Source organism: Bacillus sp. FSL R12-0074, from assembly GCF_038005725.1.
Taxonomy (GTDB): Bacteria; Bacillota; Bacilli; order Bacillales; family Bacillaceae_G; genus Bacillus_A; species Bacillus_A mycoides.
On the sequence record NZ_JBBOTR010000001.1, the window covers coordinates 4,096,408 to 4,211,750 of the forward strand.

Sequence of the window (115,343 nt, forward strand, 5' to 3'; positions counted from 1 at the left end):
TGAGTCTTTTTTCTTCGCTTCTTCTACCTCTTCTTTATCACGATAAACACGATCATCGTCGTCACTAGAATGTGCTGTTAAACGATATGATACTGCTTCAATTAAAGTCGGACCTTCACCACGACGACCGCGGTCTGCTGCTTCTTTTACAGCTTTATATACTGCAAGCGGATCGTTTCCGTCTATTGTATATCCAGGCATGCCGTAACCAATTGCACGATCTGATACGTTTTTACATGCTAATTGTTTTTCAACTGGAATAGAGATTGCATATTTGTTATTTTCACACATGAAAATAACAGGTAGTTTGTGTACACCAGCAAAGTTTGCTCCTTCATGGAAGTCACCTTGGTTTGATGAGCCTTCTCCGAATGTAACGAACGTTACTAAATCTTTCTTCTCCATTTTTCCAGCTAGTGCAATACCAACTGCATGTGGTACTTGCGTTGTTACTGGTGATGATCCTGTAACAATACGATTTTTCTTTTGACCGAAGTGACCAGGCATTTGACGACCACCAGAGTTTGGATCTCCAGCTTTTGCGAAAGCAGACAACATAAGCTCTTTAGCTGTCATACCAAACGCTAGTACAACACCCATATCACGGTAGTATGGTAATGCATAATCTTTCTCTCTATCAAGAGCGAACGCCGCTCCAACTTGTGCAGCCTCTTGTCCTTGACAAGAAATTACGAATGGAATTTTACCTGCACGGTTTAATAACCACATACGTTCGTCAATTTTACGTGCAAGTAACATCGTACGGAACATTTCTAATACTTGCTCATCACTTAAGCCAAGCTCTTCATGGCGCTTTTCTTTTACTTCTGCCATTTTTCATAACCTCCTAAATCCACATTTTTATGCGTGTAACGCTCTTCCATCTACAGCAAGTGCAGCTTCACCAATCGCCTCAGATAATGATGGATGCGGATGAATTGTATGTGCTACTTCCCAAGGTGTTGCATCAAGTACTCTTGCAAGACCAGCTTCAGAAATCATATCTGTTACATGTGGTCCGATCATATGAACACCGAGAATGTCATTTGTTTCTTCATCAACTACAAGTTTTACAAAACCGTCTGATTCTCCGTATACAAGTGCCTTTCCGATTGCACGGAATGAGAACTTACCTACTTTTAACTTATAGCCTTTTTCTTTTGCTTCTTGTTCTGTTAAGCCGACAGAAGCAACTTCTGGACTACTATATACGCATTTTGATACCATAGAATAATCAATTGGTGTAACTTCTTGACCAGCGATATGTTCTACTGCAACAATTCCTTCATGAGAAGCAACGTGAGCAAGTTGCAAGCCACCGATTACATCTCCAATTGCGTAAATATGAGATTCCTTCGTTTGATAAAACTCATTTGTTTGAATGTACCCTTTTTCCACAACAATATCTGTGTTCTCTAAGCCCATATTTTGCGTATTCGCTTGTCTTCCTACAGATACAAGCATTTTTTCTGCTTTAAATGCTTTGTTCTCACCGTTATGTTCAGCTTGAATTGTTACTCCATTATCTTTTACCAATGTTTCTGGTAATACTTTTGCACCAGTTACCACTTTAATACCTTTTTTCTTGAATAGACGTTGCATTTCTTTTGAAACGTCATTATCTTCTAGTGGTAATATGTTTTTCGCATATTCTAATACAGTAACTTCTACACCGAAGTCAGCAAGCATAGATGCCCACTCAATACCAATTACACCGCCACCAACGATAATGATTGAGCTAGGAAGCGTTTCCATTTTTAGGGCATGATCCGAAGACATTACATACTCTCCGTCTAACTCTAATCCTGGTAATGAATTTGGACGAGAACCTGTTGCAACAAGTACATTTTTTGGAATTAACATTTCATTCTCTTCTCCACTTGCAAGTTCAACTGAAATTGTACCTGGCATTGGAGAGAAAATAGATGGGCCAAGAATACGGCCAATACCTTCAAACACATCAATTTTACCTTGTTTCATTAAATGCTGAACGCCTTTATGAAGCTGCGTTACAATCTTCTCTTTACGCTCTTGTACTTTAGCAAAGTTTAGTTCTACATTACTTGCAATAACTCCGAACTCTTCTCCTTTTTTAGCAGTTGCGTATACTTCCGCACTACGTAAAAGAGCTTTACTAGGAATACATCCTTTGTGTAAACAAGTACCACCAAGATTTTCTTTTTCAACAAGTGCAGTTTTTAACCCTAGTTGTGATGCACGAATAGCAGCAACATATCCACCAGTACCGCCGCCAACGATGACTAAATCATATTCTCTTGCCATTATCTCAACCCCTAGCTACTGTTTGTTTTTCTCGTACAATATATTCTTTTGGAGCTTCTTCTTCACGTAATACACGAAGTGCTCCTTCTGCTAACGCTTGTAATTCATCTTCTCCTGGATGTACGATAACATCTGCAATCCAGTGAACACGTTCTTTTATTTCATCGACAAGAATTTTACTGTATGCAAGTCCACCAGTTAATACGATTGCATCGATTTTCCCGTGAAGTACAGCACTAGCTCCGCCAATCTCTTTTGCAACTTGATACGCCATTGCTTTATAAATAAGAGTTGCTTCAGGGTCACCTTTTTCAACCATTTGTTCTACTTTAATTGCATCGTTTGTACCGATAAGACTTACAAGTCCACCTTGTCCGACAAGTTTTTTAACCATTTCGTCTCGGTAATACTCACCAGAAAAACACATTTCAACTAATTGTCCTACTGGTACTGTACCAGCACGCTCTGGACTAAATGGTCCTTCTCCGTTTAAGCCATTATTCACATCGATAACTTTTCCTTTTTTATGAGCACCAACTGTAATACCGCCGCCCATATGTGTAACTAATAAATTTAAATCCTCGTATTTGTGGTTTAATTCATCTGCTACTTTACGAGCAACCGCTTTTTGGTTTAATGCATGGAAAATACTTTTACGTTCCATACCGGCAATACCGCTAATACGAGCAATCGGTTCCATTTCATCTACAACGACAGGATCCACAATGAATGCAGGAATATTTAATCCAGAAGCGATTTCATAAGCTAGAATGCCTCCGAGATTTGAAGCGTGATGACCGCTAAATCCATTTTTTAAATCTTCTAACATCGCATCGTTTACTGTATACGTACCACCTTCGATTGGACGAAGTAATCCACCACGCCCACAAACAGCGTTTAATTTTGAAATGTTAATACCATGAGAATGTAGAACTTCTAAAATCGTTTCTTTACGAAACTCATATTGGTCGATAATTCGCTTATATTTTCCAATCTGTTCTACGTCATGACGAATAGTTTCTTCTAGAACGGGTCTTTCATTATCAAAAACACCAATCTTTGTGGATGTACTACCTGGGTTAATAACAAGAATTCGATTTACAGACAATGTTGCTACCTCCACTAATAAATTTAAAAGGAAGTGGAAACCTCATAAGAGGTAACCACACCTTTTGTAAAAGTTATATATGAATGATTAGCGACGGCTAATAATGTCGTGACCGTTGCGTAAGTATGTGCTACGAGAGTTTTTCAAGCTTGCAATGCGCTCTTCAGCTAGACGATCTGCTGCTACATAAGTTGCTATGCCATCGCGTTTTGAAATTTCGATTACTTTTGCAATTGTGTCATAAATAGACTCAACACGTTTTAATGCACGTTCTCTATTGTATCCATATAATTCGTCTGCTACGTTAATTACGCCACCTGCATTAATAACATAGTCTGGTGCGTATACAATACCCATTTCATGAATAAGGTCGCCGTGACGATCTTCTTTTAATTGATTATTTGCAGAACCTGCGATTACTTTTGCTTTAAGTTGTGGAATAGTTTCATCATTAACTGTTGCGCCTAATGCACATGGTGCGTAAATATCACATTCAACACCGTAAATTTCATTTGGCTCAACTGCTGTTGCACCGAATTCTTCTACTGCACGTTGTACAGCTTCTTTATTAATATCTGTAACGATTAATTTTGCTCCTTCAGCGTGTAAATGTTTGCATAGGTGATATGCTACATTACCAACACCTTGAATAGAAATTACTCTTCCTTCTAGGTTATCTGTACCAAATGCTTCTTTTGCAGCTGCTTTCATACCACGGTAAACACCGTATGCAGTTACTGGAGATGGGTTACCAGAAGAACCGAATGATGGTGAAATCCCTGTTACAAAATCAGTTTCCTCATGGATAATATCCATATCATCTACTGTTGTACCAACATCTTCTGCTGTAATGTAACGTCCGTTTAGTCCTTGAATGTAGCGTCCTAATGCACGGAACATCGCTTCGCTTTTATCTTTACGTGGATCACCGATAATTACTGTTTTTGCACCACCTAAGTTTAAACCAGCTGCTGCATTTTTGTATGTCATCCCTTTTGCAAGACGCAATGCATCTTCAATCGCCGCTTCTTCAGAATCATATGTCCACATTCTTGTTCCACCAAGAGCTGGTCCAAGTGTTGTATCATGGATTGCAATGATTGCTTTTAAACCAGATTCTTTATCTTGACAAAATACCACTTGTTCATAATCATATTTTTCTAAGTATTCGAAGATTTCTAATGTCATTGTCGTTTCCCCCTAATTGTTTTACCCTATTTGGTTTATTTTGAAGCAGTCGCAACTGCCAATGCTAATGAATATACTTTTGTTTCTGCTGAATCAGCACGTGATGTTAAAACAATCGGTGCTTTAGCGCCAGCAATCATCGCTCCTACCTTTGCATTTGCAAAATAGACGAGTGATTTATATAGCACATTTCCAGCTTCAATCGTTGGGACGAGTAAAATGTCTGCCTTACCTGCTACATCACTTACTATGCCTTTATGTTCTGCTGCAATTTGTGATACTGCATTATCTAAAGCAAGTGGTCCATCAACGACACAATTTTTAATTTGTCCGCGGCGATTCATTTGAGTTAACATCGCTGCATCAATTGTCGCTTGCATCGCAGGATTAACAACCTCTACCGCTGCAATTGGCGCTACCTTTGGCAAATCAATTCCTATTGCCTGGGCAACTTCTACAGTATTTTGTATAATAGCAGCTTTTTGTGTTACATCAGGTGCAATGTTCATCGCTGCGTCTGTAACAAAAATAAGACGATCGTAATTTGGAACTTCAAACGCTGCAACATGTGAAAGCACGCTGCCCTTACGAAGTCCCCACTCTTTATTTAATACAGCTTTCAAAATATTTGCTGTTGGGATGTTCCCCTTCATTAGCACATCTGCTTCGCCATTGCTTACAGATTTAACAGAAAGTTCTGCAGCCTCAGCACTTGACGCTGCTGCAATCACTTCAATATGTTCTGAAGTTTGTAACCCATGCTCTTGTAGCATCCCTATTATTTTCTCTTGATTTCCATATAGACGAAATTGAGCTAGCTGTAACTTGATTGCTTTCGCTACAGCTTCAATTACTTCATGATCTTCAGCTACTGCTACAGCCACAGTTTTTTTAGGCTGTCCTGCTGCTTGATCAATTAAGTGTTCTAACTTCATATTTTGTAATCAACCCTTTCCGTCGTCCCTCGTCTATTCATTAAGCAAATACCGTGCCAACTTTCAAAAGTGGTCTTACCAATAATGAAAACGCATTCAAAATGCAGCAAAATCAATACTTTGGAAAACAACGAAATATTCTGTCTCGTTTTGTCGCTTTTTGTATACCACGCAATAAATTGCACGGTACGCAATTTATTGCATGCTATTTTTTGCACAGTCATACTTTTCTAGCTTGTAATATAAGTTTCGAACTGAAATTCCTAACGCTTTTGCAGTCTTCGTTTTGTTCCCATCAAATTTCTCTAAATATTCACGGATAATATTCCCCTCAAATTCTGTCACTAGGTGTTCAAGGGCCTTCTCTTCTAATTCAGGTAATAAATTATTTTGTTTCGTCTCTACTTGTTCTTCTTTATGTAAAGGCGGTAAATGATGTACATCAATATATATTTCGTTATAATTCATAAAGATAATAGCTCGTCCTAAAATATTTTCAAGTTCCCTAACATTCCCTGGCCATTCATATGATTGTAAATACGAAACGGCTGAATCGGTGAGTCCTTCTACATTACGACCATAATCTTGATTAATTTTTTGAATTAACCTTTCTGCAATCGCTGGTATATCTCCTTTACGCTGACGAAGGGAAGGAATTTGAATCGGGATTTTATTTAAACGATAATATAAGTCCTCTCGGAAATTCCCTTCTAAAATAGCTTTTTCTAAATTCACATGCGTCGCAGCGATCACTCGAACATTAATAGGTATTGCTTTCGTTCCCCCTACTTTCACAATTTCTTTTTCTTGTAGCACACGAAGGAGCTTCGCTTGCGTATTTGCAGATAACTCTCCGATTTCATCTAAAAAAACACTTCCATTATTCGCTTCTTCAAAGAATCCTCGTTTCCCGCCTCTTTTCGCTCCAGAAAACGCGCCTTCCTCATAACCGAATAATTCACTTTCTAATAAGGTCTCAGAAATAGCAGCACAGTTTACTCGTACAAACTTATTGTATTTTCGATTACTACTGTTATGAATAGCGTGTGCAAATAACTCTTTCCCCGTACCAGATTCCCCTCTAAGCAATACTGTTGCCGGTGTATTCGCTCCAAGTTTTGCTTGTTCAATAGCTGCCGTCGTTTCATCTGAATCACCAACAATATCATCAAATGAATATTTTGCTTCTAACGTTCGAATAATTTGTCTTGCCCTATTCAATTCATTTGTTAACTTTTGAATTTCTGATACATCGCGAATTACCCCGACGCTCCCTTTCAATATTCCATCGACAATAACCGGTGCTACGTTTACAATTACATCTCGCTTTTTTTGCCCAATCTTCATATGTATTCCTCGTACCGCTCGGCGCGTCCGAAGTACTTTCATATGCATACTTTCACCTTCCACAATATCAGTTGTAGCCGGCTTCCCAATAATTTCTTCTTCAGTCAAACCCGTTAACTTCGTATAAGCAGGGTTTATAACTAGTCCTCTTCCTTTCTCATCAACAACCGAAATTGCTTCCTCAGATGAGTTAATAATCGCCTCAAGTAGCGTTTGAATTTCTTTTAAGTCTGTAACTTCTTCCGCTAAATCTACAACTTCTGTAATGTCTTTAAAAATCGCAAATGCCCCTTGAACCTCTCCACCTTCTTTTAATATCGGAATACGCGTTGTAATAATCTTTTTTTCATTCTCTAACGTCAGTTCATGATTCACTTCTATTTTTTTCGTGCGTATAATACGAAGCAACTTACTCGTTGGAATAACTTCTAAAATATATTTCCCTATTGCTTCCTCTTTTTTATATCCAGTAATACGCTCTGCGCTTTTATTAAACAGACGAACTTGTCCCTCTTGGTCTATAACAATCATACCGTCATGCGTTGAATTTAAAATTAAATTCCCTTGTTGCGTCTGTTCTTCTAGCTTTCCAATTAAGCTTTCCTTCTCATGCGCTAGTCTCGTAACAATTTTTGCAATATCCCCTGGTATAAGAAGGGTGTCTTTATGCTTGCTTCCCAATAAAACTTTATGTAAATCATAATCACCTGTCATATCAAACATTACATCAATATGCATAGAAAGAAACGGAGTTACACTATCACCAATCGGAGTCCCATATTCCTTTGCGATTTGTAATCCTTTCGCAATTGGATTACTATCAATAACTCCTATAATTTGAAATATATTCGAATTTTGCAACAGACTCAGCAGTGTACTCCCACCTTCACCTGCTCCAACAATTAACACATTTTGTTTCATACATTACACTTCCTCTCGAAGTATCTCTGCAAAATTTTTCACATTCTTATCTTACTCGTTCAGCAACCTCTTGACAAACCCCCATTCCATATAACATCATTAAAATACACAAAATAATCTGAAAAGGAGCGTTATGTATGCAGCGTTACCTCGCTCTATTATTAGCACTCATCCCCATTTCATTAGCCGTGCTTGGTATTAAACTAATGAGAGATACTGTATTTGGGATTTTGTTCTCCCCAATCCCTATATTATGGTTACAATTTTTAATCGGCGCTCTTTGCTTCGCACTCGGGTTTTATATCTTCGGCGGCTTCGTCTTACACAGAGATCGTAAGAGAAATAAAGTACAAGCACGCTTCAGAAGATAAAACAAAGTTTTCACATATCATAAATAAAAAATGAGACCATTATATTAGGTCTCATTTTTTTATCGGTAATAAAGTTCTTGCTGTTTCAGGATAATCAGTAATAATCGCCGATATGTTCATATCAAAATATTTACGCATAAGCGTTTCTTCATTTATCGTGTAAGGACGAACCTCTACACCACTTCCCATCGTTAATTCAGCGATGGCATCTTGAAGATAACGATAATTCGGATGCACTGCAGTAGCACCCATCTTTTTTGCATATGCCCACGGGCTATGCAAACCTTCACGATACAAAATAGCTGTTTGAATATCAGGAGCCATCAAATGACATTTTTTCATACTGTAGTGATTAAACGAAGAAAATATAACACGATCCTCTAGACTAAACTTACGTACAAGTGTTATAACCTCTTCTTCTAAACCTCTGTATGGGATTTTATTATTTTTCAGTTCAATATTGAGTAGCAATTTCGTTTTTGTGAGCCATTCTAACACCTCTTCTAGAAGAGGTATTTTGCAAAAACCTACTTTGTCACCGAATTTATAACTCGCATCCAACTTACATAAATCCTCATATAAATAATTTCGAACCGCACCTTTTCCATTTGTTGTCCGATCCACCGTTTCATCATGAATAACGACAACTTTTCCATCTTTCGTGAATTGAACATCGAGTTCAATTCCGTCTGCCCCGAAAGCCTCTGCTGCTTCAAATGAAATCATTGTATTTTCCGGATACGTTCCCGCCGCACCACGATGCGCAAATATAAGAGTCATCCTCACTCCCCCAATCTTATGCTATACTATACGAAAAAGGAGGTACTTCTATGAGACCATTACAAATTTCTCCAGACACTGCAGTCCGCCTATCAAAAGCGTTAGGTGTTCCACTTGAGCAACTTATGCATATGCCACAGCATATTTTAATCCAAAAGTTAGTTGAATTAGAAAAACAAAATAAAGACGAAGAATAATATAGTCCTGTTTTGCAGGGCTTTTTATTATCATCTATTATATCATGGATAACTTCCCCGCTAAAATTATGAATGCGAGAAACAAAATAAAAGATCAACGAGTGTTTTAAACTCATTGATCTTTTATAAAAATATTTATTTTGAATATACTAATCTCAACTAGCCTTATGTTCAAGTCTTAGCTTATCCGCAACCATTGCGATGAACTCGGAGTTCGTAGGTTTTGCTTTTGACATGGATACTGTATAACCAAATAAGGACGAAATAGAATCAATATTCCCACGGCTCCAAGCTACTTCAATTGCGTGACGGATTGCGCGCTCGACACGGCTTGCTGTTGTATTATATTTCTTTGCAATATCTGGATATAATACTTTCGTAATAGATCCTAGTAATTCGATATCATTGTACACCATAGAGATTGCTTCTCGTAAGTACATGTACCCTTTAATATGAGCGGGTACACCAATTTCATGAATGATACTTGTAATACTCGCATCTAAGTTTTTCGGTTTTCCATCGATCGTTGTTGCTGATCGGAAAGATGGTAATGGACGTTTAATAGTAGCACTTTCCTTACCACTAACTTGACGAATATGACTTGTTAAATTCTCCATATCAAATGGTTTTAATATGAAATATGATGCCCCTAAATCAACCGCTTTTTTCGTCACATCTTCTTGTCCGAATGCTGTCAACATAATAACGCTAGGTTGTCTTAACCTTTCAATATGTCGCATTTTCTCTAGCACAGCCAGACCATCTAAATGTGGCATAATAATGTCTAAAACGAGTATATCAGGCTGCTTTTCTTTCAATAAGTTTAAACATTCTTGACCATTGTAAGCAATTCCGATAACTTCCATATCATCTTGGGCAGCAACATAACTCTCTAGCATCGATACCAATTCTTTATTATCATCCACAAGACATACTTTAATTTTCTCCACAGTTTTTCCTCCCTTACCGAATCGATTCTTCCGACATGTGTAAGCTTCTAGGCTACATGAATTGTTCGACAATTGTGTGAAAATTCCCTTTAAAGTTTCTTACTTTCCGATAAAATCACAAAAAAATATGTTTATCGTTCATTTTTTTACTTTCGCAACACATTCCATCATAGAATTACAGCGAAACGTTCAACCCTTTGCTTATATCTTACAACAAAAAACAGCCCTTGCGGAGCTTTTACAAAATTTCAACGAATTTTTCAAAAGAAAAGCGAGCTAATATGTATTAGCTCGCTTTTTTCTCTTGATCATAAATATTAATTCCAGCCTCATGTAACATCCATTCAATATGAACACCGTATCCTGACGTTGGATCATTTACAAATACATGTGTAACCGCACCAATTACTTTCCCATTTTGTACAATCGGACTTCCACTCATTCCTTGTACAATACCACCCGTTTTTGCTAGTAAACGTTTATCTGTCACTTTTATAACCATACCTTTTGTAGCCGGGAACTTTTGTGGTACCGTACTAACAACTTCAATATCAAACGCTTCCACCTTATCTTGATCAATAACTGTTAATATTTTCGCTGGCCCTTCTTTTACTTGATGGGATAATGCGATAGGCATTGCTTTATCCATTATGCCGTTTGTCATATCTGTGTTTAATTTCCCAAAAATACCATACGGGCTATTTATTGTAATATTACCAATCACTTCACGATCCGGTGAAAATCTTGCTAATTTTTCTCCCGGGTTCCCGTGACTTCCTCTTTCAATAGACGTTACTGTCGAACGCATAATTTGTCCATCTTCTACTTGAATTGGCTTTTTTGTATCATTATCGGAAATCACATGACCAAGCGCTCCATATTTCATGGAATCTGGATGTACAAATGTCATCGTTCCGATACCAGCTGCTGAATCACGAATATACAGTCCAATTCGGTAAGAGGATTCACCATTGTCTTTTTGTGGTGTTAGCTTAGCACGAATATATTTTCCATCTCTTAATAAAACAAGATTAAGCGGTTCACCTGTTTCTCCACTATTATGAATAAATGGTGCTACATCACTCATTCTTTCAATTGTTTTACCATTGATTTCAGTAATCATATCTCCAATCTGTACACCAGCTGTTTCACCAGGAGATACTTTACCCTTTTCAGTTTGAATTAAATGATGGCCTACAACAAGTACACCTTTTGTGTTCAATTTCACACCAATCGATTGTCCACCTGGAATAACTTTAAAATCTTTTAATACTTTCACATTTACTTTTTTCACTGGAAAACCAGCAAGTTGAAACACCATATCAGCTTCACCATTTTGGTGAGAATTTACCATAAGTTCTTGTTCATTTGAACTTACAGTAAACACATTACGATTTGTAGATGCAGCCTTAAAAACTGGTAATGATGCTATTTCTGATTGTTGTCCTTCAAAAACAACAAGTTGCTTCGGAGATGAAATAAACGTTCGAAGCGGTTTAAAACATCCAATAAAAACTAGAGAAACAAGGAGACAAAGACCTATTATTTTTCGAAATCTTTCTAATTTCAATTTGTTCACTCTCCTCGCTCCTACCCCACATTCAGCCTCTTGGCTTCACTTTTTAATCTCTCCTTGCAGCGCTTTATTTATAACCGGAAGAATTAAGAAATCGTCATTTGAGAAAAAAAAGCTATCCATTACTGGATAGCCTCTGCTGTCTGTTTGAAATGATGCGCTTGCGTAAGTAACTCTTTCGCATGCTCTGTCGTTAAATCTGTAATTTCAACACCAGAAATCATTCGAGCAATTTCTGTTACTTTTTCATCCGTACTTAACACAGTAACCGATGTAATCGTACGATCATTCGCCACTTGTTTTCTAATAAATAAATGAGAGTCCGCCATTGAAGCTACTTGAGGTAAGTGCGTAATACAAAGTACTTGCGAGTTTACTGATACACGATAAATTTTTTCCGCAATAGCCTGTGCAACCCGACCACTCACACCCGTATCCACTTCATCAAAAATAACAGATGCAACACCTTGATGCTTAGAAAAAATGCTTTTTAAAGCTAAAATAATACGAGATAACTCTCCGCCAGAAGCGACCTTTGAAAGTGGCTTTAACGGTTCACCCGGATTCGTTGAAATATAAAATTCCACATGATCGTAGCCATCCGCCGTAAGTTTTACCGGTGTTCCTTCCACGAGAGGTTCTTCTACATTTCCTACCCTCTTCATAATTCTCACTTCAAATTTCGTTTTTTCCATATATAGTTCTTTTAATTCTTGATGAATAGCGCTTGTAAGATGATCTGCAAGCTCATGACGCATAGTACTTAACAACGTTGCTTCTTTTACAATAACACCTTCTAATTTCGTTAACTGCTTTCTCGTCGTTTCAATATGCACGTCTTTATTTTCAATCGTAAAAATTTCTTGTTCAATTTTATCAGCATACGCTAAAATCTCTTCTACAGTATTTCCATACTTTCTCTTTAACATACGGATTTCATTCAAACGTGTTTCAATTTCATCTAGACGTTTCGGATCATATTCCATCATATCTAATTTTTCTCTAAGCTGGTATGCAACTTCTTCTAATAAGTAATAACTATTCGCAATAGAATCATGATTTTCTTGATACGCTTCATCTAAGTGCGTAATACTCTCCATTTGTCCCATTGCATTTCTTACGTGATCCAATCCCTGTCCGTCTCCACTTAACGAACGATACGCATCTCCTAATGCTTTATAAATCTTTTCAAAATTGGAGATTTTTAATCGTTCCTCAGTCAATTCATATTCTTCATCCATTTTTAAATCCGCCTTACGAATTTCTTCATGTTGGAATTGAATTAAATCTAGACGATGGGCCATTTGTTGTTCATTTTCACTTAAAGATTTCAGCTGTTTTTTTAACTTCTCATAGTCTGTATATACATTTTGATATATGCCCAATTGTTTAACAATGCGATTTCCATCAAAATGATCAAGCATAAACATATGACGCTCTTCATTCATTAAATCTTGTGTTTCATGCTGTCCATGAATATCAACTAGCGTTTTTCCAATCTCTTTTAATATGCTGAGTGTAACAAGTTTCCCATTTACACGACAGACACTTTTTCCGTTCGCAGCGATGTCACGCTTCAAAATAATCATGCCATCTTCTATTTCTATATCTAACTCTTCTGCCTTTGCGATACATGGATGTTTGTCATCTTCTACATAGAATAAGCCTTCTATCTCAGCCTTTTCTGTTCCATATCGAACAAATTCTGCTGAACCACGGCCACCAACAAGCAAACTAATTGCATCAATAATAATGGATTTTCCAGCTCCTGTTTCACCACTTAAAACGGTTAAACCTTTTTGAAAAGAAATATTTAATGCCTCAATAATAGCAAAGTTTCTGATCGATAATTCCGATAACAATGCCCCATTCACCTCGTTATAAACTAATCCCCTATTAAGGGCTTTTCTCAGTATTCTTCATTCAAATAGTTATACTATATGTTTGTATGTATAAATTACTCTTCTAACCCGCTCCATTGTACCAAACATTCGTTTTACGGGTCAATCCACCTATTTTCTAACTTCATTCAAAAAAAATAATGTATTGTATTTAAAAATCCGTATTTTTCGCCAATAAAAATATCTTGTTTACTTTCCACTTTACAGAGGAAAGTAAACAAGATTTTTCTGTTAAAGCATATTTAAGAAACGATCAGAGACAACACCTGTATCTTCAGGTGTACGGCAAATAATTAAGCAAGTATCATCACCACAAATGGTTCCGACGATCTCATCCCACTCTAAATGATCAATGAGTGCCCCAAGTGAATGAGCGTTACCAGGCAATGTTTTTAGCACAAGCATATGTCCTGCCGTGTCTAATTTTACAAATGAATCCACTAGATTTCGTTTTAATTTTTGCAACGGATTAAATCGTTGATCTGCTGGCAAGCTATATTTATAGCGGCCATCATGTAATGGCACCTTCACTAAGTGCAGTTCTTTAATATCGCGCGATACTGTTGCTTGCGTTACATTAAACCCCACATTACGTAAAATATCAACTAGCTCATCTTGTGTTTCAATTTCTTTGTTAGCAATAATTTCCCTGATTTTAATATGGCGCTGACCTTTATTCATACATTTGCACCTCACACTATCTCTTACCATAGTTTAAACATTGGTATACTTCATTTATTTATGTTACCGTATAATCCATTACTTGTACACAATTGTTTTTACAATCATTATACGATTACAACAAAAAGAGGAACAACATATGTTATTCCCCTTTCCCTTTTTGTTTTAGAACATCATGTGCTTCTGTAACAACTTGCTCAATAGAAACCGGAGAATGATTTTCGCCATTCTCACGCTCACCGTGCCACTTTAGATGAATTAAAAATTCAATATTTCCATCCCCGCCTGTAATTGGTGAGAATGTTAAACCTTCGATATTATAGCCTTCCTTAAGAGCAAAATCGACAATCATTTCCACGACAGCTTCATGTACTTTTCTATCACGGACAATGCCTTTTTTCCCGACTTGTTCTCGTCCAGCTTCAAACTGAGGTTTAATCAATGCAGCTACATCACCATTTGGCATAAGCATTGTTTTTAAAACCGGCAATATAAGCCTTAATGATATAAATGAAACATCAATACTTGCAAACTGCGGTAAACCACGCTCTAAATCTGCCGGTGTCACGTAACGGAAGTTCGTTCGTTCCATCACAACAACACGCTCATCTTGACGCAATTTCCACGCAAGTTGATTATATCCTACATCTAATGCGTAGGATAACTTCGCCCCATTTTGAAGCGCACAGTCTGTAAAACCACCAGTTGATGAACCAATATCTATCATAACCTTATCTTGTAAATCAAGTTGAAATGTTTCTAATGCCTTTTCAAGCTTATAACCACCACGGCTTACATACGGCATGACTTGCCCTTTCACCGTAATCTCCGTATCTTGTGAGATTTTCTCCCCTGGCTTATCGAGTCTCATTTCATTCGCATATACAAGACCTGCCATAACAGCACGTTTAGCCTTCTCACGCGTTTCTATAAGTCCTCGCTCTACTAATAGTACATCTACTCTTTCTTTTTTTACGCTCATTTGTTACGCCCTTTTTTGTTTTGATGGAATCATTGTATGAATACGGTCTACAACAGCATCTGTTGTTAAACCAATTTCTTCTAACAGTTTTGTTACACTACCATGCTCTATGAAGCGATCAGGAATACCCATTCGTTCAATTAAAGCACTATGGTATCCGTTCTCAGAAGCAAATTCAACTACTCCCGTTCCAAAGCCACCGATTAAACAAGCCTCTTCAATCGTTAAAATCGGTATATTTTTCCCTAAAAGCTCATGTAAATATGCTTCGTCCATCGGCTTAATAAAGCGAGCATTCACTACTTTCACTGATACTCCAGCTTGTTCAAGACGCTCAGCTGCTTCCATTGCCATCGGGATTGTCGTACCAAACGTTAAAATTGCTGCTTGTGTGCCTTCTTTTAACGTTTCCCATGTACCGATTGGAATCGCCTTTAATTCTTCATCCATTTGAACGCCAAGTCCATTTCCGCGTGCATAACGTAAAGCAATCGGTCCATCTTCGTATTGCATCGCTGTATATACTAAATGTTGACCTTCATTTTCATCTTTCGGCATCATAAGCACCATATTCGGCAAGTGACGTAAAAACGCGATGTCAAATACACCTTGATGCGTTTCACCGTCTGCTCCTACTAATCCAGAGCGATCTATTCCAATGAAAACATTTAAATTCTGGCGACAAATATCATGAACAACTTGGTCATATGCTCTTTGTAAAAATGTTGAATAAATTGCTAGAAACGGCTTCATCCCTTGTGTTGCCATACCAGCTGCCATTGTTGTAGCATGCTGCTCTGCAATACCTACATCAATCATGCGATCCGGAAATTCTTTTTGGAATTTCTCAAGTTTCGATCCAACAGGCATTGCAGGCGTAATTGCAACGATACGTTCATCCGTTCTCGCTAGCTTAAGCACTGTTTCACTAACAACAGCACTCCATGCTGGTGCAACTTCTTTCGGTTTAACGAAGTCACCTGACTCAATTTTATACGATCCTGTTCCATGCCAAGTTCCAATAACGTCACTTTCAGCTGGTTTATAACCTTTTCCTTTTTTCGTAATAACATGAACAAGTACTGGGCCTTTTGTTTTCTTTGCATATTGCAACGTTTCGAATAACTTTTCATAATCATGCCCATCGACCGGACCTAAATATGTAAAGCCTAATTCTTCAAAAAAGACGCCTGATACTAGTAAATATTTTAGACTATCTTTTATTTTCTCTGCTGTCGCAGCAACTTTCCCGCCGACTGCTGGGATTTTCTTCAATATATACTCTAGTTCATCTTTTACCCAATGGTACTTCCCTGCGGTACGTAAACGACCAAGTACATTATGAAGTGCACCGACGTTTGGTGCAATTGACATTTCATTGTCATTCAAAATAACAATCATGTCCGTTTTTTCATGCCCAATGTGGTTCAATGCCTCTAAAGCCATTCCGCCTGTTAATGCACCATCGCCAATGATTGGTATAACGTATTCTTCCGTTTTCTTTAAATCACGTGCTAGAGCCATTCCCATTGCAGCAGATAACGACGTTGAACTATGACCAGTTTCCCAAACATCATGCTCACTCTCGCAGCGTTTTGGAAAACCACATAGACCTTGGTATTGCCTTAATGTGCCGAATTCTTTCGCACGCCCTGTTAAAATTTTATGTACATAGGATTGATGTCCTACGTCCCATAAAAACTTATCTTTCGGACTATCAAATAATTTATGCAGAGCAATTGTGAGTTCTACTACACCTAAATTAGGTGCAATATGTCCACCTGTTTGAGAGAGCTCTTCAATTAAAAACTTACGAATATCCTCACTCAACCCCTCTAGTTCACTGATAGACATATCTTTCAAAAAACTAGGGTTTTGAATTTGCGTTAGATCCACATGGATCACTCACTTTCATTTCATAATCTGTCAACATGTCAAATATTATAAGAAACATTTACACAACACAAGAAATTATCTTTTCTATTCTTTTTATCTTGTCCTGCTTTCAGAAAACACTTCCATTTTTTCACTTATCATATTATACATCATATTTCTTTACGTGATGAAAAAAATAGCCGCTAACACGAAGTGATAACGGCAATGTAATCTACATATATTTTTGCCAATAACAAGAAAAGAAAAACCTTTCCTACATTTATATCATAAAATGATGAATGACTCAACAAATGGAAACGCTGTTATATTAGTTATTACGTTTTGCGATTAAATCACAAATAGATAGTAAATATTCATCTTGTAATTGTAAGGAGCTAATAGAATCTTTTGCTTTTGCAATTTTCTCCTCTAAAATAGATTTTGCTCTATCTACAGTAAATAACGTCGTATATGTGCTCTTCTCGTTGGAAGCATCACTACCAATCGGTTTTCCAATCTCTTCTTCTGTTCCTTCTACATCCAAAATATCATCTCTAATTTGGAAAGCTAGACCGATATATTTCGCAAATGCAAGTAACTTCTCTTCTTGCTCTTCTGTAGCATCAGAAAGTATCGCTCCTGCAAGTACAGCAAACTCAAGCAGTTTACCTGTCTTATGATTATGAATGTACTCTAATTCATTAATTGTAAGTCGTTTTCCTTCAGCTTCCATATCTGCCACTTGTCCAGCAACCATTCCTTCAGGTCCTGCTGCTTTCGCAAGCTCAAGTACAAGTCTTACTTTTTTTTCAGCAGAGATTTCTTTTTGCTCATATGCCATAATAACTTGAAAAGCATATGTCAACAAACCATCTCCCGCTAAAACTGCCATTGCTTCACCAAATACTTTATGATTTGTAGGCTTTCCTCGTCTTAGATCATCATCATCCATACAAGGTAAATCATCATGAATTAACGAATATGTATGAATCATTTCAAGGGCACAAGCTGCACCCACTCCAAGATTTCTTTCTTTCCCAAACGCTTGTAACGTTGCAAATAAAAGTAACGGGCGGAGACGTTTCCCACCCGCTTCCAAAGAATATGCCATCGCTTCACGAAGCACATTTGGACATTGTAATTCATTTGCATAGCTTACAAGCTTTTCTTCTACGAAAGTTTTACTCTCTTTCAAAAAAGCATCAAAAGCTATATGTGTCACTATGCTTCATCTCCTAAAGCAGTAAACGGTTTAAGCTCTCCATCTTCCCCAAGGATAACTGCCATTTGTTCTTGTACATCTTTCAATTTCTCATCACAAAGCTTAGATAATTCCATGCCTTCCTTAAAATAAGAAATTGCTTCCTCTAAAGGTACATCACCTTGTTCAAGCTTAGAAACGAGATGCTCAAGCTGCGAAATTGCTTCTTCAAAGCTTAACTTATTTTCCATTATTCAATTCACGCTCCTCTATGCTTGATACGCTACAATCTAGTATTCCATCTTGTAATTGAACCGAAACAGCATCTCCAAGGCTAACATCTTTCACGCTTTTTAATACTTGTTTCTCTTCATCGTATACAAGCCCATACCCTCTCATCATTACTTTAAGCGGGCTTAATACCTCAAGCTTTTGAGCCGCTCTCACAAATACGAACTCCTTCGTTTGAAGTAATGTTTGCATTTCACGTTGCAACTGCTTTTGCAACGTTTCAATTGCCGTTTTCGTTTGTATAATTTTTTGAGATGGGTGGTGCTTTTCTAAATAAAATGAAAGTTGCTTTAATTGATTTACTTTTTTATCTATATAACGCTCTTTCGCTAAAACAAGTTGTTCAAGAGCCCTGTCTAACTGCTCTTCTTTTTGCTCGTACACTTGCCTTGGATAACGGAACGCATAAGATTTTTGTAACACTTGCAGTTTTTCTTCTTTTTTATGTACTCTCTCTCTCATTGCTCTTTGCAATCTCAGAGTTCTTTGTAATACCTTTTCTTGTAACTCTATAGTATTAGGTACCGCCAACTCAGCTGCTGCAGTCGGTGTTGGTGCACGTAAATCCGCGACAAAATCTGCGATTGTAAAATCTGTTTCATGGCCTACAGCCGAAATAATCGGAATCTCACTTGTGAAAATTTCTCTTGCAACTACTTCCTCATTAAAGGCCCATAATTCTTCAATAGAGCCTCCACCACGTCCAACAATTAAAACATCAATATCTCCCATTTCATTCGCTGTACGAATTGCTTGTACAATCGAGGGAGCTGCTGACTCCCCTTGTACAAGTACAGGAAACACAATAACATTTCCAATTGGATATCGACGTTTAATTGTTGTTATAATATCGCGAATTGCTGCTCCTGTTGGCGACGTGATTACACCTATTGTTTTAGCATACGGAGGAATTATTTTTTTATAAACTTGAGAAAACAAGCCCTCTTCCTCTAAACGAACTTTTAATTGCTCATAAGCTAAATGCAAGTTTCCAATTCCGTCAGGCTGCATGTCTTGAATATAAATTTGATAAGAACCACTCGCCTCATAAACAGAAATCTTTCCTTTTACAAGTACTTTCATTCCATTTTCCGGTCTGAATTTAATGTTACGATTATGACCCGCAAACATAACCGCTGCAATTCTTGCATTTTCATCTTTCAATGTAAAATACATATGACCACGACTATGATATTTAAAGTTGGAAATTTCTCCTTTTAACCAAACAGACTGTAAATGCGGATCATACTCTATTTTTGTTTTAATATAGCGTGTTAATGCTGTAACGGTTAAATATTGTTTCTCCATTTCTCTCTCCTCATAGCCGATTCAAATTATTGACAAACAACACCTGCACGCTTTGCAGACTCCACAGTGTTGTGAAGAAGCATTGTAATAGTCATTGGGCCGACTCCTTTTGGCACAGGCGTAATGTAACCTGCAACGTCTAATACATTGTCAAAATCAACATCACCACAAAGTTTGCCTGTTTCTAAACGGTTAACACCAACATCAATTACAACCGCACCCTCTTTAATATAGTCAGCTGTTACCATTTTCGGTCGTCCAACGGCTACGATTAAAATATCAGCTAACTTCGATAATTCTTTTATATTTTGCGTCTTAGAATGACAATATGTGACAGTAGCATTTTCATTTAAAAACAGTTGCCCCACTGGTTTACCAACAATATTACTTCTTCCAATTACAACAACATGCTTTCCAGAAATATCAAGATTCGTTTCTTTTACTAATTCTAAAATGCCATGCGGTGTACATGGAAGGAATGTGTCTTGTCCCGTCATCATACGTCCTACGCTGATTGGGTGAAATCCATCTACATCCTTTTCCGGTGAAATTCTTTCAATGATAGCTTTTTCTTCAATATGTTTTGGTAAAGGTAATTGTACCAATATGCCATTAATGCGGTCGTCTCCATTTAAGCGATCGATTTCAGCAAGCAAACGCTCCTCAGTAATCGTTTCAGGAAGTTCAATTAGCTCTGAATAGATTCCTACTTGCTCACAGCCTTTTTCTTTTCCTTTTACATAAGAGCGAGATGCTGGATCTTCTCCAACTAAAATAACTGCTAATCCTGGTACAATCCCTTGCTCTTTTAACTTCACAACTTTTTCTTTTAATTGTGCTCGTTTTTTCTCCGCAACTTCATTTCCTTTGATGATTACTGCTACCATTTTAAGTTTCCCCCTTAAAGAAATTACAGTGTATCTTTTATATTAGATAAAACGCCGTTAATAAAACGACGAGATTCCTCATCCCCAAATGTTTTTGCGATTTCAATTGCTTCGTTAATTGTTACATTGTGCGGAATTTCTTCCATGTATTTCATCTCACACACAGCTACACGTAAAATACTGCGATCAACAATACTAATACGCTCAAGCTTCCACTTTTTTAAATTTTGACGAATTGCTGCGTCAATCTCTTCTTTGTTGTCTACAAATCCTACAACAAGTGATTCTAGAAACTCATTTGTTTCTTCGCCTTCATCTAGCGTATTTTCCACCGCTACTTTCGGTTCTAATTCACCTGTAATATCCATTTGGTATAATGCTTGCATTGCTCTTTCTCTAGCCGTCCTACGTTTCATTGTAACTCTCCTTTATACTTCAAGTCTTTCCTTATGTTTTGTTATATTATTATAATTTATAAGCCGTCAATTCACTTACTCTTGCAGTTTTCATTGATTTTCCAACCTTATAATACAATGATAATAACACAATTTATCGTTTCACACACGGGGTACAAGGCTGAAAAATAATAAAAAGATTAACTTCAAGTTCCATATCTTATCACAATGTACGTTTTTTGGAAAAATGAAACATACCGTTTTATTTTTCTTTTTTTTTGAAATAGTATAATAATTAGAGGGTTTTAATTTGTGAAGAAATGAAACGATAAAAAAGATGCCTATTTTACTAGGCACCTTTTTCCACTCTTACACTGGTTCGATTTCTGTTTTTTGTGTTTCGAATGTTACGCCAACGATGTGAACGTTCACTTCTTTTGGCTCAAGTCCTGTCATTGTAAAGAGTGCTTGGCGAATATTGTCTTGAATTTTTTGTGCAACAACCGGAATCGCTACACCAAAATACATCACAACATAAAGGTCAACAATAATATCTTCGTTTGCTAATTCAACCTTTACACCTTTACCATGATTTTTCTTACCTAACTTCTCAACAACATCTGTAGCAAAATTACCACGCATTGCCGCTACACCTTCTACTTCAGCAGCTGCAATACCTGCAATTACTTCGATTACTTCTGGTGCAATTTCTACTTTTCCAAGAGTTGTATCTTGACCCATATCTAACATATGTTCAGCCATGAAAAAAACCTCCTTTAATGTATCACTGCGTCACAAGTTCATGCTCTTCCAAAAATTTCGTGTTAAACTCACCTTTTACAAAATCAGGATGCTCTAGCAATTGCAAATGGAACGGGATTGTTGTATGTACGCCTTCAATGACAAACTCACTGAGCGCTCGCTTCATTTTTGCAATTGCCTCTTCACGTGTTTTTCCGTGAACAATTAATTTAGCAACCATCGAATCATAGAAAGGTGGTATTGAATATCCCGGATATACAGCTGAATCGACGCGAATACCAAATCCGCCTGGTGGTAAGTACATTTCTACTTTACCTGGAGATGGCATAAATTTTTTGGCAGGGTTTTCCGCATTAATTCGACATTCCATTGCCCAACCATTAAATTGTACTTCTTCTTGCTGTAACGATAACTTTTCTCCAGAAGCAACAAGAATTTGTTCTTTAATTAAATCCATCCCTGTTACCATTTCAGTAACTGGATGTTCAACTTGGATTCTCGTATTCATCTCCATGAAATAAAAGCTTTTCGTTTTATATTCATAAATAAACTCAACCGTACCAGCACCTGTATAATCAACCGCTACCGCCGCTTTAACTGCTGCCTCACCCATTTGCTTGCGAATATTCTCATCAAGTGCAGGTGATGGACTTTCTTCTAATAATTTTTGCAGACGGCGCTGAATTGTACAATCACGCTCTCCTAAATGAATGGCATTTCCATGTGTATCTGCCATTATTTGAATCTCAACATGGCGGAAATCTTCAACGTACTTCTCCAAGTATACACCAGGGTTCCCAAAAGCGGTACTGGCTTCTTGCTGTGTAATTTGAATTCCTTTTACAAGCTCTTCTTCATGGCGCGCAACACGAATACCTTTTCCGCCGCCACCTGCAGTCGCTTTAATGATAACTGGATATCCAAGTTGATTAGCAAGCTCGATCGCTTCTTCGGTATTTTTAATAATCCCTTGTGAACCTGGTACAATCGGAACCCCTGCTTCTTTCATTGTATCACGTGCAACGTCTTTTGTGCCCATCTTTGAAATGGCTTCTGGGCTTGGACCGATAAAAATCAAGTTACACTCACGGCATAATTCTGCAAAATCTGCATTCTCTGCTAAAAATCCATATCCCGGATGAATTGCATCACAACCTGTTAATTTCGCAACACTAATAATGTTCGTCAAATTTAAATAGCTTTCTTTTGAAATCGTTGGTCCAACACAATACGCTTCATCTGCAATTTGCACATGAAGTGACTCTTTGTCTGCTTCTGAATAAATTGCAACTGTTTCAATATCCATTTCTTTACAAGCACGAATAATTCGTACAGCAATTTCCCCACGATTGGCTATTAATACTTTTTTTATCATCACAAAGACTCCCTTATTACGCTTTTACAAGAAATAGCGGTTGTCCATACTCAACAAGCTGTCCGTTATTAACAAGAATTTCAACAATTTCGCCCTCTACATCTGCGTCAATTTCGTTAAATAATTTCATAGCCTCAACAATACATACGATAGAATCTTTCGATACTCTGTCCCCAACACTTACATATTGAGGTGTATCAGGCGAAGAAGAGGAATAAAATGTCCCTACCATCGGTGATGTGATTTTATGTAGGTTTTCATTTTGAACAGCTGTCTTCTCTTCTTGTTTTGGCGCTTCTACTTGCGCTGCCGCTACTGCTGTTTCTACTTCAACAGATGCTGCTGGTTGTACTACCTGTTTCGTTACCGGTGCTTGCACAGCAACAACTTCATTACCACGTTTTTTCATTTTGATTGCTGTACCGTCTTTTTTGTATTCAAATTCATCAATATTAGAGCTATCAATTAATTTAATTAATTCACGAACTTCTTGAATTTTAAACATGTAAAATCCACTCCCATACTCTTGTTTGTCCCGTTTTTACAGATTGGCATCAAACTGATTTACTGTAAAAATACGATGTATTCTATTAGAAAATTTATTCCTATGACATTTACTAATAGAAATATTTACTATTCCCATCTTACGCTAAATTTTTTAAACATTCCAATTTATATTTCTTTATTATAAATCGAAACTCCTGTAAAAATATTATTCCACCAAAAAATTATTACCTAGTAATAATACCAAGTTTCACACAAAATTGGCAAGACCACTTCCTAAAAAACATTCTTTACTTTTTCAAAACTGCAAAGTGTAAAAACGTAATTCCCTCAGCATTCTTCATTTTATCTACGGTAAAAAAACATATTTTTACCAAATATTATTTTTTTGTTTACGCGCCGTTCATTCTTCCTTCATAAAAGAATAGTATGTTCAAAGTGTAGCAAATTTATTGTAGTGAGGTGCGGACATATGATATGGCTTATCCTGTTCTTGCCTGCCGTAGTGATTTGGACATTGGTCCTCTTCATTCACGTCAAATCTGGAAAAACTAATCACCATCATCACGAACCATTAATCTTTTACTCACAGCGTATTTCCCCGTTTCCAATTGAAAATACTAAATACAACTGCAAAGATGAAATAGAAAAAAGCTATCGAAAACGATAGCTTTTTTCTATTATTCCTTTATCTAATTTGAAGCAGCAACACCTATTATAATTTATTTTACTGATGGATCAAATTTCACACCTACATCTTTTGGACCACCTTCACTTCTTACGAGCTGAATAATTTTATTCGCTTCTTTTTGTGAGTGCTTTGCCGATTTAACTGTTACTTTAATGTCCGTTCCATCAGCTCTTACAAGAGCATCTTTATATCCACCTTGAGATTTAATCACTGTCTCAAGTAATTGTTGCTTCGTTTCCATCGTAGTGATGGCATCAAGATTATCTTTCGCTTTACTCTTTTCTTCTGCTGAAGATTTTGATGACTTCATTACATTTTGTAACTTTTCTTTCTCTACACTACGCTGATCTTCCATTTGCATACGTAGCGCTGTAAAATTCTCATCGCTTGATTGAACTGTTACGCTAGCCTCTTTTTTACTTGTTTCTTTTTTGTCATTCTCTTTTTTGTCTGTTTCTTTATTTGTAGTTTCCTTGCTTGTATTTTCTTTTGTTGTCTCTTTATTTGTAGTTTCTTTCGTTGTTTCTTTTGTAACTGCTTTATCAACACCTTGCTTTTCTTGTCCCATCTTTTCACCCGTTGCCGGTGCTGCTGTATTCATTTTATCAGGAGTTGTTACGTAATAAACAGATAGTACAACCACTAAACTTAACATCGTTAATAGCCAAACCGTTTGTTTTTTTAACACTTTATTTCCTCCCTATCAATTTTTCGGTGATACTGAAACGCGATGAGCTGGTACATCTAATAATCGCGTCACAGCTTCTTTTACCATTGCTTTTATTTGTATATTATCCACTCCCTTTGCTACGACCAGAACACCTCGTACTTTCGGTTTCTCTGTTCGCAAAACAATTGGAGTTTCTTTATCACCTTCACGTATAATGACTGTCTTTTCATCAAGAGACTCGTCTTCTACTTCCCTTTTCCCGCCTGCTTTATCAGTTTCACCTGTCGTTTGTGAACGTTTCACTGTATTTTTCTCGAGTATTTTTTCTTCAGATGAATCTAAGTTCACTTTAATAGTTACATCTTTTACTCCGGCTATCTCTTCTAAAGAAGCTTTCAATTCTTGTTCATACGCTTTTTCGTATTTTTCTACATTTGACATATTATCATTGTTTTTTTGACCGAAAGTTGGTACATCTTTATCTTGGCTTTGACTTGTCTTTTCTTTAAACACAGGCACTTCTTCTTTTTTAGGTGATAAGAAATTACTAGAAAACATAAGCGCAATCCCAAGTATGAGTAGGACAAGCAAAAACTTAGGTGTTACCTTTTTCCCCTTCTCATTACTTTCTTTTCCATCCCCATTTAATAGGTTTCGAAAAAATGAGAACCTCGAATTTTTATCTTTATTGTCCATTTACGCTACCTGTCCTCCCTTCCATCTGAACTTGGATTTGTTTATCCTCTAGTTGCCACCTGCTTGAAAAGAAATCTTTCATTTCTACATTCGTTTCTTCTATTTTTTTTGGAGGTTCTTTCATATTAATTTCAATGGGCTTTACTGTTTCGATTGCATCATTTTTACTACGTTCTTTTTCTTTCAACGTCACAACAACAGATTGAATATCTTTCGCTGACTTTACTTCTTCTGCATGTTCCACTGCGACTATTTGTATTTCAGAGACTGTCATACCATACTTTTTCTCAAACTCTTTTCCTACATCTTTTTTCATTTTGGTAGCCATCTCTTCTAAACTATATGCACGTGTTAGAGCTTGTATTTCTTTTTTCTTCGAATCTATCGAATTTTTTACAGATCCATCTGCTACGTACTTTTCCTCATTGAAATTTGCGATAACTTCATTTATATCTGTTTGTAACAACTTAAATAGAGGCGTTAAAATTAATACGACTAACAATAGACTTACAACGAATTTAACGTACTTTTGCAAATTTGAATTTGGAAGAATAAGATGAAGCATTGTCGCTAAGAGTAAAAAAACGATAATATTTCTAATCCACTCTGTAACAAATTGCATACTCTTCACCTCCTAACGCATCATGAGAGTAATGTTCCCGGCAGCAATAATAATTGTGATACTTAAAAAGAACATAAATGATACGATAGCTAAGCAAGCAAATACGTAAATGATACTTCGTCCAATGATATCTAAACATTGAATAATTGCTCCTCCGCCTACTGGTTGTAATACTGCTGCTGCGAATTTATAAATAAACGCGATACAAAAAATTTGAATCGCTGGGAAAGCGACAATTAAGCATAAAATAACGAGCCCGATAATTCCGACTGTGTTTTTTAATAATCCAGATGCACTAATAACAGTATCCGCCGCCTCAGTAAACATCCTTCCTACTACAGGAATGAAGTTTCCTGTTACAAATTTAGCCGTTTTCACAGCTATACCATCAGCAACGGCTGACGCTGTTCCCTGTACAGATAATACGCCTAAAAAAACCGTCAAAAAGATACCAATAATCCCAACACTAACGTTTTGCAAAAGCTTGGACAATTTCGTAACTTTATATTGATCACTCATCGTGCTTACAATACTTAATATAGTTGCAAGTAATAAAAGTGGTAGAACGATATAGTTCATAAGAAGCCCACTCGTATTCATTAAGAAAATGATGATTGGATGAAAAAATGATACAGAAACAACACCGCCGCCTGTTGCTACGAGTGCAAGTAAAATTGGTAATAACGCTAGTATAAAATCTACCATTGTTTGTATCGTCTCTCTTGCATATGTCATAACGACATAAAAACTATTTAAAGCGAAAATAATAAGTACCATGTATACGACTGCATCAGCGATTTTACTCACGCTACTCTTTGAAAAAGCAGATTGCAACGATTGCAACAATGCACTGAAAATCGTGAGCATAATGAGCGTTCCGAGTAACTTTCCATTTGCAACAAGCTCATGAAATAAATATTTTAGTAGACCTATCATCCACTCTTTTATGGAGAACTCTTTTTCTCCCTTTACAAACTCCATAAAGCTTCCTTTTTGACTCTCTGGTAAATAGCCTCCATACTTTGTAACAAGCCCGTCCCAAAATTGCTTCACATCTTCAATTCCGAGCTTATCCAATTGTTGATCAACGACGTTTGTTTCTATAGGAGAAGCTTGTACAACAATCGGTAAAGAAAAGAAAAGGAAGCAAGCAAATAATAGCTTAGCTCCAAACTTCCTCAACATTCACTCCCCCTTATCCCGTAGGTAAAAAACCGAGAATTGTTTCAATTACAACCGTCAAAATAGGAATTGCCATGACGAGAATTAAGATTTTCCCAGCTAATTCAATTTTCGAAGCGATTGCACCTTGACCAGCATCCTTTGTAATTTGCGCACCAAACTCAGCGATATAAGCAATCCCTATAATTTTCAATAACGTTTCTACATATACGTTGCTAACCTTCGCTTCACTCGCCACTCTCTCAATCATTTGTAAAATAGAATGAATTTGATCGATTAAGAGAAGAAACATCATGCTACCAATGAACACAATAAATAACGATGTAATACTAGACTTATGCTGATTTAAAACAGCAGCTAAAAATGTAGCAACGAGGCCTAATCCGACAATTTGTATAATTTCGATTCGAACCGCCTCCTTTACTGGAAGAGAAAGACACTTTTAATCTTGTCGAATAGAGTATTAATTAAAAATGCAACATGAAACAAAATAACGACAAAACCGACAAGGATAACCCAATTTGCAATATCCTCTCGCTTTAATTCTTTTAGTACAGTATGAATGAAAGCTAAAACAATGCCGATTCCGGCGATTTGAAATATTAATCCAACATCAATGGACATCGCCTTTCTCCCCCCTATAGCAGTAAAATTACGATAAGTAGCCCTGCTAGTACCCCTAAACTCTTTATCATTTTTTCATATTGTAGTTGTAATGCTTTCGCTTCTCCTTCTTCTCTCTCCAAATGTGTAATACATAAGCGAATATGTTTTTGCTGTGATTCACGATCATGTTGTCCAAGTGTTTCACCAAATTGTTGTAAGATTTCATACTCGGTTTGTTTAAACGCCGTTAACGTCCAGTTCTCCTTCAAACTATCAATCCAAGCGTCTCTAACTGTTTGCTCCCCGTCCTCTAGCCGTTTCGAAAAGCTTTGAAATATCCAATTTAACGGCTTCGGCATTTGTTTGACTAAACGCTCTGCAGCCTCAGATAACGGCGTGTGTCCATACATAATTTCAGCTTCTAATGATTGCAATGCTGCCTTCAATAACCTAAGTTGCCGCGGTCTCTCACTGTACCTTTTAGCGTATGAAAATCCGAAAAAAGTGCTAACAGCAACTATTAATACCGCACCAAATATTTTCACCATACGCCTTGAACCTTTCTATGGGATAATACTGGTTTTCCATCTCTATCTTTCACTTGCATAACTGTTCCTGGCCCTCTCGCTTTTGATAATTCCACAAACCTATCAAATACACCAAGTTCCAGCACCGCCTGTAACGATGGACGTTTCACAACATCATCATAAGAAAATCCATGTGCACTTATAAAAAGCTGAACACCTGCATGTACCGCCTCCATAATCGCTTCACTATCTTCTTTACGTCCAATTTCATCTACGATTAATATGTCTGGGCTCATAGAACGAATCATCATCATCATTCCTTCAGCTTTTGGACAAGCGTCTAATACATCTACTCGCACGCCAAAGTCATATTGCGGGAGTCCTTTCACACAGCCCGCAATTTCTGATCGTTCATCAACAATCCCCACTTTACATGAAGGAATTTTCGAAGCACTTACACCTTGACTCATACAACGTGCTACATCTCTTAAAAGTGTTGTTTTCCCCGTTTGCGGTGGGCCAATTACCATCGTGTTTAACCATCGCGATTCATAAAGATATGGCAGAAGCGGCTCAGCAATCCCTATTTTTTGACGGGCAATACGAATATTAAAAGAAGAGACATCTCGAATCATTTTCACTGCGCTTTTTTCTGTAATGACTTTTCCAGCTAGGCCAATTCTATGTCCTCCTCGTAGTGTCACATATCCACGTTTCAATTCCTCTTCCATCGTATAAATTGAGAATTGACTTAATTTATTCAATAAATGGATTGCATCTTCCGCTGTAGCGATATAGTCATAGAAAAACACTTCTCCATGTGCAATACACTCTAGTGGCCTTCCAATTCGAACGCGAATTTCCTCTAGAGTATCGTATTGCTTACAACCTTCAACTAACTGTTTCATCGTTTTCGGTAAAACTTCTAATACTTCTTTCATAAGCTTCTCCCCACTATACTCGACTTACTATTTCAACAACGCGATAAAAATGCAGCCAATTCCAAGTGCTAGAAAAAAGAGTTTCAAGAAAGAAATCTCACTTGCTACACTCGCTATGCCAATTGTCATTGTTAAAATTAATACGGTCGGTCCAACAAACGCCAACATACCATTTATAAACAATGCTTTCTTCGCATCATTCACGTAAAGCATAAGCAGAGCGGCGAATATTTCCGCGCTTCCTGAAAACAACCGAAGTAACCCCATAACAAGCACGGATGTTTCCATTGCCGCTAGCCACTGTTTCATTCTCCCACCTTCTCCCATAACAGTTACTACTTCCTTATTCTGAAAAAGAATATATTTGTACAACCATATGCAGAGGTTGTCTATTTCAGAAGTAAAAACATAATTTTTCTCTATCGATTCGATTGAAAACTGAATATTCTAATTATTTATGGTATATTTAATAGAAAAGGAGCATAGATGATGAAGCAAGTTACTTTATTACCGCTCGATTTACGATATGCAAATGTGATTTTTGAGCTATCAAGCAATCCACATGTAAAAAATGCATTAGGGCTAAAAGTAGAATCAGTGGAAGATACAAAAACATTCATTCTTTTTGCAATTGAAGAGGAACGAAAAAAGCACTCCTTATCAAGAGTGATTGTAAATGAAGAAAATGAAATAATTGGCCTCACCACACTTAAACATATTAATTATGAGAAAAAGCAATCTCACATTGGCAGTTGGATCGGCTATCCATACTGGGGAAAAGGATATAACTAGGCCGCTAAAAAAGAAATCTTTAAAGTTGCTTTCTTAGACTTACAACTCACATACGTATTCGCTGGTGCCAAAACGACTAACATTCGCTCTTTAAAGGCGCAAGAGAAACTACCTTATATTTCATTGCATGTGGAAAACAAGTTTCCAGGCGAATATGCTGCACTTGAGAAAGAAGTAAAGTCACCTTGCTCACTACATGTCGTATCACGCAAGAATTTTTCAAATTGGCTGGACGTACAAAATGAGGGGGGAAAATATGAAAGCATTAAAAATTAGTTTAACAATTGTAGTAGAATTAGCTATTATTTATCTTTTTTCAAAAATGGTCGGCTGGTCATTTTTGGAGAGCTTTTTCCTTGGCAGTCTAGCAATATTTGCAATTACGTGGTTAATTATTATGAGTAACTTTAGAAATAACAATATGGATCATGTAACGAATAAAACTTTTACCGGTATTGAAACTGGTGAAATACGCCCGTTTCAAATTGTTTTGACTCCATATATTATGGGTACCCTTTCACTCGTCACAGTTAGTTTTGTTATAACTGCAATTTACTATCTTCCCTACTTCCTATAAAAAAAGCACTCGTGATAATCACGAGTGCTTTTCTACTATGCACGAGAAACGTATTTACCTTCACCAGTGTTGATGATAAGCATTTCGCCTTCGTTAATGAAGATCGGTACTTGTACAACAAGACCAGTTTCTAATTTAGCTGGTTTTGTTACGTTAGAAGCTGTGTCACCTTTAATACCAGGCTCTGTTTCTGACACTGTTAATTCAACTGTGTTCGGAAGTTCAACACCAAGTACTTCATCTTGGTATGTCATAATAGATACTCCCATGTTTTCTTTTAAGAATTTTAATTCGCGCTCGATTTGGTTTTCGCCAAGTTCGATTTGCTCATAAGTTTCGTTATCCATAAATACGTGAGACTCACCGCTCGCGTATAAGTATTGCATACGACGGTTTTCGATGTGTGCTTTTTCTACTTTTTCACCTGCACGGAATGTTTTCTCTTGAACAGATCCTGTGCGAAGGTTACGTAGTTTAGAGCGAACGAATGCAGCACCTTTACCTGGCTTTACGTGTTGGAAATCCATTACTTGCCAAAGGGCATTGTCCACTGAAATTGTTAAACCTGTACGAAAATCGTTTACTGAAATCATGTAAAAAAATCCTCCTGTGTATTACAAAATAATAAGTTCTTTTGGTGATTTCGTTATTACTTCATTACCTTCACTTGTTACAATGATATCATCTTCAATACGTACCCCGCCAACACCTGGAATATAAATACCTGGTTCTACTGTTACAGCCATACCTGGTTCAAGTACTGTATCAGAACGGAACGCTAAACCTGGTGCTTCATGGATTTCAAGACCGATTCCATGACCAGTAGAGTGTCCGAAGTATTCACCATATCCTTTTTCCGTTATGTAATCACGCGTTAATGCATCAGCCTCACGACCCGTTAAACCAGCTTTAATACCGTTCACACCACGTAGTTGTGCTTCTAAAACGATATTATAAATTTCTTTTAATTTATCAGATGGTTCACCGACTGCAATCGTACGAGTAATATCAGAGCAATATCCTTTGTAATAAGCGCCGAAGTCTAATGTAACGAAATCTCCTTTTTCTATCACTTTTTCAGATGCCACGCCGTGCGGTAATGCCGAACGAAGACCTGAAGCAACGATAATATCAAACGAAGAAGATGTTGCTCCTTGTTTTCTCATGAAAAATTCAAGTTCATTTGACACTTCAATTTCAGATACTCCCGGGCGAATGAATGATAGAATATGCTCAAAGGCAGCATCTGCAATCTGTGCAGCTTCCTTTAATATCTTAATCTCTGAATCAGTCTTTATCAAGCGTAACTTTTCTACAAGCCCAGAAGTTGGGATGAATTCAGCTTCGATCGCTTCATTATGCGTTACGTAAGAGCTATATGTAAGAGTATCTTGCTCAAAGCCTAGCTTTTGAATTCCAAGTTCTTTAACTTGTTTCGCAACTTCATCAAGAATTAATCCTGGATGCTGCACTATTTCGTATCCAACTGCTTGCTTACTAGCTTGCTCTACATAACGGAAATCTGTAATAAATAGAGCACGCTCTTTTGAAATTAGTACAACACCAGCTGTTCCTGTGAAATTCGCCATATATCTACGGCTATGTTCATTCGTTAATACGATACCGTCAATACCAGCCTCATCAAACGCACTTCTTAATCTCTCGATCTTTTCCATTACTTTATGCCTCCCTCAATTTCTCCATTAATGCAAATAACGCTAGCTTATAACCATAAAAACCAAATCCAACAATTTGTCCCGCACAAACAGCCGCTGTCACAGATTCATGACGAAACGACTCACGCTGATGAATGTTAGAAATATGTACTTCAATAACTGGAATCGAAATGCTCGCAATTGCATCTCGAATCGCATAGCTATAATGCGTAAATGCTCCAGGATTTAAAATGATCCCTTCATATATATCTTCAGCCTCATGAAGACGATCGATAATAGCACCTTCATGATTCGATTGGAAACATTCTAACTCCACTCCCATTTTCTCTGCTTCGTGTTTCATATCTGTTTCAAGCGTCGCTAACGTTCCTTTTCCGTATACATTTACTTCCCTAACGCCAAGGCGATTTAGGTTAGGACCATTTACGAGGAGTAACTTTTTCATTTTCTTAAAACTCCTTAATATTAAAAAATGTCTATACGACATTTTAACATAGGAATCACTTATTTGAATAGTTTGTCTTCTCGACCCCTTCTCCTCTATTTGTATTATTCGATTCGAATGCTACAGAATAGGAAATAAAAACACCATATAATATAAAGATACATATTGTCGTTACAATTGTTTCTTTCGGTAAATGGAGTGCACTTTTAATAACAGGTGCCATTAGCCCCATCCCCAAAAATAATAATGCCCACCAAAACAAACCGTATAGTACGCCAGGGAATACTCCTTCAAACTTTTTAAAAAGGGCTTTATAGAGAAATGCCACTAAAATTGAAAGAAGTCCCATACAAACGATACCTAGTACATTTCCCCAAACCCCTTCTTTCCAATCTCCAAATGCAAACGGTAAAAGTAAATAGTTAGGTCCAGCTTCTGTAAATGAGAATATATGAAGGAAATACCATATACCTCCCCAAAATAAGCCACCAAATAAACCAATTTGTACAAAGTTTCTTATTGTTGATTGTTCTTGATTCACATTGACACCTCCGCACACTAGTATGCCCGAAACTATTTTGAGGCATGTTTAAATCCTGCAAAATTTGTCTATAAAAAGAATAAGAAATGTCCGACTCTCGTAACATTTTCCCTTGTCATCTGCCTGTATTTGTCGATAAAATAAAGGAAACTCGGTGATTGTCTTATTTCAAGATGACAAAACCAAGTATGACAATTGCCTCTTTTTCTACATAAGAGAGAAACAAATACAGGTTGGTGTTAACATGGCAGAAGAGTCAAAACAAATATATGGCGGGCAGGCAGTCATAGAAGGAGTTATGTTTGGCGGTAGAGAATATACTGTTACAGCGGTTCGTCGTAAAGATAAATCGATTGAATTTTATCGTTTACCACGCGTTCGTAATAAAGCATTGTCTCTATTAAAGAAAATTCCATTTTTACGAGGTATTGCCGCTATTGTGGATGCAAGTGCGAACGGAGCGAAACATTTAAACTTTGCTTCAGAACGATTTGATGTCCACCCAGAAGAAGATGAACGACTTGCAAATAAAAAAGAAGAACAATCAAAATTAACGATGGTATTAGGAGTTGCAGCAGTTGGCGTTTTATCGTTCATATTCGGTAAAGTAATTTTCACAGCAGTTCCTGCACTTTTAGCTGAATTAACGAGACCGATTTTCCCATCTCATACAGGGCAAATCATTGTCGAAAGTGTCATTAAGCTCATGCTATTATTGAGCTATATATACTTCATTTCTTTAACCCCACTTATTAAGCGGGTATTTCAGTACCACGGTGCGGAACATAAAGTAATCAATGCTTATGAGAATAATCTTCCACTGACTGTAGAAAATGTTCAAAAGCAAACTCGCCTCCATTATCGCTGTGGCAGTAGCTTTATTATATTTACAGTCATTATTGGAATGTTTGTCTATTTCCTCGTCCCTACAGATCCACTTTGGGCAAGGGTAGTAAACCGAATTTTATTAATTCCAGTTGTTCTCGGTATTTCTTTTGAAGTATTACAATTTACCAATCGATTACGAGATGTCCCTGTTTTACGAGTACTTGGATATCCAGGATTATGGCTGCAACTATTAACAACGAAAGAACCAACAGATGATCAAGCGGAAGTTGCAATCGCATCGTTTGAAGAATTATTACGTTTAGAAAACAAACAATAATTATTTAAAAATGGTGTTCAACTCCTTTCCTCATCGTTAATATACTAATTTTAATATATGTTTTTAGGAGGTGTCCCTTATGAACGGTCGTTCGTTTACATTCGCTATATTTGTGCTTATTATCGGATTGGCAATATTCGGCCTTGTTTCATCTGTTATTACAAATCCAATGGAAGTATTGAAAAACATTGGTATCATGTTAGCTGTCGTCGGTATCTTTTACTTACTCTACAAAATGTTTACAAACTCTAGTGGTTCTGCAAATTCGCAAAGCTCATATAAGCGTGCAGCGAAACAATCGAACCGCAAACACGGGAAACAAAATGTAGCACCCCTAAGCAATTCTTTCTTGAAACGAAATGCTTCTGATGACAAGGGGAAAAAGGGTAATTCTCCATCGTTGAAAAGAAAAAGAAAACAATCTCATTTAACTGTCATTGAAGGTAAAAAAAACAAAAAGAAAGACCGTGCTTCCTTTTAGGAAATACGGTCTTTTTTTATCCCGGTTGGTGCGGGGCTAATAATCAGTGGAAGATGCGAAAAACCCTACTGATTAAAGTTTCACTTTATATGTTGAAGCACTTCTTTCAAACTTTTCTCTTTCATACTTTCGATACGAAGGTGATGGTTTTCAAATTGCAAATTTCTTGTCACATCATTAGGTACGACGACACACTTTAATCCTGCTGCCACCGCTGCTTTCAATCCATTTAATGAATCTTCAAATACAACAGCTTCTGATGGTTCAATTCCTAATTCTTCTATCGTAACTTTATAAAGAGCTGGATCTGGTTTTACCTTCTCTACATCTTCTCGCGTTTTAATCACTTCAAAATAATCTCTAATTTGTAGCTCTTCTAAAAAACGAACGACCCACTCCCTAGATGAACTAGAGGCCAATGCGATTTTCAATCCAAGTTCTTTCGCTTCTTCTAAATATTCTTTTACCCCGTCACGCGCTTTTGGTATTTTCATTTTCTCTTTATGTAAAGTTGTTACTTTTCCCTTTAATGCATGCTCGTTAAATTTTTCTTTTAATTGCTCTTTTAAATATGCATAAAGCACTTCATCTGTCGTTCCAATACATTTTGCAAATTCCTCTAAAGGTAACTCACCGCCGTATTCACGAACAGCATCTCTGAAAGAGTGAAACCATATTGTTTCTGTGTCCACAATTAATCCATCAAAATCAAAAATAATTGCTTTCATTATTCTCCCGTCCTTTTCGATTGAAATAAAAAAGGAAACGCCACACGTTCCCCTTAATTACTTTTCTCTTCATTTGCTTTTTGAACACCACGAAGTGTTTTTACTCGAACTTCATCTTGTTCAAAGTATTGTACTAAATCACCGATACGGTCAATTGATTCCCAACTTAAATGATGTTCAATTCCTTCTACATCATTATAAATTTTGCTTTCATCCACACCGATAATGCGCATAAACTGTTCTAACAATTCATGACGATATACGAGACGTTCTCCGATTTTTTTACCTTTTGATGTTAATACAAGCCCTCTATATTTTTCATAAATTAGATATTCGTCTTTGTCTAATTTTTGTACCATTTTTGTTACAGAGGATGGATGTACACTAAGCGCTTCAGCAATATCAGATACACGGGCATAACCCTTTTCATCAATCAACAAATAAATTTGTTCAATATAATCTTCCATACTAGGGGTAGGCATCGGTTTCCTCCATCCAATTTCATTTTGCTTATTCCGTACGAAGCAATCAATAAAATGATACACCAGAAAGAATAACGTGACAAGGTGGAAACGAGCCTAAATATATAAAACAAAAAAAGAATCCAGATTCCCCTTATGTAAAATATTGAATTTCTGCATCGGGAAAATACTCATATATATAACCTCGTATTGTTTCTTCTAATACTTCCACATCATCCTTTTGATATACGTATTTCCCAATACCGTATCGTCCCCATTTATATTTCCGCTTCTCTTCATCCATTTCAAGTTTCGTATTCGGATAACGTTCTTGAATGACTTTTTTGGCTGGTTTCGTAAAACGATGTTGAATTAATTCGAACGTTAAATTTGGTATCGTCATGTCTTTTAACGCATTGTACAATCGGTCAAACAATTCACGGTACCCTTCTTCCCACCCTTCATGCATATAGATTGGCGCAACAATAAAGCCAAGAGGATAATTAGCCCCCGCTACTTTACGAGCAGCCTCAATTCGCTCTTCAAATGGCGATGTCCCTGGTTCAAAATTTTTAATAACATAACGTGAATTAATACTAAATCGAAAACGCGTTTTCCCATTATGCTTTGCATCTAATAAATGATCAACATGCGAATATTTGGTAACGAAGCGTAAACGTCCATGTTCACTTTCTCCGATAAACTCTATCGCCCGCTTTAATGCATGTGTCAAATGATCAATTCCAACGATGTCTGATGTACACGCCGCTTCAAATCTTGTTATTTCAGGGGCCCTTTCATCCATATATTGCTTTGCCTTCTCAAAGATTTCATCTAGATTCACATACACCCTTACGTAAGGTTTACTCCCAAGTGTCGTTTGCAAATAGCAATAATGACAATGTCCCATACACCCTGTTGCAAGCGGAATTGCATATTCAGCTGAAGGTTTTGATGTATCGAACTTTAACGTCTTCCTCACCCCAACGACAAGTGTTGCTTTTGCATTACGATACTTTTGCAATTCATTTTCCCCTGGAAAATTTCTAATTTGATTGTGTGATGTCGTTTCACGGATTTCTAATCCCATCTTCGTAAACTTCTCATAAAGCTCTTTTCCAAGCGGATATTCGAGTGCCCTCGGTTCAAAGTAAACGAGTTTTGGCATAAATGGTTTCATGTGCTTCCCTCCTCTCATTAGTATGGGAAGCACATGAAAATTAACACAGATTAAAGTTTTCCACTTCAGTAACTTGCGTTGCAAGTTACTGACTGTTATAATTCGGATAACAGCTACCTTGCAAGGCAAGTTACCTGGATAAAAGGTGGTGAAATCATGCACAGCCAAATGTTAAAAGGTGTACTAGAAGGTTGCATTCTATATATCATTTCACAAGAAGAAGTGTACGGATATGAACTAAGTACAAAATTAAATAAACACGGCTTTACATTCGTAAGTGAAGGAAGCATCTATCCTTTATTGTTACGCATGCAAAAAGAGAAACTTATTGAAGGTACATTAAAGGCTTCCTCTCTTGGACCGAAGCGAAAATATTATCACGTAACTGATAAGGGATTAGAACAACTTGAAGAATTTAAAAAAAGTTGGGGAATGGTTTCAACGACGGTAAACAACTTATTACAAGGGGAGTGATAGGGATGAAGGCGAAAGATTTAATCGAATTAAATAATCAAAAGCGTAAATTATTAAATGCAGAAAATGAAACCCCCTATAGTGACATGTTAATATACATCCGCCTAGCTAAAGTGCCAGAGTACCAAGCAGAAGAACTGCTAATTGAAATTCTAGATCACCTTATTGAAGCCCAGCAAGAAGAAAAAAGTGCTTATGACATTTTTGGCGACGACTTACAGGCGTACTGTGACGAGCTAATTGCTGCTCTACCGAAGCAAAGTTTATGGGAACAATTATCGATTCCTTTATTTATAACTAGTTACCTGTTAGCAATATACTTTGCTATTTCTTCCGTAATTGCATTGGTATTTCCCTTATTTTCAAATGAAGCACGTTTTAAATTTGTACACATTGATTTCATTTATCTGCTCGCATTTATCTTGTCGGTACATCTTATGATACGTTTTATTTTCGATTTTATTAACACTGATTTATTTAAAAACACAACAACTATTTGGAGGCATATAGGAAGTTTTTTAATACGCCATAGCCTATGGATACTATTAATCGGTATTTCCTTTTTATTTATAAAAAAGCCCTATACTACTTTGCAAATTTCACCTTGGATTGGCGCTTTACTTGCCATCTCTTGCTATGCACTATATAAACTTTTCTTCAAAAAAGAATACTTAGAATTTAAAAAGGAGTAACGAGGTTATGACCGAAAAAGAAATGGTTAAGTTAAACAATGAAAAAAGAAAATTATTAACACCTGAAAACGAAGCTGCTTATGGTGATATGCTTATTTATTTACGCTTTACTAGCGTTCCGCAAAAGCAAATGGAAGAACTGCTATTAGAAATATTAGACCATCTTTTAGAAGCACAAGAAGATGATAAAAATGCTCATGATATTTTCGGAGAAGATTTAAAAGCTTACTGTGATGAATTAATTAATTCTTCAGAACATCAAAATCTTTTCCAACAAGCCGCCGTTATTGGGTTTGCAGTTAGTTTATTGTTAGCTATTCAAATTGGATACGATACATTTACTACTCTTATGCAAAAACTATTTACAGATACAAATCACTTAGGAATTCCATTTAGTATTCCCGGAACAATATTATCTGCTATCGTTTTAACAATTGGTTCTTTCATAACTTTTTCGTTATTCAGACGTTTTTCTTTTACAATACTGGTTTCCTGGAAACAAAAAGCACTCCTCTTATTATCAGTGTTTATACCTTTTATCTTATCAGTTTTTTCAAACGTATTTTTTAAAACACAACCATACTTATTTTATAATTTGTCTATTTGGCAAGGTGCTCTTGTTACACTTTCTTTTTATATTCTGTACAAATTTTTATATAAAACATCTAAATTTTAACAGCCTTTCAAACGGCTGTTTTTCTTCTGTCTAATTTTACAAATTGAAAAATTTCATAAAGAAAATAAGAAAAATGCAAAATAATTAAAGTTAATTGTTGACGTGATGCTTTTATTATCGGTATCATAAATCTTCGTGAGCAATTATTTTTCGTTATACGATTTTTTTATTATTACTGAATTTTTGAGAGGAGAAATTAGATGTCAGTTAAGAAGAAAACGCAAGTACGCACCGGCAAAATGGTACGTGAACTAATGTTAGCAGACGAAGATGTAAATGCTTCGCTAATTATGGTATACAGTGAAAACGGTGTAAACGCAGAAATTAAAATCGAGGGCTTAACGCCGAAATGTAACGAAGAATTATTTTTGAGCGGAAACGTGGATTGGAACAAGAGTGTTATTTATAAAATTGTTGATTTCACTGGGAACGCTGAGGTTGGTAAAGTTACATTAACAGCGATGAACAAAAATAATGTTTCTCTAGAAGTTGAACGCGTTATGTGGAGCAAAGAAAATAAAGAAGCTGCTGAGCAAGAAGAAACAGTTGTAGAAGCTACTCCGAAAAAAGAAGTAGTTGTAGAAGCTCCAAAAGCAGTTACACCTACTCCAAAGCCTATTACGCGAGTAGAAACACCTGCTGCACCTAAACCTACTCCGGTACCAACGCCGAAGTCAGTAAGTGTTGAAGCAGCTATAGAACTATCTACTCCAGCACCTGTGAAAAAAGCAGTACCTACTCCAGTTACAAAGCAAGAGACAGCACCGGTTACTCCTGTAAAACCGAAGCAACCTGCTTTGACTGAAACAAATACAAAACTACAAGAAAATTATGTTAAACTTGTGAAAAAGACAATTGAAGTTTGTCAAGATTACGAGCTTGGCATCGACATAGATGATTCTATTGAAGGATTAAAAAAAGAGCTACAAAGCCAAGGTATTAGCGTTACATTCGACAAAGAAATTATGGACGTTGTAAATCGCCTTCGTTCTTTACAAGATAAAGGAATCAAAGTAGAAAAAGTACTTAATTTACTATAAAAATAAGGAGATGGCGGTCGCCATCTCCTTATTTTTTATAATTCCATTCATTACTTTCATACTTCTCTTTTGCTAAAGTTTGAACTTCATGAAGCTGTTCTTCTGTTAGTTCATACGGCACAAGCTCTATATCTAAACCTTTTTCAAATCCAGTTTCAAACGCTTTAATTAACTGTTCAATCGTAAATGTGCGGTCTGTTAATTCATTAATCGCTACCGCTTTAGAAGAAAACATGTTTTTCATACGCTCTTTTACTCGCTCATTTGGGAATAAAAATAGGTCGTATAACTCATCTAAATCTATTTCTAACGGAATAGAACCGTGTTGCAAGATAACACCTTTTTGACGTGTTTGGGCACTACCCGCGATTTTTCTTCCTTCAACTACAATCTCATACCAAGATGGTGCATCAAAACATACTCCTGAACGCGGATTTTTTAAATTCTCACGATCCGCTTCTGTTTTCGGAACTGCATAATACGCTTCTAATCCTAATGCCTTAAAACCGTCCAATAAGCCTTGCGAAATAATTCGGTATGCTTCTGTAACTGTTTTTGGCATATTCGGATGATCTTCAGACACAATAACACTGTACGTTAATTCTTTGTCATGTAGTACACCCCTGCCGCCTGTTTGACGACGAACGAATCCATATTTCTTTTCGTTAACTACATCCATATTTATATCTTTTTCAACACGCTGGAAATACCCGACTGTTAATGTTGGTACTTCCCATTCATAAAAACGAATTGTTGGTGACATTTTCTTTGCACTTTGCCAATTTAATAAACATTCATCTAACGCCATATTAAATGCTGGTGAACATTGACCAGAGTTAATATAACACCATTTTTCTTTTCCCATCCTGCACCTCATATAACCAATTATTTTTCACATTCTCTAGTCTACCAAATTCGACAAAATTTGTGAAAGAATACGAAATTTCTTCTTATATACAAATGAATCTGTTGCATAAATACATATGGGCATTATAATATTGAAAGTAGGATAAGAAAAAAGGGAGCGATAGAATCGTGTCAACAAACTTGATTATTATACTAGCCGCAATTGCAGCATTCATCGGCTACACTGTATGGATGTATTTCTATCAGAAAAAATTAATTAAAACACTTTCAGAAGATGAATTTCGCGCTGGCTACCGTAAAGCACAGCTTATCGATATTCGCGAAGCGGATGAATTTAACGCGGGACATATTTTAGGTGCACGTAACATTCCATTATCACAAATTCGCCTTCGCCACAAAGAACTTCGCCAAGATCAACCGGTTTATTTATATTGCCAAAGCGGATTCCGTACAGGTCGTGCAGCTCAATACTTAAAAAAACAAGGCTACACAGATTTCTACCAATTAAAAGGTGGATTTAAATCTTGGTCAGGAAAAATTAAAAAGAAATAATATACAAAAAACTAGCTGCACGATACAGCTAGTTTTTTCATTCCATATCGTTCGCAATGTACAGCAGATTTTGTTTAATCACACCTTCATCTTTCTCATCTACATTACGATATAATAGCTGATATTCAATCCCCTTCTCTTTCCATATAAGCGTAGCAAATTCGTCCCCTCTCTCGTAATCATCCTTATTTTTAAAATAAGCAGGTGCTCCATTATTCAATTTCATTTGTTCTTGAAATCGATTCTCTTCTACGAGGTATGGAAAACTGTAAGAAAAGTTGGCCACTGTTAATTCTATATAATCGTGCCTTCCTTTCTCTTGTTGCTTATATTTAATCGTTAAGACAGCATTCTTCTTTCCCATCGTTCTTACCTCTCCCTTCACATCACTCGTAATGTCATAAGGTAAAAACGTTGGAACTTTAAACTTTTCCGGAAAATATTTTGGAAGTTCCTTTAGGGGAATCGGATCAGTAACACGGTCCTTAGCCCCTCCTGTTGTTCCTACAAATGTTTTTTCTTCTTGCATCGTTTGCTGAAATGAACATGAGCTAAGTATTACACTAGAAAACACGAAACAAATGATTCCTTTTTTCAATTTGTTTCCGCCCTTTCATACCGCTCTCTTAACGAGCGAAGCGTTTATACTCTCTTCTATTCGCTTCGTTACCAAACGCCTCCTCCGAAAACTTTCCACGTTATTCTCACACATTTTGACAAAAATTCTTTGCAGACATACAAAAAAGACCTCGCTATTCTTACGCCCAAATAAAAAGGTTACGCGAACAACAGAAGTCATGCTTATAACATAGATTGTGAAAAGCTTTTCAGGTCAAGATTTTTTTCATTCTTATTATTTTCCTCTTATAATTAAGTAAAGAGGTGATACATATGGCCAATATAAAACAAATTGCAAAAACTGCTGGTGTATCTATATCAACTGTTTCTCGTGTCCTTAATAATCATCCTTACGTAAAAGAGGAAAAACGTAAGCGTGTTTTAGATGCAGTTGAAGAATTGAACTATGCAAAAAATATAAATGCTATCCATTTAATAAAGGGTAAAACATATACAATTGGCGTTATGCTACCTTTTATTAATCTTCCGTACTTTAGCACGATCATTGAAGGAATCGGAAACGAAGCGTTAGCAGCTGGATATCATATTAATTTATGCCAAACGAATTACGATAGTATTGAAGAAATTCGCGTTCTTGAAATGATGAAAATGAAGCAATTTGACGGGATGATTATTTGCTCTCGCACGAGTTCATGGGAACAAATTGAACCGTTCGCAAAATTTGCCCCTATTATTTCATGTGAAAAAATGAACCATCCCCTCATTTCATCTGTCTATGTAGATCATTACGAAGGATTCCGCCTTGGTACTTCCTATTTACTCAGTAAAGGTCATGAAAAAATCGGCATTTGTTTAGCAAGAAAAACAAGTGTTAATTCAATCGAGCGTGAAAAAGCTTTCGCCGATACTCTTCGTCACGAAGGAAAAACAGTATACCCTGATTGGATTTTCCATCAATGTTATACGATGCAGGACGGGGCAAAAATACTTCATCGTATTTTAAACATGAAAAATCGTCCAACCGCTATTTTCACAGCGAACGATCAAGTAGCTGCTGGTTTATTAACAGAGGCAAAAAAACATGGCATTCGCATACCTGAAGACCTCGCTATCCTGGGATTTGATAACCATGAAATTTCAAAAGCATTAGAAATTACAACTATTGAGCATCCCGGGCTCACAATGGGATCACGTGCTTTTTCTTTATTTCATAAACAGATACAAAACGAACACATTATTGGAAACTCAGAAGAACTTTCATTCCATTTAATTGAGCGAAAAACAGTCTAGAAAAGAGTGCCCACCATAGCACTCTTTTTTCAGTTCTTCACCTATTGACTTTATATTTTTTATCTCATATAATGAACCTAACGAACGGTAGGTAGGGGATGAAAATGACAGCAAACCGCATTAAAGCTGTAGCACTTTCTCATTTCGCACGCTACGGCTACGAAGGAACTTCATTAGCAAATATTGCTCAAGAAGTTGGGATTAAAAAACCATCGATTTACGCACACTTTAAAGGAAAAGAAGAGCTATATTTTACATGCTTAGAATCCGCTCTTCAAAAAGATTTACAAAGCTTCACTGACGATATCGAAAATTTTTCAAAATCGTCTACTGAAGAATTGCTAGTAAATCTGTTAAAAGGTTATGCAAAACGATTTGGTGAAAGTGAAGAATCAATGTTTTGGTTACGAACTTCTTATTTTCCGCCGGATGCATTTCGCGAACAAATTATTGATAAAGCGAATGTACACATTGAAAACGTCGGAAAACTTTTATTCCCTGTGTTTAAAAGAGCAAGCGAACAAGATGAACTGCATAACATTGAAGTAAAAGATGCTTTGGAGGCTTTTTTATGCTTACTTGACGGCCTTATGGTTGAACTACTATACGCAGGTTTAAATCGTTTTGAGACACGTTTAGAAGCTTCTTGGAAAGTATTTTGGCGCGGCCTTTCAAACTGACGGATTGCTCCTTTGCAATGCGTCGTTTTTAAGCCCTTTACCTAACGACTGGTAGGAAGGAGAAATGACATATGGCATGGATTTATGTAATCATAGCTGGTATTATTGAAATCTTTTGGGTTATTGGACTTAAAAAAGCGGAGGCACCACTTGAGTGGGCTGGTGTTGCTCTATTAATTACAATTAGTTTCGTCTTATTATTTAGAGCATATAAAGATCTACCTGTCGGCACTGTATACGCAGTCTTTACAGGAATTGGAGCTGGTGGAATCGTTCTTACAGAGATTTTCATCTTCGGAGAACCTTTCTCTATCGTAAAAGTTTTATTAATTGGTTTAATCTTCTTCGGAGTAATTGGTTTAAAACGAGTAACAGAAGAAAAAGAAGCGAAGGAGGCCGCATAAAATGGCTTGGGTATTTTTAATTCTAGCTGGTATTTGTGAAATTGTTGGTGTACTCTTTATGAAAGTAGCCACTGAAAAGAAAGGCTGGGCACCAAAAGTTATTTTAATCGCTAACTTTGGCGTAAGCTTCTTCTTCTTATCTCTTGCAATGAACACATTACCGATGGGAACTGCTTACGCAATTTGGACTGGAATCGGAACTGCTGGAAGTGCACTTCTCGGTATTCTTATTTTCCGCGAGTCAGCGGATTGGCGTCGCCTTGCCTTCTTAAGCTGCATTCTATGCGGTGCTGTTGGCTTAAAATTATTAGGCTAACGTGAGGTGAATGTCATGTGGAAAGAAAAAGGAAAACAAATCTTAACATGGATCACACTTGGGATCGTCATTCTATTACAAATAAGTTTTCATATAATAGAATGGCTGTTTCATAAAGTACTATCCATTCTTACATTCCTTCCTAACATGGCACTTGAAATTGCATCTATCGCTTGGTCAATTATTGCCTCCATTACAATCGTGATTATATGGAGTATCGCCAAGCTATGGAACAAGTTATTTAAAAAGGACAGTTCTTCTGAAAAGAAGTAACTGTCTTTTTTTATCCCGCATTAACGGGCAGTAAGACCCCCACCTCAAAATTCGGCGAATGCGAGGGAGTTAGGTGGGAAATCAACTGCCCGTAAACGCCCGATTGGTGAAGGCTAATAATCAGTGGGGATGGACAAAACCCCCACTGATTAAAGTTTCACTTTATATTCATTCTGATTTTCTATAGAAATTTGATGCGATCAGACAAAGCAGACCAGCTATGACAATACTCATACCAATCCCTTTATGCAAATTAGGAAATGGCGGTGGTATATCCGAGTAAAAATTTGCTAATATGAGACCGATTGAAAATAAAAGTACCCCAATTCTATATAACCACTTTCTTTTGTTCATCATTCTCCCTCCTAAAATTTTTCATATCCTTCTTTCTTTTGGACATACTACCTAAAAAAGGAGTGGGTTATATGCAAAATTCTATACATAAGCAGATCCTGTTTTTATTTTTCCTCTTTCTCATTCTCGTTATCGTTTTCAGCTTTATATTACATACTCCAAAAGATGTTGTACCAAACAGCCTCTCTGTTTATAAACTCTTACTTTCATATTGTCGTTATTGAATAAGGTGCCTTTTATGAGGCACCTTTTAAAATTCTCTTTTTTCATATACTTTTACTGAAACGAATGCAGATGCTATGAACATGCATATTGAACTAACGAACAATAAGCTATTATATAATTGAATTTGTTCCAGGTTGATTTGAAAGAACATTGAACAAATTGCTATCGGTGCTATTAGTATGAAAAGCGTAATAAAAATAGTTTTTTTATATGCTAACCAAAACGATATTGGTAAAACAAAGCTTAAATACACTAAAATAAAGCTAATACTAGCAACCATTGTCGTTTCAATAAATTCAAATAGGTTAACCCCATTCTTCATTCCCATCGTGAAACAACCGACCGTTACGCTTATAAAAAGAATAATAATCGCTACTATATACTTTGCAAACACAATTTCTTTTTTCAATATTGGTAAACTATTTACTATAACTTCACTCTCATTTTTACTATCCTCATTAAATGTTTTAACGGTTGCCATAACTGTAAAAATGACTGACATAATTATGAATAAATTTTTCGTATCTGTTAAAGCCATATAAAAGAAAATAGGATACAGTATGTACCAAATTAAAAATTTCCATTGGACGATGAAATCTTTTAAAATTAGTTGTTTCAAAGCTATTCTCCCCCCTTACAAATCACGCTCACTATACAAATGAATTGAGAGTAACATAGACATGATATATAAAAGAAGCAGCCCTGCTATGAAACAAATATTTATGAATATACTAGTGTTCCAAGCATTTTCTACACTTAACCATACTTTACTTACAATCAGTCCACTTAAATACCCAAATGCGATTCCGATAAAAGGAGCAATTTGTTTTGCGCTGTTGTACCCTACTGCAAATTTAATCGGGAGCACAATTATGCTATAAACAAAACCACCTGTTATTCCTCCGAGAATCGCTCCCCATAGAATAAATACAGTTGTATTTTCGTTTTGCAACTGGATTAAACTAACAGCAAATGGGAAAATCCCACCTAAAGCAACTAAAATACTTACAAATATGTATTTCGCTATGACAATTTCTTTACGCTGCAACGGTAAACTATTTATTATCATTTCACTTTTATTTTTATCCTCATAACTCATTGACAGCATCATTCCAAGAACAGGTATAAACATGCTAAATGTCATCAGAAAACTATCACTACGAAAATCAACAATGAGAAGGAAAAGCAAGCATATTAGATACACAAAGCTTAACTTTTTTTGCAACATCATATCTTTTAAAACTAGTTGCTTGATCATTTGTTACACCTCCTAGTGGCATCTCGCAACATTAAACATTTTTTCTTATTAATCAAATATGCAATTATTAAAGCTCCTTCTCTTTAAAAATCGCAATTGAAAAAAGCATTGAGATGAAATAACTTAAACATGCCACTATACTTAAAATACTTATAACTAGCATCACATCTGACGATTGAAAAAACATTAACAGAAGCCTTTCATCAGCAAATATATTGCACATAAACCCTAACAAGCCTATTAGAAGAAAAAATATAACTACTCCAAGGATAGTAACCGTTCGCTTATCCCCACTATATTTTATGGGGAGGATCATAACAGCATAAAGAACGGAAAAGAAAATAGCTATAAATAATGCATACCACGGAATATTTATATTTTCTCTTAATACAAATACAGGTAGTACAAAGAAAACAAATGTAACAACTAGACTAAATGCAATAAAAAATACAGTAGTCATGTATTTCGCAATAACAATGTCTCTTCTAGTAAAAGGTAAACTCACTAATATTTTTTCTGTGTTATTTTTTTCTTCAACTGATAAAGAAATTGAAATCATTGAAAGACATATAACAAAACAAACATACGCCAATTGAAATGGTTCTATAGAGCTTTGGAATGCTCCGTATATTGGCAAGATTAAATAGATGAGAAACATTTTTCTTTGTAAGAAAAACTCCTTCAAAATCAACTGTTTCATGCAAATTCCCCTTTCTATAAATCACGCGATCCATAGATTTTAATTGTTAGAAACATAGAAGCGATATATACACTAGCCAATATAATTCCTCCAGCTATAAATACGCCAAGATGTGATGGATTCATAATCCAATTAATGAATGATGGTGCTGTTTCGTTCAGTCCATCCCCTATAAATATCCATGCAATTCCACCTACTGCCATCGATGCTCCTGACAATATACTCCTTGCTATCTTTGATTTCGTTCCGTAATAACTAGGAAAAAATGCCGCAACAAAAACCAAAGCGTAAACAGCCCCATTTACTACTCCATACCACGGAATTTCAATATACAAATTAGGATGATATGCACCGATATCACCAATGACCACAATACCTCTTATAAGAAAAACAACTAGCATAGTAGAGATCATGCCACCTACAATGAATATTGCACTAGAAATATATCTAGCAATAATGATATCCTTTCGACTTACCGGTAAACTATTTATAATAATGTCACTTTTATTCCTTTCATCCATAAAGATTAACGTCATAACGGAGGAAAGAGTTATAAATAGACAACTCATCGGAACTAACAATTCACCACTTGGATCTAACATAAATAACACAAGGGGCACAATAAGATTCACTAACCAAGTTACCCGAAAAAAGAATAAATCTTTATATATGAGCTGACGCATAAGCACCTCTCCCTTTCGCGGTGTAAACGATAATATCATCTAATGTAGGCTTTTCTATTACAACCTCATTTCCAAACCAATCGATAATTGCTTGTTTATCCTCTGCTAAACCTTCGAAACCAAATTTATTTTTTCGTAATCCAACAAATAGCTCTTTTCCTTCTCGGTCTAATAAATCATTACTTCCCTTTACGATTACGTAATTCTCCATTAATTCATCTTTCTCACCAGTAAATATAATTTCTCCATCGTTGATGAACGTAATATAATCCGCGATGCGCTCTAAGTCTGTTGTAATGTGTGTTGAGAATAATACAGATACTTCATCTTCCATTACAATCTCTTGCAGCATATCAAGTAATTCACTTCGAACAACTGGGTCTAATCCTGCTGTTGGTTCATCCATAATAATGAATTCCGCATGGTGTGAAAGTGCGATTGCAATCGCAAATTTCATTTTCATCCCTTTGGATAACTCTTTAATCTTTTTATACGTTGGAACTTGTAATCTCTGCATATACGATTGATACTGCTTTTCGTCCCACTTTTTATATAACGGTGCAATAATCCGTTTCATTTGCTCACACGTTAAATCTTCGTAATAATGATTTTCATCATATACAAAACCAATATTTTGTTTTATTTCCTTTTCGGCTTTCTTATTGTCCTTACCAAAAATTTTTATATCACCGCTCTCTTTTCTGATTAAATTCATAATCATTTTGATCGTCGTACTTTTTCCAGCTCCATTCGGTCCGATAAATCCCATAATATATCCACGTGGCAATGTAAAACTTACATTTTTCACTGAGAAATCTTGATAAGTTTTACAAACGTTTTTTAGCTCTAACATCTCTTATTCCCCCTTGTATAAACACGCAATCATCTGTTGCAACTCTTCCAGTGAAAGCTGCAACACTTTACTTTCATTCACAATCTCTTCTACTTTACTTTCCAATAGACGTAGCCGCTGTTCTTTTAATAGTTCATTATTTTTATGTGAAACATAAGTCCCCTTCCCAGCAACAGTTTCTATATATCCTTCTTTTTCAAGCTCCTCGTACGCACGTTTCGTTGTAATTACACTAATTTGTAATTCCTTCGCTAAGCTACGAATAGACGGTAATTGGTCTCCACCCTTTAAACCACTATTTAAAATAAGCTGGCTTAATTGTTTCCTTATTTGCACATAAATAGGGTCTTGGGAAGAATTCGAAATAATAATATTCATGTTTTCCTCCAGTGTGTATATACTGTATATACCTTATATACACAGTATATACAAAACATCCTATTTTTGGCAAGAAAAAAAGACCAACATTTTTCTGTTGGTCTTTCGTATATGTATCACTTTTCAAAGCGATCTAACATTTCGTCTCTCATTCCGAAACTAACAACCGCAATTCCTACATACATAAAAAGAAGGAATGCTGGATGAACTGTATTGTACCAGCTGCTATCAACAATTAAATAAATCGTTAACGCCACAACAAGAACAAACGCTAAAATAAACATATAAAAGTGTCTTGTATTACCCATGATAAACTCCTCTCTTCTCTCTTCACCATTCAACAGTATATTGTATCGAATAATTCGATATGACTCAAGGTTAACTTTCTGTTATGTAATCAAGTTCTACCTTTACAATGTCCTCACACGCTATTGAAATGATTGTTCCTTGTTTATCAATCGCTGTCACTTCTCTATTATCCATTACACGGTGCGCTACTCTTTCTAACACTTTCCCTTGGTCTCGGTAACAAAATTCTTTTACATCTTTAATTGTTTCTCCATTTTCTAAATGGTATACCATTCTATAACATCGATATCCCACGCTTCCACCCCCGTCTTGCTCGTTTTTTCACATATACATAAAAATGAGTAATTTCTACCTCATCACATCTTCTTAATTTCAATAAAATTCTAACAAAAATAAATACTTTTATCAAACCGACTTTTTCAACAAAAACACCTATAAAACCGCATCTTTACAGCAATATGAAACAAAAAATATAAATTTTTAACATTTTTTTCATTCTATCCGCACCAATGTCGCAAAAAAAAAAGAACCCGCATGTAGCGAGTTCTTTTTTTTCCAATCACACTTGTACAGGTGCTAGCTTTTCATAACGTAAAACTGGTTTACGAGCAGCCAATGTTTCATCTAAACGTTTTATTACTGTTGTATGTGGTGCTTCTTGTACAACTTCTGGATTTTCTTCTACCTCTTTAGCAATTTGAATCATCTTATCAATGAAACCATCTAATGTTTCTTTTGATTCTGTTTCTGTTGGCTCAATCATAATACATTCTTCCACATTTAATGGGAAGTAAATTGTTGGTGGATGGTAACCGAAATCAAGCAGACGTTTTGCAATATCTAATGTACGTACACCAAGTTTCTTTTGACGACGACCTGATAATACAAATTCATGCTTGCAATGTCTATCGAACGGAAGATCATAGAATGGTGCTAATCTTCTCATCATATAGTTCGCATTTAATACAGCATACTCAGTTACTGCACGCAAGCCATCTGGGCCCATAGAACGAATATATGTGTATGCACGAACGTTAATTCCGAAGTTACCATAGAATGGTTTCACACGCCCAATTGCTTCTGGACGATCATAGTTAAAGTGATAGCCATTTTCCGTTTTCTCTAAAATCGGTTTTGGTAAGTACGGAATTAAATCAGCTTTCACACCTACTGGACCAGAACCTGGGCCACCGCCGCCATGCGGACCTGTAAATGTTTTATGAAGATTTAAATGCACAACGTCAAATCCCATATCTCCTGGGCGTGCTTGGCTTAATACCGCATTTAAGTTTGCACCATCATAGTATAATTTACCGCCTGCGTTATGGACGATTTCTGCCATTTCTAAAATATTTTCTTCGAATAGGCCTAATGTATTTGGATTTGTTAACATAAGTGCTGCTGTTTCTTCGTTTACAACACGTTTTAAATCATCTAAGTCAACAAGACCATGTTCATTTGATTTCACCGTAATTGTTTCAAAACCAGCTACTGTTGCAGACGCCGGGTTTGTTCCGTGAGCAGAGTCAGGAACAATTACTTTCGTACGGTTAAAGTCACCGTTCGCTTCATGATATGCACGAATCAACATTAATCCTGTCCATTCTCCGTGTGCACCAGCTGCTGGTTGTAACGTAACAGTATCCATACCTGTAATTTCAATTAAATGTTCTTGTAAGTCATACATTAATTCCATTGCACCTTGCACTGTTTTTTCATCTTGAAGTGGATGAATATTTGCAAAGCCTGCGAAACGAGCTACGTTTTCATTAATTTTCGGATTATATTTCATCGTACAAGACCCAAGTGGATAGAATCCAGAATCCACACCGTGGTTACGGTTTGAAAGCGCTGTGTAATGGCGCATAATATCAAGTTCAGATACTTCTGGAAGCTCTGCATCTTCTACTCGAATATAATCACTCTCAAACACATCTTCTAATTTTACTTCTTCTACATCTAATTTGGGTAAGCTATATCCTACGCGTCCTTCTTTAGTCACTTCAAAAATAAGTGCTTGGTCTTGGTTCTTCATTGGATAGCCCCCATTTCGTTTACAAGTGTGTCAATTTCCTCTTTTGTACGAAGCTCTGTTACCGCTACAAGCATATGGTCTTCATGCTCTTTATAATCACGGCCTAGGTCGTAACCACCGATAATATTCTTTTGTATTAATACATCATTTATTTCTTTAACTGGACGTTTACAATCTACAACAAATTCATTAAAGAATGGTCCAGCGAACGTTACTGTGAAACCTTTCGCTTCAAATTGACGTTTTGCATATTGTGCTTTAGAAATATTTTGACGTGCCATTTCTTTTACACCTTGTTTGCCAAGTGCCGTCATTGCAACAGAAGCTGCTAATGCATTTAACGCTTGGTTTGAACAAATGTTAGACGTCGCTTTATCACGACGAATATGCTGTTCACGTGCTTGTAACGTTAATACAAATCCACGTTTACCATCTGAATCTACAGTTTGTCCGACAAGACGTCCTGGAATTTTACGCATAAATGCTTTCGTTGTTGCAAAGTAACCACAGTGCGGTCCACCAAACTGCGTTGGGATACCGAATGGTTGTGCATCACCGATTACAACATCAGCACCGAATTTTCCTGGCGGTGTTAATGCGCCTAATGATAATGGATTTGAAGAAACGATAAATAATGATTTTTGTTGATGAACGATTTTTTCGATATCAGCTAACTTTTCCACTTGTCCGAAGAAGTTTGGATATTGAACGATTACACAAGCAACTGTATCATCTACTTCACTTTGTAATACTTCTAAATCTGTTACACCGTTTTTATGATCAATTTCAACAACTTCAAGATTTTGACCTTTTGCATATGTTTCAAGTACCGCTCTTGATTCTGGATGAACTGCCTTAGATACAAGAATTTTCTTTTTGCGAGTATGACCAGCTGCTAGCATTGCCGCTTCAGCTAAAGCTGTACCTCCGTCATACATAGAAGAGTTTGCTACATCCATTCCTGTTAATTCACAAATCATTGTTTGGAATTCAAAAATTGCTTGTAATTCCCCTTGTGAAATTTCTGGTTGGTATGGTGTGTATGCTGTATAAAACTCTGAACGAGAAATAACATGATCAACAATTACTGGAGCGTAATGATCGTATACACCTGCTCCTAAGAAAGAAGCATATTCTTTTAAGTTCGCATTTTTGCTAGCCATTTGAGATAGCTCTTTTAAAAGCTCTGGCTCTGATTTTGCTTCTTTAATTTTTAAATCCCCTTTAAAACGAACACTCTCTGGAATATCAGAGAATAACTCATCAATCGTTTGAACGCCGATTGTTTGTAACATTTCTTTTTTGTCTTCTTCTGTCATTGGAAGATAACGATGCAACATGAAATCTACCCCTCTCCCCGTTACTTTGAACGTTTATAAAATGGTGTTGGAACAACTACTGCTTTGACGCGTTTATTACGAATTTCAATTTCTACTTCTGTATCAACTGCTGCGTATTTTACATCAATTAGTGCTAAACCAATGCTTTTCTTTAACGTTGGAGATTGTGTACCACTCGTTACTTCCCCGATTTTTTCTTCTCCTATAAATACAGGGTAATGCGTACGAGGAATACCGCGTTCGATTACTTCGATGCCGACTAATTTACGAGATGCACCGTTTTCTTTTTGCTCTTTTAACGTTTCTTTTCCAAAGAAATCTGCTTCTTTATTTGGTTTTACCGCAAAGCCAATTCCCGCTTCAATCGGTGTAATATCTTTTGATAACTCTTGTCCGTATAACGGAAGTGTTGCTTCGAAGCGAAGTGTATCACGAGCACCTAAGCCACATGGTTTTAAGCCCTCTTCTGCTCCCACTTCAAGAAGTTTCTCCCAAAGTTTTGCTGCATCTTCACTCTTACAGTAAATTTCGAATCCATCTTCACCTGTGTAACCTGTACGAGATACAAGTGCAGGAATTCCATCTACAAGAATATTATTTTTAAATTTAAAGAACTTAATTTCTTTTAAATCTTCTGACACAACTTTTTGTAAAATGCCTTCTGCTTTTGGTCCTTGAATTGCAAGCTGCGCAACTTCACTAGAAACATTGACTACTTTCGCATCGCCAATTACATGGCTAGCTAACCATTCGTAATCTTTCTCGATATTTGATGCATTGATTACTAATAAATAGTCTTCTTCACCACGTTTGTAGATTAATAAGTCATCTACTGTGCCACCATTTTCATAGCACATAGCTGTATATTGTGCGCCCCCTACCTTTAAGGTAGATACGTCATTTGTAACAACACGTTGTAAAAATGCTAAACTATCTACACCTTTTACCTCTACTTCTCCCATATGAGATACATCGAACAAACCTGCTCCTGTACGTACAGCTTCATGTTCCTCTTTAATGCTTGAAAATTGAACTGGTAATTCCCAACCACCGAAGTCGACTGTTTTCCCACCATACTTCGCGTATACATCAAATAACGGTGTACGTTGTAATGTAATCATGCTCTTTCCCCCTTATGCTCTGACAAATCAATAAAAGTTGCTTCCCATATCTAAACATTTTCATTCTGAAAAGATAAGGTTATACGGAATCTCAGTATATTTTTTTATGAAAGCGTAAATAAAAAGTTACTTTCTTGGATAAAATACGAAAGATTCCACACATTTCACACCATTATCCTAACATTATTCGCTATATTTCATCAATATTCTAGCATAAAAAATAATTTAGAATTTTTCATTCTTAATCTTATTAAATACAAATTTTGAAATTTAGCCCTTTATCATTGCCTATTCTTTAACTTTTAGTAATTGTGATAGCGCCTTATTACGAGGCTTATAATAAAGATTTTTTAAATAATCACTTTAGTTTATAAAAGGTGGGAGAGTCTTAATGAATGTCGATATTTCCGTAGATCGAACGTGGCAAAACAATTTTTTAAAAAGAATTGATGAAGATGGTCCTTGGACAAATTGGGATTTATATCATTTAGCTTATAAAACAGAGAAATCGTTACTCGTCCCTACTTTTGACGGATTGCAAGCACCGAAACATTTATCACATTTCACGCCGCTTCCACATCAATTAGAGGTCGCTCAAAATGTCATTGAACAAATGAATGGTAAAGCGATTCTAGCAGACGAAGTCGGACTTGGAAAAACGATTGAAGCTGGACTTATTTTAAAAGAATATATGGTTCGAGGACTTGTAAAAAAGGTACTCATTCTCGTTCCAGCTTCTCTCGTATCTCAGTGGGCGTATGAACTAAACACAAAATTTTTTATTCCTGCGGTCGCTCAAAAGAAAAGTTATTCTTGGGAACAAGCTGATGTCATCGTTTCATCAATCGATACTGCGAAACGTTCACCGCATCGCGATATCGTTTTAAACCTAGAGTATGACCTTATTATTATCGATGAAGCACATAAACTAAAAAATAATAAAACAAAAAACTATGAATTTGCACAGCGATTAAAAAAGAAGTTTTGTTTATTACTAACTGCAACTCCTGTTCAAAATAAAATCGATGAAATCTTCAACCTCGTTTCTTTATTAAAACCAGGTCATTTAGGCAATCAATCTAATTTTGAAGAATATTACGCTTCCAAAAATCGTTCCACTGAATCCGATGAAGATTTAAAAGCTCTTATCAATAAAGTAATGGTTCGAAATAGACGCAATAACACTGGCATTGATTGGCCGAAGAGGCATGTACGAACAATCTTCGTTGAATTCAATGAAGAAGAACAAGCTTTGTATAATGAAATTGAAAATTGGCGTGGACAAGATGCCGTCACATCTGCTTTCTCATCCTTAACTTTAAAACGGGAAGCATGTAGTAGTCGTGAAGCTGTTTACTATTCATTAAAAAAACATGTAGAAAAAAGACAGAAAGAAAATGAGCACTACATAAAGGACCCACATATTGATGTGCTGATGGACAAAATTAATCATATTCCGTTCAACTCCAAAGCAAATAAAGCACTAGAGCTTATAAAAGAAGTTGACGATAAAGTCATTATCTTCACTGAATATAGAGCTTCACAAATGTATTTACAATGGTTCTTACAACAACATGGCATTTCCTCTGTTCCATTTCGCGGTGGATTTAAGCGCGGGAAGAAAGATTGGATGAAGGAGCTTTTCCAAAATCATGCCCAAGTATTAATTGCGACCGAAGCTGGTGGTGAAGGAATTAACTTACAATTTTGTAGCCATATGATTAATTACGACTTACCGTGGAATCCAATGCGACTCGAGCAAAGGATTGGACGTATTCACCGTCTTGGACAAAAAAATGATGTTCATATTTATAACTTAGCAACAAAGCACACTGTTGAAGAGCACATTTTAAAACTACTATATGAAAAAATTAATTTATTTGAACGTGTAATCGGTGAACTCGATGAAATTTTAACGAGAATCAACATGAAAAATATTGATGCGCATATTCAAGAAATTTTCGCGCAGTCAAAAAGCGAAGGTGAAATTCGAATCAAGATGGAAAATTTAACATCTATTATCGATTTTGCGAAGCGCAATGAAGCAGAGGTGCAGGACTATGCAGCAAAATGAAATTCATAATTACTTATATAACTTTTTTGAGGCGAATAACTGCGAAATTTTAGAACGTTCCCCTCACCTATTAGACGTGCAGTTAACAATTGAAATGGATAAATTATTAATGAACCGCCCTTTCTATTGGCACTATCTTGAAAAAACAGGAGGCGTTCCGAACCCGATGCGCCTTACTCTTATTACAAATCCAGAAAACGAAGAAAACGACGGTGAACTTATTCATTACGGTTCACCCCGTTTGCATCAAATATTTGAAACAACAAAAGAACTAGGTTCATACATACGTTTATATGAGGAAGTGAAACATAGCGGGGCAACTCATACCCCCCTTCATCCTTGGCTTGGTGTAAATATAAAAGTATCTTATCAATGCGACCGAAAAAAAGACATACTTCATTCCATCGGTATTCATCTTATTTCCGGGACAATGATTGCAAACTTTCACAACACTTTAGCAGAGATCAAACTCACACCGAAAATACCTGACTTTTGTTTTACCCTCTCACCTATCATTAAGCCACAAAGTGGCTTACAACGTATAGAGGATGCTTTAAAAAGTATAATCGCTGAAGATGACCACACGTGGGCAAAAGAAGCGAGAGTGCGTTGGAATCACGATTTAGACCTTTTAAATCGATTTTACGAAGATAGCGATGAACTTCCAGAAAGCTATGAAATTGAAAAGCAAGCATTACAAGAACAATACGAACCACGCATTACAATACAAATTATAAACGGTGGTCTCTTTTATGTTACCGCAAATCATTTTCTATCTTAAAGAAAGCTCCTTCAGATTGAAGGAGCTTCTTTTAAGATATGTTCCCAGCCTATTCTCTATCTTCATTACGCTCTTGCTGTTTTTTCTCTGTCATACGTTTCTGATATGCACGATCCTTTGCACTTACATGGTTTGCATCAGTTGGAAGATTCTCTTTTGAACGACCAATTCCATTACTCATCTTTTTCGCCTCCTTTTTGCATGTTTCAAAATGCATCTTTATTTTCAGCTAGAGGCACAATCCTTATACAAAAAAGTAAGAGCAGCCAGTAGCTGCTCTTACTCATTCACGTATTTTTGAAACATATCATGGATGCCTTGATTTACGAGGTTCGAGATCTGTTCGTCAGATTTATTCGGATAACGATCACGTAATCTGATAGATGCCTTCACCATTAAATTTTCTAATACAGAACGGCCACCTTCTCCATAAATAATTTCAGCATACTTAACCAGTCTTCCATCCTCTAATGTTGCTGGATTATGATTGAAGAAAAATTTACTCATTGTCTCCACCTCTCTTTTGATAACGTTTACATTTATATAGATTATTTATGTTATTTATTTCACAATATTGTATGCATGTATATTTAATTAGTTTCATTATAAAGTAACATATCAATAGTAAATATGTGATTTTCCATCCATTTTGTGAACAAATCAAAAAAATGAAAGCGTTTCCTTTATTATATACTAAAAAAACTTACTACGCTAGGGACAATTTTTTTTAATCTACTAATCATCTACTTTTCTTTTTTTATTAAACCTTATACAATTTTCAGAAATTATATTATAAAATATATGTATGACTTAAGGAGGATTTGTATGAATCAAAATAAAAAAGCTATATTAGATCTTGTCTTTTATCTCGTATTCCCATTCCTCATTTGGAAATTTGCAAAACCTTATATCGATCCTTATTACGCAATGTTAATTTCCTCTGTTCCGGGGATTATTTATACACTGTATACCTTTAAAAAAGAAAAACAGTTTAACGTTACAGGGTTCTTTATTTTAATTACACTCATTTCTAATACAACGGTAGACTTAATATCTGGATCAGCGGAACGAATGCTATGGAATGATGCATATTATCATATCGTACTTGGCTGCATCGTTATATGTACAATCTTTATAAAAAAACCACTTATGTTATATTTCGCAGCGGATATTTCAGCACTGCAAGGTCATGATCGTGATAAAAGTCGTGAGCTTTATCGTGATAGTCGTATATATCCAGCACTGCAATATTTAACACTATTTTTCGGCCTTCAATTTATATTAAAAAGCTTCTTGAAAATCTATTTCATCTCTGTTTTCGGTGTAGATGGATATGGTGAAATGAGAGCTATTATGACCGCTGTTGGCTGGGGTATTTCTATTTGCATCGGAATAGGGTTTGTATGGGTAAATAATAAGATACATGCGGTTACTGAAGAAAAAGAATCTGTGCAACAATAAATAAAGATCCCCTAGCAGCTTATTGCACTAGGGGATCTTTATTTTGCCAGACATATTACGAAAAAGTTAGCTTGATTTTTTTCTTTTATTTTTTACATTTCGATAAAACAAAGCAGCGCTCAGTGGCATAACACCAAACCATTTATTTAAGAATGGCTCTTTCTCCGCACGACGTTGTTGTTTCTGTTGTTTTCGATCCTCTTTTGGAGCATCCATATATGACACAAATTGCTGTGTCACAAAGCGTACATAATCATTAGTAGACATATTATCATCACCTCTACTTGATTAGTATGTCCACTTTTTTATTCATTAATCTTTTGCTTTAATTCATTCATAATTTGCTTTACCGACTTATTTGTCGTATCGATATGAATACCAGCCTCTTCATAATAAGCTCGGCGCGATTCAAATTTCGTTATAAATGCATCTATATCTTTCTTCTGAAATAGTGGACGTGTCGTATCTTCACGAAGCCTTTCTGCAATTACATGTGGATCGCAATATAAATACACAACAGTTCCATTTTCCTTCATCCACTTTCGATTTTCCGCTCGTTCAATAATCCCTCCACCCGTTGTAATAATTACATTCTGAACCGGTAGTGAACGTAACATTTCACTTTCATATTCCCGAAAAGCCATTTCGCCTTCTTCGGCAAAAATATCACGAATTGCCTTCTCTTGCTTCTCTTCAATTTTTTGGTCTGTATCTACAACATCCATATGAAGTTCTTTACTTAACACTTTTCCAATTGTTGTTTTCCCGGCTCCCATATAGCCAGTTATGTATATAGATTTCATTTTTGTTCCTCTCAATCATCCGTTATTATTTGTTATTATAACGAAAGATGTTACTTTATTTAATAAAAAAACGTTTTGTTCTTCTTATGCTATGAAGAACAAAACGTAACATACTCACTATTTTCTCGTAATCAAACAAGCTGGCTCACTTTTACTTATAAGTACCTCTTCTCACCCACTGCGTTGCAATCCATTTCTCGCCCTTCGTAACAGGTGCCCCTCCATGTAACGTAAGCTCATTTAGTGATTGATCTTGATAAAAGTACTCAAAGTATACTGCCATTCCCTTTCTAGGGTGTACAGAAAGATTTAATTTCGGAAAGAATGTTTCTCCGCCTTCTTCTACATCATTTAAGTACATCACAAGAGTACTTATACGATTATTAGCAGCTGATCTACTATGTTCCGCAAAATAATCATAGTGCGCTTTATATTCTTGATCTACTTCATAATTTAAAATGTGCAATCCTTCTCCATGCGCTACAGGAACATTCGTGATAGATGAAATTCGTTTTTCAATCTTCGAAGTTAGTTCATTCTCTTCCAAAAATGCACCACTACTCGTTCGAATATCATTTACATCACGTGATGAACCAACTTTAGAACGTTCCATCTTACTTTTAGACAATTCAATTAATTCATCGCACTCTTCATCACTTAATACATTTGCTAATACGACAATAAGAGGTTCTTCGAATTTTGAAATAATTTGTATTTCCCTATCCTCTGTCATAATCGTATTTCCTTTATGATCAAAAATAGTTTGTTCCTTATTTTCACCTATTTGATTGTTATTTGTCATTTCCTTATCTCCCTAGAAAAAAATGATTGGATAGCATGAATATATCATATTCTTTCTACCTTTCTCTTTTTTGAGAAAATTTAAACTTTTGACCATTATTCTTATCCCTTTCCTCAAAGAAATTGACTCCCTCCACAATAGAAACTCATGGTTCTTCTCCATATATTTTACATATTATCCTTCTACCCAATCAAATATTTTATTATCCTTTTCCCTATACCGAAAGCTCACTGTATAGAAAACTCTCTGTTTTGTAACACATTGCAACGAAATGATAATAACATCATTTTCAAAGACGTACTTTCCACTCACTTCTCCTCTTTCATACTGAAATAAAAAAACATCCTCTTTTTCTTTTTGCTGTAACTCTCTTTTTATATCTGAAATAGCGCGATCAACAAGTTCCTCCATGAAAAAACTTTGTTCTATTTCAGAATAAAAATTTTTATCCGAAAGTAACATATTCGTTTCGTACATCAAAAAAGAAATGAATAAAATAAGAAAAATAATTGTTCCTGGCATTGCAAATCCATCTTGTTTTCTCATGTTTCTATCTCAATTTCACTATAGCGCACAGCCACGCCTTCATATATTTCACCACTTATATCTTTCACATATATATATAACAAATGAGGTGTTAATTTATACGAAATCGCTTCAATCCTTTGTAATATAAATTCCCTTCCGCGCATATTTACTTTTCTTATTAAATTACTATTCAACTTTTCATACGTCACCTGATCACCATTACGAAGTTGGAGGCGTAAAATACTCCCACCGTTTTCTAGCTCTATCTTCCTCCCACTTGATACTTCACGAAACTCTAATTGCATTTGTCCTAAAAATACATCCCACTCCCAGTCATTTAATCCTTTTGAATGTGTATTTTCTATCCCCATAATATGAAGACGCGGTAAAAGTAAAAAGAACAATGATAAAATCAACAAACATGCAATCATTTCTATTAATGTAAATCCCGCTTCTTTTTTATTTTTCCTTTGCATAAAGGCATTGCTCCATCGCTTTTCCTCTCCTATCTTTCCACATCGTACAAACTTCATCTCCTCTCCAATATGTGTAATATACAATTCCTTTTATGACTTGCTCTTTTACTCGCTTTTCCTCATTCTCATACTTAAATAAGGCCGCTTCTTTTTTTAATAATATTAATGCTTTATAGCTCATTTTTATATTTTTTCTTTCTTGCATAATTAATAATGTTTGCGGGAGCAATAACGATGCCGCCATCATTATTAAACTTAACGCTACAACCATTTCAACCATTACTGATCCTTTTTGACACTTCACGATACGTAAATCTCCCTCTTCCAAGCTGAAATACAATCTCATATTTATACCCTCGATAGGAAAGTAAAATCGTACCACCCCTATTAATATTCCCGCTCGGATTATATGTCATTGGATTTGGAAAGGTATGCAAATCCATTTGGACATCTTTATCATATTCTCTCTTAACAATTAAAAGGTCTGTCTCCGATTCCGAAATATAATACATCTGTTTCCCTTTAAACCAGCGTAACGTATAATGTTGTTGACGCTTAATCGCCAACTGCTGCATATACAAAATATCATTTGAAAACTGTTTCAAAAACTGCTCAACTTTTTGTTTTTCATGTAATGAAGTAACGTTAAAATGCGTAACAACACTCAGTACAGAAATAGCAAATAAGACAAGTAGCATTTCTAAAAGAGTAAAACCTTTTTGCTTCACGATTTCCCAGCTGATACCGTACCATCATCGGAAATATGGATTGGTTCACCTTTCGGGCAAGTTTTTGAAGTAATATACTTTCCTGTTTCAAGTTCCTCTATTGATGGAATCTTATTATGTTGCAAGTGATATGCTTGTATCTGTGCTTCTATAGATTTCACATAGGCTGCACATCCTTTTCCTTGGACGGATGAGCGCTGTGTAACTACATTTGGAATAATTAATAGTAATAATACAGTTATGACAACCATAACTAATAACATTTCTAAAAGAGTAAAGCCCTCCTCATTCTGCATGTAAATGCCCCCTATATAGAATTCATCATTTGAAACATCGGCATAATCATCGCTAAGTACATCAAAATGACTATAACCCCAAGACATGTAAATAAAATGGGTTGAATCACAAATAACATACGTTTAATTTTTTGTTCTACCTTTTCAATAATGAGCTCACTGTAATCACCAAGCTCATTTGCTAAATTACCGTTTGCTTGTCCATGCGTAATGATATAAGAAAGTTCTTTCTCGTAATAACCGCTTTTATCAATAATAGATTGTAACGGTTCTCCTGCAATTAATTGCCGCTCAATTCGGTCTGCTTCATACTGAAAGAACGGATGATACTTTTGCTTCATCATTATTGTTAATGCTTCGTGTACCGACAATCCACCGTGTAATAAACCACTTAATTGAGTGGAAAAATAATGCGAATGATTTAAAATAAGAAATGTTTTCATAAGGGGAATACGGATCATAATCTTTACCTTTTGAGTAGGCGGAAGTTTTCGGAAATAAAATATATATAAACTAAATCCCGTTATAACGATAAGAACAATCATATAAATGAAGTAGGGTAATAATTTAATTGCAACTAAAATTTGCTCCGTAAGTGGTGGTGCTGTAGAACGTAAAGAACTATACATCATTTCAAACTGAGACAATAAAATGAGGTTAAAAACAGAAAGCATAATCATTAAAAAAAATGATAAAAACATAGGATATCGCATTACTTTCATCATATCTTTCCTATATTTATCTTTCTTGTAAAGAAGTACGCTCCCTTGTTGCAAAGCAAAAGAAATGTCACCATGTCGCTCTGCATAAAACAAATAACTTAACATCTCAGAGTGAAACATTAATTGGTGAAAAGAAGCGTGCAAACTTTGTCCATTTTTCAATCCCTCGATCATACGCTGTAACTGCAAAAATTCTAACGCCTGCAAAAGTGAGTAACCTTTCTCTAATAAATCACTTAATCTTTTACATAATAATGCTTGATCACTTAAACTCCATTTTCTCTTAAACATATACATCTTCTTCTAAAAATCCTAAAGCATACCCTTTTCGAACCGACGATTCCAACGTTTTATAGTGATACGTAACATGTTCTCCACTTGCTTCTTTAATCGCTTGTTTTAATTCATATCCATATAACAGTTCATAAATGCTTGCCTGTCTCACTTTCCTCATTGATTTACATAAAGCTGCACACTTCCCTCTGCAAAATGGACATTTTAATTCGACGAGCCGCTGAGCAGCTACTGCTAATAATGATTGTTCAATTTCTTGCCTTGTAATACCATAATCCATAAATCGTAGTATCGCTCCTTTCGCATCATTTGTATGCAAGGTTGTCATTACTAAATGTCCCGTCAAACTGGCCCTTACAGCTACTTTTGCTGTTTCTTCATCACGAATTTCGCCAACTAAAATAATATCTGGATCATGACGCAAAATAGCCTTTAATCCCGTTTTATATGTGATACCAGCTTTTTCATTTATTTGAATTTGTAATAAACCGTCTTTTCTTTGCTCAACTGGATCTTCCAGTGTAATGATGCGACGTGTTTGCCATTTTCTAGCTACTTCTAATAACGCATACATTGTTGTTGTTTTTCCAGAACCAGTTGGCCCAGTAAATACGAGTAACCCATGAGAATGCTTTAAAAAAGAGAGTAATTTTTCCGCTGAACTTGGAAATAACGAAAGATGAGACAGTGGCTGTACAGATGCTTGTAAATGGAGGCGAATAACGAGACTTTCTTGATATACTGTTGGAAGTGTTGAAAGGCGTAAATACACTTCTTTTCCATCAATTTGTAAGTACAACGAACCATTTTGAGGTTTTCTCCTCTCTCCTATATCCATTGATGCTAAAAATTTAAAGTGTGAAACAAGCTTTTCTCCAAATTCTTTCTCAATACACCGTTTCGTAATTAAATCTTTTCCAATACGTAATTGAATCGCCACATCCTTCTGCCTGGGCACAATATGTAAGTCCGATGCTTGCACCCTACAAGCTTCTTTCATAATCATATTTGCAAAAAGCTCGACACTATTCATCAAGTTTCCCTCCTCACTATGTATATATCATAAAAAAATGCACAAGAAAAATTAGAGATTTTGTATTTTCACTAAGAGAAAAAGGGAAAATATGTTTGTGAAATTATGAACAATTTCCGAATTATTGTCTGAAATTACCTATATAGAAGTTTATCTGTATTATAATGTTAATATCTTGGATAAAGTGATAAAGGTGGAGATCCTCATGGAACAAGCTTTAAAAATTACAGGTGTATTATCTGACCCTACTCGTTATTATATTTATAAATATATTTCGCAAAAACATAATTACGTAACTGTACAAGAAATTGCAGATGAGTTTAATATTCATCCAAACGTAGCGCGTTTACATTTATCTAAATTAGAAGATGTTAATATGCTCAAATCAGAAACAAAAAAAACTGGGAAAGGCGGCAGACCAAGCAGACTATACGTCTTGTCTCAAGATGTCATCCAGTTACAATTCCCATTTCGCGATTATCAATTATTAGCGCAGATAGCATTTAATTCACTGCTAAGCTTAGGTAGTGCTGGTGAAAAAGCGCTATATGAAACAGGGAAACAATTCGGCAAAGAATTAATGCAACAACATATGCATCGCTTAAATGTCAGTGCAGAAGCATTGACGATAGAACAAAAAATGCTAATCGCAAAAGAAGCATTCTCAACAGCTGGCTTATCCCCTGCTTTTGAATTAAGTACAGATGGCACAAAAATTTTCTATGATGTACACAATTGCCCATTTAAAGAAGTTGCTGCGCATCATCCGACTGAAATTTGTAATATGCACGGAGATATGATGAAGGGGATTTTTGAAATCCTATTCCCGAACGTGGAATTAACACGAAACGATAGTCTACTAGATGGCTGCAAATCTTGTAACTATAAAGTGAAACTATAATCAGTGGGGGGTGTTCTTCCCCCACTGATTATTAGCCCTCACCAATCGGGCTTTTACGGGCAGTTATCTCCCACCTAACTTCCTCGCATTTGCCGAATTTTGAGGTGGGAGTTTTACTGCCCGTTAATGCGGGATAAAATTCAAATTTAGTTTTTCAACTAAGAAGAAGTCAATATTATAATTGGCTTCTTTTTATATGAATGAATATTTACAATAGTTAGAAAAATAAACTATAATGAAAAGAGGTTTTACTTTTTTTAGAAAAGGAGGGAGATGGCATGGAGCGCATGTTTCGCGTTCTCGGCTTTTGGACTGGAATTTTCTCGGTTATGTTTTACGTAGGGGATATGCATTCGGCCGCACTACTATTTTTAGGACAAACAGGATTCTTCGTACTTTTAAGTTATTTAAAATTAACAGAGCGTATGTATATATACGTATTCGGGGCATATTTAACCGTTTTCTTCATCGGATTTACATGGTACACAACATTTTTACTTGTCCCTGGAGCTGGGCATTAAGAGATGGCAAATTGCCATCTTTTTTTTAATTCCGCAATTCCCTAGTTGACTTATAGGTTTTATTACCTTATATTCTATATAACACATTGGAATTGGGGGGAATCAACATGAATACACTGCTTGTCGGGATTAACATCACAGTCATGCTCATTTTAGTTGGCGTATTGTATTATATGCAACGTAAGCATGTATCTTTTAATAAACGTGTATTTACTGCTTTAGGAGTCGGAATTATCTTTGGTCTTATATTACAATTTATTTATGAACCTACTTCTAAAGTAATTATCGAATCAAATACCTGGTTTAGTTTAATTGGTAACGGTTATGTGAAATTACTTCAAATGATCGTTATGCCACTTATTTTAGTATCTATTATTTCAGCATTTACAAAATTACAATTAACGAAAAACCTTGGTAAAATCAGTGGTCTTATTATCGGAATTTTAATTCTTACTACAGGAATTGCCGCAGCTGTCGGTATAGCTGCAAGCGCAGGATTTGATGTATCAGCAACAGGATTACAACAAGGTGATGCAGAATCTGCTCGTCTGAAATTAGTAGAAGAAAGATTTACTTCTATTGAAAAGACAACAATTCCAGACAAATTGTTAGAGCTGTTGCCTACGAATCCTTTTCTTGATTTAACAGGTGCTCGTCCAACATCAACAATTTCTGTTGTAATATTTGCAGCCTTTATCGGGATTGCCTTTATAGGTGTAAAACGAAAATATCCAGAACAAGCAGAGCTATTTAAGAAAATGCTTGATGCTGTATATGCAATCGTAATGCGTATGGTAACATTAATTTTACGTCTTACTCCATACGGCGTATTAGCTCTTATGGCAAAGACAGTTGCTGGTAGCGATATTAACGCTATTTTAAAACTTGGTAACTTCGTGTTAGCATCTTACGTAGCTCTTATCGTAATGTTTATCATTCACTTATTATTAATCGCATTATCTGGTTTAAATCCAATTCAATATTTGAAAAAAGTGTTCCCTGTATTAACATTTGCATTCACATCTCGCTCTAGTGCTGGTGCAATGCCATTAAATATTGAAGCTCAAAAAGAAAAGCTTGGTATTTCTGAAGGAATCGCTAACTTCGCTGCATCCTTTGGGGTATCTATCGGTCAAAACGGTTGCGCAGGTATTTATCCAGCAATGCTTGCTATGATGGTCGCTCCAACTGTAGGAATTGATCCATTACAACCACAATTCATTTTAACTTTAATCGCTGTCGTTGCTATTAGCTCATTCGGTGTTGCCGGTGTTGGTGGCGGTGCAACATTCGCAGCGTTAATCGTACTATCTACAATGAACTTACCAATCGGCATTGTCGCTCTTGTTATCTCAGTTGAACCATTAATCGATATGGGTCGTACAGCTCTTAACGTAAGTGGTTCTATGACAGCTGGTCTTATTTCTAGTAAATGGCTTGGTGAATTAGATCAGGATACGTACAATCAAGATGATGTAAAAACTGGTGAGATTGCTTCATAATAAAAAAGGACGCTAACAATTTATACTGTTAGCGTCTTTTTTATTATGTTCCATCTCTATACATCTTCTCTTGAAAGTTATCACTCCAAGTATTCTTCTAGTTGCTCTTTTAACTCTTCCTCAATCTCATAACAAGATTCATCAACAAGTTCCCCTACTTTCTTCCCCCCCAAACTCTCGACTGATTTGGCATCCCTAAAAAAGTATTTTCGCATCTCCAAATTGGAATAATGTAAAATTCAATCATCTCTCCTTCTTCATCTAATACCGCTATAGAAACTGATGAATAATATCCTATTTCAAAGTGATTCTCTTTTTCTCTTTCAAATCCCATATCTAATTTCATATTTTTCCCTATGTATAAATGCGAATACGCTTTAAAAAATCCAAGTGATATTCGCTCTATTTCCTTTTCCATACATTTAATGTTCTCTTTCAACTCCAATGTAAACTCTTGTTCTTTATAATTCATTTCCGTCTCCCCACACATAGAAAAAGAGAATATAATAACATATTCTCTTTTCTCAAATATATTTCATTATCTCACAGCCCGTCCCTTTCACAAATAACCATTTTGCTCGCACCATGTATGAAATTGTCCTACATCTACTCCAACTAACACGATATCCTTTAGCTCTACATCAATACTTTGTTCTCCAATTACAATAGCAAAATGGGATTCTAATTGTTTTTCATTTTTCTTTACAGTTCCAATTCGGTTCCGATGCGGCCCATCTTTTATATATGCTTTTTGTCCTACAATATCAAAGTTCAAGATTCTCACCTCTTTTACTGCGCTCAAATTGGAAATACAATCTCCACCTCGGAAAATTTCCTTTCATTGCACTATTTCTCTATATATATGACGAAACAATAAAAGAGTCCTTCCTTCTTTACAATTATTTTTTCTTTGTTTCATTTTTATGATTGAAACGTAAAGTTTATAATAAAATACACTTGGAAGCGCTTTCTACGTAATTTTTTATGTTATAATATAAAAGTAGAACTTCGTAAAGAGGGTTAAAAAATGAATATAAACATGATTAACAAAGTAATTGAAGCATTAAAAGTATATGGCTTTCAGGATGTATCATTCTGTGAAGAAACGAAGCAATTTTTATTTCATAACGAAACCGATATTATGAGCGGCTATGCAGAAATAACATATAGTAGTCAATTCGAAAAATTTAACGTACAAATTCATCCAATTGAAACGCATCACCAAGCAGAGTTACAAGAGGTTGAAAGACATATACAAGCTTGCATACGAAAAGTAGAGTATTTAAATGCACTTCTTACTGGACAAACAAAGCTAGATGATAAAATTATTATTATGTAAAAAAAAAGAACGTGAAGCTATCACGTTCTTTTTCATTATACGTTCATTTTCTCCTTCAGCTGTAATCCTGTAACAGATTCTAATACATCCATCGCTTCTTCAAACGTCATATCAAAAATTGTCTTCTCTTCTATATAGGGAAACTGTCTAAAGCGCTTTTCTAACATTTTCACTGCATCCGATGTGAAGTTTGCGCTATCAATGCCAAATTCTGTTTCAAGAAGCACAATCCAATCTAACACATGAAAACCTAATCCATTTACGAATGAAATAAGTTTTTCTTCTGGCTGTGGAGATAAGAATACGTTTCGCTCCAGCTCACTGAAAAGTTCTTCTCCTAAAATTCCTGCTAACTCATCATCATGTTCGCGTTCAATAATCTCTTCATAACCGTAATCATCAACAAGCTCTTCTACTTCTTCACTATCCGCAAAAAGCAATTGACTAAGAATTGCATCTTTCTTAAATTCACTGTTTTGTACAACCTCTAAAAAACTTGTTTCCCATCCATTTTCTAATTTCATATTTATAACTCCTTTATATGCTTTACTTATAATAACTGTGCCCAAAATAGCCTAATGGTAACCTTCACTCTTTTTTTGCAAGAAATATTTCTCGCTGCATTCCCACGTCTAACATTCCACTTTATTCAATATATATGAGACAAGCCCCTCAATTTCTCCTTCGAAAATATCAACTTCTCGTAAATGGTAGAATGTCGTTTGCAACTCATTGCCCTTGTGATATATATAAATTTTCTTTTCTAAAGCAATTGCCATCCCTAATTCTGTATGACTTCCATTCCCACCCTCTAGTATGAGTAAGAAAACATCAGCTTCTCGTATCGCTTCTTGTTCTTCTTCACCAATCTTTTGCAATTGTTCTCTATTGGTTGCTCTTTCATTTTTCGTCCAATCATATGTATGCTGCCATCCCACTTCTTTCAACTGGCTTGATACGAAACGAACAAGATGTTTATTTTGAAATCCTGAAGCAATATAAAATTTCATTTATATTCACTCCTTAAATATGTATGGGGAAACTCCTTTTTTAGCGTTAATGGGATTTTTTCAAAAAAAATCCCCATCCTTAGAACTTATTTGCGTTTCAATGATGGGGTGCCTCATGATCTTCTTTTATTTTTTGTTTTTTATAACTTTCATCAGCTAACATTTCTAGTTCAGCTGTTATTTCTGATTTTTCAAGCTCTCGTTCTTGTGAAAATTTCCGTGAAATATAAACAATAACACTACCAACGTACAACACAAAGCATATAATAAGTGCAGTATTTTCATAGAGACTTAGCTCCAACACAGTCACTCCTAATCCATTCGTATTTTCACGCTTAATCAATTGGAATTTCCCTATTAACCATTTGTTATTGTAACATAAAAATATCAATTCTTGGAATCTTTCATCCTACTAAAAAAGACATGATTGTTTAATCATGCCTCTGAAATATGTTGAATGATAGTTTTAATCGCTTCTTTTCCATTATATTTTTTTAATGCTGTTTTATACGTCTCATTATTATGAGATAGCTCTTCTATATGCTTTATAAGTGAGTTCACCGTTACATCCTCTTCATATAATACCGATGCATACCCTTGTCTTTTAAAGGATTCAGCATTTAAAATTTGATCTCCACGGCTTGCAAATTTCGATAACGGAATTAAAACCATAGGCTTTTGCATTGTTAAAAATTCAAAAATCGCGTTGGATCCCGCACGTGAAATAACAAAATCTGTTGCTGCTAATATATCCGGCAACTCTTCATGTACATATTCAAATTGTCTATATCCTTCTTTATTTTGTAAGGATTCATCAAGATTTCCTTTTCCGCAAAGATGCACAATTTGATAATTTTTCAGAAGATCTGGAAGTGCCGATCGAACCGTTTCATTAATTTTCTTTGCGCCTAAACTTCCTCCCATAACAGTAATAACTGATTTCTTCCGGGAAAACCCTAGAAACTTTAAACCTTTTTCAAGATTTCCTCTTAGTACGTCTTCACGTACAGGCGATCCTGTATATATTACTTTTTCTTTCGGTAAATGTTTCGCTGCTTCTTCAAATGTAACAAATATTTTCGAGGCAAAACGGAGCGCAATTTTATTTGCTAGTCCAGGTGTCATATCAGATTCATGTAATAAAACTGGCACCCTATTTAGCCACCCTCCTATTACGACTGGTACGGATACGAAACCACCTTTTGAAAAAATAACATCCGGTTTTAGTTTACGAATTGTTACGTACGCATCCATAACACCCTTCATCACGAGAAAAGGATCTTTTATATTTTTCAAATCAAAATAACGACGTAGCTTCCCGCTTGCAATACTATGGTATGGGATTCCTTCTTTTTCTATAATCGTTTTCTCAATCCCTTGATGAGAACCAATATAAGAGATATCCCAGTTCTGCTTTTGTAAATGTGGAATAATTGCTAAATTAGGTGTTACATGCCCGGCCGAACCGCCACCTGTAAAGACTATTTTTTTCATACGTCTCCCCCTTCTACACTATAGTACACTAAAATACCTTGCCTCAGGGTGAGAAAACACCATAGCCGTTACAGACGCTTCTGGCTCCATCATAAATCCTTCTGTTAATGAAATACCTATTTCTTCTGGATGAATTAAGCGAAATAATTTTTCTTGATCAGCAAGTTCTGGGCATGCTGGATAACCAAATGATACGCGTATTCCTCTATATTTTGTACGGAATCTCTCTTCCATCGTCAGTTCAGGTGAATCTGGAATTCCCCAACGATCACGAATGAGCATATGTGTTTTTTCAGCAAGTCCTTCTGCTAATTCAAGTGCTAACGACTGAATCGCATGACTGCGTAAATAATCTCCCTTCGCCTTCCATTCCTCTGCAATATCTCGAACCCCTTCTCCAACGGTAACAGATAAGAAAGCGACATAATCCATCTCATCTCCAATCGGGCGTATATAATCTCCTAAAGTACGGTATGGTGCTTTCCCTTGTCTCGGAAATTCAAATCGCTCTATAATACGTGTGTGATCTTCCGGATCGTATATAATTATATTTTGTCCATCACTTTGCGCCGGGAAAAATTGATACACCGCTTTTGGGCGTAACCAAGATTGTCCTTCTTGTAATAATTCATCAATTAAATCATTTAGCTCATGTGCTCTTTTATCCCCTTCTTGCAAGAGTTTTTTTACGTTTCCTTTTAACCCAAGATGGTGTCCAATTAACATTTGTCTATTTAAAAACGGTGCAAGATGGAGGGCAGGAATATCCCGTAATACAACTCGTTTCGTCGAATCTGGTATCATAACAGTTGCTTTTGGCAACGGCTCAATAACTGCGGGAATTTCTATTTTTTTCTCCTCTTGTTTCACAATATGAAGATGGCGTTCCTTTTTATCTCGCTTCATCTTTTCACGTTCTTCTTCTTTTTGTAATTTGTTAATAATATCAAGACCTGTCATTGCATCACTTGCATAACATACGAGCCCTTTATAAGATGGAGAAATACGATTATCTGTAAATTTCCTCGTTAGTGCTGCACCACCTACAACAATTGGAATATCAATATTCGCTGCTTTTAAATCTTCAGCAGTCGTTACCATTTGTTGCGCTGATTTTACTAACAAACCAGAAAGGCCAATAATATCAGGTTTCTTTTCTTGTACTTCTTGAACAATTCGATCCGAACGAACATTAATTCCTAAATTAATAATTTCATATCCGTTATTTGATAAAATAATTTCAACAAGGTTTTTCCCAATATCATGTACGTCTCCTTTAACAGTCGCTAATAATACTTTCCCTTTTTTTGCACTCTCACTAGATTCCATATGTGGCTCTAAATAACTTACGGCAGCTTTCATACTTTCAGCACTTTGCAATACTTCAGCAACGATAAGCTCATTACCATTAAATAATCGCCCCACCTCATCCATTCCTGTCATAAGCGGCCCGTTAATAATATCCAGAGGTTTTCGTCCTTCTGTAAGCGCGAGACTTAGATCTTCTTGTAGTCCTTGCTTCGTACCTTCCACAATATAATTTGCCAGTCGTTCATCAAGCGTTAGCGTTTCTTGTGTAGCGACTTCTTTCTTTTTGGCAACACGGTAAAAGTTTGTGAATTTTTCTAACGTCTCTTTCGTCGTTTCAAATAATAATGCATCCGCAAGACGTTTTTCTTCCTCTGGAATTAACGCATAGCGTTCTAATTTTTCCGTATTAACAATCGCATAATCTAATCCTGCTTTCGTTGCATGATATAGAAAGACAGAGTTTAATACTTCACGTCCAGCTGGTGGTAAACCAAAAGATATATTACTCACACCTAGAATCGTTAAACATTCTGGTAACGCTTCTTTAATAAGACGAATTCCTTCTATAGTCGCTGCCGCTGAACCTATATATTCTTCATCACCTGTTCCTACAGGAAACACAAGCGCATCAAAAATAATATCAGATGGGCGTATACCATACTTTTTCGTTAGTAATTCATAGCTTCTTTTAGCAATCTCTATCTTTCTTTCTGCACTAACTGCCATACCATCTTCATCAATTGTCCCTACAACTATCGCAGCACCGTATTTCCGAAGAAGGGGTGTCACTTTTTCAAAACGTTCTTCTCCATCCTCTAAATTAATAGAATTGATAACACCTTTTCCTTGAATATAAGTAAGAGATTTCGCCATAACATTTTCATCTGTTGAATCAATCATAATCGGTACTTTTAACACTTTCGTAACTTCTGCCAAGAATCTTTCCATATCTTCTATTTCATCACGATCAGGGTCTGCCATACAAATATCAATAATATGAGCATTTTTCTTCACTTGCGCTCTTGCCACTTCAGCAGCCTCTTCAAATTTCCCTTCTGCTACTAATCTTTTAAACTTACGCGATCCAATTACATTCGTCCTTTCTCCAACAAATAAAGGCCTCATAGAATCATCATATTGCAACGCTTCTAGTCCACTAATTCCATGTCCAACCCTTTCATGATGCTCACGAGGATTAATCGAGGCAAGCGCCGATTTCATTACACGTATATGTTCTGGTGTTGTGCCACAACAACCACCAATAATATTAATCCATCCTTCTTCAGCAAAACGTTTTACTTTTTCAGCAAGTGACGCTGGAGATTCGTGATAATGCCCATCTTCATCAGGAAGACCAGCGTTTGGATAACACGAAATATAACACTCTGATAAATCAGATAGGGAACGTATATGTTCCCTCATAAATTCTGGACCAGTAGCACAGTTTAATCCAACCGATAATGGCTTCATATGCTCTACCGATAAATAAAAGGCTTCGATCGTTTGACCCGCTAAAGTCGTTCCCATCGGTTCAATTGTTCCAGAAATCATAATAGGTACTATTTTGTTTAGTTCTTCAAACGCCGATTGAATTCCAATGTACGCAGCTTTCACATTACGCATATCTTGACTCGTTTCAACGAGTAATACATCAACTTCTCCTCTTAATAGTCCTCTCGCTTGCCTTGTATAGGCTTCAATTAACTCTTCAAAAGTCACACCACCTGTAACACTAATCGCTTTCGTCGTTGGCCCCATCGCTCCCGCAACATACACTTCTTTCCCACTTTCTTTAACCGCTTGCTTCGCCAAAAGCGCTGCCCTTTCGTTTAACTCTTCATCTAAATGAGACAATGCATAATCACTTAATACAATATTTGTTGCACCAAACGTATTCGTTTCAATAATATCTGCTCCAGCTTCAATGTAGACTTTATGAATATTTAAAATAACATCCGGTCTTGTTTTTACTAAATATTCATTACAACCTTCGTATTCTTCTCCTCCAAAATCTTCCGCTGTTAAGTCTTCTTGCTGGATCATCGTTCCCATTGCACCATCTAATATTAAAATTTCATGTTGTAATCTCTCTTCTATTCGTTTCATCAATTAATACCTTCTTTCACTTCTTTCTTTTCTCTCACATATTTCACGAGATGTTCTGTAATTTCATATTTTAAAAACGGTGTAATAAGATAAATACCGTTAAAGTATTTCATCGCCGCATCGATCAACTCTTGTGAAATACGAATCCCTTCCTCTATGGCTGCCTCTTTCGTTTCATGTCCATCCATTCTTTGTCTTATCTCTTCAGGGAGAGTAATACCCGGCACTTCAAAATGAAGAAAATCTGCGTTCCGCTTACTTACCAACGGCATAATTCCAATAAAGATAGGTTGTTCCAAATGCTTTGTCGCTTCATATACTTCTTCTATTAAAGCAACATCATATATCGGCTGCGTTAAGAAATATTCAGCACCAGCATCAATTTTTCGTTCCATTCGCTTGACCGCTGCTTTTAAATGCCTTACATGAGGATTGAATGCACCTCCGACAGAAAATCTTGTTGCCGGACCAATTGATTTCCCTAAAATAGAGCGTCCGTCGTTCATCTCTTTAATCATTTTAATGAGCTCTATCGATGACAAATCATATACAGAAGTTGCACCTGGGAAATCACCAACGCGCGCTGGATCACCAGTTAAAGCTAGCACTTCCTCCATACCTAATGCTGATAATCCAAGTAAGTGAGACTGTAGTCCAATGACGTTATGGTCTCTACACGTTAAATGCGTCAATACTGGAATATCATGCTTCGTTAATAATGCACCCATAGCCATATTCGAAACACGAGGAGATGCTAATGAATTATCTGCTAGAGTAATAGCATCCGCTCCAGCCCTTTTCAGTGCTCTTGCCCCTTCAAAAAAACGCTGCGTGTCTAACGTTTTCGGTGGATCTAATTCCACTACAACTGTCGTTTGTTTCTTTGCCTTTTCTGCTAGAGTAACATGAGCTCTCGAACGCTTCTCATGTGTATGGACCACTTTAGGCCTTTGAATCGTCTCCTTTGCTATTACAGGTGCAACATTTGCAATAGCACGTTTCATTCCTTCAATATGTTCCGGGGTAGTACCACAACAACCACCTAATAAACGAATACCTTGTTCAATAAATTTCGGTGTCATTTCTTCAAAATACGCTGGACTTCCCTCATATACGTAACGCCCTTCCACATAATTCGGGAGACCTGCATTCGGATATGCTGATAAATAGCCATTTTGAGGAATCGATATCATTTTGAAAGCTTCCGTCATGTGAAGCGGGCCTAGTTGACAGTTCAACCCAACAACATTGGCACCGTAATCTAAAAGCTGTTTTAATATTTCATTGACATCATTCCCATTTTGAGTCGTACCTGCCTCATGTAACGCTAACTGAGCAACAATCGGAATATTCGTTTGTTTACGCAATACTTTAACCGCATGCAATAATTCAAATTCATCATAAAAAGTTTCTAATAGTAATCCATCAACCTGTTCTTCTAGTAAAGCACCTGCCTGCTCAAGTAACATAAATTCTCGCTCTATATCAGTCGTTGTAACAGCACCAATATGTTTCATACCTCCAATTGTCCCTAAAATTGCATTCCGATCTGTTACTGATGCTTTCGCAATATTCACTGCCGCTTTATTAATTTGGACAACTTGATTTTCTAGACCATACATGCGGAGTTTCGCTTCATTCGCACCATACGTATTCGTTTGAATAACATCCGCTCCAGCAGCTACATATTGTTTATGGATCGATATAATTAAGTCCGGATCAGACAAATTCAATTCTTCAAAACTACTTTGTAAACCATGCGAATGTAATAACGTTCCAACCGCACCATCACCTATTACAATTCCTTTTGATAATAAATCTAGTAATTTCACGAATCTCCCTCATTTCTATCAATATAAAAACCCCCTCTTCACTTTGAAGAGGGGGACATAATTGTTCCTCCTCTTATTATGCAAAACACACGTTTTGCAGGTTTTAGCACCGTTTCAAACATTTAGTTTGAAGGTTGCCGGGTTTCACAGGGCCTTTCCCTCCACCGCTCTCAATAAGAGTTTGTCTTTATTATTTTATTTATGTAGCTAAAAGGAAATACGTTCCCCTTTTAACAATGTTTGTTAATTTTTTATAAATTTAGCACGCACTAAAATAAAAGTCAATGACACTTGCGGAAAAATAAAAATTATTTAAAATAAAGTTGCAATTCAATTATCTTTTGTTGTAAAGTTAAAACCATAATAAAATTTCATACGAACATTCTTATCTAGAGAGGTAGAGGGACTGGCCCTTTGACGCCTCAGCAACCATTAACATTCATTCGTTAATAAGGTGCTAATTCCAGCAAATTGTGAAAGATTTGACAGATGAGAAGAAGACTCTATTCAATCCGAAAGCCTTCTTCTTAGAAGGCTTTTTTTATTTTCACTTAGTCGTTCACTTTAAAAAGGGGGAATTTTTACATGTCAACAATCGAAACAAAACTAGCACAAATCGGGAACCGTAGCGAAGCTACAACAGGAACGGTTAATCCACCTGTTTATTTCTCAACTGCTTATCGTCACGAAGGAATTGGTAAATCTACTGGATTTGACTATTCAAGAACTGGAAATCCGACTCGCGGCCTTTTAGAACAGGCAATTGCAGACTTAGAAAGCGGTGAGCAAGGGTATGCCTGTAGTTCAGGAATGGCGGCTGTTCTCCTTGTCCTTTCACTATTCCGTTCCGGAGATGAGCTTATCGTATCTGAAGACTTATACGGGGGAACATATCGTCTATTTTCCGAACATGAAGACAAGTGGAATATTCGATGTAGATACGTAGATACACAATCTATTAAACAAATTGAGCAAGCAATCACATCTCAAACGAAGGCTATTTTCATAGAAACACCGACTAATCCATTAATGCAAGTAACTGATATCGTAAGTGTAGCAAGTGTAGCGAAAAGGCACGGACTACTTCTTATTGTAGATAACACGTTCTATACACCTTATATACAGCAACCATTAACAGAAGGTGCAAACATCGTCCTTCATAGCGCAACTAAATATTTAGGCGGTCATAACGATGTACTAAGCGGACTTGTCGTTGCGAAAGGGAAATCTCTTTGCGAGGAGCTTGCTCATTATCATAATGCCTCTGGTGCTGTCTTAAGCCCGTTTGATTCATGGCTATTAATTCGAGGCATGAAGACTTTAGCACTTCGCATGAAACAGCATGAAGAAAACGCTCATGCAATTGTTGCTTATTTAAATGATGAAGATGGTGTGACAGATGTATTTTATCCAGGAAGAGGTGGTATGATTTCATTTCGCCTTCAAGATGAAACTTGGATTAATCCTTTCTTACAATCTTTATCCTTAATTACATTTGCTGAAAGTCTTGGCGGTGTCGAAAGTTTAATGACTTATCCAGCAACGCAAACTCATGCCGATATTCCAGAAGATGTTCGAACAGCACGTGGTGTGTGTAATCGTCTTCTCCGTTTTTCAGTCGGCATCGAAAATAGCAACGACTTAATTCGAGACTTAAAGCAAGCAATTAAACTTGTAAAAGAAGGTGTAAGAATATGAGTTATTCCATAGATACGCTTTTACTGCATAATCAATACAAGCATGACTCACACACAGGAGCTGTTAACGTTCCCATCTATAACACATCAACATTCCATCAGTTTGATGTAGATGCTTTCGGAAAGTATGACTATAGTAGATCTGGAAATCCAACACGTGAAGCTCTTGAAGATATCATTGCTTTATTAGAAGGCGGGACAAAAGGATTTGCCTTTGCATCAGGCATTGCAGCCATTTCTACTGCATTTCTCCTTCTTTCACAAGGTGACCATGTTCTTATTTCAGAAGATGTATATGGAGGTACTTATCGAATTGTTACTGAAGTTCTCTCCCGTTATGGTGTTTCACATACATTTGTTGATATGACCAATGTGGAAGAAGTAAAAGAAAACATTAAACCAAATACGAAGCTCTTTTATGTAGAAACACCTTCTAACCCACTTTTAAAAGTGACAGATATTCGTGCTGTTTCTAATCTTGCAAAATCTATTGGTGCTCTTACTTTTGTTGATAATACATTTTTGACACCACTATTTCAAAAACCGCTTGATCTTGGCGCTGATGTCGTTCTTCATAGCGCTACAAAGTTTATTGCTGGTCATAGCGATGTCACCGCCGGATTAGCTGTCGTAAAAGATGAAGAACTCGCTCAAAAGCTCGGCTTTCTACAAAACGCTTTTGGTGCTATTTTAGGACCGCAAGATTGTTCTCTCGTGCTTCGCGGCATTAAAACATTGCATGTACGTCTCGAACATTCAGCTGCAGGTGCCAACAAAATCGCACATTTTTTACAAGAGCACACTAAAGTTCAAAATGTCTATTATCCTGGCTTACAAACACATCTTGGATTTGACATTCAACAATCTCAAGCTACATCAGCCGGAGCTGTCCTATCTTTCACTTTACAATCAGAAGACGCACTCCGCCAATTTTTATCAAAATTAAAATTACCTGTCTTCGCAGTTAGTTTAGGAGCTGTCGAATCGATTCTTTCCTACCCAGCTAAAATGTCACATGCAGCATTGTCGCAAGAAGCTCGTGATGAAAGAGGTATTTCTAATTCATTACTTCGGTTATCCGTTGGCCTTGAAAATGTTGACGATTTAATATCCGATTTTGAAAATGCCCTTTCTTATGTAGAAGAACCTGTAAATGCATAAAGGGAAGAAACGAAGCTGTGTACGAATAATAAAACTCTTCAAGAAATAAAATAGTTGTTTAAAAAGATGAACTCTAGAATAAATGACTGATGACTTGATTATTCTAAGATGTATCAGTTACATCCAAACATTTCATTATCATCATAATGAAGCTGATCATAATCAGCTTCTTTTCTTTTAACCTGTTATATATTCTATATATAACATTATAATTCCTTTGTCATATTATTTTAAAAATTTTGTATATTCATTTGAAAGAATAAGAAAATCATGATAAAATTGTGTTACGAATATATCTATATCTTTCAATTTTTGAAACGCATCAAAATTTTCACTCAAAAATGTCATTTTACAAAACTGTACAAATTTATCTATTTTATTTACATCAGGGTCTCTTTTCTTACAATTTCTTTACTTTAGGACTTTTTTTCTGCAACAACTGTTTTCTTTTCTTTGATTTTTTGGTATGTATAGTATGGTATAACAGCTCACACGGAGGTGGAAAAGAACATGTTAGAAACCTTTCAAAAAGAAATAGAACTATATGAAAGCAATGCAGAATTATTGAAAGTGCTTGCTCATCCTGTTCGCTTATGTATTGTAAAGGGATTAATTGAACGTGGCCCAAGCAACGTTTCTACAATGTACACAGGCTTAAACATGCCACAATCTACAATTTCACAGCATTTAGCAAAGTTAAAAAGTGCTAAAATCGTTTCTAGTGAAAGAAAAGGATTGGAAATTTACTACAAAGTAGAAAACGAAACAATCATTCAACTCGTTCGCGTATTATTAGGTTAGGGACCTATAGACAGAGAAAAAGAGTGTATTCTATATTTTTCATCTCATATCTTTAATATAAATATATATCATGAGAGAAAATATATAATGCTACATAATTAAAAGTCGTATTAAAAAACAAGACACAGAAAATACTGTGTCTTGTTTTTTTTCATATTGTTAAATATTGATTCAAAAGTAAATTCTTCATATCTTTTGTGTGTATAACAACATCGAAAGCATTACCTAATCCTCCGTTCAAAATCATAGAGCGAATAGCTCTATTTAGTTTTTGAGTTTCAGAAAAAGGGTTGGTATCTTGATGGCTAGCAAGCTGATCTAATATTCCTGCTGCTAACAAAAACTCTGATTGCTTCCTATGCCATATCGTATTAATTCCTTGTAGCTCAAAATTCATCTTCAACTCATCCCAATGAACATGCGTAGTAAGGTCCATTTCTCCTGGATATGCAAGAGGATTACGAATTAGCTTGTGCTTATAATATCCTCTTAAACTTCCTTCACGATGTGCAGGATGCATCCATTCTTCTTTTGTATATCCATAATCAACTGTAATACATATACCTTTCTGAAACCATTTCGCAATCTCTTCTATATACTCTTCCATTGCAATAGGCACTTCAAAGCGCTGTCCCTCAGCAATATGAATGTTATATTTCAATAAGTAACGACCGACTCTTTTCTCTATCGGTCTAAATACTTCTGTAAGGTTTCCCTCATCTGTATACGTGATACGTACTTCATACAAAATTCCATTTCTTTTCTCAACTATCTCAACAGGAAACGCATCAAATAATTCATTCGAAAAAATAATTCCTTCGAAAGACTCTCCCATTTCAATATAAGATGTATAATACGACACATTATCAAATAAGCAAAGCCTCTCCTGTTGTAGCCTTCTATGAAAAGGGCTCACTTCAATAATTGAATAGTTTAAATTGATAAAGGTTTCCGGAGATAATTGTTTCCATTCTTGTAAAACATCATAGGCAAACTTTCCTGTTCCCCCACCAATCTCACAAATATTTGGAGAAACTTCTCCCTTTTCAACAAGCCGAATAAAAAACTTAGCAAAAGTCTTCGCAAATACAGAAGATACATTGCTACTCGTAAAAAAATCTCCCTGTCTTCCAATTTTTTCACGTTCTCTCATATAATACCCATGTTCCTCTGCATATAATACGAGGTTCATATACGTACTATATGAAATCGCATGATCCTTTTCTTTTCCCATCCATTCTCTTAAATTGAGCTCCATCCCCATAATGACTCCTTATTGTAAAAATGGATTATTTTCTTTTTCAAAACCAATGCTTGTTTCTGGACCGTGTCCACATAGCACCGCTGTTTCATCTGGTAATACAAATAATTTCTCTTCAATACTTCCAATTAATTCAGCAAAACTTCCACCAGGTAAATCCGTTCTTCCAATACTCATTTGGAACAATACATCTCCAGAAAATACAGCATTCGCTTCTTTACTGTAATAAGAAATACTTCCTGGAGAATGTCCTGGTGTCTCAAAAATTTCAAAACTAAAAGAGCCGATCGTTAATGTACCCTCTCCGTCAATAATATGATCTGCTGGTTTTGCTGTAATACTGCGGTTCATCATAAAAATTTGCGAGCCATTCACAGTTGCATCGCCTAACCAATTCGCTTCTTCTTTATGTACGTATACCGGAATATGAAAAGCGTCTCTCACGGCATCAACAGCACCAATATGATCAAAGTGAGCATGTGTTAATAAAACCGCAAGTGGCTTTAACTGCGCTTCTTGTAAATATGTAACAAGTTTCTCTCCTTCATGACCAGGATCAAAAATAATACACTCATTTTGATCATTCGTTAAAATATAAGCATTTGTTTGTAATGGGCCTAAAGGCATTTGTATCCATTTCATATGAAAATCTCCTCCAGTTATTTAATTTACTTTTAATGATACAACATTTCTTTCTCTTAGGAAAAGAAGGCGTGTCATCTCGACAATCATTTTTAAAACATGTACAATATAAAAGAGTAAATATTCTAAAAACTCATTCTAAGGAATGAGTAGACAGAGGAGGATATTGTATGGGCCTTGTTATTATTTTTACGCTAGTCACTCTGTTAGCTGTATTTGCTACGCTTAGAACACTTCGCGAAAAAAACTTATTCGCGGGCGGCTTCGCTATTGCAACCGTACTTGTTTTCGGATGGTTTACAATCATGACTGTTCTATATAATGGGTACCCACCAACAGCTTAATCCATTTACATTTTTATTCTCCAACAAGATCTTGCATAAAAAGAGGAAGGGGGCCCCTTCCTCTTTTCATTATTCACAACTTATATCATCTTCGCCTCGTATTTGTGCTTTTTTACAAGCCACGCTCCTCCAATTACACCTGCATCATTACCAAGTATTGCAATTGCTAACTTCGTACTCTTTACAGCACGAGAGAAAGCATATTGCTCGAAATAACGTTGAATTGGCTCTAATAGTGAATCTCCAGCTTTAGATACGCCACCACCAATTACGATTTTCTCTGGGTTCAACGTACTAGCAAGGTTCGCTACAGCTAATCCTAAATAAGAAGCTACTTTTTCCACTACTTCACCTGCTAGTTCATCACCTTGTCCAAGCGCTTCAAACACATCTTTTGATGTAATAAGCCCTTCTTCTGCTAACATAGAACGTAAAACACTTTCTTTATCTGTCTCTTGTATTTGTTGCATAGCAACACGTACAATACCTGTTGCAGAGGCTACCGTTTCTAAACAACCCGACTTCCCGCAATTACATGGAAAAGCGTTCTCTGTAACAACTGTAATATGTCCAATCTCACCAGCAGCACCGCTTATACCATGTACAATCTCACCATTGGCGATAACACCACCACCAACACCAGTGCCAAGTGTCATACAAATTAAATCTTTTGCTCCTTCACCAGCACCTTTCCACATTTCACCAAGCGCCGCTAAGTTTGCATCATTATCAATAACAACAGGTAATCCCGTTTCTACTTCTAGTAAATCTTTTAACGGATAGTTTTTCCATCCTAAATTAACCGCTTCATAAATCATTCCAGATGCCACATGTACAGGACCAGGAGCTCCCATACCAATACCAATTAGCTTACTTTTTAATTCACCTAATTCTTCTAACTTTTTATCAATAGCTTTCGCTACATCAAGTGTAATATGTTTTCCTTGTTCATTTGTATTCGTAGGGATTTCCCACTTATGTAAAATTTCACCGTACACATTAATAAATGCTAATTTAATCGTTGTACCACCAAGGTCAACACCAACTAACCATTTCTCTTCCATGTTACGTACCTACCTTTATCTATTTCTTATTTATCTCTTTTTGAATTTCTTGCTTCAACAAAAATAAAGCTGTTTGATAGTCTTGTGGATCGATTAGCTGTGATTGATTTAATTCACGCAATTCATCTTGCATTAATTGTAAATCAGCGATTCGATCACCCGTATAAATAATCGTGCCAAATTTCTTTAGCAATTGCTGAATATCATAAATGGATATCATTTCATCACCCTTTATGCTCACTTACTATAAAAAAATTATAATAAGAAAACGTTCACATATTTTATTATAATCAAGAAGAAAAAGTCTCGTCAATTTTTATTTGTCTATACAAGCCCATTTATAACCATTGTTCCTTTTTCTGTAATAATTTTTTCTACATTTTTATCAAATGGCTCTACCGGAATATGTTTTACAATTTGAAAATCATAAGCTAATGATAGCGTTTTCCCTTTATAGTGCACGAGATAACGATCATAGTAGCCACCGCCATATCCAATCCGTTCTCCTCGGCGTGTATAAGCTACTCCTGGCACGATAAGAAGATCAATTTCACACGCATTCACTTCTTCCGTAAGTGCTGGAATCGGTTCACGTAAATTCATATATACTGTTTCTAATTGATTTAAATTACTAATTTGTCGAAAAGACATCGCTCTTGTCCCTTTATTACACTTCGGAACAACAATTTTCTTTCCTTCTTCCCAAGCTTTTTCGATAATCGGATATGTATTCACTTCATGCTCCATCGAGAGAGTGATTCCAATTGTTTTAGCTTCAACCCACTCTTTTTGTCCATACACCGAAACTGCAATTTGTTCCGATAAAGTTGTATACTGTTCTTCAGATAAAGAATTCATGTGTTCTATTATTTGTTTGCGTAAACGTATTTTCTCTTCTTTCACACACTTTTCCCCCTTGCAGTGACACTTTACTCTACGAAGATAGTGTATCACTTTTACATAGGAATCGCATAAAAAAAAGAAACAGTAGGAAAATATTCCTACTGCTTACTTTGTTTCACGGTGTAACGTAGACTTCTTGTCACGCTTGCAATACTTTTTAAGCTCGATACGCTCAGCGTTGTTACGTTTATTTTTCTTTGAGATATAGTTACGATCTCCGCATTCTGTACATGCTAGAGTAATATTCACACGCATTCTTATTTCCCTCCAGTCACTAATAACTTAAATCAGACTATACTATAATACCACTTTTAAAATAAAAATTCTACACCTTTTGATATTGTCTAATTTTTTCTATAAGATTTTTCATGTTTTCCCTTGCTATTACTGGGTTTCTAGCATGTGAATACACCAAAAATTTTGGTTGTTTTGTATCAGAAACGATATAAGACCACTCTTTTTCGGTATATTTGAACTGTATCCCTTCAAATATACCTTCTTCTTTTCTTTCCATATCGGCCAATAATTTCCTCATTACTTTCCCTTTTTCCTTCCATGAACATACAACTTCATCATAAAGTAGATACAGTGGCGGTGATTGCTCTGCTATGCTAAGTAATGTTTTTCCTTGCAACGCTATTAATTCGAATAATTTTCCAATTCGATATAAAATATCTCGTTTCCATCTTAATTGAAAAGAGTTTTTTTCGTTATGCATATAAAAGAGGAGATAACATTCCCCTAATTTCAAAGACATTGGGTAAACATTATCTGCTGATTCGAGTAATAAATCTGGAATATCTACTTCTTCAAAATCAGTTCCTTGGTAAATATTACTGTGAGTGTCATATAATTCGAAGCGATTTCCGTGTTCAGAAAACATAAGCGCCATATTTGCTTTACTCGATTTCATCAGAGCTTTCACATGATCTTTTTGTTCACTCGCGTAAATCCATGTAACTGTGCATCCAAGCCTTTGTAGAAAGATCATAAGTAAATGTTGTAACATATCATTTCTCTTATTAATAAGAAGATGAAACTTCTGTTTTTGTATCGTTTCAATATCAATACGCTCTAACACAGCTTCTACATAATTATTTACAGAAACGTGAACTAGCTTATTTCGCCCCATTTCTTTCTCAGAAGCGTAATAAAACGACTCAGACATATATACTTGTTCTATCGCTTTTTGCTGCTTATACGTTAAAAACGAGCCCTCCTTGCCATACAGTTGTATAACAATTCCTCTTTCGCTTTCCACTTGAACGAAAACTCCACCTGCACATTGCAAATTATGAATGGCATACTGAAAAAGCGATTCATTCATTTCTTTACATTCCATCGTATGAATCCCGCTGCCATGAATGGCATGGAGGAATAAATTTTTAAAGGAAGTTGTTTCTATATTTTCCTGACTTCCAATCAATATACTCTCTCCTTTAGCAAAAAGAGATCCATAAGCCATTGCAACTTTCACAATAAATTGAGGAGTAATTTCAACATTACCCCTTCCTACAATCCGGCTTTTTTGTAACCATCCTGCACTCTTTTCACTCTCTTTAACACCGGCAGAACCTACTATCGAATGACTATCTATCTCCTTATATGGCCATATTTTTCCTTTTTGCTTAATTACTGTACTTTTCCCTATATGACAATGATCCGCTACAATACTTTTTTGAAAAAGTGTAACATCATCTTCGACCATTGTATGATCTCCTATTGTTGTTTCTAACAACTCACAATTTTTCCCTATATGAGAGTTTGCAAAAATGATGCTTTTTTGAAGATGAGAATAACTTGAAACGATACTATTTTTCCCGATAATAGAGTACGGTTCAATTACAGCCCCTGCACCAATCATTGCTCCTTCCCCAATAAAAGAAGGACCATGAATTTTCGTCCCTTTTCCTATCGTTACACCTTCTCCCATCCACACCATTGGTAATACTTCTGTATATGGAATAGGCACCTTCAATTTTTTCGTCAACAAATCGAATTGAGCTTGCCGATATTGATCAAATGTACCAATATCTAGCCAATAGTCTTCTGATAAATATGCAAATAAAGCATTTTTATTTGCCAATAACGGAAACACATCATGACTGAAATCCGAAAATTCCATGGATGGTATGTAAGAAAAGATTTCTGGCTCCATTATATAAATACCTGTATTCACAATATTAGAAACTACCTCATTCCAGCTCGGCTTTTCTATATATCGTATAATTTCTTGTTCTTTATTCATTACAACTAACCCAAATGAAAGTGGGTTTTCTACTTCTTTCACAAACATCGTTACCATTCTCTTCTTCTGTTCATGAAATGCAATTCCTTCTGATAATTGAAAGTCAGTTAGTGCATCCCCACTAATAACAACAAATGTTTCATCTAAAAAACTTTCCGCTTGCTTAATACTCCCTGCTGTTCCAAGCGGAGGAGAATCTTCAAAATAATACAAGTTAACTCCCCACTTACTACCATCACCAAAGTATTGCTTAATGGCAGTACTCATATATTGAACTGTAATTGCAATTTCACGAATACCATGCTGACGTAATAATTCAATATTATATTCAAGAACTGGTTTTTCTAACAATGGTAACATCGGTTTTGGAGTATTACATGTTAATGGTCTAAGGCGTCTCCCTTTTCCTCCAGCTAAAATAACCCCCTTCATATACTTCAGCCTCCACTTATATAATGTTCAAGAACTCCGTATATCATTTACCCCACATTAACTGCAGTAAAAGTCCGGTTTGGTATGATCTAACAATCAGCGAGAGACAGCCCCACTAATTAAAGCCTCACTTTATAAATAAATGTACCTTTTAACTCCCATCAAAAAGAAAGCGCTTACCATTAACTTGGTAAAATAATTAATAAGACGTAACTAACATATATGTACTTATTTTCCCATTAATTATGATACATCTTATCATCATAGACTAAAGGAAACAACGAGCTTTTTTTGTCATGTTTTGACTAAAAAAAGCAGGTGATTTCTCATCACCTACTTTTCCCCCTACTCATTCAATAAATAATGCTTTCCTTTTACTACATAAAATACATTCTCGGCAATATTTGTAACATGGTCTGCTACACGCTCAATATATCTTGCAACAAAGGATAGTTGTGTAATTTGTGTAATCGCTTCTGGTTGTCCAGGGATAGATGAAATAAATTCACGAATCGCCTTCCCATAAATTTCATCAACTGAATCATCCATTTCAGCAATTTGTTTAGCAAAAGTTAAATTTTCTTGCTCATATGCTTCTAATGCTAAATTTAACATCTTATGAGCAATCTCAAACATTTCCTCAAGATTATGCAAACTAACAACCACTTCTTTTTCACCAAGACGAATTGTTGATTTCGCAATATTAACAGCATGGTCTGCAATACGTTCTAAATCTGTCGCTGTTTTAATTGAAATGAAAATTCTTCTTAAATCACTTGCTACAGGCTGCTGCTTTGTAATAAGCATAAGCGCAAGGTCATTTATTTCCTCTTCTAAATTATCCATGCGATAATCCCCATCAATGACTTCTAACGCTTTCTCTACATCCCTGTTGTGAAGACCTTCCATAGCAATCAATAAAGCTCCACTTGCTAACTCACCAAGCTCGATCACCTTTTGCTGTAACGTTTTTAAATCACATTGAAACTGTTCTCTTACCATCATTTCTTCCCCCTCAATATTATGTGCCATTATATATAAATCCCCTACCCAGCCTCTTGTATGTTTATTAAGCCTTGAGAAAAGAGAAATATTACTCCCCTATTTAAAATGAGGTGAAAATGAGAAATGCCCTCTGTTAAGAGGGCATTTACTCTTAGCCTTGCTAGCGATATCAACCAAATCGTCCTGTAATGTAGTCTTCTGTACGCTTATCTGCAGGTGTTGTAAATAATTTGTTCGTATCTGTATATTCCACAACTTCTCCACTTAAGAAGAAAGCAGTTTCATCTGAAATTCGTGCTGCTTGTTGCATGTTGTGCGTTACGATAACAATACTAAAATCTTTCTTTAACTCCTGAATTAATTCTTCTACTTTTGATGTTGAAATTGGATCTAGCGCCGATGTTGGCTCATCCATTAAAATTACGTCTGGCTCAATCGCTAAGCAGCGTGCAATGCATAGACGTTGTTGCTGACCACCAGATAAACCGTATGCATTATCATGCAAACGATCTTTTAACTCATCCCAAATAGCTGCGCCGCGCAAGCTATTTTCAACAATTTCATCAAGTGTTTTTTTGTCACGAACACCATGGATTTTCGGACCATATGCTACATTTTCATAAATAGATTTTGGGAATGGATTTGGCTTTTGGAACACCATACCCACATGCGTACGTAATTCTTCAACCGGATATGATTTATCAAATATGTTTCGTTCTCTATATTCGATAACGCCCGTAGTTCGAACGATAGGCACTAACTCTACCATACGATTTAGCGTTTTTAAGTATGTTGATTTCCCACAACCACTTGGACCGATAATCGCTGTTACTTCATTCTCATGAATACTTAAGTTGATATCTTTTAAAGCATGGTCTTCTCCGTACCATAAATTTAAATTTTTCGTATCAAATACTATTTTTTTTGGTGCTGTCTCAATCTTTTTCTCATTTTTCACCTGTACATTTACTACTGTTGCTACCATTTGAATTCCCCTTTCATCCACTTCCAACTTATTTTCGATTTCGTAACCATAAGACAAATATATTTATAAAGAGCAACAATCCTAACAAAACAATCATCCCAGCTGCTGCTACATACTGAAATTCTTCTTGTGGTCTACTCATCCAATTAAAAATTTGAATTGGTAAAACCGTAAATCTATCAAACATACTGAACGGAACATAATTTGCAAAGGCAAGGGCCCCAATAACTAATAATGGTGCTGCCTCACCAATTGCTCTCGATACCGCTAACGTACATCCCGTTACAATCCCTGGCAAAGCGACTGGCAATACAATTTGATGCATCGTTTGCCATTTCGTAGCACCTAATCCGTAAGAAGCCTCTAGTAATGAGCTCGGCACAGTTCGAATCGCTTCTTGACTAGCTACAACAACAGTTGGTAAGACGAGTAAACTCATCGTCAGTGCCGCTGCCATTATGCTCTCTCCCAAATGGAGAGCGTATACGAAAATAGTTAACCCGAGTAAACCAAACACAACGGAAGGTACCCCTGCTAATGTTTGATTATTTAATTCAATTAACTTTTTAAAAACGGACTCCTTCGCATAATGCTCTAAATAAAGAGCTGTTCCGACTCCAAATATAAAAGAGACTGGTATAACAATGCTCATAAATAGTATTGTTCCTGACAAAGCAGCGACAATCCCAGCTTCTCTCGGATTACGTGAGGCGAAGTTTGTAAAGAAATCTATTGAAAGATAACTTATACCTTTTTCAAAAATTTGAAAAAGCAATATAAAAAGTATTACTACTGAAAACAAAATTGCTATATAAAACAAACACTTGTAAATCCGATCCTTTAAAAAACGCGATGCCATATTTTCTTGTATGTTCTTATGGTTTAACATTCGCATATTATGTCAACCTCCTAAAACGGCGCATAATATATTGCGAAATGATATTCATAATAAAAGTAAACATAAATAACGTTGCACCTACAGCATACATGCTGTAATAAGTAATCGTTCCGTGCGGAGCATCACCTAAACTCACTTGTACAATATAGGCTGTTAATGTTTGAATAGAATGAGTCGGATCTATCGATACATTAGGTGTTGATCCAGCTGCAATAACAACAATCATCGTTTCACCAATTGCCCTGGAAGCTGCTAATATAATCGCTGCCATTATGCCCGTAAAAGCCGATGGAAACACCACTTGTTTTACCATCTCAAAACGAGTTGCTCCTAGCGCTAATGAGGCTTCTTTAATTCCTTTCGCTACAGCTCTCATCGCATCTTCAGAGAGAGACGCAATCGTCGGTATCATCATAAACCCTATAACAATACCTGGACTAATAGCATTAAAAAACTGCAAATCTGGTATAACCCGTTGTAAAAGTGGTGTGACAACTGTTAACGCGAAAAAACCATATACAATTGTCGGGATGCCTGCTAGTAGCTCTAACAACGGTTTTAATATTTTCCGAGCGCCATTCGAAGCGTATTCGCTTAAAAACACGGCACAACCTAAACCAATAGGAATTGCTACGAACATGGCAATTGCTGTTACAAGGATTGTTCCACATATAAGTGGTAATATACCGAATTTTGGATCTTCAAAAAAAGGTAACCATTCCTTTTCTGTCAAAAAAGAATACAATGATATCTTTTGAAAAAACATGATTGTTTCATTTGCCAACGTAATAATAATTCCAAGTGTCGTTACAATGGACACGCTAGCAATGGCTTTTAGTATTAACGGAACAATTCGATTGATTCGCTGCGTTTTTTTTCTTCTATTTGTATTTCTCTCAATCAAATGTTGTACAGAAAATGTAATTTGACTTTTGTCATTATGAGCCAAAGATGAAAACCCCTTTCCACCCTGACATTACCTTTTTATTTCTGTTAACATTCGCAGCTGTTCATTATATTTTTCTTTTGGTAATTTTACATATCCGACCTCTTCAGCAAGGCTTCCAACATGCTTAATCATAAACTCAACATAATTTGCTACATTAATTTTATTTCTGATAGATGCATGATTCACATACGTAAATAGCGGCCTAGATAATGGCTTATACGTACCCGACTGAATGGTCTCTTTCGTTGGAAATACACCATCCACCTGTATTGCTTTTACCTTATCTCGATTGGCCATATAATAAGCATATCCTACAAAAGCAATGGCATTTTTATCATTCATTACCCCTTGCATAATAACTTGATCGTCTTCAGACAAAGAAACCGTTTTTACAAGGCGATTATTTTGTAAGACAACATTTTGGAAATAATCATAAGTACCAGAGTCTACGCCTGGCGCATAAAATTTAACTTGTTCACGAGGCCATGATGAATGAATTTGTGACCATCGTTTCAATCTTCCATTTTCACTCCATAATAGACGTAACTCGTCTATCGTCATATTGTTTACCCACGTATTTTGACGATTCACAACAATCGTTAGACCGTCATAAGCAACCTCAAATGGTGTAAATTGGATGGATTTTTTCTGCATTGCATTTTCTTCTACCGGTTTCATCATTCTCGAAGCATTGTTTATATCTACTTCTCCTTTACTGAAACGATTAAATCCTCCCCCTGTCCCAGAAATACTAATAGAAATTTTCACGTTTGGATGGGCCTTTGTATATTCCTCTGCTACTGCCTCTATAATGGGGAAAACCGTTGAGGATCCATCAACTCTCACTTCTCCCATTTCATTTGTAGCGAATGCAGTAGACATATTAAAACAAAGGAAACATGTCGATAATGTCAAAACTTTAATCGATGCGCTCATCCATTTCACGTGTTCTTCCTCCTAGAAGTAACCGGAAATAACAGGATTACAGATATAAGAATACTGCTAAACTATTAATTCGGTTTTAATTATTTGTAAAAGTTTTGTAAAGTCCCACAAAAACAACTGTATACACAAACTTTATTTTCACTTTTGTACTTTAGATGCAGGAAATTTTCTAATCCTCCATAAAGTGAAACTTTAATCAGTGGGGGTTTTGTTCATCCCCCACTGATTATTAGCCCTCACCAATCGGGCGTTTACGGGCAGCAGGGCTCCCCCCTAACTTCTTTGCTCCAGCTGAATTTTGAGGTGGGAGTTTTACCGCCCTCAAATAGCGGGATAAAACTGCTATCTCCTATCACACAAGACAAACTTAGAGCGTATGCACTAATCTTGTTGTGTTCATCGTTTTTGAAACTACATGTTTTTTCAATATTTTACGCTTGTCCACATTTACTAAACCATATGCATAAAGCATAAAAAAAAGCACACTATCTTTTCAGATAGTGTACTTTTTTTACAACTTTTTTATTCATCATCTTGATTTTTATTTTTTTTCTCTTTTTCATCTTTTGGAGCTTCACCAGTTATTGCTTGTTGTTTTAACTCAAAATAAGCATCCATAATTTCACGACCAATATATCCGTTAATTCCTGTTTTATCATCATGTACCCATGGTACAACAACAGAAAATGCTACTTCTGGATCTTCAAGTGGCGCATAACCTACTAATGTTAAATTATATGTTTCACGACGCTCACCTTTTGCATTTCTACCAATCTCTTTATCTCCGCCATATACAGTTTGAGCTGTACCTGTTTTCCCAGCTGCTTTATATGGTGCGCCTGCAAAGTATTTTGTAGCTGTACCCCCTGAATCATTATACACTTGTCTAAATCCTTCTTGAACACGTTTAATTTGCGATTCAGGCATATCAATGCGATTTAATACTTTCGGTTCCATGGATTGAACAACTTTTCCAACTTCCTCTGGCTTCGTAGCTGGCTCGCGGATTTCCTTTACAACTTGCGGTTGCATACGATATCCACCATTCGCAATCGTCGAAATATATTGTGCTAATTGAAGTGGTGTATACGTATCATACTGTCCAATTGATAAATCTAATAAGAAACCTGGTATCTGATCTGTTCTACCTCTTTGTCCAGCCGTTTCATTCGGTAAATCAATGCCAGTTTTTACACCAAGTCCAAATTGACCGAAATAGTAACGCATAGTATCATATGATTTTTGTGGTATATCTAACGTACCGCCTCGCACATATGGAACCCCAGCAATATTCATCGCTGTTTTAAACATATAAACGTTAGAAGACATTTTTAACGCTGTCAGGTCATTAATGTATCCCATCGTTTTCCATGATGATTTTGTTTGTGTACCTTTTAATTTAATTGGTTCATCTAACTGTACAGATCCAGGTTGAATCGCGCCAGTTTGATATCCCGTAAGTACTGTCGCACCTTTTACAGTTGAACCCATCGGATAAGAACTCGTCATCGTTCCTAATGCAAAATCTTCTACTTTCGTTTCGCCGTCTTTATCCACTAATTGTTTCCCCGCCATAGATAAAACTTCACCATTTTTCGGGTTCATCATTACAACGAATGCACGGTCTAAAAGAGGTTCGCTCCCTTTAAATCTCATTAAGTTTTTCGTAAGAATTTCTTCTACGCGCTTTTGTAATTCCATATCGATTGTTAAATTCAGGTCGTTACCTCGTTGTCCTTGTGACACATTAATAGTTTCTAAAATATTACCCTCTTTATCTGTAACATTTCTAACTTCAGCTTTTGTGCCGTGTAAACTATCTTCGTATTGTTGCTCAAGGTAACTTTTTCCTACGCGATCATTACGATTATAATCACGAACAAGATAGTAATCTAACCTTTCTCTCGGTAACCCTTCATCAGAAGAAGTTACACCACCAAGTACACTTCGGAACATATCGTCATACTTATATTTTCGCTCCCAGTCAACATTTGTATCTACACCTGGTAATTTCGCTAAATTTTCACTAATAATTGCGTATTCTTCCGGTGTTGCATTTTTTTTAACGATTTGCGGCGTCATTGCATATCCGCTTTCCATCTTACTTTTGATCGCCAATATTTCTAAATCTTTTGCTGACAATTGATTAATCTCTTCTTCTGTTACACGATTTCGTTGACGTTCATCTAGTTCTTTATCTTCAATTTTATTCGCTTTAAAATCTTCACGATCTTTTTTTGTGATTTTTGCTTCTGCTTCTTCTTTATGTAAAGCAAGCCAATAATCTTTCTTATCGCGATCTGTTAACTTATCTGTTGGGACTTCAATTAAATCTGCTAACTTTTTCGCCGTTTCTAAGCGATCTGCTGCAGTTGATCCCTTCATTTTTGTAAATGTAATTGTACGAATAGGCTCATTATCTACGACCGCTTCTCCATTACGATCAAATATTTTCCCGCGTGGTACAGGATTACTTATCGTTGAATTTTCTTTTTTCTCAACTTCATTTTTATATTCCTCACCACGAACAATTTGTACGTATCCAAGCCTTACAATAACCGCGGAGAACATTAAAAACACGCAAAAAAACAACACGTTTAACCGAAAGGGAACGTGGGTTTTTGTCTTTGTCTGGTTCTTTTTCTGCTTCTTGCTCATACAAACCCCCTCTACCAACAGCTATGTAATGTGAAAGGGACACCTTCATACAGGTGCCCTCACTGCTGTCTTACATCTTTTTCTATTCTAGCATAAAACACGCGATAAGTTAACCTTCTGGTTCAGTTTGATTCTGTGGGGTTCCTTGCGCTACAGCGCTGGTTTTGTTCACATTTCCCTCATCATATTTGACATTTTTAACTGCAAAATAAATAAGGAAATGTCCAGCTCCTAAAATACATAGTAAGAAAGGTAAACTTTTTTCAGGCGGAAAAAATATGACAGCACATAAAAAACTTAAAATGGAACAAATTCTTCCAGCATTTAACCATAATTCCCTGACCACTATATATTCTACACGCCATTCTCTCGCCTGTTTTGCTCTACCAATTACATCGTATGTCATGGAGCCGTACGGAACGAGTAAAATAGGATATGCAACCGCAATACATGCTGCATAAATAAGTAATTTCGTATATGTAACATTAAAAATAACTAAAAATACAACCGCGTATAAAATAATACCGCCAAGTAAAATTGCTTTTTTTCGCCATTCTTTCTTTAACATACGAGCAACTAAATAATAGCATACAAATGATACTGCAGAATTCACTAAACTATATTTCCCTAGTGCTAACTCGCTACCAGATGCTAAATAGACATATACCGAAATAACGAAAATAAACGTTCCCTCTCTCAAACCTTGGAAGAAATGAGCGCGCGTAATTCTTCCCCAGTTTTCATCAACTTGCCGCTCTTTCAATACTTGCACAATTTCATAGCGTCCTTCACATTCCCTCTTCGATAAAAAAAAGCTTAGAACGACTGCAACCGCAAATAGCATTAACGAGAGGAAGAAAACGACAGTATAACCACTCCATTTTTCCATACGTGAAATTGTATATCCTGCTGCTATCGGTCCAATCATTCCAGAGAACGATGTAAGAAGTCCTAGAAAACCGTTAAAAAAATCTCTTGTTTCTGGTTCTGTAATCTCAAATGTTAACAAGTTAAAAGCGAGCCAATAAAAACCATAACCAACTCCTAAAAGGGCTCCCATTAATAAAATATAGTGAGATGCACTTTTTCCCGCTACTAAAACGACGATAAAAAAAACAGCTAACGTGCCTACACCGATTCTCAATAAAATCGAGCGATCAATACGTTTCGCTAATTTCCCGCCCACAAGAAATGTTAGAGGCTGCAATACAACGCTGGCCAAATTATACAAGCCCAGATTCACATAATTTTGTGTTTGCTTCCATAAATAAATGTTTACAAACGTATTCGATAAAGAAATTGCGAGCGTGTATAAACCTCCTATAACGAGCAATAATACTAAATCCCGATTCACTTCAACATCACCGATTACATGTTTCCACTTCATACACAACTCTCCTTTACTTCATGTTCTAGTCTTCCAAAAACAAGCTCAATTATGTAAAAGGAGAACATAGAAAAAAGCTAGGAGAAAACCCCCTAGCTTTTTTCTAGCTGTATTAACTTTAATTATTTTGCTTCTTGGTAAAGTTTTTCAGCAACGTTCCAATCTACAACGTTCCAGAATGCACCGATGTAGTCAGGACGACGGTTTTGGTAATTTAAGTAGTAAGCATGCTCCCAAACATCTAAACCGATAACTGGAGTTTTACCTTCAGTTAGAGGAGAATCTTGGTTTGGAGTGCTTGTTACTTCTAACTCACCATTGTTTACTACTAACCAAGCCCAACCAGAACCGAAGCGAGTTGCGCCAGCTTTTGCGAATTCTGCTTTGAATGCATCGAAGCTACCGAATTTCGCTTCAATCGCAGTTGCAAGTTCGCCTACTGGTTGTCCCCCGCCGTTTGGAGATAGGATTGTCCAGAAGAATGTATGGTTAGCATGTCCGCCACCATTGTTACGTACTGCTGTACGGATTGCTTCAGGTACTTCGTTTAAGTTTGCAACTAATTCTTCAACGCTTTTGTCAGCTAATTCTGCATGACCTTCTAAAGCAGCGTTTAAGTTTGTAATATACGTGTTGTGATGTTTTGTATGATGGATGTTCATTGTTTCTTTATCAAAGTGAGGTTCTAAAGCATCATACGCATAAGGTAAATTTGGTAATTCGTGTTTTGCCATTGTTATATTCCTCCCGGTTTATGTATTGTCACTACATATGTGACCTACAACTTCATTCTACCCTAATTGCCATAGGGTGCAAACAAATAAATCGCTTTGTCTTGCTATCATTAAAGTAGCAAAATCCCCACTTCTTTTCAATTAAAATGCTCATATATTCCGAAAAAAAGCTTCCTTCTACAAGGAAGCTTCCTGCTGACATAATAAACATATGAAATGGATATGGACCCTGTAGGACTCGAACCTACGACCGGACGGTTATGAGCCGTCTGCTCTAACCAACTGAGCTAAGGGTCCACGATTATGTATGTACCATTAAAAACAACTAAATTCCAATCGGATATATCGTTTGAAAAATGTAAGATAAATTTACCATATACGAAAGAAAAGTGTCAATTGTATTTTTCTCTACTAAAAGAAGTAAATTAATAAGAAGGAATTTAGTCCTCTCTACTATATGTAAATATAATATATCTTGAGCTTCTCTAGATTCGTACGTTACAATGATTTTATACATACATAAAGGAAGTGAATCTATGTCCATTTTTACACAGCTAGCAAAAAGCGTATATTCGCCTAAAGATATGGCGCTTTTCCGTTTTCAAAAAATCGGTAAAACCATTTTGTATATTATGCTTCTTTGCCTAATCACTACTATTCCAAGAACTTTCTTGTACGGTAGCGTTATTCAAGATGGTGTTAACATGGTAAATAAAGTAATCGAAAAAGATTTACCTGATTTTAAAATTGAAAATGGCGAGCTAACAGCTGATATTGATCAACCTATCGAAAAAGAAGATGGAAATGCCCTTTTCGTATTTGATCCAAATTCAACAGACTTAGAAAAATATCAAAATAAAACAGGTTTATTTGTTTTAAAAGATAAAGTAGTCTCCATGGGGAATGGTCAAACACAAACATACTCCTATAATGACTTATTAGGCGCATCTCTTGAGAAAAAAGATTTACAAGATTTCATTTCGTTATTTGACAGTATTTATCCAATCTTATTATTCGTTATTGGGTTCTTACTGTACTTGTTCCAATTATTTATTACCTTTGTAGGAGTTACATTGCTTGCCTTCATCGGTTCTGCGATGAGCGGTCAACGCAAATTATCTTATAAACAAGTTTGGACATTAACTGCTTACAGCTACACAATTCCAACAATCTTCTTTATGATTATGGATTTATTCAAAATAAACGTACCTGGCGCAACATTCATTTACATTGCAGTTGTTTTAATCGTTCTATACTTAACAATTAAAGAAGTTCCAAAGCCGAAAGAAAAACAAGAACTATAAAAAAATGCCTAAATAGGCATTTTTTTTTTGGACAAGCATATATTCCTAGCAAAGGAGTGAAGGATATGAAGAGATTAGGTGTACTCTTATTCGTGCTTGTCCTCGGTTATATATTTTATTACGACATAAAAATCGGTACTTTACCGATGTTAAGTTCATACAAAAAAACATCTGCTGCCCAAACGATAAAAAAAGAAAATACAGATACAAAACAAAATAAAGAGAAAGAAACAGAAAAAGAAACGGATACAGCTTATAAAGCAATCGAAGTAAAAACTGGCGATACAGTTCTTTCTATTACAGAAGCGATTAATAAGAAAAAAATTCCTTCTATTGAAAAAGTAATTGATGATTTTAAGCAATTAAATAAAAATACATCTGCTACAAAAATCCAAGTTGGAAAGTCTTATAAATTCCCCTTATATCAATAAGCAATCACTTAATCCTTGTCAATTACATAAAGGCGCTGATACAATAGTAAAAGTGAAACCGAGTACTTTGGTTTCTATAGCCCTTTCTCACACATACTATCATTGATGTAAGGGACTAAAATAAGAAACTTCTTTTATAAGGAGAGCGATCAATTCGTGAATGAAATGACTCAACGCACAAAAACACGTCCAGTTAAAGTCGGTAATTTAACAATTGGCGGTAACAATGAATTAATTATACAAAGTATGACGACAACAAAAACGCATGATGTTGAGGCTACAGTTGCTGAAATTAAACGTTTAGAAGAAGCTGGCTGTCAAGTTGTTCGTGTTGCTGTTCCAGACGAACGCGCAGCAAATGCTATTGCTGATATTAAAAAACAAATCAACATTCCACTTGTTGCTGATATTCATTTTGATTACCGCCTTGCTTTAAAAGCAATCGAAGGCGGCATTGATAAAGTACGTATCAATCCAGGTAACATTGGACGTCGCCATAAAGTAGAAGCTGTTGTAAATGCAGCGAAAGAGCGTGGCATTCCAATCCGTATCGGTGTAAATGCCGGCTCATTAGAACGTCATATTTTAGAAAAGTATGGATATCCAACTGCTGATGGTATGGTCGAGAGCGCACTGCACCATATTAAAATTTTAGAGGACTTAGATTTCCACGATATTATCGTATCAATGAAAGCCTCTGATGTTAACTTAGCAATTGAAGCATACGAAAAAGCTGCTCGCGCCTTTGATTATCCATTACATTTAGGTATTACAGAATCAGGAACATTGTTTGCTGGGACTGTAAAAAGCGCCGCCGGTCTTGGAGCAATTTTAAGTAAAGGCATCGGAAATACACTTCGTATCTCTTTAAGCGCTGATCCAGTTGAAGAAGTAAAAGTTGCACGTGAACTATTAAAATCATTCGGTCTTGCATCTAATGCCGCAACACTTATTTCTTGTCCAACTTGTGGTCGTATTGAAATCGACCTAATTAGCATTGCTAATGAAGTCGAAGAATACATCTCCACACTTAAAGTTCCAATTAAGGTTGCAGTACTCGGCTGTGCCGTAAACGGTCCTGGTGAAGCTCGTGAAGCTGACATCGGTATTGCCGGTGCACGCGGAGAAGGTTTATTATTCCGTAAAGGGCAAGTCGTTCGTAAAGTACCAGAAGAAACAATGGTAGAAGAACTGAAAAAAGAAATTGATGTAATCGCTGCTGAAATGGCTGCCGAACGAGAAAAAGAAAAAGAAAAAGAAAAAGAAAAACAAGAACAATAAAAAGAAGGTTGCCACAATTTTTGTGAGCAACCTTTTTTTACATTCAAATTAAAAACTCGTCAGTTATATAACTGACGAGCCCTCTCATTTTGCACATTTTGGGCAACGACCATATATTTCAAACTTATGCCCCGTTACCTCATAACCTTTAAAATCTTTATTCATAAAATCCATCGGGCAGGAATTAATCTCTTTTGTACCACCACAATCTAAACAAATGAAATGATGATGATGTTCCATAATGGAGCATGTAAAACGGAAATGCTTTTCACCATTTAATTCCGTTTGCTCTAAAACACCGACTTCAGCAAAAACCGTTAAGTTACGATAAATCGTATCAAAACTAAGTCCTGGATAATCACCCTTCATATGCTCTAAAACATCTTTCGCAGTTAAATAACGATTATGAGCTGCGAATAATCTCAGCATTTCTTCCCTTTTCCCTGTATGTTTGTATCCCTTTTCCTTCATTAGGCGTAAAGCTTCTGTTAGATTCATACCTATCCCTACTTTATGCAGTTTTTTTCTTTTTCCATAAAATTGCACCAATTAAAATAAGAACCGCTATCATAACAATTGTACCACCTGGAGCTAAATCAAGTTGATACGAAGCAAACATTCCACCAATTACTGCAATTTCACCAAATAAAATGGAAAAGAAAATTGTTTGTTTAAATCCTTTTGCAATACGAATACTTGCTGCAACTGGTAACGTCATTAAAGATGATACGAGAAGAACACCTACAACACGCATTGATACCGCAATTACAAGAGCAACTAATATAATGAAGATAAAGTGAATCCACTTTGCACTTAAACCGGTTGATACAGCGTATTCCTCATCAAATGATAGTAAAAACAACTCTTTGTATAATAAAACAATCGTCGCAATAACAACAATTGCTACTATACCAATAATAATTAAATCCGCACTTGTTACAGCACTTACACTACCAAATAAATAACTAAATAAATCCGTATTGAATCCATTAGCAAGTGAGATGAAGATAACTCCAATCCCCATCCCTGCTGAAAGTATAATCGGGATTGCTAACTCTTGATAATGTTTATATACAGTACGTAATTTTTCAATTAGCAATGCTCCACCGATTGAAAAAAACATCCCCATATATAAAGGGTTTAAAAACCCACCGGTAAAGATTGTCTTTTCAAGTAATAAACTTGCTGCAATTCCTGATAACGTCACATGACTTAATGCATCCGCAATAAGCGACATGCGGCGAATTACAACGAACACGCCGATAAGTGGTGCGACAAGCCCTATTAAAATACCAGCGTATAAGGAATTACGTAAAAAATCATATTGTAAAAAATCCTGTATCATTATATCCTCCCGTGATGCCCATGTTCATGTTCTAAGCGATGAACATGATGTCCATATAAAATCGACATTTCTGCATCTTCTAACTCTCGGAATTTCTCTACATTCCCATGGAAATGTAAATGCTGATTCAAACATGCAACATGCGTCACCTTCTCTGTTACAGCACCCATATCGTGCGTAACAAGAATTAACGTAATTCCCAATCTTTTGTTTAAATCCTCTAGTATCTCATAAAAACTTGCCACATTCTTCACATCAATCCCAACAGTAGGCTCGTCCAAAATAAGCAATTCCGGATCACTTACAAGTGCACGAGCAATAAATACACGCTGTTGTTGTCCACCAGAAAGTTCTCCAATGTTGCGACCTCGAAACTCGCTCATACCTACATCAGCAATCGCTTTTTCTACTTTCGCATTATCGTCTTTCGTAAAAAAGCGAAAAAGCCCTTTTTTCGAAACGAGCCCCATTGAAACAACCTCGAAAACAGTTGCCGGGAAACCTGAGTTAAAGCTACTTGCCTTTTGGGATACATAACCAACTTTATTCCACTCTTTAAATTTCTTACTATCAATGCCAAACAATCTAATACTTCCTTGCTTTGGTTTTAAAACACCCAATAAGCATTTAAGTAAAGTCGATTTCCCTGAACCATTCGGTCCAACTAAACCTAAAAAAGCTCCCTTCGGAACTTGCAAATTAATATCTTCTAACACGTTGCGATCTTCATACCGAAACGTTAATCCTTCTATTTCCAATATATTATTCATAGCATCTCACCTATTTTAATTCAGAATGATTCCGATTTATCTCTATTTGAATTATAGTACAGCTTATTATAGTTGTAAACCAATCTGCCTAAAATATATTCTTTATTTCAAGAAACCTTATTATTATAACAAAAAGCAGAGAATAATTCTCTGCTTTCAAAAGATATTACAATTAACTTTTTAGTGAATTGCTGATTTAAACTTACCACCATTTGTCTCTTGTGTATTCATAATCGTAACAAATGCGTTTTCATCAATTTCATGCACAATTGATTTTAACTTCGTCACTTCCAGACGTGTTACAACTGCATAAATAACTTCTTTTTCTTTATCTGTATAGCCACCTTTAGCAACAAGTTTTGTTGTTCCACGACCAAGGCGGTGTAAAATCGCATTTGATACTTCCTCATATTGATCCGATACTATTAAAACTGCTTTCGTTTCGTCTAATCCTTGAATTACCGTATCAATTGTTTTGAATGCGATATAGTACGTCATAACAGAATACATCGCTTGTTCAACACCAAAAACAAATGCTGCCCATGCAAAAATGAATAAGTTCACAAACATTACGAATTCACCAACAGAAAACGGTAATTTCTTCGTTAATAGAATTCCCATAATCTCGGTCCCGTCTAACGATCCACCATGACGAATAACAAGTCCTACACCAATCCCTAAAATAAGACCGCCGAAAACTGTTGCTAAAATCGGCTCTGTTGTAAATGGCGGGATAGCATGCAACGTTGATTCAATAAATGCTAAAGCTACAATTCCAAATGCTGAAGATAACATGAATGTTTTTCCAATTTGCTTATACCCGGAGTACATAAAAGGAATGTTGAGGATAACAACTAAAGTAGAAAAGCTTAACCACCAAATATTAGGAGTAAGATAATCTAATATAAGAGAAATACCAATAATTCCACCATCAATAATTTTATTTGGCATTAAAAACAGTTCAATCGCTACCGCCGCACACGCTGCCCCAAAGACAATCATAACTAAACGATATACAAGATGAATAACACTTTCTTTTCGATGTTGCTTTTTTTCCATAAGTCCTCCTTATACTCTTTATCTATAGTTTTGTTCTTATATTATAACATAAGCTTCTTTTCCCCATTGAAAAAATGCACCTTGATACGAATATGTACAAGCTATGCGTACATATATTTCGATAGAAGAACGTGTGAAGGAGGACAACACGATGAACCTCATTAAACAAATTGTGAACAAAAAATTAAATCATATTTCTACAAAAGAACTATTGAAATATAGTAAAGAATACGAAGTTCCAATCACAACTGCACAAGCTGATAAAATCGTTTTACTTATGAAAGGGAAAAACATTAACATTTACGATAATACCGAGCGACTAGATTTGTTAAAACAAATCGCTAAAGTAACTACTCCTGCCACTGCCCAACAAGTAAATATTTTATTTCAGCAGCTATTAAAATAAGGAGGGGAATATCCCCTCCTTATTGCGCTTTAATTTTTTCAAGAATTCCTTCATCAAAAGTACCATTTTTCAGCATTTCGATTTCTAATTTATATGGTGGCTTCTTATCTTTTTTATCTTCACCTACATACGGCGTTTCAAGAATTTTTGGTACGTGCGTAAGTTGTGGGTGATGCACAATGTGATGCAATGCCTTATAGCCAATATGACCAAAACCAATATTTTCATGACGGTCTTTTCCAGCTCCGCGTACATTTTTGCTATCGTTAATATGAAGTACTTGTAAACGATTTATCCCAACAATTTTATCAAATTCGTTTAACACACCGTCAAAATCATTTACAAGGTCATAACCTGCATCATGCGTATGACACGTATCAAAACATACAGATAGTTTTTCATTATATTTCACACCATCAATAATTTTCGCAATTTCTTCAAAGCTACGACCGCATTCCGTTCCCTTTCCTGCCATCGTTTCTAACGCAATGTTAACCGTCTGCTCTGGCGTTAATACTTCATTAAGCCCTTTAATAATTTGTTGAATACCAGCATCCGCTCCTGCACCAACGTGCGCACCTGGGTGAAGAACGATTTGTTTCGCTACACCTAATGCCGATGTTCTTTCAATTTCCATGCGAAGGAAGTCTACACCTAATTGGAATGTTTCTGGCTTCGTCGTATTCCCAAGATTAATAATGTATGGCGCATGTACGATAATTTCTTCGATACCGTTTAGTTCCATATGTTTTCTTCCTGCTTCTATGTTCAATTCTTCAATTGGTTTTCTTCGTGTATTTTGCGGTGCACCTGTATAAATCATAAACGTCGTTGCACCGTATGAAACAGCCTCTTCACTTGCTGCTAATAACATTTTCTTACCACTCATAGAAACATGAGATCCAATCTTTAACATACAATCACCTCTTCAATATACAATAGATATAATGATAGCATAATTTGTAGAAATATGTAGCGAATTGTTTGTTCACACAAAAGGCACTACATAAATTAAACGGACTATTCAAACAATCTGAACTCTATACTTAAATTAACCCAATAAAGCGAAACTTTAGTCAACGTTTTTTCTACCCCTCACTAATTATTAGTCTACATTAATCGACTTTCTCTCAAGCAGTGAGATAAAAAAAAATAAGGGAAATCCCTTATCTTTTTTTATTGCTATATTTTTTCTTCACTTTGTCACGTTCTGTTGCAAGTTTTCGTTTATAGTTTGGTTTTACTTTTTTCGGCTTCTTAACAACTTTTGTTGCCATAACATCTAGTCCATCACTTGGTTTTTTACGGCTCTTACGACGACGACGGTCACCTAAATCCGCCCATTCATCTCCGCGTAAATCTACATGTTTAAACTCGATATGACGTTGTTTTTCCAAACTATCTAACGCTTCTTCATTTGCTGGATCATAAATCGTCACTGCAATACCTGAATGACCCGCACGTGCAGTTCTTCCAACACGGTGAACGAAGAAATCTAAATCTGGTGGAAGTTCATAGTTAATAACATGGCTAATTCCTTCAATATCAATACCGCGTGCCGCCAAATCTGTTGCGACAATGTATTGGAACTCTAAATCACGAACTTGTTTCATCATTTTTCTACGATCACGTGGTGATAAATCACCGTGTATACGCCCTACTTTTAATCCACGTTCTGCTAATCCATCGGCTACTTCGTCAGCCTTCTTCTTTGTGTTTGTAAAGACAATTGCTAAATATGGTTTAAATTGAAGTAGCATATTTTTCACTAATTCAGTTTTATTACGGTGTCTTGAAGGCACAAGGTAATGATCAATATTTCCTGCTGCAACTTGCTTCGGATTAATATGAATATGTTCTGGATTCTCCATATATTTCTTCAAAAATGGTTTTAATTTTTGAGGAATTGTTGCAGAGAAAACTAACATTTGCAGATTTTTAGGCATACGTGCCGCAATTTTATCTACATCTTGAATGAATCCCATATCAAGCATTAAGTCCGCTTCATCGACAATAATAGTATCCGCTTTATAAACAAATAGCGCCTTTTCTTCTACTAAATCTTTAATACGTCCTGGCGTTCCAACTACAATATGAGGTTGTTTTTTCAACTTTTCAATTGATCGTTGTTTATCAGTTCCACCAATTAAACAGCGTGCTGTAATCATTTGATCTTCTGCACAGAACTTTGTTAGTTTCACAATTTCTTCGTAAATTTGTTGTGCTAACTCACGAGTAGGCGCTGTAATAACAAGTTGTACCTCTTCACGACTTGCATCAATTCTGTTTAATGTAGGAAGTAAGTATGCATGTGTTTTCCCAGAACCAGTTTGGGATTGTCCAATTATACTCACACCTTTTTTCACGACCGGGAAAATTTTCTTTTGAATTCCTGTTGGCTCTGTAAAGCGTAGTTCACGAACTGCATCTATTAAAAATGGTTTAAAATCATACTGTGTAAAAGTTTGTAGTGTCATAAGTTACACCTTCTTTCTAAAATTTCTACTGCGCACAAATCAGTCAAGTCTACATTATATCGAAATCTACAAGTAAAATCCATCTTTAGTTTAGGTTTTTATCTCAAAAACTAACCTTCTTTCCTTCCATTGCATATTGTATGTGTATATACCTAACTGAAGAAAGGAGGATTTCCCACATGTTTCCGAAATCCCCTATAAGACAAATGTATCCGAATCGAGGACAACAATCTTACACACCATATCCGATTCCACAACTACCACCGATGGCTCAAAAAAAGAAAGGTTTCCTTGCTAAACTCTTTAAAAAACACGATCCAACCGAACCTTTCATGCAAATGGTCCCTCCTTATCGACAAATGGAAGGGCCACCGATGATGCACCAACAACCGCCGCGCCAATATCAACAGCAACAGCCATACCAACAACAATATACACAACAATACCAGCCATACATGCAGCAATATCCAGAGCAGATGATACCACCTCAAATGTATGAATCAAATGATACACGTGGTGCTGCGTCAGCTACAACTGCAGCGGCATCTAGCAGCGGCATCGGTAGTTTTTTTTCAAATTTAATTTCGAACCCAACTAATATGATAAATAATATCGAAAAAGTATCTCAAGTCGTGCAATCTGTCGGTCCTGTTGTCGAACAGTACGGTCCCATTATGCGTAGTCTACCAAGCATTGTTAAAATCCTCACCTCTGGAAAAAGTACGGAAGAAAATCAAACTGAAGATGCAACAGAACAGGTTGAGGTAGCAACTCCACCTCCTCCACCTCCAAAAAGGAAACGAAAAAAAATAGTGCTTGAACCGGTAATAGAAAAAGAGGTTCCGAAAGAACCCGTTCAACAATCAGCAACAAAGCCAAAACTATATGTGTAACAATCCTTTGTTTTCTATCCACTCCTCCTTTATAATGTAATGGACTATGCACAAAAGTATCCCTTGTTTAGAAGGAGAGGATTACTCACATGAAGATTGTTAAAATTTCCCCTCGTGGTTATTGCTACGGTGTTGTTGACGCAATGGTTATTGCACGTAACGCCGCATTAGATAAATCATTACCGAGACCCATTTATATTTTAGGTATGATTGTTCACAATAAGCATGTCACAGATGCTTTCGAAGAGGATGGCATCATTACATTAGACGGTCCAAGTCGATTAGAAATTTTAGATAAAATCGATTCTGGTACTGTTATTTTCACTGCACACGGTGTTTCTCCAGAAGTTAAACAACGTGCAAAAGAAAAAGGTTTAACGACAATTGATGCAACTTGTCCAGATGTTACAAAAACACATGACCTTATCGAAGCAAAGAAAGCTGAAGGATACCATGTCATTTATATCGGCAAAAAAAATCATCCAGAACCAGAAGGCGCAGTTGGTATCGCACCTGATATCGTTCATCTTATCGAAAAAGCTGATGATTTAAAAACACTAGAAATTCCAACGGATAAAATTTTAGTTACGAATCAAACAACAATGAGTCAATGGGATGTTCAACATTTAATGGAGGACATTCAGAAAAAATTCCCAACAGCAGAATTCCACAAGGAAATTTGTTTAGCAACTCAAGTTCGCCAAGAAGCTGTCGCTAAACAAGCTGATGTTGCAGATTTAACAATTGTTGTCGGTGATCCGAAAAGTAACAACTCAAACCGTTTAGCACAAGTATCACAAGAAATCGCTGGTACGACAGCATACCGCGTTGCAGACGTAAGTGAAATCCAATTAGAATGGCTACAAGGTGTAGAAAACGTAGCTGTTACAGCAGGTGCTTCTACTCCAACGCCAATTACAAAAGAAGTTATTGCTTTCTTAGATCAATATGACCCAATGAATCCAGCTACATGGGACAGAATTCGAAAAGTACCACTTCAAAAGATACTACCTCGTGTAAAAGTGAAAAAAGAACAATAATAAAAACCGTTGCCTACATGAGCAACGGTTTTTATTTTTCTTATACAAATGTGAATGGATCTGTATGTAACTGCGAAGCGTGAATGTGTACATTGAATTTCTTCACATCTACTTTTTCTTGCAATTGTTTTTGTACACCTTGCTTCATTACTTTTTCAACGTTATGTCCTGGATCGACTATATTTAAACCAATCATCATCGCATCGTGAGCAACATGATAATACATATCACCTGTTACATATACATCTGCTCCTTTAAATTTCGCTTGGTTTATATATTTATTACCGTCACCACCAAGTACAGCTACTTTACGCACCTTATCATCTAACTTTCCAACAACTCTTGCACCCTTTACATGTAATGATTGTTTCACATGTAAAGCAAACTGCTCAAGCGTCATTTCTTCTTGTAAATACCCTATTTTACCAAGACCTAATGTTTCACCTTTATTATCAAGCGGATATACATCATATGCCACTTCTTCATATGGATGGGCTGCCAACATCGCTTTAATAACTTTTCTTTGTAATGAAGCTGGAATAATCGTTTCGACACGTATCTCTTCCACACGTTCTAACTGCCCAGTTTCCCCGATATAAGGATTTGTCCCTTCTCGAGGGATAAACGTACCTACCCCTTCGCTACCGAACGTACAGTGGCTATAATTACCGATATGACCTGCATCCGCATCTCCAAGAGCTTTGCGCACTTCTTCTGCATGGGTTACTGGAACAAATACAACAATTTTTTTCATTTCTTCTGCATATGTAGGAGCTAATACTTCTGTATTTTGTAACCCTAACGCATCGGCAAGTAAATCATTTACCCCACCCTTAGCAATATCTACATTTGTATGCGCCGCATAAACCGCAATATCATTTTTAATACACGTTTCAATAATTCTCCCGTACGCCTTATCTGTATGAATCGCTTTTAATGGATTAAAGATTAAAGGATGGTGCGCTATAATGATATTCGCTCCTAATTGGATCGCCTCGTCCACAACTTCCTCAGTTACATCTAACGCGATTAATACGTGCTGGACAGGTTTATTAAGCGCTCCAATCTGTAAGCCAATCTTATCCCCTTCCATCGCTAAATGCTTCGGATACATACCTTCAAACAAAGAAATAATTTCATGACCATTCGGAATTTTACTCATGATAAAACCTCTCCTATCATTTTCATTTTCGCTTCTACTTCTGCACGCTTCGCTTTTGTCTCTTCAGACTCTGCTGCACGTTCTAACTGTTTTAAAATATTTTGGAAGTTTTTCAATTCCCCTTCCCACTTTTCAATAAAAGCTTCACTTTTTTCTTTTATTAAAAATGGACCCATAAACAGTTCAGCTTGTTTATTTTCAGAGTAAGGTACCGCTGTATCTCCTCGCTCTCCGACTAAAATCTCGTAAATCTTTCCGTCTTCTATTACAATTTTCTCACCGATAAGCTCCCATCCATTTTCAATAAACCATTCACGAATATGGTGTGCTGCAATATTCGGCTGTAAGATTAAACGTGTTACACCTTCTAATTTTTCTTTACCACTTTCTAAAATGTCACGAATTAACGCTCCACCCATACCAGCAATCGTAATAACATCTACTTCTCCTGGCACTATAACAGCTAATCCATTCCCTTTACGAACGTCTACTTTATCTTGTAAGCCACTTTCAGCTACAGTTGCTTGTGCAGAGCGAAACGGTCCATCTACAACCTCTCCTGCAACTGCTTTTGTAGCAATATTATTTATAATTGTATAACACGGTAAATACGCATGATCCGATCCAATATCAGCTACTGTAGAGCCTACCGGAATCTCCCTCACAACTTCTTCTAATCGTTTCGAAAGCTTTACTTCATTCATGTATTTCCATTACTCCTTCTCTTCTCAGTCTGTCTCCATGATAATGAATTTATAGTAGTTGTTGCAAGTCCATAACAACACTTCAATTCTCTATTACTAATCGTATTTTAGAAAGTATAGAAAAACAAGCCTTTTGCACAAAAGCAAAAGGCTTGTAATATGAAACTTTATTTTTTCTTCGATAACCAATCAGCTACTTTTGCCGCTTGATCAGCTGGAACTATATTTGGTGGCATATTTCCTTTTCCTTTTGAAAGAACTTCTTTAATTTCATCTTTCGAAAGTTTCCCACCAATTTTTTGTAAATTAGGTCCCACTGCCCCTTGTAACTGATCACCGTGACAGCTCGTACAGCTTTGCTTTACAATATCCTCTGGCTTTGATGCTGTTTGCGCTGGTTTCCCACCATTTTTTGCATCAGCTAACTCTTTAGATTTATTTAGCCCCTGAAATGAAAATACAAACATAACGATAATACCTAATGCTGCAATAAGAGCGAACGGAATCAACGGATTACGTTTCATATCTCTTCTCCCCCCTCTATACCACTAAATAGTTAGATGATTCAGTCATTTATATTGTACTTGAAAACGCCCTATCAGAAAAGAGCAAACTACTACTTGTTAAAAATATTCCGTAAATTCATTTTATTGATTTTCACTATTATATCGCATATTATTTCGATAATTACTAACGTTTCTCATCATATTTTTTACTTTTCTACATATTATTTTGTATATAATAAACAAAATAAATCGAAAAATCTAAAAATGAGCATTTGCAAATCAAAAGACAATTCTGTAAAATAAATTACAAGAAATTGTAATCGTTGCCGATAGCTAAACTTTAACAAAAATTAACAAAATAAAAAAGTTTACTTCACAAAAGTGAAGTAAACTTAAAGGTAGCCTATTCTAAGAAATCCTTAAGACGCTTACTACGGCTTGGATGTCTTAATTTGCGAAGTGCTTTCGCTTCAATTTGACGAATACGTTCTCTCGTTACGCCGAATACTTTCCCAACTTCTTCAAGCGTACGAGTTCGTCCATCATCTAAACCAAAACGAAGACGCAGAACATTTTCTTCACGATCTGTTAGTGTATCTAACACATCTTCTAATTGTTCTTTTAGCAATTCATACGCTGCATGGTCCGCAGGCGATGTTGCTTCTTGGTCTTCGATAAAGTCACCTAAATGGGAGTCGTCTTCTTCACCAATTGGTGTTTCAAGAGAAACTGGCTCCTGTGCAATCTTTAAGATTTCGCGTACTTTTTCTGGAGCAAGATCCATTTCTTCACCAATCTCTTCAGGAGATGGTTCGCGTCCTAAATCTTGTAATAATTGACGTTGTACACGGATTAACTTATTAATTGTTTCAACCATATGAACTGGAATACGAATTGTTCGCGCTTGGTCTGCAATCGCACGTGTAATAGCTTGGCGAATCCACCAAGTTGCATACGTACTAAATTTAAAACCTTTACGGTAGTCGAACTTTTCAACTGCCTTAATTAGACCCATATTTCCTTCTTGGATTAAGTCTAAGAAAAGCATACCACGGCCCACGTAGCGCTTTGCAATACTTACTACAAGACGTAAGTTTGCTTCCGCAAGACGGCGTTTTGCTTCTTCATCGCCTTCTTCAATACGTGTCGCAAGTCGAATTTCTTCTTCAGCAGATAGTAAGTCTACACGACCAATTTCTTTTAAGTACATACGAACAGGGTCATTGATTTTCACACCTGGCGGCACACTTAAATCATTAAGGTCAAATTCTTCTTCCGTTTTTGTAATTTGACGATTATTAGGACCTTCGTCGTTGTCATTGTCACCAACTAAGTCAATCCCTTGTTCACCTAAATATTCATAGTATTCATCCATTTGATCGGATTCAATTTCAAATCCATTCATGCGTTCTGCAATCTCTTCATATGTAAGAACGCCACGTTTTTTTCCGAGCTCAGTGAGTTGTTCTTTCACTTGCTCAAGGGTCATTTCAGTTTCAATTTGTTTAGAACGAGCTGGTTTATCAGCCATCTGTTCCCCTCCTTACGCGAGATACAAACATTCATTATACTAAAACTTTATCGAAAAAGCTATTTTCTTGCTTTTTGACTTTGTAAATATGCCACATAATATTTAGCAGCCTCTACAGGATCTGTTTTTTCCATTTGTTTTACTTTAAAGATAATTTCCATCTTTTCAAGTTTTTCTTTATGGCGTCTTAGCGCCTCCAAATGACCTTGTAACGCTTCTTCTGTGTACTCTGGATTAATAAATTCATCCGTCGAAATATCAGTAATAATATTTTTCAACTTTTCATCAGAGAGCCAACTTAAAAATGTTCCGACTGAAGGTTCATTCCCCTTTTCATAATATGCGTATAGTTCATATAAAATCCCTTTATGTTCTTCTGTATAAAAATCTTCTATATGAGGTTCCATACGCACTGTCACTTCTGCACTTTGCAACATATGGTAAATAATTTCTCTTTCTGCCCTTTCAAAACCTGTTAATTTCGGTTTCGTTTGAACAATTTGAGATGGCTTAGAAACCTGCTTTATTTGTTTTTGCTGTACCTTTTGTTCTTTGCGATATTGGTGCAATTGATTCAAAAGTGTTTCCATTGAATACGAAAATTCTTGCGATAATGATTTTAAATATGATTCCGCCTGCATCGCATCCTGTAGCAATGATAACTCTTTTAAAACACTTTTTACATATTCTTCTTTGCCAGACTCATCTTGCAAATTTTTCCCTAAACGCAAATGATTTATTTTGAAACCAACAAAACTTATACTTGATTTCACAAGATTTTCAAAAGCGGTTGTCCCATATTGTTGCACATATTCATCAGGGTCAAGCTTATCTGGCAAGGATGTAACTTTCACTTGGCAACCAACTTGCAATAGTAATTGCCCTGCTTTCATCGTCGCTTCTCGCCCTGCTTTATCACCATCATAGCAAAGAACAACAGTTTCAACGTTACGTCGCAGAAGTTTCGCTTGTTCTTCAGTTAAAGCTGTTCCCATTGTCGCAACAGCTTCTTCCACACCACTTTTCACCGCGGCTAGTACATCGGCATAACCTTCAAAAAGGACAACCTGCCCACGTTTTCTAATAAACGGCCTTGCTTGGTGGAAATTATACAACAGCTTACTTTTGTAAAAAATCGGTGTTTCAGGACTATTCAAATATTTCGGAGTGTCATCTCCTAATGCCCTTCCACTAAACGCTATCACCTTACCTTGTAAAGTATAAATCGGAAACATAACTCTTCCGCGGAAGCGGTCATAATGACTGCCATCCTTCTCACTTCTTACAAGAAGGCCAGCCTGTTCCATACTAGATAGCGACAAACCTCTTTTTTGTAAAATTTTCGTTGCTGCATCCCATGCTTGTGATGCATAACCAATTTCAAATTTCTCAATCATCTCTTTTGTAATACCACGTTTTAATAAATATGAAAGTGCTTCATTTCCTTCTTCTGTATTTACTAATAAATGATGATAATACTTTTTCAAAAGTTCATGAGCCTGTTGCATGATGACAGTGTCATCAGATATGTCTTCTTGTTGTTGTTGTCCTTGCCCTGATGTATATTCTGCAACTGCAATTCCATTTCTTTCGCCAAGCTTTTGAACAGCCTCTGTGAAAGCAAGTCCCTCCATTTTCATAAGAAAAGAAAAGACATTTCCACCTTCTCCACATCCGAAACAATGAAAAATTTGCTTATCAGATGAAACAGAGAATGAAGGAGAATTCTCACCATGAAATGGACAAAGGCCGAAATAGTTACGCCCCTGCTTTCTAAGTTGAACATACTCACCAATCACTTCTACAATATCGGATGATGTCCGAATCTGTTCAACAACTTCTTCAGGAATTCTGTTCCCCATAACTCCATCTCCGTGTCGTATTTTGTATTCGATATAAATTAAAAGATTCCTTTATAATTCGACAATATTTTTCTAAATTTGTTAGAAAGTACTGTCGATCACATTGTGTAAACGATTTTGGACCTTTCGTATAAGTCCCCAGTCTGCGTAAATTCGCAGATACATACTACTATATAAAATTGTATACATTTGCTCATCTGTTACAAATGTATCTCCTGGAGACAATACATATACTCCTTTTTCACAAGAAGACTAGCAAGAAGCACTATAGCCTGTATGATCATGAGATCTGTAGCTTTTGCATGTTAATAAATATAACAGTCAACTTCATCTTGCTCAGAATCTACATAGACCCAATTACCTTGCTGTTTTCTTGAACGATGAGCATAGGATACGACAAACAAAATTTCGACATAAAATTTTGTTCCAACTTGCACAATTGCATTCTTCACGGGATACGCATCTGCATCAAATAATATCTTATCTGATGTTTTGCATATGTCTGTATTCTACATCCCTTCTGTGAATCCTTCCATAATGTGCGTTTTCTTGTCTAGATTTTGTCGATTTAACGTAAATACATGTCTTTTTCGAAAATCCTATCCCTAGTTTATTCTGAAAAATTAAAGTCTAAACGTAAAATATAGGTTTTTATCACAATTTTTTATTATAATATATTTTCTTCAACTACGCTACATATCCCTTTAATTTTCATCTTACACTTAAAGATAACGAAATCGTTCCTTTAGCATAATTAAAAAACAGAAGAATATAAGTATAACCATTCCGCTATATTCTATTACTAAGCCGAAAGTTCATGCTCTACTTCGCATCTTCCTCTAACGCCTTCTCACGAGCGAAAAAAGCACATTCACCTTTGGTAAATGTGCTAAAACATTTTTTGGTTTTGCACTGCATTCACAATAATATTTGCTGTTTCTTCAATTGCCTTATTTGATACATCAATCACTTGACAATTTATTTTACTAATTACTTCCTCAAAATGATCAATTTCTTCTTGAATACGATTAATATTTGCATATGTTGCTCCATCACTTAATCCAAGTGATTTCAATCGTTCTTTTCGAATATGATTTAACTTATCTGGTATAATTTTCAAACCGAAACATTTCTCTTTTGCCACTTGATATAATTCCTCAGGCGGATCCACTTCCGGTACAAGTGGTACATTAGCAACTTTCAAACGTTTGTTATGCGCTAAATATTGTGAAAGTGGTGTTTTTGATGTACGTGAAATTCCAATCAACACGATATCAGCTTTTAAAATACCACGTGCATCTCTACCATCATCATACTTAACTGCAAATTCAATCGCTTCAATTTTTTTAAAGTACTCTTCATCTAATCTTCGAACGACACCTGGCTCATACCTTGGTACTTGCCCTGTAATTTCTTCAATTTGATCGATAAGAGGTCCGATAATATCGTATGCCTCTACTCCTTCTTTTGCCGCTTCTGTCAATAAATATTGACGCATATCAGGCTTTACTAACGTAAAACAAATAAGCGCTTGATTGCTCTTGGC

Annotated in this window: 131 protein-coding genes, 1 tRNA gene, 3 pseudogenes and 2 riboswitches (2 of these 137 only partly in view); of the genes and pseudogenes, 35 read left to right on the forward strand and 100 right to left on the reverse strand. The window is 36.1% G+C overall.

The features are described 5' to 3' along the window. The 6 genes from bfmBAA to NSS97_RS21240 all read right to left on the reverse strand — a co-directional run. A protein-coding gene (gene bfmBAA, locus NSS97_RS21215) for a 3-methyl-2-oxobutanoate dehydrogenase subunit alpha (protein ID WP_002033961.1) crosses the window boundary here: on the reverse strand, window positions 1–834 show its 5' portion. 168 nt of this gene lie to the left of the window's left edge; only the first 834 of its 1,002 coding nucleotides appear in the window; it begins with the start codon at window positions 832–834; its stop codon lies off the left edge, out of view. A gap of 27 nt (window positions 835–861) precedes the next feature. Beyond that, on the reverse strand, window positions 862–2,283 hold the full coding sequence (gene lpdA, locus NSS97_RS21220) for a dihydrolipoyl dehydrogenase (protein WP_107886366.1): 1,422 nt from the start codon (window positions 2,281–2,283) through the stop codon (window positions 862–864). A 4-nt stretch (window positions 2,284–2,287) separates the two neighbouring features. Beyond that, complete coding sequence (buk, locus tag NSS97_RS21225; protein WP_002088555.1) at window positions 2,288–3,391, reverse strand: butyrate kinase; 1,104 nt, start codon at window positions 3,389–3,391, stop codon at window positions 2,288–2,290. An 87-nt stretch (window positions 3,392–3,478) separates the two neighbouring features. Next, the gene (locus tag NSS97_RS21230) at window positions 3,479–4,579 is read right to left on the reverse strand and encodes a leucine dehydrogenase (RefSeq protein WP_002015088.1); all 1,101 of its coding nucleotides are present in this window, start codon (window positions 4,577–4,579) and stop codon (window positions 3,479–3,481) included. Window positions 4,580–4,614: 35 nt separating this feature from the next. Continuing rightward, window positions 4,615–5,514 (reverse strand): phosphate butyryltransferase, encoded by a 900-nt coding sequence (gene yqiS, locus NSS97_RS21235; protein ID WP_002033959.1) that lies wholly within the window; start codon window positions 5,512–5,514, stop codon window positions 4,615–4,617. Between the two features lie 195 nt (window positions 5,515–5,709). Continuing rightward, on the reverse strand, window positions 5,710–7,782 hold the full coding sequence (locus NSS97_RS21240) for a sigma-54 interaction domain-containing protein (RefSeq protein ID WP_044442647.1): 2,073 nt from the start codon (window positions 7,780–7,782) through the stop codon (window positions 5,710–5,712). Window positions 7,783–7,919: 137 nt separating this feature from the next. On the opposite strand from NSS97_RS21240, the gene NSS97_RS21245 reads away from it, so the two are divergent. Beyond that, window positions 7,920–8,153 (forward strand): DUF2627 domain-containing protein, encoded by a 234-nt coding sequence (locus tag NSS97_RS21245; RefSeq protein ID WP_001190193.1) that lies wholly within the window; start codon window positions 7,920–7,922, stop codon window positions 8,151–8,153. 51 nt (window positions 8,154–8,204) lie between these two features. Here NSS97_RS21245 and NSS97_RS21250 read toward each other — a convergent pair whose 3' ends face one another. Next, window positions 8,205–8,933 (reverse strand): glycerophosphodiester phosphodiesterase family protein, encoded by a 729-nt coding sequence (locus tag NSS97_RS21250; protein WP_107886365.1) that lies wholly within the window; start codon window positions 8,931–8,933, stop codon window positions 8,205–8,207. A gap of 50 nt (window positions 8,934–8,983) precedes the next feature. On the opposite strand from NSS97_RS21250, the gene NSS97_RS21255 reads away from it, so the two are divergent. Beyond that, the gene (locus tag NSS97_RS21255; RefSeq protein ID WP_001247671.1) at window positions 8,984–9,130 is read left to right on the forward strand and encodes a YycC family protein; all 147 of its coding nucleotides are present in this window, start codon (window positions 8,984–8,986) and stop codon (window positions 9,128–9,130) included. 155 nt (window positions 9,131–9,285) lie between these two features. On the opposite strand, the gene spo0A is transcribed toward NSS97_RS21255, so the two are convergent. The 14 genes from spo0A to accB all read right to left on the reverse strand — a co-directional run bounded on the left by spo0A (window position 9,286) and on the right by accB (window position 23,819). Further along, complete coding sequence (gene spo0A / locus NSS97_RS21260) at window positions 9,286–10,080, reverse strand: sporulation transcription factor Spo0A (RefSeq protein ID WP_002015081.1); 795 nt, start codon at window positions 10,078–10,080, stop codon at window positions 9,286–9,288. 286 nt (window positions 10,081–10,366) lie between these two features. Next, the gene (spoIVB, locus tag NSS97_RS21265) at window positions 10,367–11,659 is read right to left on the reverse strand and encodes a SpoIVB peptidase (protein ID WP_002015079.1); all 1,293 of its coding nucleotides are present in this window, start codon (window positions 11,657–11,659) and stop codon (window positions 10,367–10,369) included. A gap of 119 nt (window positions 11,660–11,778) precedes the next feature. Beyond that, window positions 11,779–13,518: a DNA repair protein RecN gene (gene recN, locus NSS97_RS21270; RefSeq protein ID WP_002088564.1), complete on the reverse strand. Its 1,740-nt coding sequence runs from the start codon at window positions 13,516–13,518 to the stop codon at window positions 11,779–11,781. Window positions 13,519–13,788: 270 nt separating this feature from the next. Beyond that, window positions 13,789–14,238 (reverse strand): arginine repressor ArgR, encoded by a 450-nt coding sequence (gene argR, locus NSS97_RS21275; RefSeq protein WP_002015076.1) that lies wholly within the window; start codon window positions 14,236–14,238, stop codon window positions 13,789–13,791. A gap of 142 nt (window positions 14,239–14,380) precedes the next feature. After that, the gene (locus NSS97_RS21280) at window positions 14,381–15,220 is read right to left on the reverse strand and encodes a TlyA family RNA methyltransferase (RefSeq protein ID WP_002015074.1); all 840 of its coding nucleotides are present in this window, start codon (window positions 15,218–15,220) and stop codon (window positions 14,381–14,383) included. 3 nt (window positions 15,221–15,223) lie between these two features. Beyond that, window positions 15,224–17,116, reverse strand: a complete 1,893-nt coding sequence (gene dxs / locus NSS97_RS21285) for a 1-deoxy-D-xylulose-5-phosphate synthase (protein ID WP_002088566.1) — start codon at window positions 17,114–17,116, stop codon at window positions 15,224–15,226. A 307-nt stretch (window positions 17,117–17,423) separates the two neighbouring features. After that, the gene (ispA, locus tag NSS97_RS21290) at window positions 17,424–18,317 is read right to left on the reverse strand and encodes a (2E,6E)-farnesyl diphosphate synthase (protein WP_002015072.1); all 894 of its coding nucleotides are present in this window, start codon (window positions 18,315–18,317) and stop codon (window positions 17,424–17,426) included. Continuing rightward, window positions 18,317–18,547: an exodeoxyribonuclease VII small subunit gene (xseB, locus tag NSS97_RS21295; protein WP_000428422.1), complete on the reverse strand. Its 231-nt coding sequence runs from the start codon at window positions 18,545–18,547 to the stop codon at window positions 18,317–18,319. Before xseB ends, ispA begins: the two co-directional genes overlap by 1 nt. Next, on the reverse strand, window positions 18,537–19,895 hold the full coding sequence (xseA, locus tag NSS97_RS21300; protein ID WP_002015068.1) for an exodeoxyribonuclease VII large subunit: 1,359 nt from the start codon (window positions 19,893–19,895) through the stop codon (window positions 18,537–18,539). The genes xseB and xseA overlap by 11 nt, the downstream gene beginning before the upstream one ends. Window positions 19,896–19,921: 26 nt before the next feature. Further along, complete coding sequence (folD, locus tag NSS97_RS21305) at window positions 19,922–20,782, reverse strand: bifunctional methylenetetrahydrofolate dehydrogenase/methenyltetrahydrofolate cyclohydrolase FolD (protein WP_002067081.1); 861 nt, start codon at window positions 20,780–20,782, stop codon at window positions 19,922–19,924. A gap of 23 nt (window positions 20,783–20,805) precedes the next feature. After that, on the reverse strand, window positions 20,806–21,198 hold the full coding sequence (gene nusB / locus NSS97_RS21310; protein ID WP_002067080.1) for a N utilization substance protein NusB: 393 nt from the start codon (window positions 21,196–21,198) through the stop codon (window positions 20,806–20,808). A gap of 348 nt (window positions 21,199–21,546) precedes the next feature. Continuing rightward, complete coding sequence (locus NSS97_RS21315) at window positions 21,547–21,939, reverse strand: Asp23/Gls24 family envelope stress response protein (RefSeq protein ID WP_000807630.1); 393 nt, start codon at window positions 21,937–21,939, stop codon at window positions 21,547–21,549. 22 nt (window positions 21,940–21,961) lie between these two features. Beyond that, entirely contained in the window at window positions 21,962–23,314 is a 1,353-nt protein-coding gene (accC, locus tag NSS97_RS21320; RefSeq protein WP_002015065.1) for an acetyl-CoA carboxylase biotin carboxylase subunit, read from the reverse strand. A 16-nt stretch (window positions 23,315–23,330) separates the two neighbouring features. Further along, window positions 23,331–23,819, reverse strand: coding sequence for an acetyl-CoA carboxylase biotin carboxyl carrier protein (gene accB, locus NSS97_RS21325; protein ID WP_002192509.1), 489 nt, complete (start codon window positions 23,817–23,819; stop codon window positions 23,331–23,333). Between the two features lie 471 nt (window positions 23,820–24,290). Between accB and NSS97_RS21330 the strand changes: the two genes are divergently transcribed. Beyond that, window positions 24,291–24,488 (forward strand): hypothetical protein, encoded by a 198-nt coding sequence (locus NSS97_RS21330; protein ID WP_012261697.1) that lies wholly within the window; start codon window positions 24,291–24,293, stop codon window positions 24,486–24,488. Window positions 24,489–24,540: 52 nt separating this feature from the next. Here NSS97_RS21330 and NSS97_RS21335 read toward each other — a convergent pair whose 3' ends face one another. The 9 genes from NSS97_RS21335 to NSS97_RS21375 are packed head-to-tail and all read right to left on the reverse strand — an operon-like array spanning window position 24,541 to window position 30,062. Continuing rightward, entirely contained in the window at window positions 24,541–25,197 is a 657-nt protein-coding gene (locus NSS97_RS21335) for a SpoIIIAH-like family protein (RefSeq protein WP_002067104.1), read from the reverse strand. 15 nt (window positions 25,198–25,212) lie between these two features. Then, window positions 25,213–25,875, reverse strand: a complete 663-nt coding sequence (gene spoIIIAG, locus NSS97_RS21340; protein WP_002088572.1) for a stage III sporulation protein AG — start codon at window positions 25,873–25,875, stop codon at window positions 25,213–25,215. Continuing rightward, the gene (gene spoIIIAF / locus NSS97_RS21345) at window positions 25,865–26,497 is read right to left on the reverse strand and encodes a stage III sporulation protein AF (RefSeq protein ID WP_341113982.1); all 633 of its coding nucleotides are present in this window, start codon (window positions 26,495–26,497) and stop codon (window positions 25,865–25,867) included. The genes spoIIIAG and spoIIIAF overlap by 11 nt, the downstream gene beginning before the upstream one ends. A 12-nt stretch (window positions 26,498–26,509) precedes the next feature. Beyond that, complete coding sequence (gene spoIIIAE / locus NSS97_RS21350) at window positions 26,510–27,682, reverse strand: stage III sporulation protein AE (RefSeq protein ID WP_002067101.1); 1,173 nt, start codon at window positions 27,680–27,682, stop codon at window positions 26,510–26,512. A 10-nt stretch (window positions 27,683–27,692) separates the two neighbouring features. Then, the gene (gene spoIIIAD / locus NSS97_RS21355; protein WP_078172833.1) at window positions 27,693–28,076 is read right to left on the reverse strand and encodes a stage III sporulation protein AD; all 384 of its coding nucleotides are present in this window, start codon (window positions 28,074–28,076) and stop codon (window positions 27,693–27,695) included. 23 nt (window positions 28,077–28,099) lie between these two features. Next, window positions 28,100–28,303 (reverse strand): stage III sporulation protein AC, encoded by a 204-nt coding sequence (gene spoIIIAC / locus NSS97_RS21360; protein WP_000020914.1) that lies wholly within the window; start codon window positions 28,301–28,303, stop codon window positions 28,100–28,102. Window positions 28,304–28,317: 14 nt separating this feature from the next. Further along, window positions 28,318–28,833, reverse strand: coding sequence for a stage III sporulation protein SpoIIIAB (gene spoIIIAB, locus NSS97_RS21365; RefSeq protein WP_107886364.1), 516 nt, complete (start codon window positions 28,831–28,833; stop codon window positions 28,318–28,320). After that, window positions 28,827–29,753, reverse strand: coding sequence for a stage III sporulation protein AA (spoIIIAA, locus tag NSS97_RS21370; RefSeq protein WP_341113987.1), 927 nt, complete (start codon window positions 29,751–29,753; stop codon window positions 28,827–28,829). The genes spoIIIAB and spoIIIAA overlap by 7 nt, the downstream gene beginning before the upstream one ends. A gap of 27 nt (window positions 29,754–29,780) precedes the next feature. Next, the gene (locus NSS97_RS21375) at window positions 29,781–30,062 is read right to left on the reverse strand and encodes a YqhV family protein (RefSeq protein WP_000816054.1); all 282 of its coding nucleotides are present in this window, start codon (window positions 30,060–30,062) and stop codon (window positions 29,781–29,783) included. A 180-nt stretch (window positions 30,063–30,242) separates the two neighbouring features. Between NSS97_RS21375 and NSS97_RS21380 the strand changes: the two are divergent. Both NSS97_RS21380 and NSS97_RS21385 read left to right on the forward strand, forming a co-directional pair. Beyond that, window positions 30,243–30,821: pseudogene (locus NSS97_RS21380) on the forward strand (GNAT family N-acetyltransferase). Beyond that, window positions 30,802–31,122: a hypothetical protein gene (locus NSS97_RS21385; protein WP_016100630.1), complete on the forward strand. Its 321-nt coding sequence runs from the start codon at window positions 30,802–30,804 to the stop codon at window positions 31,120–31,122. The pseudogene NSS97_RS21380 and the gene NSS97_RS21385 overlap by 20 nt, the downstream one beginning before the upstream one ends. A 35-nt stretch (window positions 31,123–31,157) precedes the next feature. Here NSS97_RS21385 and efp read toward each other — a convergent pair whose 3' ends face one another. Genes efp through NSS97_RS21405 form a run of 4 tightly spaced genes read right to left on the reverse strand, consistent with a single transcriptional unit; the run spans window position 31,158 to window position 33,784 of the window. Beyond that, window positions 31,158–31,715 (reverse strand): elongation factor P, encoded by a 558-nt coding sequence (gene efp, locus NSS97_RS21390; protein ID WP_002033989.1) that lies wholly within the window; start codon window positions 31,713–31,715, stop codon window positions 31,158–31,160. 21 nt (window positions 31,716–31,736) lie between these two features. After that, entirely contained in the window at window positions 31,737–32,798 is a 1,062-nt protein-coding gene (gene pepQ, locus NSS97_RS21395; RefSeq protein WP_002033991.1) for a Xaa-Pro dipeptidase, read from the reverse strand. Between the two features lie 4 nt (window positions 32,799–32,802). Continuing rightward, entirely contained in the window at window positions 32,803–33,243 is a 441-nt protein-coding gene (gene aroQ / locus NSS97_RS21400; protein WP_002015049.1) for a type II 3-dehydroquinate dehydratase, read from the reverse strand. 55 nt (window positions 33,244–33,298) lie between these two features. Further along, on the reverse strand, window positions 33,299–33,784 hold the full coding sequence (locus NSS97_RS21405; protein WP_002015048.1) for a YqhR family membrane protein: 486 nt from the start codon (window positions 33,782–33,784) through the stop codon (window positions 33,299–33,301). A gap of 244 nt (window positions 33,785–34,028) precedes the next feature. Between NSS97_RS21405 and NSS97_RS21410 the strand changes: the two genes are divergently transcribed. Together NSS97_RS21410 and NSS97_RS21415 are read left to right on the forward strand one after the other, a co-directional pair. Further along, window positions 34,029–34,949 (forward strand): DUF1385 domain-containing protein, encoded by a 921-nt coding sequence (locus NSS97_RS21410; RefSeq protein WP_341113990.1) that lies wholly within the window; start codon window positions 34,029–34,031, stop codon window positions 34,947–34,949. 79 nt (window positions 34,950–35,028) lie between these two features. Continuing rightward, entirely contained in the window at window positions 35,029–35,430 is a 402-nt protein-coding gene (locus tag NSS97_RS21415; protein ID WP_002015046.1) for an SA1362 family protein, read from the forward strand. Between the two features lie 80 nt (window positions 35,431–35,510). Here the strand turns inward: NSS97_RS21415 and NSS97_RS21420 are convergent, their stop codons facing one another. The 3 genes from NSS97_RS21420 to splB all read right to left on the reverse strand — a co-directional run bounded on the left by NSS97_RS21420 (window position 35,511) and on the right by splB (window position 37,799). Beyond that, window positions 35,511–36,158, reverse strand: coding sequence for an HAD family hydrolase (locus tag NSS97_RS21420; protein ID WP_002111771.1), 648 nt, complete (start codon window positions 36,156–36,158; stop codon window positions 35,511–35,513). A gap of 53 nt (window positions 36,159–36,211) precedes the next feature. Then, entirely contained in the window at window positions 36,212–36,640 is a 429-nt protein-coding gene (gene mntR / locus NSS97_RS21425; RefSeq protein ID WP_002143106.1) for a transcriptional regulator MntR, read from the reverse strand. A 133-nt stretch (window positions 36,641–36,773) separates the two neighbouring features. Next, window positions 36,774–37,799, reverse strand: coding sequence for a spore photoproduct lyase (gene splB / locus NSS97_RS21430; protein ID WP_341113992.1), 1,026 nt, complete (start codon window positions 37,797–37,799; stop codon window positions 36,774–36,776). Between the two features lie 156 nt (window positions 37,800–37,955). On the opposite strand from splB, the gene NSS97_RS21435 reads away from it, so the two are divergent. The 4 genes from NSS97_RS21435 to NSS97_RS21450 all read left to right on the forward strand — a co-directional run bounded on the left by NSS97_RS21435 (window position 37,956) and on the right by NSS97_RS21450 (window position 40,681). Then, window positions 37,956–38,273, forward strand: coding sequence for a PadR family transcriptional regulator (locus NSS97_RS21435; protein WP_000556081.1), 318 nt, complete (start codon window positions 37,956–37,958; stop codon window positions 38,271–38,273). 5 nt (window positions 38,274–38,278) lie between these two features. Further along, on the forward strand, window positions 38,279–38,965 hold the full coding sequence (locus NSS97_RS21440) for a DUF1129 family protein (RefSeq protein ID WP_341113994.1): 687 nt from the start codon (window positions 38,279–38,281) through the stop codon (window positions 38,963–38,965). 7 nt (window positions 38,966–38,972) lie between these two features. Further along, a complete protein-coding gene (locus NSS97_RS21445; RefSeq protein WP_085312332.1) occupies window positions 38,973–39,641 on the forward strand; it encodes a DUF1048 domain-containing protein in 669 nt (222 codons plus the stop codon). 200 nt (window positions 39,642–39,841) lie between these two features. Next, the gene (locus NSS97_RS21450; protein ID WP_107886359.1) at window positions 39,842–40,681 is read left to right on the forward strand and encodes a hypothetical protein; all 840 of its coding nucleotides are present in this window, start codon (window positions 39,842–39,844) and stop codon (window positions 40,679–40,681) included. 28 nt (window positions 40,682–40,709) lie between these two features. Here NSS97_RS21450 and NSS97_RS21455 read toward each other — a convergent pair whose 3' ends face one another. Further along, on the reverse strand, window positions 40,710–41,546 hold the full coding sequence (locus tag NSS97_RS21455; RefSeq protein ID WP_002015039.1) for a lipoate--protein ligase family protein: 837 nt from the start codon (window positions 41,544–41,546) through the stop codon (window positions 40,710–40,712). Between the two features lie 170 nt (window positions 41,547–41,716). On the opposite strand from NSS97_RS21455, the gene NSS97_RS21460 reads away from it, so the two are divergent. Next, window positions 41,717–42,100 carry a rhodanese-like domain-containing protein gene (locus NSS97_RS21460; RefSeq protein WP_002015038.1) on the forward strand — a complete coding sequence of 128 codons (384 nt, stop codon included), beginning with the start codon at window positions 41,717–41,719 and terminating at the stop codon, window positions 42,098–42,100. Between the two features lie 37 nt (window positions 42,101–42,137). On the opposite strand, the gene NSS97_RS21465 is transcribed toward NSS97_RS21460, so the two are convergent. Continuing rightward, window positions 42,138–42,674 (reverse strand): hypothetical protein, encoded by a 537-nt coding sequence (locus tag NSS97_RS21465; RefSeq protein ID WP_044442986.1) that lies wholly within the window; start codon window positions 42,672–42,674, stop codon window positions 42,138–42,140. Between the two features lie 317 nt (window positions 42,675–42,991). On the opposite strand from NSS97_RS21465, the gene NSS97_RS21470 reads away from it, so the two are divergent. The 5 genes from NSS97_RS21470 (at window position 42,992) to NSS97_RS21490 (ending at window position 45,642) form a co-directional block, all read left to right on the forward strand. After that, on the forward strand, window positions 42,992–43,969 hold the full coding sequence (locus NSS97_RS21470) for a LacI family DNA-binding transcriptional regulator (protein ID WP_341114000.1): 978 nt from the start codon (window positions 42,992–42,994) through the stop codon (window positions 43,967–43,969). 98 nt (window positions 43,970–44,067) lie between these two features. Then, window positions 44,068–44,649: a TetR/AcrR family transcriptional regulator gene (locus NSS97_RS21475; protein ID WP_002034003.1), complete on the forward strand. Its 582-nt coding sequence runs from the start codon at window positions 44,068–44,070 to the stop codon at window positions 44,647–44,649. A 71-nt stretch (window positions 44,650–44,720) separates the two neighbouring features. After that, on the forward strand, window positions 44,721–45,053 hold the full coding sequence (locus tag NSS97_RS21480) for a DMT family transporter (protein WP_000312339.1): 333 nt from the start codon (window positions 44,721–44,723) through the stop codon (window positions 45,051–45,053). 1 nt (window position 45,054) lies between these two features. After that, complete coding sequence (locus NSS97_RS21485; protein ID WP_002015033.1) at window positions 45,055–45,369, forward strand: DMT family transporter; 315 nt, start codon at window positions 45,055–45,057, stop codon at window positions 45,367–45,369. A 15-nt stretch (window positions 45,370–45,384) separates the two neighbouring features. After that, window positions 45,385–45,642, forward strand: coding sequence for a DUF3975 family protein (locus tag NSS97_RS21490; protein ID WP_044442625.1), 258 nt, complete (start codon window positions 45,385–45,387; stop codon window positions 45,640–45,642). Window positions 45,643–45,810: 168 nt separating this feature from the next. Here NSS97_RS21490 and NSS97_RS21495 read toward each other — a convergent pair whose 3' ends face one another. From NSS97_RS21495 to gcvT, 12 genes are all read right to left on the reverse strand, one after another. Next, the gene (locus NSS97_RS21495) at window positions 45,811–45,996 is read right to left on the reverse strand and encodes a hypothetical protein (protein ID WP_131929150.1); all 186 of its coding nucleotides are present in this window, start codon (window positions 45,994–45,996) and stop codon (window positions 45,811–45,813) included. A 250-nt stretch (window positions 45,997–46,246) separates the two neighbouring features. Beyond that, the gene (locus NSS97_RS21500) at window positions 46,247–46,840 is read right to left on the reverse strand and encodes an ABC-2 transporter permease (protein WP_107886355.1); all 594 of its coding nucleotides are present in this window, start codon (window positions 46,838–46,840) and stop codon (window positions 46,247–46,249) included. A gap of 15 nt (window positions 46,841–46,855) precedes the next feature. Continuing rightward, window positions 46,856–47,479: an ABC-2 transporter permease gene (locus NSS97_RS21505; RefSeq protein WP_107886354.1), complete on the reverse strand. Its 624-nt coding sequence runs from the start codon at window positions 47,477–47,479 to the stop codon at window positions 46,856–46,858. Between the two features lie 67 nt (window positions 47,480–47,546). After that, a complete protein-coding gene (locus NSS97_RS21510; protein WP_107886353.1) occupies window positions 47,547–48,179 on the reverse strand; it encodes an ABC-2 transporter permease in 633 nt (210 codons plus the stop codon). Between the two features lie 14 nt (window positions 48,180–48,193). Next, complete coding sequence (locus NSS97_RS21515) at window positions 48,194–48,862, reverse strand: ABC-2 transporter permease (RefSeq protein WP_107886352.1); 669 nt, start codon at window positions 48,860–48,862, stop codon at window positions 48,194–48,196. Next, window positions 48,843–49,715, reverse strand: a complete 873-nt coding sequence (locus NSS97_RS21520; protein WP_107886351.1) for an ATP-binding cassette domain-containing protein — start codon at window positions 49,713–49,715, stop codon at window positions 48,843–48,845. The genes NSS97_RS21515 and NSS97_RS21520 overlap by 20 nt, the downstream gene beginning before the upstream one ends. Window positions 49,716–49,718: 3 nt before the next feature. Next, on the reverse strand, window positions 49,719–50,093 hold the full coding sequence (locus NSS97_RS21525; RefSeq protein ID WP_044442613.1) for a GntR family transcriptional regulator: 375 nt from the start codon (window positions 50,091–50,093) through the stop codon (window positions 49,719–49,721). Between the two features lie 116 nt (window positions 50,094–50,209). Further along, a complete protein-coding gene (locus NSS97_RS21530; protein WP_002088608.1) occupies window positions 50,210–50,401 on the reverse strand; it encodes a hypothetical protein in 192 nt (63 codons plus the stop codon). Between the two features lie 70 nt (window positions 50,402–50,471). Continuing rightward, on the reverse strand, window positions 50,472–50,675 hold the full coding sequence (locus NSS97_RS21535) for a DUF3929 family protein (protein WP_000262495.1): 204 nt from the start codon (window positions 50,673–50,675) through the stop codon (window positions 50,472–50,474). 286 nt (window positions 50,676–50,961) lie between these two features. Then, a complete protein-coding gene (gene gcvPB, locus NSS97_RS21540) occupies window positions 50,962–52,437 on the reverse strand; it encodes an aminomethyl-transferring glycine dehydrogenase subunit 2 (RefSeq protein ID WP_002122485.1) in 1,476 nt (491 codons plus the stop codon). Then, window positions 52,434–53,777, reverse strand: a complete 1,344-nt coding sequence (gene gcvPA, locus NSS97_RS21545) for an aminomethyl-transferring glycine dehydrogenase subunit 1 (RefSeq protein WP_002034012.1) — start codon at window positions 53,775–53,777, stop codon at window positions 52,434–52,436. Before gcvPA ends, gcvPB begins: the two co-directional genes overlap by 4 nt. 20 nt (window positions 53,778–53,797) lie before the next feature. Beyond that, window positions 53,798–54,898, reverse strand: coding sequence for a glycine cleavage system aminomethyltransferase GcvT (gene gcvT / locus NSS97_RS21550; RefSeq protein ID WP_002034013.1), 1,101 nt, complete (start codon window positions 54,896–54,898; stop codon window positions 53,798–53,800). Between the two features lie 391 nt (window positions 54,899–55,289). Here gcvT and NSS97_RS21555 point away from each other — a divergent pair, with 391 nt between their 5' ends. Both NSS97_RS21555 and NSS97_RS21560 read left to right on the forward strand, forming a co-directional pair. Next, window positions 55,290–56,972: a DEAD/DEAH box helicase gene (locus NSS97_RS21555; RefSeq protein ID WP_002015016.1), complete on the forward strand. Its 1,683-nt coding sequence runs from the start codon at window positions 55,290–55,292 to the stop codon at window positions 56,970–56,972. After that, window positions 56,959–57,753: a YqhG family protein gene (locus tag NSS97_RS21560; protein ID WP_341114006.1), complete on the forward strand. Its 795-nt coding sequence runs from the start codon at window positions 56,959–56,961 to the stop codon at window positions 57,751–57,753. The genes NSS97_RS21555 and NSS97_RS21560 overlap by 14 nt, the downstream gene beginning before the upstream one ends. A gap of 49 nt (window positions 57,754–57,802) precedes the next feature. Here the strand turns inward: NSS97_RS21560 and NSS97_RS21565 are convergent, their stop codons facing one another. Then, entirely contained in the window at window positions 57,803–57,934 is a 132-nt protein-coding gene (locus NSS97_RS21565; protein ID WP_002088613.1) for a hypothetical protein, read from the reverse strand. Window positions 57,935–58,032: 98 nt separating this feature from the next. Then, a complete protein-coding gene (locus tag NSS97_RS21570) occupies window positions 58,033–58,260 on the reverse strand; it encodes a hypothetical protein (protein WP_000032698.1) in 228 nt (75 codons plus the stop codon). Window positions 58,261–58,331: 71 nt separating this feature from the next. Here NSS97_RS21570 and NSS97_RS21575 point away from each other — a divergent pair. Together NSS97_RS21575 and NSS97_RS21580 are read left to right on the forward strand one after the other, a co-directional pair. Further along, window positions 58,332–58,450, forward strand: a pseudogene (locus NSS97_RS21575) (GTP pyrophosphokinase). 128 nt (window positions 58,451–58,578) lie between these two features. Further along, complete coding sequence (locus tag NSS97_RS21580) at window positions 58,579–59,214, forward strand: VC0807 family protein (protein WP_002015010.1); 636 nt, start codon at window positions 58,579–58,581, stop codon at window positions 59,212–59,214. Window positions 59,215–59,280: 66 nt separating this feature from the next. On the opposite strand, the gene NSS97_RS21585 is transcribed toward NSS97_RS21580, so the two are convergent. From NSS97_RS21585 to comGA, 10 genes are all read right to left on the reverse strand, one after another. Beyond that, window positions 59,281–59,481 (reverse strand): YqzE family protein, encoded by a 201-nt coding sequence (locus tag NSS97_RS21585; RefSeq protein WP_002015009.1) that lies wholly within the window; start codon window positions 59,479–59,481, stop codon window positions 59,281–59,283. 38 nt (window positions 59,482–59,519) lie between these two features. Continuing rightward, on the reverse strand, window positions 59,520–60,017 hold the full coding sequence (locus NSS97_RS21590) for a shikimate kinase (protein WP_107886350.1): 498 nt from the start codon (window positions 60,015–60,017) through the stop codon (window positions 59,520–59,522). 151 nt (window positions 60,018–60,168) lie between these two features. Then, a complete protein-coding gene (locus NSS97_RS21595; protein ID WP_002131210.1) occupies window positions 60,169–60,819 on the reverse strand; it encodes a 2OG-Fe(II) oxygenase in 651 nt (216 codons plus the stop codon). A gap of 174 nt (window positions 60,820–60,993) precedes the next feature. Continuing rightward, window positions 60,994–61,365, reverse strand: a complete 372-nt coding sequence (comGG, locus tag NSS97_RS21600; protein WP_107886349.1) for a competence type IV pilus minor pilin ComGG — start codon at window positions 61,363–61,365, stop codon at window positions 60,994–60,996. Next, on the reverse strand, window positions 61,362–61,823 hold the full coding sequence (gene comGF, locus NSS97_RS21605) for a competence type IV pilus minor pilin ComGF (RefSeq protein WP_107886348.1): 462 nt from the start codon (window positions 61,821–61,823) through the stop codon (window positions 61,362–61,364). The genes comGG and comGF overlap by 4 nt, the downstream gene beginning before the upstream one ends. Continuing rightward, window positions 61,807–62,103, reverse strand: a complete 297-nt coding sequence (locus NSS97_RS21610) for a hypothetical protein (protein WP_016100615.1) — start codon at window positions 62,101–62,103, stop codon at window positions 61,807–61,809. Before NSS97_RS21610 ends, comGF begins: the two co-directional genes overlap by 17 nt. Then, window positions 62,096–62,551 carry a competence type IV pilus minor pilin ComGD gene (gene comGD / locus NSS97_RS21615; RefSeq protein ID WP_002129089.1) on the reverse strand — a complete coding sequence of 152 codons (456 nt, stop codon included), beginning with the start codon at window positions 62,549–62,551 and terminating at the stop codon, window positions 62,096–62,098. The genes NSS97_RS21610 and comGD overlap by 8 nt, the downstream gene beginning before the upstream one ends. After that, window positions 62,548–62,847, reverse strand: coding sequence for a competence type IV pilus major pilin ComGC (comGC, locus tag NSS97_RS21620; protein ID WP_002088623.1), 300 nt, complete (start codon window positions 62,845–62,847; stop codon window positions 62,548–62,550). Before comGC ends, comGD begins: the two co-directional genes overlap by 4 nt. Before the next feature lie 11 nt (window positions 62,848–62,858). After that, entirely contained in the window at window positions 62,859–63,866 is a 1,008-nt protein-coding gene (gene comGB, locus NSS97_RS21625) for a competence type IV pilus assembly protein ComGB (RefSeq protein ID WP_341114010.1), read from the reverse strand. Further along, the gene (gene comGA / locus NSS97_RS21630) at window positions 63,853–64,896 is read right to left on the reverse strand and encodes a competence type IV pilus ATPase ComGA (RefSeq protein WP_107886346.1); all 1,044 of its coding nucleotides are present in this window, start codon (window positions 64,894–64,896) and stop codon (window positions 63,853–63,855) included. Before comGA ends, comGB begins: the two co-directional genes overlap by 14 nt. A gap of 205 nt (window positions 64,897–65,101) precedes the next feature. Between comGA and NSS97_RS21635 the strand changes: the two genes are divergently transcribed. The 3 genes from NSS97_RS21635 to NSS97_RS21645 all read left to right on the forward strand — a co-directional run bounded on the left by NSS97_RS21635 (window position 65,102) and on the right by NSS97_RS21645 (window position 67,820). Then, a complete protein-coding gene (locus NSS97_RS21635; RefSeq protein ID WP_002014995.1) occupies window positions 65,102–65,797 on the forward strand; it encodes a helix-turn-helix transcriptional regulator in 696 nt (231 codons plus the stop codon). Between the two features lie 278 nt (window positions 65,798–66,075). Further along, window positions 66,076–66,318, forward strand: coding sequence for a DUF2626 domain-containing protein (locus NSS97_RS21640; protein ID WP_002088627.1), 243 nt, complete (start codon window positions 66,076–66,078; stop codon window positions 66,316–66,318). Between the two features lie 107 nt (window positions 66,319–66,425). Next, window positions 66,426–67,820: an L-cystine transporter gene (locus NSS97_RS21645; RefSeq protein ID WP_002138338.1), complete on the forward strand. Its 1,395-nt coding sequence runs from the start codon at window positions 66,426–66,428 to the stop codon at window positions 67,818–67,820. An 80-nt stretch (window positions 67,821–67,900) separates the two neighbouring features. Here the strand turns inward: NSS97_RS21645 and NSS97_RS21650 are convergent. Both NSS97_RS21650 and NSS97_RS21655 read right to left on the reverse strand, forming a co-directional pair. Beyond that, window positions 67,901–68,292, reverse strand: a pseudogene (locus tag NSS97_RS21650) (hypothetical protein). Between the two features lie 87 nt (window positions 68,293–68,379). Next, the gene (locus NSS97_RS21655; protein WP_002015115.1) at window positions 68,380–68,595 is read right to left on the reverse strand and encodes a DUF3912 family protein; all 216 of its coding nucleotides are present in this window, start codon (window positions 68,593–68,595) and stop codon (window positions 68,380–68,382) included. A 252-nt stretch (window positions 68,596–68,847) separates the two neighbouring features. On the opposite strand from NSS97_RS21655, the gene NSS97_RS21660 reads away from it, so the two are divergent. After that, on the forward strand, window positions 68,848–69,159 hold the full coding sequence (locus tag NSS97_RS21660) for a hypothetical protein (RefSeq protein ID WP_002165070.1): 312 nt from the start codon (window positions 68,848–68,850) through the stop codon (window positions 69,157–69,159). Window positions 69,160–69,194: 35 nt separating this feature from the next. On the opposite strand, the gene NSS97_RS21665 is transcribed toward NSS97_RS21660, so the two are convergent. The 6 genes from NSS97_RS21665 to NSS97_RS21690 form a co-directional block, all read right to left on the reverse strand. Continuing rightward, window positions 69,195–69,683 carry a hypothetical protein gene (locus NSS97_RS21665; protein WP_060749606.1) on the reverse strand — a complete coding sequence of 163 codons (489 nt, stop codon included), beginning with the start codon at window positions 69,681–69,683 and terminating at the stop codon, window positions 69,195–69,197. Between the two features lie 108 nt (window positions 69,684–69,791). Beyond that, window positions 69,792–70,169: a nucleoside 2-deoxyribosyltransferase gene (locus NSS97_RS21670; RefSeq protein WP_002034029.1), complete on the reverse strand. Its 378-nt coding sequence runs from the start codon at window positions 70,167–70,169 to the stop codon at window positions 69,792–69,794. Window positions 70,170–70,266: 97 nt separating this feature from the next. Continuing rightward, on the reverse strand, window positions 70,267–70,509 hold the full coding sequence (locus NSS97_RS21675) for a DUF3966 domain-containing protein (RefSeq protein WP_085960924.1): 243 nt from the start codon (window positions 70,507–70,509) through the stop codon (window positions 70,267–70,269). A 95-nt stretch (window positions 70,510–70,604) separates the two neighbouring features. Next, entirely contained in the window at window positions 70,605–71,663 is a 1,059-nt protein-coding gene (locus NSS97_RS21680) for an undecaprenyldiphospho-muramoylpentapeptide beta-N-acetylglucosaminyltransferase (RefSeq protein ID WP_002067149.1), read from the reverse strand. Window positions 71,664–71,681: 18 nt separating this feature from the next. After that, window positions 71,682–75,080, reverse strand: coding sequence for a methionine synthase (gene metH, locus NSS97_RS21685; protein ID WP_341114015.1), 3,399 nt, complete (start codon window positions 75,078–75,080; stop codon window positions 71,682–71,684). Beyond that, a complete protein-coding gene (locus NSS97_RS21690; RefSeq protein WP_107886343.1) occupies window positions 75,080–76,912 on the reverse strand; it encodes a bifunctional homocysteine S-methyltransferase/methylenetetrahydrofolate reductase in 1,833 nt (610 codons plus the stop codon). Before NSS97_RS21690 ends, metH begins: the two co-directional genes overlap by 1 nt. A gap of 70 nt (window positions 76,913–76,982) precedes the next feature. Then, window positions 76,983–77,092: riboswitch (SAM riboswitch) on the reverse strand. A 202-nt stretch (window positions 77,093–77,294) separates the two neighbouring features. Further along, a riboswitch (SAM riboswitch) is annotated at window positions 77,295–77,408 on the forward strand. Window positions 77,409–77,497: 89 nt separating this feature from the next. On the opposite strand from NSS97_RS21690, the gene NSS97_RS21695 reads away from it, so the two are divergent. From NSS97_RS21695 to NSS97_RS21705, 3 genes are all read left to right on the forward strand, one after another. Continuing rightward, complete coding sequence (locus tag NSS97_RS21695; RefSeq protein ID WP_002015129.1) at window positions 77,498–78,610, forward strand: methionine biosynthesis PLP-dependent protein; 1,113 nt, start codon at window positions 77,498–77,500, stop codon at window positions 78,608–78,610. Further along, entirely contained in the window at window positions 78,607–79,770 is a 1,164-nt protein-coding gene (gene metC, locus NSS97_RS21700) for a cystathionine beta-lyase (protein WP_107886342.1), read from the forward strand. The genes NSS97_RS21695 and metC overlap by 4 nt, the downstream gene beginning before the upstream one ends. A 510-nt stretch (window positions 79,771–80,280) precedes the next feature. Further along, on the forward strand, window positions 80,281–80,571 hold the full coding sequence (locus NSS97_RS21705) for an ArsR/SmtB family transcription factor (protein ID WP_000894375.1): 291 nt from the start codon (window positions 80,281–80,283) through the stop codon (window positions 80,569–80,571). Between the two features lie 151 nt (window positions 80,572–80,722). Here NSS97_RS21705 and NSS97_RS21710 read toward each other — a convergent pair whose 3' ends face one another. Both NSS97_RS21710 and NSS97_RS21715 read right to left on the reverse strand, forming a co-directional pair. Beyond that, entirely contained in the window at window positions 80,723–81,835 is a 1,113-nt protein-coding gene (locus NSS97_RS21710; protein ID WP_107886341.1) for an SAM-dependent methyltransferase, read from the reverse strand. 9 nt (window positions 81,836–81,844) lie between these two features. Further along, window positions 81,845–82,474: an MBL fold metallo-hydrolase gene (locus tag NSS97_RS21715; RefSeq protein ID WP_044442578.1), complete on the reverse strand. Its 630-nt coding sequence runs from the start codon at window positions 82,472–82,474 to the stop codon at window positions 81,845–81,847. 170 nt (window positions 82,475–82,644) lie between these two features. Between NSS97_RS21715 and NSS97_RS21720 the strand changes: the two genes are divergently transcribed. Then, the gene (locus NSS97_RS21720) at window positions 82,645–82,818 is read left to right on the forward strand and encodes a DUF2759 domain-containing protein (protein ID WP_002015138.1); all 174 of its coding nucleotides are present in this window, start codon (window positions 82,645–82,647) and stop codon (window positions 82,816–82,818) included. Window positions 82,819–82,898: 80 nt separating this feature from the next. Here the strand turns inward: NSS97_RS21720 and glcK are convergent, their stop codons facing one another. From glcK to NSS97_RS21790, 14 genes are all read right to left on the reverse strand, one after another. Next, window positions 82,899–83,882 (reverse strand): glucokinase, encoded by a 984-nt coding sequence (glcK, locus tag NSS97_RS21725; RefSeq protein WP_002088641.1) that lies wholly within the window; start codon window positions 83,880–83,882, stop codon window positions 82,899–82,901. A 19-nt stretch (window positions 83,883–83,901) separates the two neighbouring features. Beyond that, window positions 83,902–84,102 carry a YqgQ family protein gene (locus NSS97_RS21730; RefSeq protein WP_002015140.1) on the reverse strand — a complete coding sequence of 67 codons (201 nt, stop codon included), beginning with the start codon at window positions 84,100–84,102 and terminating at the stop codon, window positions 83,902–83,904. 104 nt (window positions 84,103–84,206) lie between these two features. Next, window positions 84,207–84,785, reverse strand: a complete 579-nt coding sequence (locus NSS97_RS21735; RefSeq protein WP_044442576.1) for a 5-formyltetrahydrofolate cyclo-ligase — start codon at window positions 84,783–84,785, stop codon at window positions 84,207–84,209. A 105-nt stretch (window positions 84,786–84,890) separates the two neighbouring features. Continuing rightward, on the reverse strand, window positions 84,891–85,040 hold the full coding sequence (gene rpmG, locus NSS97_RS21740; protein ID WP_001265616.1) for a 50S ribosomal protein L33: 150 nt from the start codon (window positions 85,038–85,040) through the stop codon (window positions 84,891–84,893). 70 nt (window positions 85,041–85,110) lie between these two features. Continuing rightward, window positions 85,111–87,465, reverse strand: a complete 2,355-nt coding sequence (locus NSS97_RS21745; RefSeq protein WP_088034258.1) for a sugar phosphate nucleotidyltransferase — start codon at window positions 87,463–87,465, stop codon at window positions 85,111–85,113. 345 nt (window positions 87,466–87,810) lie between these two features. Next, the gene (gene phoU / locus NSS97_RS21750; protein ID WP_002015145.1) at window positions 87,811–88,467 is read right to left on the reverse strand and encodes a phosphate signaling complex protein PhoU; all 657 of its coding nucleotides are present in this window, start codon (window positions 88,465–88,467) and stop codon (window positions 87,811–87,813) included. 172 nt (window positions 88,468–88,639) lie between these two features. Continuing rightward, window positions 88,640–89,455 (reverse strand): phosphate ABC transporter ATP-binding protein, encoded by an 816-nt coding sequence (gene pstB, locus NSS97_RS21755; RefSeq protein WP_341114020.1) that lies wholly within the window; start codon window positions 89,453–89,455, stop codon window positions 88,640–88,642. A gap of 28 nt (window positions 89,456–89,483) precedes the next feature. Further along, window positions 89,484–90,350: a phosphate ABC transporter permease PstA gene (pstA, locus tag NSS97_RS21760; protein WP_107886340.1), complete on the reverse strand. Its 867-nt coding sequence runs from the start codon at window positions 90,348–90,350 to the stop codon at window positions 89,484–89,486. A gap of 1 nt (window position 90,351) precedes the next feature. Beyond that, window positions 90,352–91,302 (reverse strand): phosphate ABC transporter permease subunit PstC, encoded by a 951-nt coding sequence (gene pstC, locus NSS97_RS21765; protein ID WP_002088646.1) that lies wholly within the window; start codon window positions 91,300–91,302, stop codon window positions 90,352–90,354. A 27-nt stretch (window positions 91,303–91,329) separates the two neighbouring features. Beyond that, entirely contained in the window at window positions 91,330–92,247 is a 918-nt protein-coding gene (locus NSS97_RS21770) for a phosphate ABC transporter substrate-binding protein PstS family protein (RefSeq protein ID WP_107886339.1), read from the reverse strand. Window positions 92,248–92,769: 522 nt separating this feature from the next. Then, a complete protein-coding gene (locus tag NSS97_RS21775) occupies window positions 92,770–94,905 on the reverse strand; it encodes a peptidoglycan D,D-transpeptidase FtsI family protein (RefSeq protein WP_044442567.1) in 2,136 nt (711 codons plus the stop codon). Between the two features lie 109 nt (window positions 94,906–95,014). Next, the gene (locus tag NSS97_RS21780; RefSeq protein WP_061689610.1) at window positions 95,015–96,292 is read right to left on the reverse strand and encodes an MFS transporter; all 1,278 of its coding nucleotides are present in this window, start codon (window positions 96,290–96,292) and stop codon (window positions 95,015–95,017) included. Window positions 96,293–96,414: 122 nt separating this feature from the next. Continuing rightward, a complete protein-coding gene (sodA, locus tag NSS97_RS21785; protein WP_001052029.1) occupies window positions 96,415–97,026 on the reverse strand; it encodes a superoxide dismutase [Mn] in 612 nt (203 codons plus the stop codon). A gap of 223 nt (window positions 97,027–97,249) precedes the next feature. Continuing rightward, a tRNA-Ile gene (locus NSS97_RS21790) sits at window positions 97,250–97,323 on the reverse strand. Window positions 97,324–97,562: 239 nt separating this feature from the next. Here NSS97_RS21790 and yqgB point away from each other — a divergent pair. From yqgB to ispG, 3 genes are all read left to right on the forward strand, one after another. Continuing rightward, entirely contained in the window at window positions 97,563–98,330 is a 768-nt protein-coding gene (gene yqgB, locus NSS97_RS21795; RefSeq protein WP_002034056.1) for a protein YqgB, read from the forward strand. 65 nt (window positions 98,331–98,395) lie between these two features. After that, on the forward strand, window positions 98,396–98,761 hold the full coding sequence (locus NSS97_RS21800; protein WP_002129120.1) for a hypothetical protein: 366 nt from the start codon (window positions 98,396–98,398) through the stop codon (window positions 98,759–98,761). Between the two features lie 165 nt (window positions 98,762–98,926). After that, window positions 98,927–100,042, forward strand: a complete 1,116-nt coding sequence (gene ispG / locus NSS97_RS21805) for a flavodoxin-dependent (E)-4-hydroxy-3-methylbut-2-enyl-diphosphate synthase (protein ID WP_131798918.1) — start codon at window positions 98,927–98,929, stop codon at window positions 100,040–100,042. Window positions 100,043–100,126: 84 nt separating this feature from the next. Here the strand turns inward: ispG and NSS97_RS21810 are convergent, their stop codons facing one another. The 4 genes from NSS97_RS21810 to NSS97_RS21825 all read right to left on the reverse strand — a co-directional run bounded on the left by NSS97_RS21810 (window position 100,127) and on the right by NSS97_RS21825 (window position 103,216). After that, window positions 100,127–100,540 (reverse strand): Fur family transcriptional regulator, encoded by a 414-nt coding sequence (locus NSS97_RS21810; protein ID WP_002015164.1) that lies wholly within the window; start codon window positions 100,538–100,540, stop codon window positions 100,127–100,129. Window positions 100,541–100,553: 13 nt separating this feature from the next. Continuing rightward, window positions 100,554–101,387 carry a metal ABC transporter permease gene (locus tag NSS97_RS21815; RefSeq protein ID WP_002015165.1) on the reverse strand — a complete coding sequence of 278 codons (834 nt, stop codon included), beginning with the start codon at window positions 101,385–101,387 and terminating at the stop codon, window positions 100,554–100,556. Further along, complete coding sequence (locus tag NSS97_RS21820; protein ID WP_002015167.1) at window positions 101,387–102,157, reverse strand: metal ABC transporter ATP-binding protein; 771 nt, start codon at window positions 102,155–102,157, stop codon at window positions 101,387–101,389. Before NSS97_RS21820 ends, NSS97_RS21815 begins: the two co-directional genes overlap by 1 nt. 180 nt (window positions 102,158–102,337) lie before the next feature. Then, complete coding sequence (locus NSS97_RS21825) at window positions 102,338–103,216, reverse strand: YitT family protein (RefSeq protein WP_002015168.1); 879 nt, start codon at window positions 103,214–103,216, stop codon at window positions 102,338–102,340. Between the two features lie 151 nt (window positions 103,217–103,367). On the opposite strand from NSS97_RS21825, the gene NSS97_RS21830 reads away from it, so the two are divergent. Beyond that, window positions 103,368–103,622 (forward strand): DUF2624 domain-containing protein, encoded by a 255-nt coding sequence (locus NSS97_RS21830; RefSeq protein ID WP_002088657.1) that lies wholly within the window; start codon window positions 103,368–103,370, stop codon window positions 103,620–103,622. Between the two features lie 19 nt (window positions 103,623–103,641). Here the strand turns inward: NSS97_RS21830 and NSS97_RS21835 are convergent, their stop codons facing one another. Continuing rightward, the gene (locus NSS97_RS21835; protein WP_002088660.1) at window positions 103,642–104,538 is read right to left on the reverse strand and encodes a deoxyribonuclease IV; all 897 of its coding nucleotides are present in this window, start codon (window positions 104,536–104,538) and stop codon (window positions 103,642–103,644) included. A 250-nt stretch (window positions 104,539–104,788) separates the two neighbouring features. Next, window positions 104,789–106,099: a DEAD/DEAH box helicase gene (locus NSS97_RS21840; RefSeq protein ID WP_002015172.1), complete on the reverse strand. Its 1,311-nt coding sequence runs from the start codon at window positions 106,097–106,099 to the stop codon at window positions 104,789–104,791. Between the two features lie 179 nt (window positions 106,100–106,278). Between NSS97_RS21840 and vrrA the strand changes: the two genes are divergently transcribed. Then, the gene (gene vrrA, locus NSS97_RS21845) at window positions 106,279–106,992 is read left to right on the forward strand and encodes a VrrA/YqfQ family protein (RefSeq protein WP_016120815.1); all 714 of its coding nucleotides are present in this window, start codon (window positions 106,279–106,281) and stop codon (window positions 106,990–106,992) included. 89 nt (window positions 106,993–107,081) lie between these two features. Continuing rightward, window positions 107,082–108,032 (forward strand): 4-hydroxy-3-methylbut-2-enyl diphosphate reductase, encoded by a 951-nt coding sequence (locus tag NSS97_RS21850; RefSeq protein WP_002015175.1) that lies wholly within the window; start codon window positions 107,082–107,084, stop codon window positions 108,030–108,032. 40 nt (window positions 108,033–108,072) lie between these two features. Here the strand turns inward: NSS97_RS21850 and NSS97_RS21855 are convergent, their stop codons facing one another. From NSS97_RS21855 to NSS97_RS21885, 7 genes are all read right to left on the reverse strand, one after another. Continuing rightward, complete coding sequence (locus tag NSS97_RS21855; protein WP_060749595.1) at window positions 108,073–109,194, reverse strand: Nif3-like dinuclear metal center hexameric protein; 1,122 nt, start codon at window positions 109,192–109,194, stop codon at window positions 108,073–108,075. After that, window positions 109,191–109,898, reverse strand: coding sequence for a tRNA (adenine(22)-N(1))-methyltransferase (locus tag NSS97_RS21860; protein ID WP_016120816.1), 708 nt, complete (start codon window positions 109,896–109,898; stop codon window positions 109,191–109,193). Before NSS97_RS21860 ends, NSS97_RS21855 begins: the two co-directional genes overlap by 4 nt. A 167-nt stretch (window positions 109,899–110,065) precedes the next feature. Then, entirely contained in the window at window positions 110,066–110,422 is a 357-nt protein-coding gene (gene cccA, locus NSS97_RS21865; RefSeq protein ID WP_002111879.1) for a cytochrome c550, read from the reverse strand. A gap of 385 nt (window positions 110,423–110,807) precedes the next feature. Next, window positions 110,808–111,935, reverse strand: coding sequence for an RNA polymerase sigma factor RpoD (gene rpoD / locus NSS97_RS21870; RefSeq protein ID WP_000764062.1), 1,128 nt, complete (start codon window positions 111,933–111,935; stop codon window positions 110,808–110,810). 59 nt (window positions 111,936–111,994) lie between these two features. Beyond that, window positions 111,995–113,797, reverse strand: coding sequence for a DNA primase (gene dnaG, locus NSS97_RS21875; RefSeq protein WP_002067179.1), 1,803 nt, complete (start codon window positions 113,795–113,797; stop codon window positions 111,995–111,997). An 81-nt stretch (window positions 113,798–113,878) separates the two neighbouring features. Further along, entirely contained in the window at window positions 113,879–114,022 is a 144-nt protein-coding gene (locus tag NSS97_RS21880; RefSeq protein ID WP_162836445.1) for a hypothetical protein, read from the reverse strand. A 664-nt stretch (window positions 114,023–114,686) separates the two neighbouring features. Beyond that, window positions 114,687–115,343, reverse strand: the 3' portion of a protein-coding gene (locus NSS97_RS21885; protein ID WP_002015180.1) for a pyruvate, water dikinase regulatory protein. Its footprint extends 156 nt past the window's final position; 657 of the gene's 813 nt are visible here — the last part of the coding sequence; its start codon lies off the right edge, out of view; it ends in the stop codon at window positions 114,687–114,689.

Bases quoted from the DNA above. Each gene is read 5' to 3' on its own strand.
- metC (WP_107886342.1), top strand. From the start codon at position 78,607: ATGAGTTATTCCATAGATACGCTTTTACTGCATAATCAATACAAGCAT.
- pepQ (WP_002033991.1), bottom strand. From the start codon at position 32,798: ATGGAAAAGATCGAGAGATTAAGAAGTGCGTTTGATGAGGCTGGTATT.
- NSS97_RS21680 (WP_002067149.1), bottom strand. From the start codon at position 71,663: ATGAAAAAAATAGTCTTTACAGGTGGCGGTTCGGCCGGGCATGTAACA.
- NSS97_RS21695 (WP_002015129.1), top strand. From the start codon at position 77,498: ATGTCAACAATCGAAACAAAACTAGCACAAATCGGGAACCGTAGCGAA.
- comGA (WP_107886346.1), bottom strand. From the start codon at position 64,896: ATGAATAGTGTCGAGCTTTTTGCAAATATGATTATGAAAGAAGCTTGT.
- NSS97_RS21860 (WP_016120816.1), bottom strand. From the start codon at position 109,898: ATGAATGAAGTAAAGCTTTCGAAACGATTAGAAGAAGTTGTGAGGGAG.
- NSS97_RS21480 (WP_000312339.1), top strand. From the start codon at position 44,721: ATGGCATGGATTTATGTAATCATAGCTGGTATTATTGAAATCTTTTGG.
- pstA (WP_107886340.1), bottom strand. From the start codon at position 90,350: ATGCGAATGTTAAACCATAAGAACATACAAGAAAATATGGCATCGCGT.
- phoU (WP_002015145.1), bottom strand. From the start codon at position 88,467: ATGGTAAGAGAACAGTTTCAATGTGATTTAAAAACGTTACAGCAAAAG.
- NSS97_RS21800 (WP_002129120.1), top strand. From the start codon at position 98,396: ATGAAGAGATTAGGTGTACTCTTATTCGTGCTTGTCCTCGGTTATATA.
- metH (WP_341114015.1), bottom strand. From the start codon at position 75,080: ATGAAACGAATAGAAGAGAGATTACAACATGAAATTTTAATATTAGAT.
- comGF (WP_107886348.1), bottom strand. From the start codon at position 61,823: ATGCAAAGGAAAAATAAAAAAGAAGCGGGATTTACATTAATAGAAATG.
- NSS97_RS21245 (WP_001190193.1), top strand. From the start codon at position 7,920: ATGCAGCGTTACCTCGCTCTATTATTAGCACTCATCCCCATTTCATTA.
- NSS97_RS21415 (WP_002015046.1), top strand. From the start codon at position 35,029: ATGAACGGTCGTTCGTTTACATTCGCTATATTTGTGCTTATTATCGGA.
- NSS97_RS21565 (WP_002088613.1), bottom strand. From the start codon at position 57,934: ATGAGTAATGGAATTGGTCGTTCAAAAGAGAATCTTCCAACTGATGCA.
- NSS97_RS21490 (WP_044442625.1), top strand. From the start codon at position 45,385: ATGTGGAAAGAAAAAGGAAAACAAATCTTAACATGGATCACACTTGGG.
- ispG (WP_131798918.1), top strand. From the start codon at position 98,927: ATGACTCAACGCACAAAAACACGTCCAGTTAAAGTCGGTAATTTAACA.
- NSS97_RS21585 (WP_002015009.1), bottom strand. From the start codon at position 59,481: ATGTCTACTAATGATTATGTACGCTTTGTGACACAGCAATTTGTGTCA.
- NSS97_RS21530 (WP_002088608.1), bottom strand. From the start codon at position 50,401: ATGGGTAATACAAGACACTTTTATATGTTTATTTTAGCGTTTGTTCTT.
- NSS97_RS21715 (WP_044442578.1), bottom strand. From the start codon at position 82,474: ATGAAATGGATACAAATGCCTTTAGGCCCATTACAAACAAATGCTTAT.
- glcK (WP_002088641.1), bottom strand. From the start codon at position 83,882: ATGGAAGAGAAATGGTTAGTTGGTGTTGACCTTGGTGGTACAACGATT.
- argR (WP_002015076.1), bottom strand. From the start codon at position 14,238: ATGAATAAAGGTCAGCGCCATATTAAAATCAGGGAAATTATTGCTAAC.
- NSS97_RS21590 (WP_107886350.1), bottom strand. From the start codon at position 60,017: ATGAAATCTATATACATAACTGGCTATATGGGAGCCGGGAAAACAACA.
- NSS97_RS21780 (WP_061689610.1), bottom strand. From the start codon at position 96,292: ATGAAGTGGAAACATGTAATCGGTGATGTTGAAGTGAATCGGGATTTA.
- spoIIIAC (WP_000020914.1), bottom strand. From the start codon at position 28,303: ATGTCCATTGATGTTGGATTAATATTTCAAATCGCCGGAATCGGCATT.
- spoIIIAE (WP_002067101.1), bottom strand. From the start codon at position 27,682: ATGTTGAGGAAGTTTGGAGCTAAGCTATTATTTGCTTGCTTCCTTTTC.
- NSS97_RS21445 (WP_085312332.1), top strand. From the start codon at position 38,973: ATGACCGAAAAAGAAATGGTTAAGTTAAACAATGAAAAAAGAAAATTA.
- NSS97_RS21455 (WP_002015039.1), bottom strand. From the start codon at position 41,546: ATGGGAAAAGAAAAATGGTGTTATATTAACTCTGGTCAATGTTCACCA.
- NSS97_RS21385 (WP_016100630.1), top strand. From the start codon at position 30,802: ATGAAAGCATTAAAAATTAGTTTAACAATTGTAGTAGAATTAGCTATT.
- dnaG (WP_002067179.1), bottom strand. From the start codon at position 113,797: ATGGGGAACAGAATTCCTGAAGAAGTTGTTGAACAGATTCGGACATCA.
- NSS97_RS21660 (WP_002165070.1), top strand. From the start codon at position 68,848: ATGAATATAAACATGATTAACAAAGTAATTGAAGCATTAAAAGTATAT.
- lpdA (WP_107886366.1), bottom strand. From the start codon at position 2,283: ATGGCAAGAGAATATGATTTAGTCATCGTTGGCGGCGGTACTGGTGGA.
- NSS97_RS21720 (WP_002015138.1), top strand. From the start codon at position 82,645: ATGGGCCTTGTTATTATTTTTACGCTAGTCACTCTGTTAGCTGTATTT.
- comGC (WP_002088623.1), bottom strand. From the start codon at position 62,847: ATGCAGAATGAGGAGGGCTTTACTCTTTTAGAAATGTTATTAGTTATG.
- NSS97_RS21710 (WP_107886341.1), bottom strand. From the start codon at position 81,835: ATGGGGATGGAGCTCAATTTAAGAGAATGGATGGGAAAAGAAAAGGAT.
- NSS97_RS21745 (WP_088034258.1), bottom strand. From the start codon at position 87,465: ATGAAGGGGGTTATTTTAGCTGGAGGAAAAGGGAGACGCCTTAGACCA.
- NSS97_RS21330 (WP_012261697.1), top strand. From the start codon at position 24,291: ATGATATGGCTTATCCTGTTCTTGCCTGCCGTAGTGATTTGGACATTG.
- NSS97_RS21250 (WP_107886365.1), bottom strand. From the start codon at position 8,933: ATGACTCTTATATTTGCGCATCGTGGTGCGGCGGGAACGTATCCGGAA.
- NSS97_RS21610 (WP_016100615.1), bottom strand. From the start codon at position 62,103: ATGGTTGAAATGGTTGTAGCGTTAAGTTTAATAATGATGGCGGCATCG.
- NSS97_RS21315 (WP_000807630.1), bottom strand. From the start codon at position 21,939: ATGGCTGAACATATGTTAGATATGGGTCAAGATACAACTCTTGGAAAA.
- NSS97_RS21830 (WP_002088657.1), top strand. From the start codon at position 103,368: ATGAACCTCATTAAACAAATTGTGAACAAAAAATTAAATCATATTTCT.
- gcvPB (WP_002122485.1), bottom strand. From the start codon at position 52,437: ATGAAGAACCAAGACCAAGCACTTATTTTTGAAGTGACTAAAGAAGGA.
- sodA (WP_001052029.1), bottom strand. From the start codon at position 97,026: ATGGCAAAACACGAATTACCAAATTTACCTTATGCGTATGATGCTTTA.
- pstB (WP_341114020.1), bottom strand. From the start codon at position 89,455: ATGGTAGCAACAGTAGTAAATGTACAGGTGAAAAATGAGAAAAAGATT.
- NSS97_RS21820 (WP_002015167.1), bottom strand. From the start codon at position 102,157: ATGAATAATATATTGGAAATAGAAGGATTAACGTTTCGGTATGAAGAT.
- aroQ (WP_002015049.1), bottom strand. From the start codon at position 33,243: ATGAAAAAGTTACTCCTCGTAAATGGTCCTAACCTAAATCGCCTTGGC.
- gcvPA (WP_002034012.1), bottom strand. From the start codon at position 53,777: ATGTTGCATCGTTATCTTCCAATGACAGAAGAAGACAAAAAAGAAATG.
- nusB (WP_002067080.1), bottom strand. From the start codon at position 21,198: ATGAAACGTAGGACGGCTAGAGAAAGAGCAATGCAAGCATTATACCAA.
- NSS97_RS21670 (WP_002034029.1), bottom strand. From the start codon at position 70,169: ATGAAATTTTATATTGCTTCAGGATTTCAAAATAAACATCTTGTTCGT.
- NSS97_RS21645 (WP_002138338.1), top strand. From the start codon at position 66,426: ATGAATACACTGCTTGTCGGGATTAACATCACAGTCATGCTCATTTTA.
- NSS97_RS21560 (WP_341114006.1), top strand. From the start codon at position 56,959: ATGCAGCAAAATGAAATTCATAATTACTTATATAACTTTTTTGAGGCG.
- folD (WP_002067081.1), bottom strand. From the start codon at position 20,782: ATGGTAGCAGTAATCATCAAAGGAAATGAAGTTGCGGAGAAAAAACGA.
- NSS97_RS21855 (WP_060749595.1), bottom strand. From the start codon at position 109,194: ATGAGTAAAATTCCGAATGGTCATGAAATTATTTCTTTGTTTGAAGGT.
- NSS97_RS21595 (WP_002131210.1), bottom strand. From the start codon at position 60,819: ATGACAAATAACAATCAAATAGGTGAAAATAAGGAACAAACTATTTTT.
- NSS97_RS21520 (WP_107886351.1), bottom strand. From the start codon at position 49,715: ATGTTAGAGCTAAAAAACGTTTGTAAAACTTATCAAGATTTCTCAGTG.
- NSS97_RS21705 (WP_000894375.1), top strand. From the start codon at position 80,281: ATGTTAGAAACCTTTCAAAAAGAAATAGAACTATATGAAAGCAATGCA.
- NSS97_RS21525 (WP_044442613.1), bottom strand. From the start codon at position 50,093: ATGAATATTATTATTTCGAATTCTTCCCAAGACCCTATTTATGTGCAA.
- NSS97_RS21815 (WP_002015165.1), bottom strand. From the start codon at position 101,387: ATGATACAGGATTTTTTACAATATGATTTTTTACGTAATTCCTTATAC.
- NSS97_RS21825 (WP_002015168.1), bottom strand. From the start codon at position 103,216: ATGGAAAAAAAGCAACATCGAAAAGAAAGTGTTATTCATCTTGTATAT.
- NSS97_RS21240 (WP_044442647.1), bottom strand. From the start codon at position 7,782: ATGAAACAAAATGTGTTAATTGTTGGAGCAGGTGAAGGTGGGAGTACA.
- NSS97_RS21410 (WP_341113990.1), top strand. From the start codon at position 34,029: ATGGCAGAAGAGTCAAAACAAATATATGGCGGGCAGGCAGTCATAGAA.
- spoIIIAF (WP_341113982.1), bottom strand. From the start codon at position 26,497: ATGCAATTTGTTACAGAGTGGATTAGAAATATTATCGTTTTTTTACTC.
- yqgB (WP_002034056.1), top strand. From the start codon at position 97,563: ATGTCCATTTTTACACAGCTAGCAAAAAGCGTATATTCGCCTAAAGAT.
- NSS97_RS21515 (WP_107886352.1), bottom strand. From the start codon at position 48,862: ATGCGTCAGCTCATATATAAAGATTTATTCTTTTTTCGGGTAACTTGG.
- NSS97_RS21840 (WP_002015172.1), bottom strand. From the start codon at position 106,099: ATGACACTACAAACTTTTACACAGTATGATTTTAAACCATTTTTAATA.
- NSS97_RS21440 (WP_341113994.1), top strand. From the start codon at position 38,279: ATGAAGGCGAAAGATTTAATCGAATTAAATAATCAAAAGCGTAAATTA.
- NSS97_RS21570 (WP_000032698.1), bottom strand. From the start codon at position 58,260: ATGAGTAAATTTTTCTTCAATCATAATCCAGCAACATTAGAGGATGGA.
- NSS97_RS21375 (WP_000816054.1), bottom strand. From the start codon at position 30,062: ATGAAACAGTGGCTAGCGGCAATGGAAACATCCGTGCTTGTTATGGGG.
- rpmG (WP_001265616.1), bottom strand. From the start codon at position 85,040: ATGCGTGTGAATATTACTCTAGCATGTACAGAATGCGGAGATCGTAAC.
- gcvT (WP_002034013.1), bottom strand. From the start codon at position 54,898: ATGATTACATTACAACGTACACCGTTATTTGATGTATACGCGAAGTAT.
- NSS97_RS21640 (WP_002088627.1), top strand. From the start codon at position 66,076: ATGGAGCGCATGTTTCGCGTTCTCGGCTTTTGGACTGGAATTTTCTCG.
- NSS97_RS21475 (WP_002034003.1), top strand. From the start codon at position 44,068: ATGAAAATGACAGCAAACCGCATTAAAGCTGTAGCACTTTCTCATTTC.
- NSS97_RS21230 (WP_002015088.1), bottom strand. From the start codon at position 4,579: ATGACATTAGAAATCTTCGAATACTTAGAAAAATATGATTATGAACAA.
- NSS97_RS21580 (WP_002015010.1), top strand. From the start codon at position 58,579: ATGAATCAAAATAAAAAAGCTATATTAGATCTTGTCTTTTATCTCGTA.
- NSS97_RS21485 (WP_002015033.1), top strand. From the start codon at position 45,055: ATGGCTTGGGTATTTTTAATTCTAGCTGGTATTTGTGAAATTGTTGGT.
- NSS97_RS21510 (WP_107886353.1), bottom strand. From the start codon at position 48,179: ATGAAACAGTTGATTTTGAAGGAGTTTTTCTTACAAAGAAAAATGTTT.
- NSS97_RS21835 (WP_002088660.1), bottom strand. From the start codon at position 104,538: ATGTTAAAGATTGGATCTCATGTTTCTATGAGTGGTAAGAAAATGTTA.
- NSS97_RS21280 (WP_002015074.1), bottom strand. From the start codon at position 15,220: ATGAGCGTAAAAAAAGAAAGAGTAGATGTACTATTAGTAGAGCGAGGA.
- xseA (WP_002015068.1), bottom strand. From the start codon at position 19,895: ATGGAGAAACAATATTTAACCGTTACAGCATTAACACGCTATATTAAA.
- cccA (WP_002111879.1), bottom strand. From the start codon at position 110,422: ATGAAACGTAATCCGTTGATTCCGTTCGCTCTTATTGCAGCATTAGGT.
- comGB (WP_341114010.1), bottom strand. From the start codon at position 63,866: ATGTATATGTTTAAGAGAAAATGGAGTTTAAGTGATCAAGCATTATTA.
- xseB (WP_000428422.1), bottom strand. From the start codon at position 18,547: ATGGAAAATAAGTTAAGCTTTGAAGAAGCAATTTCGCAGCTTGAGCAT.
- spoIIIAG (WP_002088572.1), bottom strand. From the start codon at position 25,875: ATGGACAATAAAGATAAAAATTCGAGGTTCTCATTTTTTCGAAACCTA.
- rpoD (WP_000764062.1), bottom strand. From the start codon at position 111,935: ATGGCTGATAAACCAGCTCGTTCTAAACAAATTGAAACTGAAATGACC.
- NSS97_RS21495 (WP_131929150.1), bottom strand. From the start codon at position 45,996: ATGAACAAAAGAAAGTGGTTATATAGAATTGGGGTACTTTTATTTTCA.
- NSS97_RS21450 (WP_107886359.1), top strand. From the start codon at position 39,842: ATGTCAGTTAAGAAGAAAACGCAAGTACGCACCGGCAAAATGGTACGT.
- splB (WP_341113992.1), bottom strand. From the start codon at position 37,799: ATGAAACCATTTATGCCAAAACTCGTTTACTTTGAACCGAGGGCACTC.
- NSS97_RS21850 (WP_002015175.1), top strand. From the start codon at position 107,082: ATGAAGATTGTTAAAATTTCCCCTCGTGGTTATTGCTACGGTGTTGTT.
- accB (WP_002192509.1), bottom strand. From the start codon at position 23,819: ATGTTTAAAATTCAAGAAGTTCGTGAATTAATTAAATTAATTGATAGC.
- NSS97_RS21420 (WP_002111771.1), bottom strand. From the start codon at position 36,158: ATGAAAGCAATTATTTTTGATTTTGATGGATTAATTGTGGACACAGAA.
- NSS97_RS21255 (WP_001247671.1), top strand. From the start codon at position 8,984: ATGAGACCATTACAAATTTCTCCAGACACTGCAGTCCGCCTATCAAAA.
- mntR (WP_002143106.1), bottom strand. From the start codon at position 36,640: ATGCCTACCCCTAGTATGGAAGATTATATTGAACAAATTTATTTGTTG.
- NSS97_RS21635 (WP_002014995.1), top strand. From the start codon at position 65,102: ATGGAACAAGCTTTAAAAATTACAGGTGTATTATCTGACCCTACTCGT.
- NSS97_RS21535 (WP_000262495.1), bottom strand. From the start codon at position 50,675: ATGGTATACCATTTAGAAAATGGAGAAACAATTAAAGATGTAAAAGAA.
- NSS97_RS21435 (WP_000556081.1), top strand. From the start codon at position 37,956: ATGCACAGCCAAATGTTAAAAGGTGTACTAGAAGGTTGCATTCTATAT.
- NSS97_RS21470 (WP_341114000.1), top strand. From the start codon at position 42,992: ATGGCCAATATAAAACAAATTGCAAAAACTGCTGGTGTATCTATATCA.
- comGG (WP_107886349.1), bottom strand. From the start codon at position 61,365: ATGAGAAAACAAGATGGATTTGCAATGCCAGGAACAATTATTTTTCTT.
- NSS97_RS21555 (WP_002015016.1), top strand. From the start codon at position 55,290: ATGAATGTCGATATTTCCGTAGATCGAACGTGGCAAAACAATTTTTTA.
- NSS97_RS21775 (WP_044442567.1), bottom strand. From the start codon at position 94,905: ATGAGCAAGAAGCAGAAAAAGAACCAGACAAAGACAAAAACCCACGTT.
- vrrA (WP_016120815.1), top strand. From the start codon at position 106,279: ATGTTTCCGAAATCCCCTATAAGACAAATGTATCCGAATCGAGGACAA.
- yqiS (WP_002033959.1), bottom strand. From the start codon at position 5,514: ATGAAGTTAGAACACTTAATTGATCAAGCAGCAGGACAGCCTAAAAAA.
- accC (WP_002015065.1), bottom strand. From the start codon at position 23,314: ATGATAAAAAAAGTATTAATAGCCAATCGTGGGGAAATTGCTGTACGA.
- efp (WP_002033989.1), bottom strand. From the start codon at position 31,715: ATGATTTCAGTAAACGATTTTCGTACAGGTTTAACAATTTCAGTGGAC.
- spoIIIAA (WP_341113987.1), bottom strand. From the start codon at position 29,753: ATGAAAGAAGTATTAGAAGTTTTACCGAAAACGATGAAACAGTTAGTT.
- NSS97_RS21665 (WP_060749606.1), bottom strand. From the start codon at position 69,683: ATGAAATTAGAAAATGGATGGGAAACAAGTTTTTTAGAGGTTGTACAA.
- spoIIIAB (WP_107886364.1), bottom strand. From the start codon at position 28,833: ATGGTGAAAATATTTGGTGCGGTATTAATAGTTGCTGTTAGCACTTTT.
- NSS97_RS21505 (WP_107886354.1), bottom strand. From the start codon at position 47,479: ATGATCAAGCAACTAGTTTTAAAAGATATGATGTTGCAAAAAAAGTTA.
- NSS97_RS21730 (WP_002015140.1), bottom strand. From the start codon at position 84,102: ATGATATCCATTTATGATATTCAGCAATTGCTAAAGAAATTTGGCACG.
- NSS97_RS21810 (WP_002015164.1), bottom strand. From the start codon at position 100,540: ATGAATCTAACAGAAGCTTTACGCCTAATGAAGGAAAAGGGATACAAA.